The 107,525-nt window shown below is 47.9% G+C and carries 102 protein-coding genes (1 of these 102 only partly in view); 53 read left to right on the top strand and 49 right to left on the bottom strand.

Translation table 11 applies throughout. The features are described 5' to 3' along the window. The 10 genes from BLS44_RS26560 to BLS44_RS13445 form a co-directional block, all read left to right on the top strand. Window positions 1–651 (top strand): phage baseplate assembly protein V (locus BLS44_RS26560; RefSeq protein WP_245729210.1); only part of this gene is annotated, 651 nt, incomplete at its 5' end. A gap of 2 nt (window positions 652–653) precedes the next feature. Continuing rightward, complete coding sequence (locus BLS44_RS13485; RefSeq protein ID WP_090390601.1) at window positions 654–2,042, top strand: zinc metalloprotease; 1,389 nt, start codon at window positions 654–656, stop codon at window positions 2,040–2,042. Beyond that, window positions 2,006–2,728 (top strand): hypothetical protein, encoded by a 723-nt coding sequence (locus BLS44_RS13480; RefSeq protein ID WP_143019764.1) that lies wholly within the window; start codon window positions 2,006–2,008, stop codon window positions 2,726–2,728. Before BLS44_RS13485 ends, BLS44_RS13480 begins: the two co-directional genes overlap by 37 nt. 10 nt (window positions 2,729–2,738) lie before the next feature. Next, window positions 2,739–4,019 (top strand): hypothetical protein, encoded by a 1,281-nt coding sequence (locus tag BLS44_RS13475; RefSeq protein WP_090390599.1) that lies wholly within the window; start codon window positions 2,739–2,741, stop codon window positions 4,017–4,019. A gap of 3 nt (window positions 4,020–4,022) precedes the next feature. Continuing rightward, window positions 4,023–4,754 (top strand): hypothetical protein, encoded by a 732-nt coding sequence (locus tag BLS44_RS13470; RefSeq protein WP_143019763.1) that lies wholly within the window; start codon window positions 4,023–4,025, stop codon window positions 4,752–4,754. A gap of 19 nt (window positions 4,755–4,773) precedes the next feature. Then, window positions 4,774–5,616 (top strand): hypothetical protein, encoded by an 843-nt coding sequence (locus BLS44_RS13465; RefSeq protein WP_090390597.1) that lies wholly within the window; start codon window positions 4,774–4,776, stop codon window positions 5,614–5,616. A 50-nt stretch (window positions 5,617–5,666) separates the two neighbouring features. Continuing rightward, the gene (locus BLS44_RS13460) at window positions 5,667–6,143 is read left to right on the top strand and encodes a DUF4280 domain-containing protein (RefSeq protein ID WP_090390596.1); all 477 of its coding nucleotides are present in this window, start codon (window positions 5,667–5,669) and stop codon (window positions 6,141–6,143) included. 4 nt (window positions 6,144–6,147) lie between these two features. Beyond that, complete coding sequence (locus tag BLS44_RS13455) at window positions 6,148–9,093, top strand: hypothetical protein (RefSeq protein ID WP_090390595.1); 2,946 nt, start codon at window positions 6,148–6,150, stop codon at window positions 9,091–9,093. 13 nt (window positions 9,094–9,106) lie between these two features. After that, window positions 9,107–9,925, top strand: coding sequence for a hypothetical protein (locus BLS44_RS13450; RefSeq protein ID WP_090390594.1), 819 nt, complete (start codon window positions 9,107–9,109; stop codon window positions 9,923–9,925). Window positions 9,926–9,933: 8 nt separating this feature from the next. Continuing rightward, window positions 9,934–10,401, top strand: a complete 468-nt coding sequence (locus BLS44_RS13445) for a hypothetical protein (protein ID WP_143019762.1) — start codon at window positions 9,934–9,936, stop codon at window positions 10,399–10,401. Between the two features lie 62 nt (window positions 10,402–10,463). Here the strand turns inward: BLS44_RS13445 and BLS44_RS13440 are convergent, their stop codons facing one another. Further along, entirely contained in the window at window positions 10,464–11,534 is a 1,071-nt protein-coding gene (locus BLS44_RS13440; protein WP_090390592.1) for an Mrp/NBP35 family ATP-binding protein, read from the bottom strand. A 104-nt stretch (window positions 11,535–11,638) separates the two neighbouring features. Between BLS44_RS13440 and BLS44_RS13435 the strand changes: the two genes are divergently transcribed. Next, window positions 11,639–12,277, top strand: coding sequence for a carboxypeptidase-like regulatory domain-containing protein (locus BLS44_RS13435; RefSeq protein ID WP_090390591.1), 639 nt, complete (start codon window positions 11,639–11,641; stop codon window positions 12,275–12,277). 236 nt (window positions 12,278–12,513) lie between these two features. On the opposite strand, the gene BLS44_RS13430 is transcribed toward BLS44_RS13435, so the two are convergent. Both BLS44_RS13430 and BLS44_RS13425 read right to left on the bottom strand, forming a co-directional pair. Next, a complete protein-coding gene (locus BLS44_RS13430; RefSeq protein ID WP_090390590.1) occupies window positions 12,514–12,792 on the bottom strand; it encodes a barstar family protein in 279 nt (92 codons plus the stop codon). Window positions 12,793–12,797: 5 nt separating this feature from the next. Next, the gene (locus tag BLS44_RS13425; protein WP_090390589.1) at window positions 12,798–13,262 is read right to left on the bottom strand and encodes a ribonuclease domain-containing protein; all 465 of its coding nucleotides are present in this window, start codon (window positions 13,260–13,262) and stop codon (window positions 12,798–12,800) included. A 66-nt stretch (window positions 13,263–13,328) separates the two neighbouring features. On the opposite strand from BLS44_RS13425, the gene BLS44_RS13420 reads away from it, so the two are divergent. After that, entirely contained in the window at window positions 13,329–14,219 is an 891-nt protein-coding gene (locus BLS44_RS13420) for a 3-hydroxyacyl-CoA dehydrogenase family protein (RefSeq protein ID WP_090390588.1), read from the top strand. Here BLS44_RS13420 and BLS44_RS13415 read toward each other — a convergent pair. After that, window positions 14,193–14,639 carry a type I restriction enzyme HsdR N-terminal domain-containing protein gene (locus BLS44_RS13415; protein ID WP_090390587.1) on the bottom strand — a complete coding sequence of 149 codons (447 nt, stop codon included), beginning with the start codon at window positions 14,637–14,639 and terminating at the stop codon, window positions 14,193–14,195. The genes BLS44_RS13420 and BLS44_RS13415 overlap by 27 nt on opposite strands. 34 nt (window positions 14,640–14,673) lie before the next feature. On the opposite strand from BLS44_RS13415, the gene BLS44_RS13410 reads away from it, so the two are divergent. From BLS44_RS13410 to queA, 6 genes are all read left to right on the top strand, one after another. Beyond that, complete coding sequence (locus BLS44_RS13410) at window positions 14,674–14,901, top strand: hypothetical protein (protein ID WP_143019761.1); 228 nt, start codon at window positions 14,674–14,676, stop codon at window positions 14,899–14,901. A gap of 52 nt (window positions 14,902–14,953) precedes the next feature. Further along, window positions 14,954–15,724 (top strand): AMP nucleosidase, encoded by a 771-nt coding sequence (locus BLS44_RS13405; RefSeq protein ID WP_090390585.1) that lies wholly within the window; start codon window positions 14,954–14,956, stop codon window positions 15,722–15,724. A gap of 11 nt (window positions 15,725–15,735) precedes the next feature. Then, window positions 15,736–16,122, top strand: a complete 387-nt coding sequence (locus BLS44_RS13400; protein ID WP_090390584.1) for a hypothetical protein — start codon at window positions 15,736–15,738, stop codon at window positions 16,120–16,122. Window positions 16,123–16,494: 372 nt separating this feature from the next. After that, complete coding sequence (locus BLS44_RS13390) at window positions 16,495–18,225, top strand: ABC transporter ATP-binding protein (RefSeq protein WP_090390582.1); 1,731 nt, start codon at window positions 16,495–16,497, stop codon at window positions 18,223–18,225. Between the two features lie 71 nt (window positions 18,226–18,296). Continuing rightward, window positions 18,297–18,872 (top strand): transposase, encoded by a 576-nt coding sequence (locus BLS44_RS13385; protein ID WP_090390581.1) that lies wholly within the window; start codon window positions 18,297–18,299, stop codon window positions 18,870–18,872. Window positions 18,873–19,074: 202 nt separating this feature from the next. Then, window positions 19,075–20,124 carry a tRNA preQ1(34) S-adenosylmethionine ribosyltransferase-isomerase QueA gene (gene queA, locus BLS44_RS13380; protein WP_090390580.1) on the top strand — a complete coding sequence of 350 codons (1,050 nt, stop codon included), beginning with the start codon at window positions 19,075–19,077 and terminating at the stop codon, window positions 20,122–20,124. A 70-nt stretch (window positions 20,125–20,194) separates the two neighbouring features. Here the strand turns inward: queA and BLS44_RS13375 are convergent, their stop codons facing one another. The 5 genes from BLS44_RS13375 to BLS44_RS13355 all read right to left on the bottom strand — a co-directional run bounded on the left by BLS44_RS13375 (window position 20,195) and on the right by BLS44_RS13355 (window position 24,061). Beyond that, the gene (locus BLS44_RS13375; protein ID WP_090390579.1) at window positions 20,195–21,082 is read right to left on the bottom strand and encodes a murein hydrolase activator EnvC family protein; all 888 of its coding nucleotides are present in this window, start codon (window positions 21,080–21,082) and stop codon (window positions 20,195–20,197) included. 23 nt (window positions 21,083–21,105) lie between these two features. Then, complete coding sequence (locus BLS44_RS13370) at window positions 21,106–21,936, bottom strand: lipoprotein insertase outer membrane protein LolB1 (protein WP_090390578.1); 831 nt, start codon at window positions 21,934–21,936, stop codon at window positions 21,106–21,108. An 84-nt stretch (window positions 21,937–22,020) separates the two neighbouring features. Further along, entirely contained in the window at window positions 22,021–22,461 is a 441-nt protein-coding gene (gene dut / locus BLS44_RS13365) for a dUTP diphosphatase (RefSeq protein ID WP_090390577.1), read from the bottom strand. An 87-nt stretch (window positions 22,462–22,548) separates the two neighbouring features. Continuing rightward, window positions 22,549–23,055: a 2-C-methyl-D-erythritol 2,4-cyclodiphosphate synthase gene (ispF, locus tag BLS44_RS13360; RefSeq protein WP_090390576.1), complete on the bottom strand. Its 507-nt coding sequence runs from the start codon at window positions 23,053–23,055 to the stop codon at window positions 22,549–22,551. Beyond that, window positions 23,027–24,061 carry an alpha/beta hydrolase family protein gene (locus BLS44_RS13355; RefSeq protein WP_090390575.1) on the bottom strand — a complete coding sequence of 345 codons (1,035 nt, stop codon included), beginning with the start codon at window positions 24,059–24,061 and terminating at the stop codon, window positions 23,027–23,029. The genes ispF and BLS44_RS13355 overlap by 29 nt, the downstream gene beginning before the upstream one ends. A 77-nt stretch (window positions 24,062–24,138) precedes the next feature. Here BLS44_RS13355 and BLS44_RS13350 point away from each other — a divergent pair, with 77 nt between their 5' ends. From BLS44_RS13350 to BLS44_RS13340, 3 genes are all read left to right on the top strand, one after another. After that, complete coding sequence (locus tag BLS44_RS13350; RefSeq protein ID WP_090390574.1) at window positions 24,139–25,422, top strand: UDP-N-acetylmuramoyl-tripeptide--D-alanyl-D-alanine ligase; 1,284 nt, start codon at window positions 24,139–24,141, stop codon at window positions 25,420–25,422. 152 nt (window positions 25,423–25,574) lie between these two features. Then, window positions 25,575–26,033, top strand: a complete 459-nt coding sequence (locus BLS44_RS13345) for a DUF983 domain-containing protein (RefSeq protein ID WP_090390573.1) — start codon at window positions 25,575–25,577, stop codon at window positions 26,031–26,033. A gap of 66 nt (window positions 26,034–26,099) precedes the next feature. Then, window positions 26,100–26,711 carry a trimeric intracellular cation channel family protein gene (locus tag BLS44_RS13340; protein ID WP_090390572.1) on the top strand — a complete coding sequence of 204 codons (612 nt, stop codon included), beginning with the start codon at window positions 26,100–26,102 and terminating at the stop codon, window positions 26,709–26,711. Here BLS44_RS13340 and BLS44_RS13335 read toward each other — a convergent pair. From BLS44_RS13335 to BLS44_RS13300, 8 genes are all read right to left on the bottom strand, one after another. Next, window positions 26,708–27,547, bottom strand: coding sequence for a hypothetical protein (locus BLS44_RS13335; RefSeq protein WP_090390571.1), 840 nt, complete (start codon window positions 27,545–27,547; stop codon window positions 26,708–26,710). The genes BLS44_RS13340 and BLS44_RS13335 overlap by 4 nt on opposite strands. Before the next feature lie 90 nt (window positions 27,548–27,637). After that, window positions 27,638–28,411 (bottom strand): succinate dehydrogenase/fumarate reductase iron-sulfur subunit, encoded by a 774-nt coding sequence (locus tag BLS44_RS13330; RefSeq protein WP_090390570.1) that lies wholly within the window; start codon window positions 28,409–28,411, stop codon window positions 27,638–27,640. A 16-nt stretch (window positions 28,412–28,427) separates the two neighbouring features. Continuing rightward, entirely contained in the window at window positions 28,428–29,102 is a 675-nt protein-coding gene (locus tag BLS44_RS13325) for a hypothetical protein (RefSeq protein WP_090390569.1), read from the bottom strand. Window positions 29,103–29,109: 7 nt separating this feature from the next. Further along, window positions 29,110–31,086, bottom strand: a complete 1,977-nt coding sequence (locus BLS44_RS13320) for a fumarate reductase/succinate dehydrogenase flavoprotein subunit (RefSeq protein WP_090390568.1) — start codon at window positions 31,084–31,086, stop codon at window positions 29,110–29,112. Window positions 31,087–31,183: 97 nt separating this feature from the next. Next, window positions 31,184–31,909 carry a succinate dehydrogenase cytochrome b subunit gene (locus BLS44_RS13315; RefSeq protein ID WP_090390567.1) on the bottom strand — a complete coding sequence of 242 codons (726 nt, stop codon included), beginning with the start codon at window positions 31,907–31,909 and terminating at the stop codon, window positions 31,184–31,186. 274 nt (window positions 31,910–32,183) lie between these two features. Next, a complete protein-coding gene (locus BLS44_RS13310) occupies window positions 32,184–33,473 on the bottom strand; it encodes an aminopeptidase P family protein (RefSeq protein ID WP_090390566.1) in 1,290 nt (429 codons plus the stop codon). Between the two features lie 792 nt (window positions 33,474–34,265). After that, window positions 34,266–34,739 (bottom strand): helix-turn-helix transcriptional regulator, encoded by a 474-nt coding sequence (locus BLS44_RS13305; protein ID WP_090390625.1) that lies wholly within the window; start codon window positions 34,737–34,739, stop codon window positions 34,266–34,268. 183 nt (window positions 34,740–34,922) lie between these two features. Then, on the bottom strand, window positions 34,923–35,759 hold the full coding sequence (locus tag BLS44_RS13300; RefSeq protein ID WP_090390565.1) for an endonuclease/exonuclease/phosphatase family protein: 837 nt from the start codon (window positions 35,757–35,759) through the stop codon (window positions 34,923–34,925). A 425-nt stretch (window positions 35,760–36,184) separates the two neighbouring features. On the opposite strand from BLS44_RS13300, the gene BLS44_RS13295 reads away from it, so the two are divergent. The 4 genes from BLS44_RS13295 (at window position 36,185) to BLS44_RS13280 (ending at window position 42,593) form a co-directional block, all read left to right on the top strand. After that, window positions 36,185–36,703: an RNA polymerase sigma factor gene (locus BLS44_RS13295; RefSeq protein ID WP_090390624.1), complete on the top strand. Its 519-nt coding sequence runs from the start codon at window positions 36,185–36,187 to the stop codon at window positions 36,701–36,703. A gap of 52 nt (window positions 36,704–36,755) precedes the next feature. Then, window positions 36,756–37,772 carry a FecR family protein gene (locus tag BLS44_RS13290; RefSeq protein ID WP_090390564.1) on the top strand — a complete coding sequence of 339 codons (1,017 nt, stop codon included), beginning with the start codon at window positions 36,756–36,758 and terminating at the stop codon, window positions 37,770–37,772. Window positions 37,773–37,861: 89 nt separating this feature from the next. Then, entirely contained in the window at window positions 37,862–40,972 is a 3,111-nt protein-coding gene (locus tag BLS44_RS13285; RefSeq protein WP_090390563.1) for a SusC/RagA family TonB-linked outer membrane protein, read from the top strand. A gap of 31 nt (window positions 40,973–41,003) precedes the next feature. Then, on the top strand, window positions 41,004–42,593 hold the full coding sequence (locus tag BLS44_RS13280; protein WP_090390562.1) for a RagB/SusD family nutrient uptake outer membrane protein: 1,590 nt from the start codon (window positions 41,004–41,006) through the stop codon (window positions 42,591–42,593). Between the two features lie 131 nt (window positions 42,594–42,724). Here the strand turns inward: BLS44_RS13280 and BLS44_RS13275 are convergent, their stop codons facing one another. The 4 genes from BLS44_RS13275 to BLS44_RS13260 form a co-directional block, all read right to left on the bottom strand. Continuing rightward, window positions 42,725–43,363, bottom strand: a complete 639-nt coding sequence (locus BLS44_RS13275) for a deoxynucleoside kinase (protein ID WP_090390561.1) — start codon at window positions 43,361–43,363, stop codon at window positions 42,725–42,727. Window positions 43,364–43,435: 72 nt separating this feature from the next. Next, window positions 43,436–44,440, bottom strand: a complete 1,005-nt coding sequence (trpS, locus tag BLS44_RS13270) for a tryptophan--tRNA ligase (protein WP_090390560.1) — start codon at window positions 44,438–44,440, stop codon at window positions 43,436–43,438. 113 nt (window positions 44,441–44,553) lie between these two features. Next, window positions 44,554–45,198: a murein L,D-transpeptidase catalytic domain-containing protein gene (locus BLS44_RS13265; RefSeq protein ID WP_245729209.1), complete on the bottom strand. Its 645-nt coding sequence runs from the start codon at window positions 45,196–45,198 to the stop codon at window positions 44,554–44,556. Between the two features lie 137 nt (window positions 45,199–45,335). Further along, window positions 45,336–46,535, bottom strand: coding sequence for a bifunctional 3,4-dihydroxy-2-butanone-4-phosphate synthase/GTP cyclohydrolase II (locus BLS44_RS13260; protein ID WP_090390559.1), 1,200 nt, complete (start codon window positions 46,533–46,535; stop codon window positions 45,336–45,338). A 585-nt stretch (window positions 46,536–47,120) separates the two neighbouring features. Here BLS44_RS13260 and BLS44_RS13255 point away from each other — a divergent pair. After that, a complete protein-coding gene (locus tag BLS44_RS13255) occupies window positions 47,121–50,399 on the top strand; it encodes a TonB-dependent receptor (RefSeq protein ID WP_090390558.1) in 3,279 nt (1,092 codons plus the stop codon). Between the two features lie 116 nt (window positions 50,400–50,515). Here the strand turns inward: BLS44_RS13255 and BLS44_RS26810 are convergent, their stop codons facing one another. Then, a complete protein-coding gene (locus BLS44_RS26810; protein ID WP_245729208.1) occupies window positions 50,516–51,031 on the bottom strand; it encodes a PH domain-containing protein in 516 nt (171 codons plus the stop codon). A gap of 367 nt (window positions 51,032–51,398) precedes the next feature. Further along, the gene (locus BLS44_RS13245) at window positions 51,399–52,193 is read right to left on the bottom strand and encodes a hypothetical protein (RefSeq protein ID WP_143019760.1); all 795 of its coding nucleotides are present in this window, start codon (window positions 52,191–52,193) and stop codon (window positions 51,399–51,401) included. 284 nt (window positions 52,194–52,477) lie between these two features. On the opposite strand from BLS44_RS13245, the gene parS reads away from it, so the two are divergent. Together parS and BLS44_RS13235 are read left to right on the top strand one after the other, a co-directional pair. Continuing rightward, window positions 52,478–52,999, top strand: a complete 522-nt coding sequence (parS, locus tag BLS44_RS13240) for a type II RES/Xre toxin-antitoxin system antitoxin (protein WP_090390555.1) — start codon at window positions 52,478–52,480, stop codon at window positions 52,997–52,999. A gap of 69 nt (window positions 53,000–53,068) precedes the next feature. Beyond that, the gene (locus BLS44_RS13235; RefSeq protein ID WP_090390554.1) at window positions 53,069–53,530 is read left to right on the top strand and encodes an RES family NAD+ phosphorylase; all 462 of its coding nucleotides are present in this window, start codon (window positions 53,069–53,071) and stop codon (window positions 53,528–53,530) included. 12 nt (window positions 53,531–53,542) lie between these two features. Here BLS44_RS13235 and BLS44_RS13230 read toward each other — a convergent pair whose 3' ends face one another. Continuing rightward, window positions 53,543–54,379 carry a DUF4846 domain-containing protein gene (locus BLS44_RS13230; RefSeq protein ID WP_090390553.1) on the bottom strand — a complete coding sequence of 279 codons (837 nt, stop codon included), beginning with the start codon at window positions 54,377–54,379 and terminating at the stop codon, window positions 53,543–53,545. 106 nt (window positions 54,380–54,485) lie between these two features. Here BLS44_RS13230 and rnhA point away from each other — a divergent pair, with 106 nt between their 5' ends. After that, complete coding sequence (gene rnhA, locus BLS44_RS13225) at window positions 54,486–54,947, top strand: ribonuclease HI (RefSeq protein WP_090390552.1); 462 nt, start codon at window positions 54,486–54,488, stop codon at window positions 54,945–54,947. 67 nt (window positions 54,948–55,014) lie between these two features. Here rnhA and BLS44_RS13220 read toward each other — a convergent pair whose 3' ends face one another. The 6 genes from BLS44_RS13220 to BLS44_RS13195 all read right to left on the bottom strand — a co-directional run bounded on the left by BLS44_RS13220 (window position 55,015) and on the right by BLS44_RS13195 (window position 59,203). Further along, complete coding sequence (locus BLS44_RS13220) at window positions 55,015–56,457, bottom strand: L-serine ammonia-lyase (protein ID WP_090390551.1); 1,443 nt, start codon at window positions 56,455–56,457, stop codon at window positions 55,015–55,017. 67 nt (window positions 56,458–56,524) lie between these two features. Then, window positions 56,525–57,031 (bottom strand): FKBP-type peptidyl-prolyl cis-trans isomerase, encoded by a 507-nt coding sequence (locus tag BLS44_RS13215; RefSeq protein ID WP_090390550.1) that lies wholly within the window; start codon window positions 57,029–57,031, stop codon window positions 56,525–56,527. A gap of 206 nt (window positions 57,032–57,237) precedes the next feature. Then, window positions 57,238–57,717 carry an FKBP-type peptidyl-prolyl cis-trans isomerase gene (locus tag BLS44_RS13210; protein ID WP_090390549.1) on the bottom strand — a complete coding sequence of 160 codons (480 nt, stop codon included), beginning with the start codon at window positions 57,715–57,717 and terminating at the stop codon, window positions 57,238–57,240. A 38-nt stretch (window positions 57,718–57,755) separates the two neighbouring features. Next, window positions 57,756–58,268, bottom strand: coding sequence for an FKBP-type peptidyl-prolyl cis-trans isomerase (locus BLS44_RS13205; protein ID WP_143019759.1), 513 nt, complete (start codon window positions 58,266–58,268; stop codon window positions 57,756–57,758). Window positions 58,269–58,281: 13 nt separating this feature from the next. After that, window positions 58,282–58,842: an FKBP-type peptidyl-prolyl cis-trans isomerase gene (locus BLS44_RS13200; RefSeq protein ID WP_090390547.1), complete on the bottom strand. Its 561-nt coding sequence runs from the start codon at window positions 58,840–58,842 to the stop codon at window positions 58,282–58,284. 46 nt (window positions 58,843–58,888) lie between these two features. Next, window positions 58,889–59,203: a hypothetical protein gene (locus BLS44_RS13195; protein ID WP_090390546.1), complete on the bottom strand. Its 315-nt coding sequence runs from the start codon at window positions 59,201–59,203 to the stop codon at window positions 58,889–58,891. Window positions 59,204–59,284: 81 nt separating this feature from the next. On the opposite strand from BLS44_RS13195, the gene BLS44_RS13190 reads away from it, so the two are divergent. The 14 genes from BLS44_RS13190 to BLS44_RS13120 all read left to right on the top strand — a co-directional run bounded on the left by BLS44_RS13190 (window position 59,285) and on the right by BLS44_RS13120 (window position 77,044). Further along, the gene (locus BLS44_RS13190) at window positions 59,285–60,151 is read left to right on the top strand and encodes a hypothetical protein (protein WP_245729207.1); all 867 of its coding nucleotides are present in this window, start codon (window positions 59,285–59,287) and stop codon (window positions 60,149–60,151) included. Window positions 60,152–60,227: 76 nt separating this feature from the next. Next, on the top strand, window positions 60,228–62,561 hold the full coding sequence (locus tag BLS44_RS27245) for an NADP-dependent malic enzyme (RefSeq protein ID WP_090390621.1): 2,334 nt from the start codon (window positions 60,228–60,230) through the stop codon (window positions 62,559–62,561). A gap of 22 nt (window positions 62,562–62,583) precedes the next feature. Then, window positions 62,584–63,321 carry an MlaE family ABC transporter permease gene (locus BLS44_RS13180; protein WP_218127750.1) on the top strand — a complete coding sequence of 246 codons (738 nt, stop codon included), beginning with the start codon at window positions 62,584–62,586 and terminating at the stop codon, window positions 63,319–63,321. A gap of 19 nt (window positions 63,322–63,340) precedes the next feature. Further along, on the top strand, window positions 63,341–64,234 hold the full coding sequence (locus BLS44_RS13175; protein ID WP_090390545.1) for an ABC transporter ATP-binding protein: 894 nt from the start codon (window positions 63,341–63,343) through the stop codon (window positions 64,232–64,234). Window positions 64,235–64,298: 64 nt separating this feature from the next. Then, window positions 64,299–65,174 (top strand): succinate--CoA ligase subunit alpha, encoded by an 876-nt coding sequence (gene sucD / locus BLS44_RS13170; RefSeq protein ID WP_090390544.1) that lies wholly within the window; start codon window positions 64,299–64,301, stop codon window positions 65,172–65,174. 246 nt (window positions 65,175–65,420) lie between these two features. Further along, window positions 65,421–65,801 (top strand): response regulator, encoded by a 381-nt coding sequence (locus tag BLS44_RS13165; RefSeq protein ID WP_090390543.1) that lies wholly within the window; start codon window positions 65,421–65,423, stop codon window positions 65,799–65,801. Window positions 65,802–65,941: 140 nt separating this feature from the next. Beyond that, the gene (locus BLS44_RS13160; protein WP_090390542.1) at window positions 65,942–68,863 is read left to right on the top strand and encodes an FAD-binding and (Fe-S)-binding domain-containing protein; all 2,922 of its coding nucleotides are present in this window, start codon (window positions 65,942–65,944) and stop codon (window positions 68,861–68,863) included. A gap of 454 nt (window positions 68,864–69,317) precedes the next feature. Then, complete coding sequence (locus BLS44_RS13155) at window positions 69,318–70,100, top strand: prolipoprotein diacylglyceryl transferase family protein (protein WP_090390541.1); 783 nt, start codon at window positions 69,318–69,320, stop codon at window positions 70,098–70,100. Further along, entirely contained in the window at window positions 70,072–71,478 is a 1,407-nt protein-coding gene (locus tag BLS44_RS13150; RefSeq protein ID WP_090390540.1) for a radical SAM protein, read from the top strand. The genes BLS44_RS13155 and BLS44_RS13150 overlap by 29 nt, the downstream gene beginning before the upstream one ends. A 21-nt stretch (window positions 71,479–71,499) precedes the next feature. Next, the gene (locus BLS44_RS13145; RefSeq protein WP_090390539.1) at window positions 71,500–71,709 is read left to right on the top strand and encodes a hypothetical protein; all 210 of its coding nucleotides are present in this window, start codon (window positions 71,500–71,502) and stop codon (window positions 71,707–71,709) included. Between the two features lie 163 nt (window positions 71,710–71,872). Continuing rightward, on the top strand, window positions 71,873–72,058 hold the full coding sequence (locus BLS44_RS13140) for a hypothetical protein (RefSeq protein WP_090390538.1): 186 nt from the start codon (window positions 71,873–71,875) through the stop codon (window positions 72,056–72,058). Between the two features lie 259 nt (window positions 72,059–72,317). Further along, window positions 72,318–75,308 carry a ligand-binding sensor domain-containing protein gene (locus BLS44_RS13130; RefSeq protein ID WP_090390536.1) on the top strand — a complete coding sequence of 997 codons (2,991 nt, stop codon included), beginning with the start codon at window positions 72,318–72,320 and terminating at the stop codon, window positions 75,306–75,308. Further along, window positions 75,305–76,075 (top strand): LytR/AlgR family response regulator transcription factor, encoded by a 771-nt coding sequence (locus BLS44_RS13125; RefSeq protein WP_090390535.1) that lies wholly within the window; start codon window positions 75,305–75,307, stop codon window positions 76,073–76,075. Before BLS44_RS13130 ends, BLS44_RS13125 begins: the two co-directional genes overlap by 4 nt. A gap of 201 nt (window positions 76,076–76,276) precedes the next feature. Further along, a complete protein-coding gene (locus BLS44_RS13120) occupies window positions 76,277–77,044 on the top strand; it encodes a hypothetical protein (protein WP_143019758.1) in 768 nt (255 codons plus the stop codon). Window positions 77,045–77,290: 246 nt separating this feature from the next. Here BLS44_RS13120 and BLS44_RS13115 read toward each other — a convergent pair whose 3' ends face one another. From BLS44_RS13115 to BLS44_RS13070, 10 genes are all read right to left on the bottom strand, one after another. Next, the gene (locus BLS44_RS13115; RefSeq protein WP_090390533.1) at window positions 77,291–78,064 is read right to left on the bottom strand and encodes a LytR/AlgR family response regulator transcription factor; all 774 of its coding nucleotides are present in this window, start codon (window positions 78,062–78,064) and stop codon (window positions 77,291–77,293) included. Window positions 78,065–78,081: 17 nt separating this feature from the next. Beyond that, window positions 78,082–81,066, bottom strand: coding sequence for a ligand-binding sensor domain-containing protein (locus tag BLS44_RS13110; protein WP_176954409.1), 2,985 nt, complete (start codon window positions 81,064–81,066; stop codon window positions 78,082–78,084). A 60-nt stretch (window positions 81,067–81,126) separates the two neighbouring features. After that, window positions 81,127–81,873: a hypothetical protein gene (locus BLS44_RS13105; RefSeq protein ID WP_090390531.1), complete on the bottom strand. Its 747-nt coding sequence runs from the start codon at window positions 81,871–81,873 to the stop codon at window positions 81,127–81,129. A gap of 48 nt (window positions 81,874–81,921) precedes the next feature. Then, window positions 81,922–82,542, bottom strand: a complete 621-nt coding sequence (locus tag BLS44_RS13100) for a hypothetical protein (protein ID WP_090390530.1) — start codon at window positions 82,540–82,542, stop codon at window positions 81,922–81,924. 101 nt (window positions 82,543–82,643) lie between these two features. Beyond that, window positions 82,644–84,041 (bottom strand): tail fiber domain-containing protein, encoded by a 1,398-nt coding sequence (locus BLS44_RS13095; RefSeq protein ID WP_090390529.1) that lies wholly within the window; start codon window positions 84,039–84,041, stop codon window positions 82,644–82,646. A 239-nt stretch (window positions 84,042–84,280) separates the two neighbouring features. Beyond that, window positions 84,281–84,904 carry a hypothetical protein gene (locus BLS44_RS13090; RefSeq protein ID WP_143019757.1) on the bottom strand — a complete coding sequence of 208 codons (624 nt, stop codon included), beginning with the start codon at window positions 84,902–84,904 and terminating at the stop codon, window positions 84,281–84,283. A gap of 21 nt (window positions 84,905–84,925) precedes the next feature. Next, complete coding sequence (locus tag BLS44_RS13085; RefSeq protein WP_176954408.1) at window positions 84,926–86,221, bottom strand: tail fiber domain-containing protein; 1,296 nt, start codon at window positions 86,219–86,221, stop codon at window positions 84,926–84,928. A gap of 95 nt (window positions 86,222–86,316) precedes the next feature. Next, entirely contained in the window at window positions 86,317–87,888 is a 1,572-nt protein-coding gene (locus BLS44_RS13080) for a tail fiber domain-containing protein (RefSeq protein ID WP_090390526.1), read from the bottom strand. A gap of 415 nt (window positions 87,889–88,303) precedes the next feature. Further along, a complete protein-coding gene (locus BLS44_RS13075) occupies window positions 88,304–89,209 on the bottom strand; it encodes a ribonuclease Z (protein ID WP_090390525.1) in 906 nt (301 codons plus the stop codon). A gap of 29 nt (window positions 89,210–89,238) precedes the next feature. After that, complete coding sequence (locus BLS44_RS13070) at window positions 89,239–89,643, bottom strand: STAS domain-containing protein (RefSeq protein ID WP_090390524.1); 405 nt, start codon at window positions 89,641–89,643, stop codon at window positions 89,239–89,241. A 93-nt stretch (window positions 89,644–89,736) separates the two neighbouring features. Between BLS44_RS13070 and BLS44_RS13065 the strand changes: the two genes are divergently transcribed. Then, window positions 89,737–92,265, top strand: a complete 2,529-nt coding sequence (locus BLS44_RS13065; protein ID WP_090390523.1) for an ATP-dependent Clp protease ATP-binding subunit — start codon at window positions 89,737–89,739, stop codon at window positions 92,263–92,265. Between the two features lie 76 nt (window positions 92,266–92,341). On the opposite strand, the gene BLS44_RS13060 is transcribed toward BLS44_RS13065, so the two are convergent. Both BLS44_RS13060 and BLS44_RS13055 read right to left on the bottom strand, forming a co-directional pair. Continuing rightward, window positions 92,342–93,112: an oxygenase MpaB family protein gene (locus BLS44_RS13060; RefSeq protein WP_090390522.1), complete on the bottom strand. Its 771-nt coding sequence runs from the start codon at window positions 93,110–93,112 to the stop codon at window positions 92,342–92,344. A gap of 87 nt (window positions 93,113–93,199) precedes the next feature. Next, entirely contained in the window at window positions 93,200–93,517 is a 318-nt protein-coding gene (locus BLS44_RS13055) for a DUF3817 domain-containing protein (RefSeq protein ID WP_090390521.1), read from the bottom strand. Between the two features lie 103 nt (window positions 93,518–93,620). Here BLS44_RS13055 and BLS44_RS13050 point away from each other — a divergent pair, with 103 nt between their 5' ends. The 5 genes from BLS44_RS13050 (at window position 93,621) to BLS44_RS13030 (ending at window position 96,789) form a co-directional block, all read left to right on the top strand. Further along, complete coding sequence (locus BLS44_RS13050) at window positions 93,621–93,917, top strand: chorismate mutase (RefSeq protein ID WP_090390520.1); 297 nt, start codon at window positions 93,621–93,623, stop codon at window positions 93,915–93,917. Further along, the gene (locus BLS44_RS13045) at window positions 93,914–94,438 is read left to right on the top strand and encodes a GNAT family N-acetyltransferase (protein ID WP_245729206.1); all 525 of its coding nucleotides are present in this window, start codon (window positions 93,914–93,916) and stop codon (window positions 94,436–94,438) included. Before BLS44_RS13050 ends, BLS44_RS13045 begins: the two co-directional genes overlap by 4 nt. A gap of 203 nt (window positions 94,439–94,641) precedes the next feature. Next, window positions 94,642–95,016 (top strand): VOC family protein, encoded by a 375-nt coding sequence (locus BLS44_RS13040; protein WP_090390518.1) that lies wholly within the window; start codon window positions 94,642–94,644, stop codon window positions 95,014–95,016. 22 nt (window positions 95,017–95,038) lie between these two features. Then, window positions 95,039–95,533: an OsmC family protein gene (locus tag BLS44_RS13035; RefSeq protein ID WP_090390517.1), complete on the top strand. Its 495-nt coding sequence runs from the start codon at window positions 95,039–95,041 to the stop codon at window positions 95,531–95,533. A 26-nt stretch (window positions 95,534–95,559) separates the two neighbouring features. After that, on the top strand, window positions 95,560–96,789 hold the full coding sequence (locus BLS44_RS13030) for an exo-beta-N-acetylmuramidase NamZ family protein (protein ID WP_090390516.1): 1,230 nt from the start codon (window positions 95,560–95,562) through the stop codon (window positions 96,787–96,789). 12 nt (window positions 96,790–96,801) lie between these two features. On the opposite strand, the gene BLS44_RS13025 is transcribed toward BLS44_RS13030, so the two are convergent. From BLS44_RS13025 to BLS44_RS13005, 5 genes are all read right to left on the bottom strand, one after another. Next, window positions 96,802–98,214 (bottom strand): B12-binding domain-containing radical SAM protein, encoded by a 1,413-nt coding sequence (locus tag BLS44_RS13025; RefSeq protein WP_090390515.1) that lies wholly within the window; start codon window positions 98,212–98,214, stop codon window positions 96,802–96,804. 86 nt (window positions 98,215–98,300) lie between these two features. Beyond that, window positions 98,301–99,674 (bottom strand): DUF4153 domain-containing protein, encoded by a 1,374-nt coding sequence (locus tag BLS44_RS13020; protein WP_090390514.1) that lies wholly within the window; start codon window positions 99,672–99,674, stop codon window positions 98,301–98,303. Window positions 99,675–99,725: 51 nt separating this feature from the next. Next, window positions 99,726–100,013 carry a winged helix-turn-helix domain-containing protein gene (locus BLS44_RS13015; protein ID WP_090390513.1) on the bottom strand — a complete coding sequence of 96 codons (288 nt, stop codon included), beginning with the start codon at window positions 100,011–100,013 and terminating at the stop codon, window positions 99,726–99,728. A 13-nt stretch (window positions 100,014–100,026) separates the two neighbouring features. Continuing rightward, window positions 100,027–100,638 carry a hypothetical protein gene (locus BLS44_RS13010; RefSeq protein WP_090390512.1) on the bottom strand — a complete coding sequence of 204 codons (612 nt, stop codon included), beginning with the start codon at window positions 100,636–100,638 and terminating at the stop codon, window positions 100,027–100,029. 341 nt (window positions 100,639–100,979) lie between these two features. Further along, complete coding sequence (locus tag BLS44_RS13005) at window positions 100,980–102,209, bottom strand: ATP-binding protein (protein WP_090390511.1); 1,230 nt, start codon at window positions 102,207–102,209, stop codon at window positions 100,980–100,982. Between the two features lie 188 nt (window positions 102,210–102,397). Between BLS44_RS13005 and surE the strand changes: the two genes are divergently transcribed. Together surE and lpxB are read left to right on the top strand one after the other, a co-directional pair. Beyond that, window positions 102,398–103,198, top strand: a complete 801-nt coding sequence (gene surE / locus BLS44_RS13000) for a 5'/3'-nucleotidase SurE (RefSeq protein ID WP_090390510.1) — start codon at window positions 102,398–102,400, stop codon at window positions 103,196–103,198. Then, on the top strand, window positions 103,198–104,349 hold the full coding sequence (lpxB, locus tag BLS44_RS12995) for a lipid-A-disaccharide synthase (protein ID WP_090390509.1): 1,152 nt from the start codon (window positions 103,198–103,200) through the stop codon (window positions 104,347–104,349). Before surE ends, lpxB begins: the two co-directional genes overlap by 1 nt. On the opposite strand, the gene BLS44_RS26555 is transcribed toward lpxB, so the two are convergent. Beyond that, window positions 104,327–104,491 (bottom strand): DUF6728 family protein, encoded by a 165-nt coding sequence (locus BLS44_RS26555; RefSeq protein ID WP_176954407.1) that lies wholly within the window; start codon window positions 104,489–104,491, stop codon window positions 104,327–104,329. The two genes, lpxB and BLS44_RS26555, sit on opposite strands and share 23 nt — an antisense overlap. A gap of 327 nt (window positions 104,492–104,818) precedes the next feature. On the opposite strand from BLS44_RS26555, the gene BLS44_RS12990 reads away from it, so the two are divergent. Next, complete coding sequence (locus tag BLS44_RS12990) at window positions 104,819–106,288, top strand: glycine--tRNA ligase (protein WP_090390508.1); 1,470 nt, start codon at window positions 104,819–104,821, stop codon at window positions 106,286–106,288. A gap of 326 nt (window positions 106,289–106,614) precedes the next feature. Beyond that, window positions 106,615–107,376: a HEAT repeat domain-containing protein gene (locus tag BLS44_RS12985; protein WP_090390507.1), complete on the top strand. Its 762-nt coding sequence runs from the start codon at window positions 106,615–106,617 to the stop codon at window positions 107,374–107,376. Window positions 107,377–107,453: 77 nt separating this feature from the next. Here the strand turns inward: BLS44_RS12985 and BLS44_RS12980 are convergent, their stop codons facing one another. Then, window positions 107,454–107,525, bottom strand: the 3' portion of a protein-coding gene (locus BLS44_RS12980; protein ID WP_090390506.1) for a formate/nitrite transporter family protein. Its footprint extends 786 nt past the window's final position; only the last 72 of its 858 coding nucleotides appear in the window; its start codon lies beyond the right edge, outside the window; the stop codon is at window positions 107,454–107,456.

The raw sequence follows: 107,525 nt of genomic DNA, 5'->3' as shown, positions 1-107,525 counted from the left end.
CCTCATGGGGGTGGGGAGAAGGGTCATTTTTTTATACCGGAGATCGGGGAGGAGGTGCTTGTGGGTTTTGAGAGTGAGAGTGCGACGAAGCCGTATGTGATCGGGACGGTGTATCATGGGAGTGCGAACACGCATTTCAGCAATGCGGGCAATGATCTGAAAGTGATCCGCACGCGGAGTGGTCATACGGTGGAGTTCAGTGATGCGGGGGCAGGTACGCATATCATCATCAAAGATCCCGGGGGTAACGAGATCTACCTGGATACGACGGGAAAGAACATCACCATCACCGCCCCCGAAACCATGACCTTTAATGCAAAGAATATGCATTTTAACGTTGGAGAGAACATGACCAGCACTATTGGTAAGGATAAATCGACCAATGTGGGGCAGAACCAGACCGTGTCAATAGGCAGGGATCATGTGCATTCAACAGGACGGTTAAATACCGTAACGGTAGGAGGAGACAGTATGCTCAATATTACCGGCAAGTTAACGGAGATGATCGAAGGCGATGTCCATTCAGAGGCCAAACAGGAACGTATTGAAGCCAGTCAGGGTGATTTTAACCTCAGCTCAAAAAAGAGCCTGCTGAAGCATGCGCAAAAGGTAGTGCAGAACAACAGCGGTGAGAACGGAAAAGCCAACTAACCATGAGCAGAACAAGAATTGTAAAAGGTACCTATACAAAGATCACGCATGGGAATCACAACATGTATTCCCGGGAAAACATTAACTCTTTTGCCGGTGATGTGGTAAAAGAAAAAGGAGAGGATGAAGGTGTATACTATGGTGATCCTGAAGATCCGCCGGCGCAGGACCTCCGGGCCAAATGCATTGTGCAGTTTCGCCCGCATAACAGGTACGATGGGGAGTTTGGTTTTGATTGGGTAAGACAGGGCGATACCGGGGCAAAGGGTGACACCTGGTACCGGGATATTTTGGGAAATATTTCCTATAAGAAGAGGGCCGACGGGACTTTTGATTATTGCTCAGACCAGTTTAACCAGGATACAAAGGTGTATGACAATTTTGTAATGGAGTTTGACCGCTTTTCTGTTCCCTGGAAAATGAATGGTAAATATCCGTTTATTTATTCCATTCCCTTTTTATCCCTGCTGCCTAATTACACGGCCAGGCTGAATCTGAAGGTTGAAGTAGAGGAGGAACCTGAAAAATATGAGCTGGAATGGAACCAGGACTACTTTGATGTTTTATTGTCTGCAGCCATCCCGGTTCAGAAAGGCAAACATGAAGTACCCATGGCCATTGAAATAAAGTGTAAGGGGGAGTTTGAAACGGATCAGAAAATAAACGTATACGCAATAAAAGGTGAGAGCAGGGAGCTGGCAGGCAGGGTGGTAGTTAAAAGGAACCATAAGAAATTTCAAAAGCATATCAGGGTATTGTTTATCAAGGTTCAATGCCCCCAAAAGAAAGCTTCGGTAACCGGGGAGGAGGCATTGCTGAAAAAATTTATGCGGCAGGCCTATGTGAATGTAGAAGTGCAGCATACCTCGTTGATCCTCCGGGAGAACTATGATTTTGAAGAATGGTATAACAATTATGCAAAAGGCGGACCCGATAATCTGCTGGATTACCTGAACCAGATGTTGCAGGGGAACACCAATAAAGCAGGAAAGCCGTTTGGCAAAACTTTTGATTCCTTTTTCAGGGTTTTCTTTTTGCCGGATGCCTGCTCTGTGGAGGCCTGCGGCGGCAAGGGATGGGTGCTGGGACATTCAGAAGATATTCCCGAGGGAAAGTTGCAGAAGAGTGGCAAAAGACACAGTATTTTAATTTTTGACAAAAAGAAAACAGCAGTGGAAACAAGGTCGTCATCGCGGGTGGATGAAGGTACTATAACGCATGAAATCCTGCACTGTATCGGGTTCTGGCATACATTCCTGAATCCGAGCAAGTATACCTTTAAGAAATATACGACCGATAATGTGATGGATTATTATTCCGCTAAAACGAATATACAGGTAAAACAATTATATAAATGGCAATGGGATCTGCTTCATACAAAGTTACCATAGCATTTCAATTAGTTTTCTTATTGGTGATCTGTGGTTTCAATGCGACCTGCAACGGGCAGGATAAAAAGGTGAAGAACGATACGCTACCCCGGCACCAGGAAGACCGCCGGCAAAAAAAAAGCGATATGGAAAGTTTTGATGTTGATGCATATGCAAAAAAGCTGAAAGAGAACCCCGATTACGAAGGGTATCACACAAAAGAGGGTGTGGAGGTTTCCGAATATTATATGCCGGACCAGCAGGCGCCTTCCGACACCTTTAATAAACAATGGGTACAATCATACACCCGCATTGAAGAGCGGCCCGATGGCTACCGTACCGCCTGCCAGTTTGACCGGAACGGCCGGCAGATCAGCGTTGCGTACTATTTTTCAACGGCGCTGGAGATCGGGAAATGGCAGAAGTTTGATAGTACAGGAAAGATTACGGAGGAAGTTGACAAAGACGCCTCTTTCCCGTTTTCACTGGAAAAAGTGATCGCCTTTGGCAAGGCGCATAAAGTTGATTTTGCAAAGACAGGTCGTCTTCGTAGAGGGTATGACAGTACCTATAAAGCAGATGTCTGGAACCTGCGATGGGTGGCAGACGCGCAGGGGGGCGAGCCTTATCAGCAGATATATATCTTAGACGGCGGCACAGGCAGGATTTTAAAAGAGTACAGGGAGGGACCGCCGCAGCGGATTTAACAGGCCAGTTATGAGCAGGACGCGGATTGTAAAAGGAACGTACACAAAGGTTACCCACGGAAATCATGCTATGTTTTCCGGGGCAAATATCAATGCGTATGCAAACAGGGAGATCCGGGAAAAAGGCGCGGAAGAGGGTGTAACGCATGGTGATCCGGAACCGGCCCCTGCAAGCGACCTTACCTTTTTAATACAGGTATTTGATAATAATACCGAAATTAAGGAGGGCGCCTATGTGTTCATCACCGAAAAGCCGGAGATGCCCAAACTGAGAATCGCGCTCACTATCGGCAAAGAGTATAATTATAAGAAGATACTGTTCCGGCTGAAGACGGAATTTGTCTTTAAAGCGTCCGAACTGCCGTTTGACCGTAAGGATGTGGATTATTTTCCTGCAGGGTCCGGCTCCGGCCAAAGCATATTCAAAGAGGCCGCTGCAGGTCAAACGACGAGCTGGGATGTAGACTTCGGGGGCATTTTCCGTGGCGGAACAGCAACGGTTGAAGCGTACGGAGGGGATGGAAGAACGCTGATAAAAAAGTTTGTTTTTTATATAAGAGGCAGGAACCCGCTGAAAAAAACAGTAAAGGATTACCTTATAAGCCAGCAATACCTTTCAAAGTACTGGTTTGTATTTAAGATCATTGTAAGCGAATCCGGGAGTGAGGAGGTTACAGTGGCCCGCCAGTTCTGGGATCCCGAATATGTAAAAGCAAAAGTGAAAGGAAAAACAAAAAAAGTGGAAGCCGGTTACGGACCTTCCGGCCGGGGTATAGAAAGTAAGGGGATGCCCAACTATGGCTTCCCCGATGGATGGGGTGTGGGACAGATCGATTTTGCGGCCGAAAAAAGAGACAAGGCCTCCCTGTCAAAAGCTGATGCAGCCTGGCTGGAGGACCTGGATAAGCATCCCGATTATATATGGAACTGGAAGAAGAACATTGAAATAAAAATGACCCGGAAGATCCCCGAAAAGGTGAAGGCGGCTGTTGCACAGTTCAATAAGCTTTTTAAAGGAGTGAAGAAACTCTCTTCCTTTTCGCAGCAGGAAGGACTGATTACCTATAAGACCTGCCCCAGCACGATCAGTGAATTTTCATCCTTTGGCAGTTATATGCCGGATACGGCTTCGGGTGATTCCGAAAAATCGATCCTGGATGCAGAACTGATCAAACTCTATAACGGAGGTCATTATATTACCGGTATTGATGCAAAGGACCTGCTCCGGATCAACCGGCTAAACAGCCTTGGCTTTAATTATAATGAACGGATCGGCAATGTTAAAGATTAGCGCATGAAACGATTGATCCAACTATGCTCCCTGGTATTTTTGTGTTTCCTTTTTCAGAAAGCACCGGCGGGTAGTACTGCAGGGAATATAACACGCCGGAACGCACCCGGCGCCGGCCGGCAGGATACGCTTCCTTCCGCATTTATACAAAAATGGGTATTGAATCTTGCGGATAAAAAATGTGTGCTGAGATTCCGGTATCAGAAGAACCCGGATGATGGCTCCCTGGTTGTTACCGCATTAAATGAAAGCACGTTGTTCCCCGGATCGTTTTATAAAACGCTGGAGGCCTATTTTGAGTTGACACCGTTTCTTTCTTCCGGTGCGGATTACTCCGAGGTATATGAACGTTGTGATGCAACGGGATTCACCGATAATAGTCATGTATCCTATACAAAGGAACGATATGGCGGCATGACGGCAAAAGCCCTTTATATTTATGATATTGACGGGGATGGCGTGCCCGAAATATTACTGGCCGATAAAGAGGGGTCGTCTGCAGACAATAATATTTATGCTTTATACCGGATCAATAAGAAGACCAACCGGTTTGTAAAAGCAGATCGCTTTTTTAACGGGGCTTTTTTTGGCTGGGATAAGACAAGGAAATACATCATTACCGGTGTGAGTGATACGCGGGAGCGACGCTTGGTAAAGAATAAGATCGCGAACCGTATGCTGGTGCCGGTAAAAAAATGTACCGTAACCGCCAGTGCGGGGCGTGTGTGCTTTTAAACAAGAACTATTATTCGATTTGACCAGTACACGACATAAAAAGAATGAATTTATTTCCCTGCCAAAAGGGGTAGGGGAAAGGCATTATGGGGTAGCGGTAAAATACTACCAGGGAACAGCAACGCAGCCGGATAAGCGGGTCGATTATGAAGCAACGGTAAACCTGGCCGAGCATGAGCTGGGATGGGTATTGCGGCTGAACAAGCAGCAGGTTTATTTTAACCGGCATGAGCCGGATACCATCAGTGAGCGTTTTGGAGCAGCCGTTTCCCGCGCTCTGTACCCGGTAGAGACCGTAATTAACGGGTGGGGCCGGCAGGTAACAGGTATTATCAATCACCCGGCGATCTTAAAGCGATGGCAGACCAACCGGCAACAGCTTTTGGATAAATATGGCGGGCCGGTTGTGGATGATTTTATCAGGGCGGCAGACAAAAAAATAGGAACTCCTTCCCTGGTGCAACGGTCCATGAAATATGATCTGTTCTGGAATTTGTTTTTTCATCCCAAATACATGGCTTACACCGAAAAACTGGAGCAACCGGCAGACCTGTATTTATCCGTGATCCCCTATAAAGCCCCGGTGCGGTTTACGGGCGTGCAGAAGATCATCCCGGAGATAACAGCCTATGGATCTATCATGGTACAGTTTACTTCAGAAGAGCAGGAAGCACCGGAAGCGCTGCTTCCGGAAAACAAAAAGGGAATACCCTGTTTTGTAAAGGTAAACGTGGATTTTGACCTGGATGAAGAATATCATTTTGCTATGCATACCCGGGCATTACTGGAAGTTTACCAAAAGGAGGGAAAGAACACGACAATACCGGTGCGGAAGGTTGAGTTTACAATGTACCAGGTCTGAATACAATGGATACTATAAAAAAGATCGTTAACAAATGAAAAAAAAGGAATATGGCACAAAAAGAAAAAGTGGTTCACGGGGCACTTTGTAAATGCCAGTATGGTACCACACCGGATAAGCTGGCCGTGCTTACCCATAAGAAATGGTATGCCAATGATAAAGAGGGGCGTGAAAAATTACTGGCCACGCATAAGGATATCGGTATCCCGTTTCAGAACAAGACCTTTGGTTCCTGTAAAAAAATGAATAATAACCCTTGTGTACCCAGTATCACAAAATGGGAGGGCTACTATGAAAAGGAAAAATACGATCCCCCGGGCGGCTATGTACTGGTGGAAGATTGTAAAGCTACCTGTGCGGTGGCCGGTATGGCCTGTATAGAGATCATCAAAAGCGGGCAAATAGGACAGCCCACAAAGAAGAATATGGAAAATGCGGACGATGAGTTGCAGGCGCAGGTCAATCCCCTGGTGAATATGAAACAAATGAACCAGAAAGATCCCTATGAACATTTAAATATAAACTAACCTCATGGGCAAGGTAATAAAATGCAAATTTGACAGGACTACAGTTGCCAGTAGTCCGTTCCTGGATCACCTTTTAAAAGGAGAGGTAAAAAGGGGCGATACCATATCTGTAAAGGACGGCTCCAAGATGAAGTTTTATGTTGATGCAGGTTGTTTTGACGACGCTGTGGTATCAACGGAGACGAAATGGGCATTTATTTATGAGCAGTATTACAACAGCGGCGATTCAAAAACCTACAATGGCCTCTGGGCAGATATAGGGGGCGCCGGCGGCGGCAGCAGTACCCCTGGTCAAAAGGCTCCGGATGTAGGTGAGCTGCTCGCAAAAAAAGAAAGCAATGCCCCTGTAACGGCCCTGGGTATTGGCACGCAATACAAAAAAGGAACGGAGTTCTTCATTTCGCCGGCCGGCACCAACTATTATTACGGGTTTAAACAACGGGTTGTGGTATTTACCGGCAACCCGGAGGAGGAATTTTACTTTTTTATTATACCGTATACGGATCCGAATATCACATATGCCTACTTTCATAAGAACATCCGGCCTTTTCGTTTTGGTGATATTGTTAACCTGACCATCTGTTTGCACCAGTACCCTGACTACGTAACAGGGGCAGGGAATTATCGGGCGAATATTTATTTGCTGGATAAGGATAAAGCCGGCGGCATCCATTACACCAAGGATTCACTGGAGCCTCCGGACGAGCTGGAAGACCGGCTGAAGGAGCTGGACCTGTTTAAAAAGGAACATAAAAACAAGGCCTTAACCGTAAGCGGCAGCTCAGGTAATATCAACACTTACCTTAACTTAACATTCCCGTTAAGCCTGGACTGGCGCGACGCCGATCCGGGGAAAAAACAGCGCTATTTTGTGCCGGTAGTAGAGATCATTGAAGTGAAGGAGGGGTTGATACGTGATTCCAGGACGATTGTTGATTTCAGGAATTTTGCAGAGAATCCGAGTACCGGCCTGATGCAATACGACCAGAAATTAATTGGGGTGGAGGCGGTTGCAACCTACAAGGATCAGCCCAACAGCGAGATCCTGGTGGAGTACGAAACAACCGCGGAGATCCTGTCCCGGGTTGAGTCGGAAAAAAGCGAGATGATCCAGTACATAGGCGATATCCAGTACCGGAACAGGGAGCATAACCCATGCGCTTATTCGGTAATAAAGGTAAAGCATAAAGAAAGGTCGTTGGTGGTGTTTGACGAATATGGTATGGGTATGGACGGCACCGAAGATCGTGTGTTTGACATCCTGGCCGGCGACGCGTCTAAAGAAAGTGTTACTGTTACGGCAAAATTCAAAGAGAACGCAAAGGCAAAGGAAGGTCCCATACATGTGGGCGCTTCCTATAAGTGCGACCGGATATTGAATGATGGAATGGAACATAAGACGTCAAAAGATGTATTTAAAATGGGTTGGATCGTTGGTCAGTGGAAGCCGTCAGCATCCAGAAACATGCTGGACTTCTTTTCTGCAAACCGGTTTACGACCTCGTTTTTTGCACCGTTAAACGGATCAAAAGCCCCGCTGTTAAATGCCGGGGTTTATGATAAGACCTATAAAAATGACCAGGAGGCAAAGGGGGTTCCCAAGCCCTCCGGTGAGCTGGAAAAATACCGGCCGGTTTCGGTAGCAGAGGTTCAGGGCTTAACGGACCAGGACTATGAAGTGGCGGGTGATACCCTCACGCTGAAGCTGGCGTATACCTATGACCGGTCTATTGCGGAAGGTACTTCAATGCAGAACCCCGTACTCGATATTTTTTGGTATTTCAAATATTTTTGGCCAACGGAGAAAATGGCACAACAGTATTTCGTACCGGTAACAACCTGCCGGTATCCTAACCAGGTAGCACGTATACGGGTGTTCCCCGATATACAATGGGAAATAGCGCTGACCTATAACTATAACGCCCCCCTCGGATTTAATTCGGGGAATTTATCAACCTATGATGTAGAGGCCGCAAGAAAGAAATATACGGAAATATCCCAGCAGGAGTACGATCTGGCAACAGAGCAGTCTGCATTGGGGAAGTTTAAGCTGGGCTTGTTCAATCCCAAAATAAATGATAAGGATGTAGTAAAGATCGAAGCCGAATTAGCGGAGCGGCTGCGGAAAATCTGTTCCATTTTTTATAAGTTAAAAAAAATGGCCAACGTTGTTGCCTATGGAACAGAAAGCGGGTGTGACGCATTGCGCCGGAAAAAAGTTCCCTTTACCTTTGAAATAGATGCCCCCTCCACGGGACTGAAAATTGCCTGGGGAATGCAACCTTCCCTGGTTGCCGGCAAAACCCATAAAGTAGGGATGCAGGGCTCCCTGGACTGGTTTGCTTCCCCCCTGATAGGAGCGGCACTTACGATCAAACTGCACCAGCTGATCGGGTATATACCCCATCCGCTGGCAAAAGTAATTGACGGGGTTATTTCCGGTATTAATAGCATTAAGGGCGAGCACCTGAACCTGAAATTTGAAGTAAACCTGGTTTTTGAAGGAAAACTGAATATCAATATCCGGGCCTTCCAGATCAATTCCGTTAATACTACGCGGGAAAATTTAAGCACCCCATCCGAAAAGTCTTATATTGAAGGCGTATTTACAGTAAAGCTGGGTATCACGCTGGAAGGCAAAGGTAAAGTGCGCGTTCCCTGGACCCGTTATAACTTTAATTTTGGAGCAAAGGCGGAAGCTTCTTTAAAAGCCTATTGGGATGCTAAGTTAAAATTACAGACCAGGGAAAAAGGACTGATGGGCGCGCTCAGTGGCGGATTCTCGGGTATAAAGGGCCAGATAATTGTAGAAGTGATTGTTGGCCCGGCTACCTTTACCGTTTATGATAAAGAAGATACCTGGTTTAAGCCCGATGATGTTAACCCGGAAAGTGATGTGTCCCGGGACGATGGCCAAAAAGATATTCTTGTACCCTTAATTTCAGAATAAATATAGTCAGACAATGAAAGAACCGTTTTACCATCTTACCTATGCAGGCAGTGATTGTACGTTTAAAATATACTTGAACGGGATATTGCTGGTTGACAATATTGACGGAGTTCCGGACAATGCCGGAACCCAGCTGCTTAACCTGTTCATTGCAAAAAAGGGGAAGCAGCTGCTGAATGTAGAGCTCCTGCCAAACAAAGGGACTGCTGTTGTTCCGGCTACTGCCTATGTCGAAATAGGCTTATATGCAGCAGACCAGGCAAACGATTTTAAAGAGAAGACCTACCTGATCAAAGAGGGAACTAAAACGCCACCGCAACTGCTCCTGGTAAATAATGTGCCTGTTCCCAAAGCGAACTGGGTGGTTGAATTTGATGCAGCAGTACCTTATGTGGCAGAGGCTTTCTGGAAAAATGACACGGATATCAGCAAACTGGATCAGTACCAGGAGCGGATCATTGCGGCGTATGTACAGTTATATGAAACGGTTAAGGAAGGGAATGCCTTCAGGCTTTTTGAATCGCTCCACAGATCTTTTACAAGGATCAATACATCGTTGTATGAAACGGAAAAAGGAAACCAGGACAATCAAAGAATTATTGAAGATCTTATTAAACGGCGGCCGGTAGGAAACCGGGTCTTTGCATTACAGGAAGTTGATTTCAAAAGCTGTAAAGTAAGGCTATATGATGACCGTCGTGTTGCGGATGTTTTAAGAAGCGATGGTAACCCCGTATTGTTTTTTAAGGCCAAGGAAACGGACACCTCAGGTGCTGCCATTGACGTTCGGCTAACCTATGTAGCAAGCGAAAATAAATTTGTTGTAATTTGAGGAAGCCCATGTTAAGAAAACAATTTTTATTAACCCTAACCAGGAGTGTACCTGTTTTGATCCTGGTACCAAATGTATACGGCTGTAGTCGCGCACGAATATTGGAGCCTGCTGCTTTACTGGGTCAGCCGTTTAAAGCACCGGATGGCCGGCATGTTGTTACGGGTAATGCATTCTTCCGGTTCTTTGAAATAAAAGATAACCTCATTAAATTTTATAATGCTGAAATAAGAACGGAGCAGCTGTTTGTAAAAACCTATGGGGAACACATTGATGAGGTTGTTGTGCTTGTAAACAAAGCCTCCTTTCTTCAGGCCCGGAAAGAAGCGGCAGCTGCAGGGGGCACCCCCGAGGTCCGGGAAAATGAATGGGCCCGTCAGTATAAATGGGTAAAAGACGGAATCGCTATTTCCCTGATCGATACAGAGACGCCCGGATTAAACCAGATTATCCTGGAGCGGGCAAAGAAAAGCTAGGACCCGGAAGGAAGGCTGTTTCAGCAGGCACCGCGCAATTTTTCGGATATCCCCGTCGTAACTTATTTTCTTGACGTTTTCTCTGCAAACCGGGCAACTGCTCCTGCAAAGGCTTTAAAAGCGGCCTTCGTAACTTCATCATCGCTCATCATTGCCGGTACACCTATATCTCCCCCTTCCCGGATACTTTGTACCAGGGGAATTTCTCCCAGGAAAGGCAGGTCATATTCGCTGGCCAGGCGCTTTCCTCCTTCCTGCCCGAAAATATAATATTTGTTATCCGGTAATTCCGCCGGGGTGAAGTAGCTCATGTTTTCTACCAGCCCTATAATGGGTGCATTCAGCTGGGCCTGTCCAAACATGGCGATCCCTTTTTTAGCATCGGCCAATGCCACATCCTGCGGGGTGCTTACAATAACCACGCCGCTTACATGAGCAATCTGCATCAGGGTCAGGTGAATATCGCCGGTGCCGGGAGGCATGTCTACGATCAGGTAATCCAGGTCGCCCCAATCCACATCTGTAATAAATTGTTTGATTGCGCTGCTGGCCATGGGGCCGCGCCATACCACGGCCTTGCTTTCATCCACCAGCAACCCGATACTGAGCAGTTTGATGCCAAAGCGTTCCAGCGGCACGATCATGCCTTTGCCGTTTACGTCTTTCATCATCGGCCGCTCGCCCCGTACACCAAACATAATAGGAACACTGGGGCCATAGATATCAGCATCCATCAGCCCCACAGCCGCACCGGATTGCGACAGGGCCAGGGCCAGGTTGGCGGCAACGGTGCTTTTACCAACACCTCCTTTACCGCTTACCACTGCAATAATATTTTTTACGCCCGGCAATACCTTTACTGATGCGCCGGCGGAGGCCTGTGCCTTGGGTGTATGACTGCCAAAGCCGGCCTTTACCACGGCTTTTTCATTTACCTGTGTTTTAATAGCCTGTATACATGCGGTCTTTACCTGCTCCCGGAGCTGCGCATCCGGGCTGGGGAGATCGATGTTAAATGCAACATAGTATTTTTCGATCACGAGGTCCTTTATCATCTCCAGTTCCACTATGTTTTTATGAGATCCGGGAATATGAACAGTGCTCAATGCCTGTAAAACAAGTTCTTTTGTCATTTATTTACTAAAGCTTATGTTAAATTCGCTACAATCTGCAAAGTTAAACATCCTATTGGGCATTTTGTTGTCTTATTTACAAATGGTTACTTAAATTTGAGGCTGTGAAGAAAATAATCATACCGGTTATTGTTTTATTGTTTATAATTCCATCAACTGCGAATGCCCAGTTTGAAAAGGCGCGTGATTCCGTGATCCAGCTTTTCGGTATTGTGATGTCTTCGGACAGCCTGTACGGTATTCCTTCGGTAAGCGTTACTGTAAAGGGGTCCTCGCGCGGAACGATTACCAATGAGCAGGGGGTTTTTTCCATTGCCGTACTGAAAGGAGATGAGATCGAATTTTCGCATGTGAGCTATAAGCCGATCCTGAAAGCCATTCCCCGGAACCTGGAGGGAAATCAATATAATATAGTTGTCTTAATGACGGAAGACACGGTATACCTGCCGGCAGCTATTATAAGGCCCCGCCCCACGCCGGAACAGCTTGCCCGGGACTTTGTAAACGTGAAGGTTGCTGATGATGAATTGGAGATCATCCGGAAAAACAATACCAAGGAAATGCAGCGTGCCATGCTGCGCAAAACGGCTTATGACGGGCGGGAAGTTACCAATATGCAGCTCAATATGATCTCCCAGAAGGCCCGCTACCAGGGGCAGATCCCTCCCATGAACATCTTTAACCCTGCTGCATGGTCCGAATTTATCAAATCCTGGAAACGGGGCGATTATAAACGGAAATAAGAGCAATTAAAGTTTAATGTCAGCCCCGGTTTTCCCAAAGAGGAGCTTCTGCGCATTTCCCTTTTACAAAACAGAAAAGAATCCCGGCCGGATTGCCGGATGTTGAGTTATAACGGGGACTTCATTTTCCCTGGCGGGGCATCCCCGGGGAGCCATCTTTTAGCCCCCGGACAAATTTCCTGATTTTCACGCCCGATAGGAGCTACCGGGCCCACTGGTTGCTTTAGCTGCGGGGGTTAGGGTTTCTTGAGGTAGTATTCAAAGATCAGCTGTTCTTCAAGTTCAGCCGCAGCATCCTCAAATACGGCGATAATATCGCTGAATTTTTCGAGCTGGCCGAGCGAGAGATCGGTAAAGCGGATCAGCACGGGGAGCGCAATAGCACCGGTGAGTACATCGTAGAGCGCATCCAGGTTATTACCGAAGTATTCCGGCAGCTCCAGTTTGGTTATAGCTGTTTTATAAAAATCGGCCTCGGTCCCGATCCGGTCAAAATCAAAAATGATTTCCTGCATATATTTTATTTTTCCTCAAAGGTTTTGTAGTGATCTTTTGTAACGAATACCAGTCCGTCATTTGAAAAAAGAAGCCGGTCCGCGCTGCGGTGTCCGCAATGATAATTAATGTCCGCTTCATACCATTTTCTCCCGCTTTTAACAGGCAATGCTTTTTCACGGTTGCTGAAATAGTCTCCCCCAATAGCCCTGCCCGGCAAGACCTCGCACAGGTTGCCTCCCGCAGCGTTCCAGCCCTTCTGGCGGGCTTCCTGCTTGGTTATATAATAAGCAGGAAGACGGCCGTTCTTTTTCACATACGGCACAACGACCGTTTCTTTTGTGAGCGCCTCTACCGGAGCCGTTGCCCTACTTTGGTCTGTTGATGGCAGTTCCCCCTGTGCAGATGTACCGGTGCTCCGGTATTCCCGCCAAAAATATCCCGCTATAAGGATCGCTGCCAGCAGCAGCACTATGCTTTGTTTTCGCATTTTTATTCCCTTGATCCGGCAAACCTACTGCAAAATTTATTATTCCATTTTTAATTATCTTGCCTTATGATTAAAAATGTTTCCGTTATCGGTGCCGGCACCATGGGCAACGGCATTGCACATGTATTTGCACAAACAGGGCACCCTGTAGTGCTGATCGATATTTCGGCTGCACAATTGGATAAAGCACTTCAAACCATCGCAAAGAACCTGGACCGGCAGCTGGCGAAGGGGGTGATCACTGTGCATCAAAAGGAAGCGACCCTGCAAAATATTACGACGGAAACGGATATAGGGAAGGGGGTGGCTGCCGCCCAGCTGGTGGTAGAAGCGGCTACCGAACAGGAAGCATTGAAGCTGGAGCTGTTCGGGAAGATCGATGCTGCTGCACCGCCGGGCTGTATCCTGGCTACCAATACTTCTTCGATCTCTGTTACAAAAATTGCATCGGTAACAAAGCGGCCCGGCCAGGTGATCGGGATGCATTTTATGAACCCGGTTCCGGTGATGAAGCTGGTGGAAGTTATTAACGGGTATGCTACCCATACCACGGTTTCTGATACCATTATCGCATTAAGCAAAAAGCTGGGGAAAATACCCGCCCTGGCCAATGATTACCCCGGTTTTATTGCCAACCGTATCTTAATGCCGATGATCAACGAAGCGATCTGCAGCCTGTACGAGGGAGTTGCCGGGGTTGAGGCTATAGATACCATTATGAAACTGGGTATGGCGCACCCGATGGGGCCATTGCAGCTGGCGGATTTTATCGGGCTGGATGTATGCCTCTCCATTTTAAATGTGCTGCACAGCGGGTTTGGGAACCCTAAATATGCACCCTGCCCGCTCCTGGTCAATATGGTTCATTCAGGAAAACTGGGCGTTAAATCCGGTGAAGGATTTTATACGTATACGCCCGGAACAAAGGAGCTAATAGTGAGTGAAAAATTCAGGTAATGTTTCGATGGGAGTAAGGCTCCGGGTTTCCTTTTTCCATCCGTAGGTATGGTTCCCATTGGTAATAACCAGGTAAGGGGCCGGCAGGGCAATATTATAACGCAGTACCTGGTTAAGGACCGCATCGTTCAATAATACCTGGTCGGCCTTACACTCGATCAGCATCCAGGGATGATGATCCGGATCGTATACGAGAATGTCGAACCGTTTTTTCAGTTCCCCCAGCCGGATCTCTTTTTCGAGTGCGATGAGGGCCGCAGGATACCGCATCGTCTGCAGCAGGTATTGGATAAAGTTCTGGCGGATCCATTCTTCATCCTGCAGTACCAGCCATTTTTTGCGCAGTGCATCAAAAATATGCGGCTGCCCGTTTCGGGTTTCAATTTTGAACCCGGGTTCCGGATATTGAATGCGTATCATTGGTCCAAAAATAATGGTTTCGCGGTGGAAACCTGTGTATAAAAATGAGTATCTTGCTGGTAAATCGGGTATGCAGGCCGGCTGTTTCTCAAATAAAAAACAGGATAAAAATCGAAGTGCTGATGAAATTGAAAAGATTTCAGGAACGGTTCCTGATGAAAAGGTAGCAACCGGTCCGGATGAAAGCATAGTTGAATGTTGTTTTTCTGGTTACACCAAAGATACAGCAACATTTGAAAGAAAAATGGGGCGGGCAGACTGATGGATTGTTGCAGAATAAAGGTGCCCGCAGATGAATCGTTAAAACAACAGGGATGAAAACAAAGAATGAGATCGTAAAGAACTGGCTGCCCCGGTACACAGGCGAAAGCCTCAAAAATTTTGGGGAATACATCCTGCTGACCAATTTTGGCAATTATGTAAAGCTGTTCGCAGACTGGAATAATGTGGAGGTGGTAGGACTGGATAAACCAATGCAATGTGCTACAGCAGGGGATATTACCATTATCAATTTTGGAATGGGAAGCCCCACAGCGGCTACGATCATGGACCTGCTTACCGCTATTGCTCCCAAGGCGGTATTGTTTTTGGGCAAATGCGGGGGGCTTAAGAAGCGCAATAATGTAGGCGATCTTATTTTACCCATTGCCGCAATTCGGGGGGAAGGTACCTCAGATGATTATTTTCCACATGAAGTGCCCGCCCTGCCGGCTTTTGCATTGCAGAAAGCAGTGAGTACCACCATAAGGGAAGCCAAGACCGACTACTGGACCGGAACTGTGTACACCACCAACCGGAGGGTATGGGAACATGATGAGGAGTTTAAGACCTACCTGCAGCGGATACGGGCCTATGCGGTGGACATGGAGACGGCTACTATTTTTACGGTCGGCTTTTTTAATAAGATACCAACCGGCGCCCTGCTGCTGGTGAGTGATCAGCCCATGATACCCGATGGGGTGAAAACAGCGGAAAGCGATCGGAAAGTGACGGCTAAGTATGTGGAAAATCATTTGAAGATTGGTATTGATTCGCTGAAACAACTGATCAATAACGGTCAAACGGTACGGCACCTGAGATTTTAAAATCATCATACATGAAAATAGGTTTATTTACGCTGGTTATTGCGGCGGCGGTGTTTTCCGCAATAACAGCCTGCTCCTCTAAAGCAACAAAGGGCGGAGGCACCCGTTATAAAGCCCGGTTTGAAGTGGCCGGTATGTGCTCTAACTATACCTTCTCCGTTATTGAAGGAAGAATAGATCCCCTGCTGGTGGCGGCTACATGGACCAATCCCCAAACCAATAAGACCTACTGGAAGGCTTTTGGTATCAGCAATCCCTGCGACTTTCCTTCCGGTATTAAGGAAGGAGATGTTTTTTATTTTGAAATAGTACCGGCTAAAAAAGACCCGCAGTGTGCGGTTTGTATGGCCTACTATCCCACGCCGGAAAGGAAGCTGAATATTAAGGTGGTCCAGTAAGGCGGGATTGGCTGTCTTTTAGAGTGATGATGACGCTGTCAGAATCGTCACCGGCTTCCGGCAAAATGACCGGGGATGGGGGCGCTTTTATAGATATAGTATTTTGCTTCTTTGGCCCGGGCAGCTCTTATTTATTGCAGGGCAGCATTTATTGTAACAGGACTTCATGGATTTCGCAACAGGACGGGAGGGCTGGGGTGTCCGCAGATAGCGCGGAGGGCTGAAGGATGGGACCATCAGCGGGTATCCGGCACCGATCTGGAGGGGATTCAAAAAAATACATTTTTATGCCGGACCAGTCTCGGCAATGATGGTTGCCGGACCGGTGCTAAATTAGCGGGTGTATAAATGATTCATTAAAGTAGCAAAAGAATGCAGCAACCATTGTTGGAGATCCGGGATTTGTGCGCAGATTTTATTTCTGATGGTGTAGTGAACCATGCGCTGAAAGATATTTCGGTAACAGTACATGCGAATGAGATCGTGGCGCTGGTAGGAGAGTCCGGATCGGGCAAGTCGGTAACTTCATTGTCCGTATTACAACTGATCCCCTCCCCCCCGGTAAAATATGTGGGGGGCGCTATCTGTTATTATACAGAAGACGGCGCCAGTATCAGCCTGCTGGAACAAAGCCGGGAGGCAATGCAGACCATACGGGGCAACGCGATCTCAATGATCTTCCAGGAGCCGATGAGTTCACTGAACCCGGTATATACCTGCGGCAACCAGGTGGCTGAAGCCATCCGGGTGCATACCCGTGTAACAAAGGAAGCGGCAAAAGCGCTGGCGATCCGTTGGTTTGAGCGCGTGCAGTTACCGGACCCCCCGGCCCTGTATAACCGTTATCCGCACCAGCTTAGCGGAGGACAAAAGCAGCGGGTGATGATTGCCATGGCAATGTGCTGCAAGCCCCGGCTCCTGATTTGCGATGAGCCTACTACTGCATTAGATGTAACGGTGCAAAAAACCGTATTGCAGCTGATCAGGGAACTACAGCAGGAAACGGGTATGGGGGTGATCTTTATTACGCACGACCTGGGAGTAGTGGCAGAAATTGCCGACCGGGCAGTAGTACTATACAGGGGGGGCATAGTGGAGGAAGGAACGGTGAGACAGTTGTTCAGTTATCCCCAGCATCCCTACACAAAGGCCTTGTTGGCCTGCCGGCCCGTGAATCATAAAAAAGGAACCCGGTTACCGGTGGTCAGCGATTTTACTGATGCGGCAGCAATGCAGCCGCCGGCGCCTGCTGCGGTGACCGTAACCGCACCGGAACCTTTTAATGCCGGCGCCTGCTGCCTGGTAAGTGTGGAGCAACTCTCTGTTTGGTATCCCAAAGAAAGGAACTGGCTGGGGAAGCCGCTTGGCTATACAAAGGCAGTCGATGCTGTGAGTTTTGAGATCTTCGAAAATGAAACACTGGGGCTGGTGGGAGAGAGCGGCTGTGGTAAAACGACGCTGGGACGTGCCCTGCTACAGCTGATTCCTTCAACGTCCGGTAAGATCATTTACCGGGGGCAGGATATGGGTTTATTTAAAAAGGAGGAATTACGCGGCCTGCGCAAGAAGTTGCAGATCATTTTCCAGGATCCCTATTCTTCATTAAACCCCCGGAAAAAGATAGGCCCAGCCATTGAAGAGCCACTGAAAGTGCACCGGATAGAGCCGGATGCGGCAGCCCGCAAAAAAAGAGTAGAGACCCTGCTGGAAAAAGTAGGCCTGCTGCCGGAACACTATCACCGCTACCCGCACGAATTCAGCGGAGGGCAGCGGCAGCGCATCGTTATTGCAAGGGCCCTGGCATTGAATCCTTCTTTTATTATCTGCGATGAATCGGTATCCGCTTTGGATGTAAGCGTACAGGCCCAGGTGCTCAACCTGCTGAATGATCTCAAAAAAGAATTTGGCTTTACCATTGTATTTATCAGTCATGACCTTTCGGTAGTACGCTATTTCAGCGACCGGATCATTGTGATGAACAAGGGGAAAATAGAGGAGAGCGGGCCGGCAGATGAAATTTATGAGCACCCTCAAAGTGCTTATACCCAAAAGCTGATTGCTTCTATTCCGAAGGGAATTACACCCGACCTGTCAGGTCTTTAAGACCTGACAGGTCGGGTATGCAAAAGAACGATTTTTTTTGTACCTTTATATTCACCTAATGTTTAACACCAATGGATAACAGGGATATATACCAGCCTTTATCCCCCGGAGTGTATTATCACATTTATAACCGGGGAAATAACAAAGAAAATATTTTCAGGGAGCCGGATAATTTTGCGTATTTCCTATTGCTTTGGGAAAGATATTTAGCCAGGGATATTGATTTGTTTTGTTACTGCCTGCTGCCGAATCATTTTCATTTCCTGGTAAGGATCAAAGAGTTTTCTCCGGCTGGAAATAAATTGGCGAAAAAATTTTCCAATATGTTTAATGCCTACGCTAAGGCATTCAATAAAAAATATGGCAGAACGGGAAGTTTGTTTCAGAAGCGTTTTAGACGAAAGAAAATAACAGATCATTCCTACTATACAACCATCATCGGATATATTCTTACCAACCCGGTCCGGCATCATCTTTCTGTAACCTCAGGCAGTTACCCCTATTCTGCATATAATAGTTTATTGTCCGAAGAGCCAACGTTGTTATTACGAAACGAACTACTGGATTGGTTTGGCAGCCGGGAGGCACTTATACGTTATATCCGGAACTATGAAAAAGCGCATTTCCCCGGTGATAATACCTGTTAGGTCTTTAAGACCTATCGGGTTGGAAAAAATAAACCGGAAATTACTGCAAGAGTGTTACCTTTGCACGCACAAATCGAAAACCGGTGCCGTAAGACCGGGGATCGAAAGCATAAAACATACTGGTTTCCAGTTTGTTCAAAACTTCCTCCCCCGGGCTTCGCTTGTTTTCGGGTATTGACATTTAAAACCGTTAAACAAAAGAATGAAGCTTTCACAATTTCAATTTGACCTGCCTCTTAACCTTATTGCACAACATCCTACGAAGAAAAGAGAAGATGCCCGCATGATGGTGGTACACCGTCAGACAGGGCAGATGGAGAACAAAAACTTCCGCGATATCCTGGATTACTTTGATGATAAGGATGTTTTCGTGGTAAACAATACCAAGGTTTTTCCTGCCCGCATGTATGGCCGTAAGGAAAAAACCGGTGCCAAAATTGAAGTGTTCCTCTTAAGAGAATTAAATAAACAGAACCGCCTCTGGGATGTGATTGTAGATCCTGCCCGCAAGATCCGGGTAGGTAATAAGTTATATTTCGGGGAAAATGAAGAGTTGGTAGCCGAGGTGATCGACAATACCACCAGCCGCGGGCGTACCATCCGTTTCCTGTGGGAAGGATCAGAGGACGCGTTTAAGGCCCAGCTGGAAGCTCTGGGCGAAACCCCGTTGCCCAAATACATTAAGCGGAAGCCGGATGATGAGGATAAAGAGCGTTATCAGACCGTTTATGCCAAACATGAAGGTGCGGTTGCAGCCCCTACTGCAGGCCTGCATTTCAGCCGTGAGCTGATCAAGCGCCTGGAAATCAAAGGGATCCGCTTTGCCGAGGTGACATTACACACCGGGTTGGGTACGTTTCGCCCGATTGAAGTGGAAGATCTGAGTAAACATAAGATGGATGCGGAGTATTATCATATCGATGATACGGCCTGCCGTGTAGTAAATAAGGCCAAGGAAACGAACCATCGTATCTGTTCCATTGGTACTACTACCATGCGGGCGATGGAGTCTTCCTTTACCGCTCAGAAGCTGCTGAAGCCTTCCGAAGGGTGGACGAACATGTTCATCCATCCGCCTTATGACTTCAATATTGCCAATGCGCTGGTGACCAATTTTCACCTACCTAAAACCAGCCTGATGATCATGACCAGCGCCTTTGCCGGTTACGAACTGACCATTGAAGCCTATAAAAAGGCGATTAAAGATAAGTACCGTTTCTTCAGCTACGGCGATGCATTGCTGATCATCTAGGAGAGGGGTTCCGGTAAGCGCATAAAAAAGCAGGTCCTGTGACCTGCTTTTTCTTTATCGGGCAATGCTGCTATTGCTGGGGAATGGGAAGGAACCAGGCTTTGGGATCCAGGTTCTTATCATCCAGCATCAGGATAAAATCCAGTTTCCCGTAGCCGGTTTCGTCATCACGCCCTACGGTACCGATCACCTGCCCGGTTTTTACTTTTGATCCTTTTACAACCGAGGCCCCGGCCAGGTTGCTATAGGCGGTCACATACCTTCCATGACGGATCACTACGTAAAAGTTTCCGCTGAGTTTGGAAACACTGATCACATCTCCTTCAAAAACGGCTTTTACGGGTGTATTTACCGGAGCGGAGAAGGTATAGCCCGGGTTGTCGCCTACAATATCGGGCCCGGCTCCTTCAATCTTAAACCGGCCAAAACCCTGTATAATGCTGCCTTTATCCAAGGGATAGGGGATCTGGCCCCGGTAGAGCCCAAAATCACCGGTTAAGGCAGCGCTGCTTACAGGGAATGCATTATGGTGCTGGGGAGGAAGTACGGGGTATTGCCGCTGAGGTGCGGGTTCTGCCGGCTGCTCTACCGGGGCCTTGGTCTCCGGGGGCGGGGCGGGGTGATAATAAAGATCTCTTAATGTTCCGATAGTTTTTTTAATACGGCTGATCTCCCGGTCGTTGTCCTGCACCTCTTCGAGGTTGAAAAAGCCTGGTTGCCGCGACATACTGATGATATAACGTTCCTGCCCTTCTATTTTCCGGTTAAGCGTGGTCAGCTGCACCATTGCTTCTTTCGAAACCGTATGTGTACTGTTATAGGCCCGCTGGATCTCGTTAACTTCATTAAGGATCTGTGCCCGCTCTTTTCTTAAAGTGGTTTTTGCATCATCCTGGGCAAATCCGGTCCCGCTCAAAAGTATAAAGCCCAACCATAGCCAATTTCTTATCATAAACATAAGCACTCCAATTTTTAACAGGGTTACTTCTTTGTTTTGTAGCCCTTCGGCACCGAGAATGGCGTATTTAACGCTTCATTAAAGGTGAATGATTTATAGTCTAAATGGATTTCTATCTCCGTTTTATATTTTACATTTATTGTTCTTGATCTTGGGAACTGCGCATTGTTTGTCTTCTCATATGTTCCGTAAGTCAATTCCGCTGTGCGGTTTCTGCCGGCATCTGCGTCTTCCAGCCTGCTCGTTGCTGGTAAATAGCCGGGCAACATAACATTGAGCAGGTTCCTGAAAAATCTTGTGCGGCTGGTCACCTGGAGGGTATCCGCCAGTTTGGTATAGCTGCTGTTGGTTTTGTCGATAAAAACCGGGTTTCCCACCAGGAGGTCCTGCAGGGTACCCAAATCAAGCGGCAGTCCCAGTTGTTCCTGTAAATAAACGTAGCTGGAAGCAATATATTGTTTATTGAGCTTATTAATTATCCGGACGGAATCTTCTGTAATGATTCCCCGGGCCACTTCGATGCCAAGCGGGCCGATTACTGATGCCCAGATGAGACTGTCCTTATGGATCTGCAGCTTTATATCAAAGTTCTTGGTATCCCCTTTGGCCTTATACATCACTGCTGCTTTCCCGGAAAACGTGGTATAGTCAATATGGTTAAGCTTTTCCAGGACAGTGGAGATCGTTTCCGGTGTGGTAACATCCTTTTTGTCCCCGGAATCATCTGTAGATGCTGTTTCTGTTTTTACGGAACTGTCGGCTGCCGGGGTGGTCGGCGTACGCTGTGCTTTTTTTGCTGAGTTGCAGGAAGCAAGAATCAGGGCTGCTGACAAAAACAAAGTAATGTGTTTCATGCTGTGTTTTTTTTAAGAAAAAACTGCCCGGCAGCTGATCTTAAAAAGCGCAGCTGCCCTGTGTATCGGATATTGTTAAAGCTGTTATTGTTTGCCGGTATGGCCAAATCCTCCCGCTGCACGGAGGGTTTCTCCCAGTACCGCTGTTTCCACCCATTCCGCTTTTTCTACTTTTTGTACAACAAGCTGTGCGATACGGTCACCCTGCTGAATGACCTGCTCCTCATTGGAAAGATTGATCAGGATAACTTTTACCTCGCCCCGGTAATCGGCATCAATGGTGCCCGGGGTGTTCAGGCAGGTAAGACCCTGCTTAACTGCCAGCCCGCTGCGGGGCCGGACCTGCACTTCATACCCCCCGGGAATTTCCATAAAAATTCCGGTGGGGATCAATACTCTTTCCAGGGGCTGTAGGGTAACAGGGGCTTCTAAATGAGCTCTTACATCCATACCGGAGGCGCCGGTTGTAGCATAACCGGGTAACGGATTGGATGACTGATTGATGATCTTTATTTCAACTGCCATTGTGACAAAGATAAACGCTTCGTACGAAAATTATATTACTTTAACATTTATGCAAAGGCCCTCTCCAGGAATTGCTAAAGGCAATATTTATGGGATCGGGGCATCTGCTTTGAATGGTATTTTTTGCAGCAAAACGGTGGCCATGGCCATCAGCCCTTCTTCGCGGCCGATGGCGCCCATTTCCTCCGTGGTAGTCGCTTTTATAGAAATATCGGAGGTGGTTACTTTAAGTATTTCAGCGATTGTTTGCTGCATGGCGGGTACGAATTTTTTTATTTTGGGTTCCTGCAGGCAAAGTGTACTATCTACATTCACCACCCCATATCCTTTTTCTGAAATGAGCTGTGCCGTTTCTTTTAACAGGATCTTGCTGTCGATATCCTTATACCGGGGATCATTATTGGGAAAATGCACCCCGATATCTCCCAGGCTCAGGGCGCCTAACAAAGCATCGCAGATGGCATGCAGCAATACATCGGCATCGCTGTGCCCCAGTGCCCCCTTATGATGAGGTATTTTAATGCCGCCGATCCAAAGATCGCGCCCCTCTGCAAACTGGTGAAAATCAATTCCGGATCCGATTCTGAATGACATGTTCTTGTTTTTTTAACCATTTGAGCCAATCATCCGCTACTTTATCCCAGTTAAATACCTCATAGTTGATGTTTCCTGTGGCATTAACCGGAAAATAATTGTGCCCGGTGCCAATATAAGTATTAAATACAATATTCCTCTTTTTTAAACGGATGCATTCGGTGTGAAAGTAATCATTAAAGGGGGCACACCAGTCTTTACTCCCATAAGATACTAAAACCGGAATGTTGAGGGCCAGCAAACGGGGAAGCATTGACACTGAAAACTCAGCCAGCGACTTGTTGGTGTCGCCTTTACCATAGTTTATTTTTTCCGGTTCAGCGTTGACCTGCTCCCAGCGTTGAAAGAGATCGTCTGTCAGGGAAGCCGTATCTTTTTCAAAAAAGCGGGCAGGGCCAATCATGCTCATCATTCTTCCCATCGGATTTCCTCCGGAATAGATCAGGCAGGTGACTTTTTTGTTGGTAAAGGCTACCCCCGCTGCGATGGTGCTGCCTTCGGAATGGCCTGCCACAATCAGGGTTTTTGTGTCAATAAAGCTTTGGGATTGCAGGTAGCGGATAACGGCATTGGCTCTTTTTGTATAGTAGCTGAGTAAATTCCTTTCAGCATATTTTAGGGGAATATTACCCGCACTATCCAGGTACATCATATTTTCTCCGAGGTCTTTTTTATCGGCAATAACCGGTATGTAAGGTTTTCCAATAATGGCCAGGTGACAATATTCGGCAAGACTATCCGGGTTGAAGGGGAATACTCCATAGGTATTATTGCCATCTGTTTTGATCAGTGGCTGGGGCTGGCTTCCCTGGAAGAACAGGAATAACGGTTTCTTTATTGTTTCTTCCCCTTTTTTTGATTGAATCAACAGATCGACCGGATCCCCATTGAAACGGGTTTTTATATAACGGTAGCCAAAGTCTTCAGGGGTTTTTACCTGGGTATACGAGGGCATATATTTACTCAGAATAATGAGTAGCAGGAATGTTTTTCGTAAAAAATACATTGAGGATGGTATTTATGAAATAAAAATAATTGTTTTTCCGGCTTACTAACCCGTTGGCGTTTTCTTATTTTTGTTTGATGAATATGGAAGCTTTATACCAGGTATACCTGGAGCACCCGGAGGTACAAACCGATACACGTAAAATAAAGGAAGGAGAACTTTTTTTTGCGCTGAAGGGCCCCAACTTTAACGGTAACCGGTTTGCACAGCAGGCCATTGACGCGGGTGCTGCAAAAGTGATCATCGATGAAGCCGCATACGAAATTGCCGGTAAAACCATATTGGTACCGGATGTATTACAGGCGTTGCAGCAGCTGGCGGCCTGGCATCGCGCCCGGTTCTCGTTTCCGGTTTTGGCAATAACCGGCAGCAACGGGAAGACCACCACTAAAGAGCTGGTGCATGCGGTACTGAGTACTACCTATAAAACCTATACCACAGAGGGCAACCTGAATAACCATATAGGGGTACCGCTCACGCTGCTGAAGATAAAAAATGATGCACAGCTGGCTGTGATCGAAATGGGCGCCAACCACCTGGAGGAGATCAAAAGTTACTGCACGATTGCCCGGCCTACCCATGGCCTTATTACCAATGCCGGCAAGGCCCACCTGGAGGGGTTTGGCAGTATTGAAGGGGTTAAAAAAGGAAAGGGGGAGCTGTATGATTTTTTAAGGGAGCGCGGTGATGGAACCGCATTGGTGATGTGGGATTACGATTATCTCCGGGATATGAGCCGGGGCATTGCCCATATTATCCGTTATGGGACAGCGGAAGCCGATGTTGTGGGAGATGCTGTTGAGCGGAATGGCTTTCTTGCTGCGGAACTGGTGCGGCCGTTTGTAATGCAGATCAGCACGCGGCTGGTTGGTGATTATAACCTGCCCAACGTACTGGCGGCCATTACTGCCGGGATACATTTCAATGTTCCCGCAGAAAAGATCAAGGGGGCTATTGAAGGGTATATTCCTTCTAATAGTCGCAGCCAGCTTTTGGAAAAAGGAACCAACAGGATCATCCTGGATGCCTACAATGCCAACCCCAGCAGTATGAAACTGGCGATCGGGAACCTGGCTAAAATGGAGGGTGATAAAAAGATCCTGGTGCTGGGTGCGATGGCTGAAATGGGAGCCGCAACAGCGGCCGAACATCAACATATTGTAGAGTTGATCGGTCAGCATTCCTGGAGTGGCGTATTACTTGTAGGAAAGCCATTTGAACCTTATAAAGACCTGTTTCATTATTTTGAATCATCGGTACAGGCTGCGGAATGGCTGAGCGCGTATAAGCCCGAACATGCCCTGCTGCTGGTAAAAGGAAGCCGGAGTACACAGATGGAAAAAGTGCTGGAAGCGCTTTAGGAAGTTTCAGGGAGGCGTTTAATGTGCTACGTTGGCCCCATTTTATGCGTCGCATATACGGATCTGTTTTGCATTCCGTTTCCCGTATCCTGATGCACATCTCCCGATTCTCAAAACTGATAGTTGTACCTTTGTACTTAAAAAGGTTAGTTATGAAACCGGAAGAGAGCAGCAGGGGTTACCTGGCTACTATTGTGGGCTGCTATTGTCCGCGGTGCAGAGAGGGGAAGTTATTTGAAAAACCCTTTGGCCTGCGGTTTAAAGGAGTGCTGAAGATGAACAAATATTGCCCGGTATGCGGTCAGCCAACGGAAATTGAAGTGGGGTTTTATTACGGCACGGGATATGTCAGCTATTTTATTGCAGTAATGCTGACCGTCTTCAGTGCTGTTTTGTGGTGGCTCATCATTGGCTTTTCAGCGTCTGATAACCGGTTTATTTACTGGCTTATTTTTAATTCGGTCGCACTGATTTGCCTGCAGCCCTGGCTGATGCGTTTTTCCCGTAGTTTATGGCTTTCCTGGTTTGTTAAATATGATCCTTACTGGCGGCAAACGAAGCCGGAGGATGTATCCGAACGGATGAACGAAGAACAGGGGAATAACTGGTGAGGCTTCTTGCCAGTTGTCAGCTTTTAACAACCAGGTCGCAGACGTTAGAAATGTGATTCAGAAGATATGTTCTCCAACACCTCCGAAATAATTGAAATACTGGGAACCATTGCTTTTGCTATATCCGGAACCTTTTCTGCGATGCAGCGAAAGCTGGATGTATTTGGCGTGCTTATTATTGCTTTTGTAACATCGGTTGGCGGGGGAACCATCCGCGACCTGCTGATCGGCGATACCCCGGTAGCCTGGATGCGGGATGTTCAGGTATGCCTGGTGATCCTGGTCACATCCGTCGCTGCCATTATCTTTAAGACCTATATACGGAAATTAAAGGTGACCCTCTTTTTATTTGACAGCCTGGGGCTGGGTTTGTTTACTGTGGTAGGATTGCAAAAGGGCATCAACTTTGGGCTGAACCCGGGTATCTGTATAGCCCTGGGTACTATTACCGGCTGCTTTGGCGGCATCACCCGGGATATCCTTTTGAATACTATTCCGCTGATCTTCCGGAGGGAGATCTACGCCACGGTCTGCATCTTTGGCGGCGTGGTGTACCTGTTACTGCTGTATTTTGAGATAAATACGGACATCAGCAAATTTATTGTGATTGCCCTTATCGTTATTACAAGGATCATCGTGGTACAGAAAAGATTATCCTTTCCAAGGATGCGGTATTAGTATTTGTTCCGTGTATATTTTCTTAGTTTCCTGACCACCTTCCGCTCAAATGCCTTTATCGCCTTTTTTGAAGAAGGGTACCAGGGCAATGGCGGCGGGGAGGAATAAAGCGTAACATTGATCAGCCGTAGTTTTGATTGCTGCTGATTTCCGGTAAAAATCATTTTGAAAAATTTCGTCTGGTAGGTCAGTGTGTCGCCATCCTTTACTTTTGTATGATCCAGTAAATAGGCCACTGTATCTTTTGTATCCCTGAAATAGAAAATATTTTTTTCGGCATCAAAGCTCAAACTGCTTTTAAAGCGTTTTGCGTAATGTAACTGCAACGTGTTGAAGGCGGCAATTAGCTGCTTGCCGGAGCAGTCAAAAGTGTATTCCTTATTGAGCGCGTATTGCTCTGTTGCCATCTGATCGGCCGCAAAGGCGAAAGAACTGATGATCAGGATACTGTTGAAGGCTATTTTATTGAGCCGGTATGCCCTCCTGTTTTGTAAAACAAACGCAGAACCGGCAATACTGATAAGCGCAATATAATCTGTATAGTCTACCACGCGTCCCACGGGAATATAACAATTGTTGAGTGCATCAATAAAGGGCTGCGACCAATCCGATTTCCACCATACAAACAGCAAAGCGGTAAGAATATGGACCGTTTTTTTCTGTGCCGGCAAGAGGACGCTGAGAAAAAAGGGAAATGCAAACAGCCCGGCAAAATCAGAAAGCTTACCCGTAAGCTCATTGTGGAAAACGGGTTTTAGGAACCAATCGTTCAACAGCAGCAGCAGAACCGATAGCAGGAAGACCGGATGCCCGAGTTGTTGTTTTGCAGTATGCATGATGGTTTGTTTTGATGTGTGCGGCTAAAATAAACCATAAAAAAAGCCCCTGCTGTTAACAGGGGCTTAAATATCGGAGCGTTTAGACACTTAATGTTTTTTGGTATCGGAAGCCAGTCCAGCGGTCAGGTATTCCCGGTTGAGGCGGGCGATATTCGTGATCTCGATCTCTTTCGGGCAAACGGCTTCGCAGGCACCGGTATTGGTACAGGACCCGAATCCTTCTTTGTCCATCTGCGCGATCATATTCAATGCACGATCCTTTTTTTCTGCTTCTCCCTGTGGTAACAGGGCCAGGTGCGATACTTTGGCAGAAAGGAACAATAATGCAGATGAATTCTTACAGGCTGCTACACAGGCCCCGCAACCGATACAGGCTGCGGCAGCAAAGGCTTTATCCGCATTTTCTTTCGGAATAGGAATGGCATTACCATCCTGGGCGTTCCCTGTATTTACAGAGATATAGCCACCGGCCTGGATGATGCGGTCGAACGCACTGCGGTCAACGATCAGGTCTTTTACCACCGGGAAGGCCTTCGCCCTCCAGGGTTCTACCACAATGGTATCCCCATCTTTAAAGGCGCGCATGTGCAGCTGACAGGTAGTGGTCCCGTGCCAGGGGCCATGCGGCCGGCCATTGATGTACATGGAGCACATACCGCAGATCCCTTCGCGACAGTCATGATCAAAAGCGATGGGCTCTTTTCCTTCGCGGATCAGTTGCTCGTTCAATACATCAAACATTTCCAGGAACGACATTTCCGATGAAATATTGGATACTTTGTAGGTCTCGAACTTTCCGCCGGTTTCAGCGTTTTTTTGTTTCCATACCTTCAACGTCAGGTTCATATTGTAATGTTCCATACTTCTTTTGTTTATATCAGCGTTTATAAGCCTCAAGCTTTACCAGCGGCCCTTTATTTATTTTTTGTCTCTTGTCTTTCACCAGGCTGCAGTCATCCTTTCGCTCAATGACGTGCTGTTCGCCCGTGATCCAGTTGGTATCTTTAAATTTCCTGCCGGCATCCCCAACCCCTTCGCCGGCACAGTCACTGCCCGAGAAATAGCTGTCGGTTGTGGTGCCGATCAGTACAAAGGCCCTGGACTGGTACCTGAATTTTTCTTCGATGCTCCAGCGCCAGTTGCTGCCCCCGTAATGGGCAACCGATAATACGCCTTTTTGAATGTCGATAGACGCGTACGGATCGCCATAGATACCGCCGCAATGCCGGCACATGAGCGCTGTTGCAGATTTTCCGGCCACCCGGTATCCTGTGTTGTCTTTAAACAATACAAGCAGCAGGCGGGTGGGTTCTGCATCCATTTCATATGCATCTTCCTTAACATGATGCAATGCTAAAGCAGCGTCGTCTTTGCCATCTTTGTTCAGATCTCCGTAAACCACCGCCAGCGTATCATACTGCGCAGGGATAAAATCTGCCAGACTTTTACCGTATTCCGGTATTTGAGAAAGAACTTTTGACTGGGCAGGGGCCGTTAAGCAAACCAGCAGGGGTAGTAATCCCGGGAGGTATTTCAAAAACCGGTTGCCCATCCAGTGATTATTTATAGTTTCGTTGTGTAGGTTTGATCACCTCATAGTTCAACGGTTCTTTTTCCAGTTCCCAGGAATTTTCGCCGTTCAGCTTCCAGGCAGAAACATACATGTACTGGTCGTCATGACGCAGGGCCTCTCCGTCCGGGGTCTGGCTTTCTTCCCTGAAATGACCGCCACAGCTTTCATTACGCTCCAGTGCATCCATACACATCAGTTCGCCCAGTTCCAGGAAGTCGGCTACACGGTTGGCTTTGTCCAGTTCCGGGTTCATTTCATAAATGCCGCCGGGGATCCGTACATTTTTCCAAAAATCCTCTCTCAGGGCCCTTATTTCCTGAATGGCCTCTTTAAGCCCCTGCTCATTACGTGCCATACCACATTTTTCCCACATGATCTTACCCAGGCGTTTATGGAAGCTTTCCACGGTTTGCGTACCCTGGATGCTCATCAGCCGGTTGATCCGCTCATTTACCTTCGCCTCGGCTTCTACAAACGCACGGTCTGTGGTGGGAATGGGTTTTACAGAGATCTCATCTGCCAGGTAATTGCCCAGCGTGTAAGGGATCACAAAATAACCATCGGCCAGGCCCTGCATCAGTGCAGAGGCGCCTAAACGGTTGGCGCCATGATCGCTGAAGTTGGCTTCGCCCAGGCAGAACATTCCCTTTACAGAGGTCATCAGGTCATAGTCTACCCAAAGACCGCCCATCGTGTAGTGCACAGCAGGATAGATGCGCATGGGAACCTCATAAGGATTTTCGCCTGTGATCTTCTCATACATGTCGAACAGGTTACCATATTCCTCTTTCACCACTTCCTTACCCAGGCGTACCAGTGTTTCTGTATCCGGGTTCTGGATGCCATGCTTGTTGGCTTCTGCCTTTCCGTATTTATTAATGAGGTTGTATTTAAAATCCAGGTACACGGCCTGTTTGGTGGTCCCTACGCCGTAGCCGGCATCACAGCGCTCCTTTGCTGCACGGGAGGCCACGTCCCTTGGTACCAGGTTCCCGAAAGCGGGATACCTTCTTTCCAGGTAATAGTCCCTTTCTTCTTCGGGTATATCGTTGGCTTTACGTGTATCATTTTGTTTTTTAGGAACCCATATCCTTCCGTCGTTGCGGAGGGATTCCGACATCAGTGTAAGCTTGCTCTGATGATCGCCGGAAACCGGGATACAGGTGGGGTGGATCTGTGTAAAGCAGGGGTTGGCAAAGTGCGCCCCCTTTTTATGCGCCCGCCATGCCGCGGTAACATTGCTGCCCATGGCGTTGGTGGAAAGATAAAATACGTTTCCATAGCCGCCGGAAGCCAGTACCACGGCGTGCCCGAAAAAGCGCTCCAGCTGTCCGCTGATCAGGTTTCGGGCAATAATTCCGCGGGCCTTGCCGTCGATCATCACGATGTCCTGCATTTCATGGCGGTTGTACATTTTTACATTGCCCAGGGCTACCTGGCGCTCTAACGCCTGGTATGCGCCGATCAGTAATTGCTGACCGGTTTGTCCGGCAGCATAAAACGTACGTTTTACCTGCACCCCTCCAAAGGAACGGTTGTTGAGTAAGCCGCCATATTCACGCGCAAAGGGAACCCCCTGTGCCACGCACTGGTCGATAATGTTTACACTTACCTCTGCCAGCCGGTGCACATTGGCCTCGCGCGCACGGTAGTCGCCTCCTTTGATGGTATCATAAAAAAGACGGAAAACCGAGTCTCCGTCGTTCTGGTAGTTCTTTGCAGCGTTGATCCCTCCCTGGGCAGCAATGGAGTGTGCCCGGCGGGGCGAATCCTGGAAGCAAAAGGCCTTTACCTGGTATCCTTGCTCTCCAAGAGCAGCAGCAGCAGATGCTCCCGCAAGCCCTGTTCCTATTACGATCACTTCCAGTTTCCGTTTATTGGCGGGGTTTACCAGTTTACAGTGGCCCTTATAATCCGTCCATTTATCTTCTAATTTTCCGGCTGGTATTTTTGAATCAAGCATATGTAAAACGTTTCTCGTTTATAGTTTCTTGTTTGAAGTTTTGTCTTTGATGATCCGCTGCGATATGCACCTGATCATTGACCATTCACTAAAGGGGTTACTGGATCCACCCGAAATAAAAGCTTAAAGGCATTAGCATAAATGCCAGGCAGATGATCACAGAATATGCCACGCCGGTACCTTTAACGAGACCGATGTATTTATGATTGGTAAGACCCATTGTGCGGAAGGAGCTCTGGAACCCATGAATAAGGTGCCAGAAAAGGGCAATTACGCCCAGCTCATATATAATGATGATCCAGGGGTATGCGGTAAACTGGTGTCTCATTTCTCCATACAGGTCGTGGTATTCCTTTGCACCGGGAGTGCCTTCGGGTACGATCTGGCCGGTAGCATTGTCAATGAACATGGGCTCCAGGCCGCCAAAACGGCTGGGTATCCAGAAATCACTGATATGGATCACCAAAAAGATCAGGATCAGCGCGCCCAGGATGCCCATGGCCCGGCTGTTCCAGGCACTGCCCCGGTTGCCCATTTTTACGGCATAACCGATACCCCGTTTGCTGCGGTTCTGTACCTCCAGCACAAGGCCCTGGATGATATGCAGCAGGATAAATAAGAAGAGGCCGATCTCCAGTACGCGGGGTACTACATTGGCTCCCATGAAATGGGCTGCCTTGTTGAACATTACGCCACCATCGTTTGCCCAGATACAGGCATTGAGCCCTGCATGTATAATCAGGAACAGGATTAAAAAGATTCCCGACAGCGCCATGGTAATTTTCTTGCCAACAGAAGAAGTGAAAAATTGCGACCAGTTCATATTTTCTTATAGAAGGTGAATAAATTGCTGGCAAAGTTAACGCATCACGGTTAATTTGGTGACAAAAAAATGACAAGCTGTGTATGTGAAACCGTACCTGCATCTTTCAAGGATGCCCTGTGAGGGTGTATTTAATAAAGCATTATTTCCCGGGCCTCGCCTGGTAAAAGTTGGATTACGTTACTGCAAAGTAGCCCTTTTAAAAGGGGCACCCATAAAAACAGCGGCCGGTACATCCCGGCCGCTGTTTTTGTATACAAGGTTATTACAATATCTAACTGTTCATCAGGCGTTCTATTTCGTCCGCTTCGATCGGCATGGTCTTCATCAGGTCGACGTTGCCGTTGCGCGTAAGCTGGAAATTGTTTTCGATCCGGATGCCCAGTTGTTCATCCTCTATATAGATGCCGGGCTCAATGGTGAGGACCATTCCTGCCTTTAATGGAGAACGAAACGGACCGAGGTCGTGCACATCAATACCCAGGTGATGGCTGATGCCGTGGTAAAGATATTTCCGGTAGGCCCGGTTTTCGGGGTCTTCGTTTTTGATATCTGCCCTGGTGAGCAGCCCCAGCTTTATAAATTCCTTGGTGGCCTCATTACCCACCTTTTCATGATAGTCAATAATGGTGATACCCGGTTTTAAGATAGATGCCGCATAGCGATGCAGGTGTAAGCAGGCATTGTAAACCTCTTTCTGACGCTTGGTAAAACGCCCGTTCACGGGAATGGTGCGGGTAAGATCGGCATTATAGCCACCGTATTCTGCACCAAAGTCCATCAGGATCAGCTCGCCGTCCAGGCATTGCTGGTTGTTGCTTACATAGTGCAGGGTACGGGCGCGGTCGCCACTGGCAATGATACTGCCATAGCCTTCCCTTGTAGCACGGTTACTGAGGAAGGAATGCAGGATCTCCGCTTCGATCTCAAATTCCCATATGCCGGGTTTGATGAACTGTAGTAAACGTCGGAAGGTTTTTTCAGTAATGGCGATGGCCTTTTTAATAACCGCTACTTCTTCCGGCGTTTTTATAGCACGCAGTTCTTTCAGCACCGGAGCTGCCCGTTTGTACTGGTGCAGCGGAAATTTTTCCTTTAGCTCTTTTATATAACGGTATTGCCGTGTTTCGATCCAGGAACTTTTGCGGTCATTTTCATTGGTGTCCAGGTAGATCGTTTCGGCGGCATGGATCCAGGAGGTAAGCAGGGCCGGCAATGTGTCCAGCCATACAATGGTTTTGATACCGCTGATCCCGGTGGCTTCCCCGGCACGCAGGCGTTTTCCGTCCCATTTTTCTTTTAACTCATTGGGACGCACCAATACCAATACCTCGCGGTATTTTGGATCCGGGTTGTCCGGGTACAAAATTACCATCGAGTCTTCCTGTTGTACACCGGAAAGCCAAAACAAACTGCTGTTGGGTTTATACCGGTAAAGGGCGTCGCCGTTTTCGGGTACTTCATCATTTGCTAAAAATACTGCAATGGATCTATGCTCCATTTTGTCGGTGAACCGCTTCCTGTTTTTAATAAAGATCCGGGGATCCAGTGGTAAATATTTCATGTGTCCGTGTTTATATGAATAACCTTTTTGCCATGCAAAACCTGTTGTTTATGGGTATCAAATATACATAAATCGGCAAATCCATGGCGGAGGTGGCCCCGGATGAATGGATCACTTTTTTATTATGGGTTGCTTTGTGGCTGGTTTTGGCTGCAGGGAGTGCCGGGGCTGCTGTGCGCCGCCAGTTAGTTAGATGTATCGTTTCAGTGCAGGGGCGCAGGATACATATATAAAAGAAAGAGCTGCCCTAAGAATAGGACAGCCTTCAAAATAAACACCACTTATACAAAAGTTAAGATGGGCGTTTTTTTGCTTTCAATGTAAACCTCGATCCTTTATTAAGGAGTGTCTAAAACATCTCCGTAAAATATCTTAATGTATTGTTTTAATAATAACGGCCTCACGCCGGTTTTCAAAAATGCCTGCCGGCATTGACCAGCCCGGCTTCCTTTATGTAAGAACTTGCGCCTGCTTTTACAAATGTTCAATAGTTTCGATTGCCGCAGTACCCGGGGCGCCGGTTCCTATAGCAAGTACCCGATGAGCGCCTTTTACCGGCCCGGACGCTCAACAACCTGTTGAGCTATATAACTAAACTGATATGACTGTCTTTATTACTGGAACTGTCATAAGCAGGTTTAGGTTGCATTGTACCTGTCAATTTCTTTCTGGTTGTAAATTCAGAACACAAATATCTACTACTTTCCCTACCTCCACAATACCCCAACCGGGGTATTTTTAAAGATGGAACCGTATTGGGGTGGCAGCGTGGCGCAACCGGTTTCCCGGGGCTTACAGGAGCATGGAGTAAAAGATGAGTTCTTTTACACTATTGCATTCCAGCTTTCTAAAAATATTTTTCCTGTGTGTTCTGACGGTATCGGTCGAAATAAACAGGCGCTCACCGATTTCCGCACTGGAATGCCCTTTGGAAAGCAGCAGGCAGATCTCTTTTTCACGGGGGCTCAGCTGTTCAATGCTCGTTTTGTATCTGGAGAGCATTTTCTTGTTTTTCAGATAGAAATCGATCGTTTTTACATATTCAAAAACATCCTCCCGGTCTAATTTTATAGACAGGGAGATCTTCTTTCTTTTGGAAGGAGTGTTTTGACGGATGATCTCTAACTTGATCCCGAGAATGTTCTCATTACCTGTGAGTTCTGCCTTAATGACTTCCGATAAGCTCCCGGCCCCGTTTTTTTTGTCTGAAACGGTATAGAATACCCGGGAGATATCCCGGTTATGATCATCAGCAGCGTCACTCATGTTCAAGCGGTTAAAATTTTGCAGTTCAAAGATATTTTTTATTAATATGTCAGAAATACCCCATTTGGGGTATTTTTTAGATCGACTCTCTGAATGCCTGGATCCTGTTTTGGTATGGAGGGGTATTTTCCGGGCTTTTGTGAACGGCTGCAACCGGTTGCCGTTTGTGCAATTATGGAGATCTTAAAATTGAATGAGCGCTTCAACGGGGAAATGGTCCGATGGGAATTTTCCTTTGTAAGTATCCGTCAGGATACCCCATTTTATGGCCTTTCCTTTTGGGGTAATAAAAATATGATCAATGACCTCACTGCGTTCCAGCGCTTTTCCGAATGCATTAAAGGAGCCGTTATTTTCATAAGGCACCTTTACATCCCGGTAGGTATCTCTCAGGATGCCTGAATTTGCCAGCAACTGGTACCATTCAGAGTTCCGGTCGCCATTGAAGTCGCCAACAAGGACGGTATTTTCATTTTTTGCAATATCACGGATCATTTTCAGCATCAGCCTGGCGCTTTCTACCCGGGCTACTTTTCCCTCGTGATCAAAATGGACACTGAAGAAGTAGCATTTTTTTCCTGTTTTTTTATCTTTTAAGTATACCCAGGAACAGATCCGGTTGCAGCATTTTGCATCCCATCCTTTTCCGGGTTTGCCGGGCGTTTCGGACAACCAGAAATCACCGGATCTTAAAAGTGTGAACCGGTCTTTTTTATAGAAGACCGCAGAATGTTCGCCTTTATCGCCTCCATCATCGCGGCCCTTGCCATAGCGTGCATAACCGGGCAGGCGTTCACTGATATCGTCCAGCTGATTTTTAAAACCTTCCTGGGTTCCGAATATATCAAAGTCGTGGTAGCGGATAAGATTCGCTACCGGTGTGGCCCTGTCTTTCCAGAGATTGCCCTGGTCCGCACTGGTTTCCATCCGGATATTGAATGTGGCTACTTTAAGCTGCTGTGCGGCTGCATAATAAAAACTGCTGCAGATAAGCATAATGGCCAGTAAGTATTGCTTCATATTATATGGTATTTAATTGCAATCAAGCGGGTGCCAAGTTAGGACTTTGTTGGTTATTTCCCCCGGGGAACAGGAAAAATAATATACGCGTGCGCTGCAGGAGGGCGAGGAGCCGGGGCCGGTTTGGGAGGGGGATGCTGCTGCAAGGAGTGCGGTGTTGCATTCACACCGGTGGCAGGTAAAAAGCGAAAAATAGAGGCGGGATTACGAGATTGTTATATTTTAAGTGCAGGTATGGCAGGCAGAGCAGGATGTTTCCAAAAGTGCTATCTTCATAAAGTTTTCGGTACGATATTGGCTTACCGAAGCGGTGTGCGCTTTTTGATACAATGGCTTTTGTTCCGGAAATGCCGAACTATCACGGGCTTTGTTATAAATATATTGCTGTAATTTTAATGTCTACTACCAGGGGGTATATGCTTGCGATGCTTCAGAGAATCAGGGAAGGGGACCAGGACTCTTTTCATGAGTTTTACGACTTGTACCACGCACGTCTGTACCAGTATATCCATATGTATACCCGCTCAGCGTGGCTGGCCGAAGAAACAGTGCAGCTGAGCTTTATTAAAATATGGGAACAGCGGAAAAAATTATCCACAGAATACAGCCTGTCTACCCAATTGTTCCGGGTGGCCAAATGTACCCTGATAGACCTGTTGCGTAAGGACCGGGTGCGCGAAGTGGTACGGCTTCCGCATCCTGAATCGGTTACTGAACAAACTTCGGTCATCACCGCTATTGAAATGAAGGATGATCTGAACCGGGTAATGAAAAACATCCATGATCTGCCGGTGATGCAGCAGCAGGTGCTGACACAGACCCGTATCAACGACCTTTCTCATAAGGAGACGGCAGCCCTGCTTTCCATTTCTGCCAAAACTGTTGAAACACATATTACAAGGGCCGTTCGCCGGCTGAAGAAAAACCTGTCGGTATTTTTTTAAAAAAATGCTTGTTGTTGTAGGGGATTTTTTTTGTTTGCGCGAATAAGGATGTATGGAAATGTCTCCGGAATTATTACAACGTTTTTTTGCAGGCGACTGTTCGCAGGAGCAGGAGGCCGCTATAAGAGCGTGGCTGGTGAAGCACCCGGAAGTGCTTGCGCCTTACATGACGGAGCAGAGCTGGGAACAGTTTCAGGCCGGGGACACCATACCTGCGGGTGCTTCAGAGCGGATGCGGCGGTACCTGCTGCGGAAAATGCGCCGGCGTACCCGTTACCTGCAATGGAGCGCAGCAGCTGCCGTGCTGGTGTTGCTGGCGGGCCTGGCATATTTTCAGATGTTGCAAAAGGAGCAGCCTTTGGTGCAGGAACCCGTGGCAATGACCTGTCTGCAGGTTGCTAATACCTCTTTTGTTGTCAAGAATATAAAGCTTCCGGATGGCTCGCAGGTGGCGCTGGCTGGGGGTAGTGTCCTGGAGTATGACTCAGTGTTTAGTGAGCGGAGAGATGTGGCCTTATCCGGGAATGCTTCTTTTTCCGTGGCAAAAGACCAATCAAAACCCTTTTGTGTACACACCCGTAATATCAATGTTACAGCACTGGGAACGGTTTTCAGTATTGAAAATAAAGATTCCCTTTTTACGAGTGTCCGGCTTTTGGAAGGAAAAGTGGTTATAAAAAAAGAGCCGCATATTGCCCAAAAGATTGAAGCGGTATTTTTGGTTCCCGGCCAGGAATTGTTGTTTAACAATAGTGATTTTTCCAACAGGGTACAACGGTTTGGTGACAAACCCCGGAATGAGCGGGTGGACACCGACCTTTTTACAGGGCCGAACACCGCTGTACTGGAGCTGGATAACGAACCCATGGCGGAGGTCTTTAAAAAAATTGAGCAACTGTATCATTTAAAGATCGACTTTAAGGGATCAGAGGTAAAGGATATGCGTTTTACCGGTATGTACCGGCCATCGTCAGAAACAATAGAACAGTTTCTGAATACACTTGTATTATTAAACCATCTTAAAATAGAGAAAACAAAAACAGGTTTCCGGATCCGGGCCGATGAATAACCGGCGCGCCTGTTTCAAATAAATCAACGCTGTTTACCTCCGCAAGGAGGTTGGAATTTTAAAGAAGAAAAATTAAATCAACATCTCTTATGAAGCAATTACGCATCGTACTGCTATGGCTTGTCTGTGCCCCATACATTTCATTTGGGCAAGGCGACGGAACCAACTCGGCAACGGGGGTGGTAAAAAATGAGAAAGGAGAGCCGCTTGCGGGGGCTTCCGTAGTTCTTGAGAAAAGCAAGGGAGCAGAAAAGCTCGTGCCGGGATTAATGACGGTAACCAACCAGAACGGTATCTTTCAGTTCAGTAATATTCCCCTGGGCCCGGGGTATCGTTTTATTGTGAGTTATGTGGGGTATGAGGCCGATACCCTGGAGGGGTATGAAGTAACTGCAGCCAGCCGCATTTCTATCAGTGTGGAGCTGCGACCCAGCGGCAGTGCGCTGGATAAGGTAGTGGTCATTGGTTACGGTTCTATGCGAAAGAAGGATCTTTCGGCGGCCGTGGCAACGGTTCCCGACCTGGAGCAGGCCAAAAGCAGGCCGGTGCTGAATGTAGAAAACATGATGCAGGGAAAGGTGCCGGGTATTACGGTAACCAATGACGGAGGGCACCCCGATCGTGGTGCAAAAGTGGTGATCCGGGGGATCGGTAACCGGAGCGGTGAAAGTCCGCTATACGTGGTAGACGGGGTGCCCGGCGCGCCTTATAACCCGGCGGATGTAGAGTCGGTCACGATCCTGAAGGATGCGGCTTCGGCTGCGATCTATGGGGCTTTTTCCGGTGCTGCCGGAGTGATCCTTGTTACTACAAGGCAGGCAAAAAAAGGGGACCCTACGGTAGAATATACAGGCTTTGCCGGTGCGAAAAAAGCCTGGCGCCTGCCACAATCCTTAACCGGGCAAAAGGAAGCGGAAGTGGCCAACCTGGCGGCAGCCAATGCCGGCTCCCAGCCGCTGGATGGATGGAACGCTGCTAAAAACCCCTATGCACAGGAAACCCGTACCGATTGGATCGGGTCCATTTTCCGTACCGGGTTGATCCAGCGCCATATTGTAACCGTCAATGCCGGTACGGAGAAATTCAGTACCCTGTTCCAGGGGCGCTACGAGGAAAACCAGGGCACACTGCTGAACACTTTTGGGAAAAATATGTCGCTGCGGTTTAATGCGGGCTACCAGATCGCCCCGAATGTGAAATTCCGGCAGGAGTTGTTTTATAATAACAGCAGTAGCCGCGGTACTTTAACGGAAAGCGGTTATGATGGTACCATCCTGTCGGCGATCTATATGCCGCGCTCGGCCACTGCGTATTATGCGGATGGCAGCTTTGGCGGTGTAGGCCCGCGTGAATCGGCGTACCTGGGTATTCATGGTGATGTGGTAAACCCGGTGGCTACCCTGCTGCGGAATAAGCCCGATAATAAAACACTGGATATACAGTCGGTTTCTGAGTTAGCGGTCAATAACCTGCTCACACGCGGGCTTTCCTTTATTTCCCGTTTTTCTTACCGCCAGGGACAATCGCTGTACAAAAACTTTATACCCCGCCGTACAGAGCCGGGCAAACCCAATAACGCCAACCAGCTGGATTATCTTACAGATAAACGGAACAACTGGATATGGGAAAATACGCTGAACTATGCGCGGGTATTTAACCAGCACAGCCTGGGGCTGATGCTTTCCACCACAGCCCAGCAGAACGGGGCTAAAGGCTTCAGCGCTTCGGCAAAAACATTTGATAACGAAGTAAGCTGGGCGCAGTTCTTTGCCTTTGCGGGTAATTTTACCGATGTGCTCCCCAGCGACTGGGATTGGCAGGATCGCAACCTCTCTTATGTGGGACGCCTGTCGTACAGCTGGGCCGACCGCTATTTTATGACGGCCAGCCTGCGGAACGATATAGCACAACGGCTACCGGTAAACAACCGCTCCAAATATTTTCCGGGGGTAACAGCCGCCTGGAAGATCAGTTCGGAACCTTTTTTCAAAGCCGATGCGGTGGACCTGCTGAAGATCCGCGCCAGTTGGGGGCGTATTGGAAATATTAATTCTATTGGCAACTATTATTATGGCTATCCCGGCCTTTCGAGGGATAATATGTACCAGGTAGGAAATGGCGGTCAGCAAACTTTTGTGTATTTCCAGAACGAGCAATACAATCCGAAGCTGAACTGGGAGAGCTCGGAGCAAAAAGATATCGGTATCGATATCGGCCTGTTACAGGACCGGCTGACGATTACTGCCGATTATTTTGACAAGCTTACCATTGACCTGATCACCAAACAAAGCAACAACTGGCCGGTAGCCATGGGGTTTGGCGCCCCCTTTATTAACCAGGGAAGGATCAAGAATACCGGTTTTGAGTTCAGTGCCACCTGGCGGGGCCAGATCAATGATCTTACCTATGACCTGAACGGGAACTTTGCAACCCTGAAGAACCGGGTAGTATATATTGATGAAAACCCGAGCTCATCCTGGAACGACGGTCCAACATGGCGGGGTACCATGCAGGCTTATCGCTCTGTGGTAGGTCAGCCCTACAATTCGTTCTGGCTGTATAAAACGGGGGGGATCTTTCAAACCGACGCGGAGGCTGCCGCCTATGTAGGTCCGGATGGCAAACGGATCCAGGGAGAAGCCAAAGCAGGCGATCTTAAATTTATTGACCAGAATGGCGACGGCAAGCTAAATGATGACGACCGGGTGTTTATGGGCAATGCCTTCCCGAAGATCACTTATGGTTTTACCGCCAATGCCGGATGGAAAAATTTTGATTTCAGCATGTTCTGGCAGGGCGTGGGCGGTGTAAAGCTGTTCCATGTATTTAAGGAGTCTACCCTCAATGCATCGGAGCAGGGATATAACCGCTGGGATAAGATACTGGATGCCTGGTCGCCCACCAATACGGGGTCGGATATCCCACGTATTTCGGCCAATGATCCGAACAAGAATTTCCAGACCCCTTCTGACTGGTACCTGGAAAACGGGAATTACCTGCGGCTGAAAAGCCTGGTGCTGGGGTATAATTTTAATAAACTGTACCGCAATATGAAACTGCGCGTATATGTGAGCGGAGATAACCTGCTCACCATTACCAAATATTCCGGCATGGACCCGGAAGTAGGCGGCTTTGGATTTGACGGCGGTCAGTTCCCTGTGTCAAGGATCTATGCAGCGGGGGTGCGCCTGACATTTTAAAAATTGTTAAACAGAAAATTAAAATCAGTATATGAGCTATAAATTTACTTCCATATTGTTCGTGGTCGTATCGTTACTGGCTTCCTGCAGCAAGAACTGGGTAGACTCAAAGCCGCAGGGGCAGGCTTCCACAGCGTATCAATGGGATGGCGAAAAGAATGTGAACGAAGCCATTGGCGCTTTATATGTACGGATGAAGAGCGAAGGCACCTGGGGGCGGAACCTATTCTGGATGCAGGATGCCAGCGATGACCTGATCGTAGGCCGCTCCAAGGCTGATGGTGAAAATATTAAGAACTTTATATGTACCGGTAACGAAGGTTATATGAAGGATGGCTGGAATGATCTTTACTGGACGATGAATAAGGCCAACCAGGCGATCGCCGGTGCAGCAAACGCCACCAATATTTCAGATGACCTGAAAAAACGGGTGCAGGGCGAAGCTTATTTTATGCGGGCTTTTGCGCACTTCTGGCTGGCTTATCTCTGGGGGCATAAGGACCAGGGGGTACCCTACGACGCCGTGGAAAATCCCGAGTTTGGTAAACGGATGCTTCCCCAGTTAAAATCGGTTACGGATAACTATGCAGCCATTGCTGCAGACCTGCAAAAAGCCGCCGACCTGTTACCGCTGTTCAGCACCTATGACGATGCCAACAAAGGAAGGGCGCATAAGGCTGCCGCCCTGGGATATCTTGTAAAGACCTATGCTTACTGGGCGCAGTTTGATGCCAGCAAATGGGCATTGATCCCCCCGATCTGCGACCGGATCAAAAATGAATGCGGGAGGGCATTGATCACCGGGAAACCTACCTTCAGGGATAATTATAAAGCCGTATTTGCGGTTGCCAATAACTGGAGCAGTGAGTACATCTGGTCCGTGACCTCCGGAACCCTTGGCGGGTCGGAGTTTCCCGGGGTAGTACTGGAAAATAAAGGTTGGGGCGTCTATAACGGCTGGGGCTATTTTCAGCCCACCGAGGAACTCTATGATGAATATGAAGCGACTGATCCCCGCAGGGAAGTGACCATTTTGAAGTTTGGTGATAAGTTCACTTTTTTTGGAGTGCAGCGAAGCTATTCTTCTACCAACAGCCTGTCCGGCTTCCAGATCAATAAATACATGGAACCCTATAGCTATGGGTCCAACAGTGATCCTAAAACAAATGACAAGATCAACCAGAACGGGGATTATCCCACAACTTCATTGAACCTGCCCCTGATGCGCTATGCAGAGATCCTTTTGTTTAAAGCGGAAGCCCTGATCCAGCAGGGTAAGAACGGTGATGCTGCAGCCCCGCTGAATGAAGTAAGGGCAAGGGTTGGCCTGTTGCCGATAGCGAACCCAACACTCAACGATCTGAAACACGAGCGCCGCTGCGAGCTGGCCTGTGAGTGGACAGACCGGCTGATGGATCTGAAACGCTGGAATGATGTGGCCAAGATCAATGCGCCGTTGCATGGGCGTATCCATGCGGATAAATCAAATCCTGCATCGCCCTATACGATTCAGCAGGTTTGGCCGGCCCGTAATTATACCCAGTCAAAAATGGCCTGGCCTATAGCACCGGATGAGATCAACCTCAGCGGTGGTGCGTATAAGCAAACACCGGGATGGTGACCGCTGTTCATCCTGACGTCATACAGCGCCTTTTGAACTACCCTGCCAAATAAAAAGAGGCTGTCTTCATCAGTAAGACAGCCTCAATTATTTTGGCGTAAAATGGCAATTAGAAGCGTATTGATCCCCGCTTAAAATAAACCGTATAACTGCGCATCGATCTTGGAGATGATCTTTCCAAAATCCTCATTATTGTCGGCAAAATTATTTTTGTCTACATCAATGATCAGCAGTTTGCCCTCTTTGTAGGAGCCGATCCATTTGTTATAGTATTCATTCAACCGCTTTAAGTAGTCGAGACGTATATTCTCTTCATATTCCCGGCCGCGTTTCTGAATTTGCCCTACAAGCGTAGGTACCGAAGCGTTCAGGTAGATCATGAGGTCCGGTGGGCGTACCATCGATTTCAAAGTCTGAAAAAACTGGTAGTAGTTGTCAAAATCCCGCTTGCTCATCAGGCCCATTTCATGAAGGTTGGGCGCAAAAATATTGGCATCCTCATAGATCGTGCGGTCCTGTATCACGGTTTCCGTACCGTTCTGGATATCGAGTAACTGCTTTAGCCGGCTGTTCAGGAAATAAATCTGGAGGTTAAAGCTCCAGCGGGGCATATCATCATAAAAGTCCATCAGGTACGGGTTGTGATCCACATCTTCAAAGTTGGGGATCCATTTATAATGCTTGCTCAGCATCTCCGTTAACGTGGTTTTACCGGCACCAATGTTGCCCGCTATGGCGATATGCTTGGGTTTGGATTTCGATTTAGCCATATAAAGAAGGTGATAGGAAGAACGGTTTTGTTGTGAAAAGTAACCATTCTTTTTTAAATGGGTTTATTTTTCTTAAAAGTATTTCAAGCCCATGGCCTGGCGAACCATCTGCATTGTTTTTTCTGCATTTTCGGCGGCCTTTTGTGCACCTACTTTTAAAATAATGCTCAGCGCCCGTTCATCTTCCCGGATGGCTTTTGCTTTTTCCCGGATGGGGCTGATAAAACGTACCATATCTTCCGCCAGCTGCTTTTTAAGATCGCCGTAACGAATGGTACAGGCGTTAAAATCTGCTTCGTACTTTTCAATAGCGGAGGGGTCGCTTACCAGCTTCATCATGTCAAAAATATTGACAATATAATCCGGTTTTTCGGAATTGGGTTCCGTGGGACCGGAATCCGTTTTTGCTTTCATTACTTTCTTGCGGATCAGGTCATCATCATCTGACAAATAGATCGTGGCATACTGGTTCTCGCTTTTGCTCATTTTCCCCGCGCCGTCCAGGCTGGGTACCTTCAGGAGCTGTGCTCCGTAGTTGAATGCCTTTGGCTCCGGAAATACTTCGCCATAGCGATGATTGAAGCGGTTGCCAAAGGTGCGTGTCATTTCCAGGTGCTGTTCCTGGTCCTTACCTACAGGCACGTAATGTGCGCGGTGAATGAGGATGTCAGAAGCCATCAGCACGGGGTAGGTCAGCAGCCCGGCATTTACATTTTCCGGGTGCTGTTTTATCTTGTCTTTAAACGTGGTGGTTTTTTCCAGCTCTCCTTTATAGGCCAGCATGTTTAAATAAAGGTACAGTTCTGTGGTTTGCGGCAGGTCGCTTTGACAATACAATACGCATTTATCCGGATCCAGCCCGCTGGCCAGGTAGTATGAAGTAACCGAAAGTATATGTTCTCTTAATTCCCTTGTATCGGGATGTGTGGTAAGCGAATGCAGATCGGCTATAAAAAAATAGCAATTGTATTCCTCCTGCATTTTTACATAATTCCGCAATGCTCCAAAATAATTTCCTAAATGGAGTTGCCCGGTTGGCCGTACTCCACTTAAAACGATTTCTCCTTTTTTACTCATAGGCCGCAAAGATAGATAAAGTTCAAGGTTTAATGTTCGTTTCCACGTTTGACTTCTCGCCGGCCACCGGCAGGTTCCGGGTTTAAAGTTCAACATTTCATTCTGTATGCCTGTTACTGTCCGGAATCGTAAATAGAAAGCAGTATGGGCTTTGCAGATGTATCAATAATGGATTGCAGCTGTTTAAGGAAGGCCGGACTTACAGTGGGACAGCCATCGCTCTGGCAAATTTCGTAGTCAACTTCGTTTTCGGGTACACAGGCATGGGAATGCAATACGACAAACCGTTCAAATGCTTTGTTATTGCTGCTGTCCAGCCCGTATAATTTATAAGCCAGTCCAAAGGTTCCCTGGTAAGAGCTGCCGATACGGTAATGGCCCAGGGAGGTACAGCGGCTTCCCATTTCATTGCTGTACCGTCTTCCCTCCAGCCACCGTTCACTACAGCGCCCATGTGTTACGAGCCCCGAAGTGATAACCGCATCCTGGTTGAGATCATATACAAAAAAGCGTTTCCGGGAAGAAGGTAGCCGCATGTTGACCAGGAATACCCGGTCCGGATTGAAATGCCGGTTCCGGATCATGGTTTTAATGACCGCCAGCTGTGCTGCGGGGGGGCTGTAAACAACGCCGGCTTCCGGATGGGCGGCAGGGGAGATGAGGGCCGGTGTGGTGCTGTGGCCTGCATGGCTGGTATAATAATAAACGAAACCTCCGGTAAGGAGGAGCAGGCTAACCAGCAGCAGGAGCTTGTTCATCAATAGCTTTTATGAGAAGATGCGGCTGCCGGGGAATTCCACAAAACGGGCCGGCGGTTTTTAAAGCCGATCAAAAAAAACATCCCGGCGGTTGATGCCGGGATATTGGTGGAAGAATATTTATTTTTGGGCCGATCTTAAAATTCGTGACCCAATTTTTCTTTTTTTGTGCGCAGGTATTTTTCGTTGTGCTCATTGGGGGTGATCACGATCGGCACGCTCTCAACGATCTCCAGCCCATAGCCGATCAGGCCTACACGCTTCCGCGGATTATTACTCATCAGGCGCAGCTTGGTCACATTCAGGTGCCGCAGGATCTGTGCCCCAACTCCGTAATCCCGCTCATCCATTTTAAAGCCCAGGTGCAGGTTGGCTTCAACCGTATCCATGCCATTTTCCTGCAATTTATAGGCTTTTAGCTTGTTCATAAGGCCAATACCCCGTCCTTCCTGGTTCATATATAATATAAGTCCCTTGCCTTCCTGTTCTACCATCTGCATGGCTTTATGCAGCTGATCGCCGCAATCGCAACGCAGGGATCCCAGGATGTCGCCGGTAAAACAGGAAGAGTGTACCCGTGTAAGTACCGGTTCGTCTTTTTCCCATTCGCCTTTTATCAATGCAAGATGTTCATTATTACTGTTCTTATCTCTAAAGGCCACCAGGGTAAAATTGCCATATTGGGTGGGCATATTCACCCGCACAATCTCTTCAATAAGCGAGTCGCGTTTCAGGCGGTATTCAATAAGGTCTTTGATGCAGATCAGTTTCAGATCAAACTTTTTGGCCACTTCAACCAGGTCCGGAAGCCGGGCCATTGTACCATCGTCGTTCATGATCTCTACCAGTACAGCCCCATGCGGATAAGGGAATCCTGCCAGCCGGGCCAGGTCCGTTGCTGCTTCGGTATGACCCACACGGCGCAGCACGCCACCTTTTTTCGAACGCAGGGGAAAGATATGTCCCGGACGGCCTAAATCCGATGGGTTGGTAAAAGGGTTGTTGAGTGCCTCAATGGTTTTGGCCCGATCGGATGCCGAGATACCGGTACCGCAGCCGTTACCCAGCAGATCCACCGAAATGGTAAAGGCGGTTTCATGCAGTGCCGTATTGTTCGTCACCATTGGCGGGAGGTTCAGCTCGTCGCACCGTTCTTCCGGGAGCGGTGTGCAAATAAGGCCCCGCCCATTCTTGGCCATAAAGTTTACTATTTCGGGTGTAATGGTGGCTGCTGCTGTGATAAAATCACCCTCATTCTCACGGTCTTCATCATCTACAACGATCACCAGTTTGCCATTTTTTATAGCATCAATGGCATTTTCTATTGTATCAAACATATTTTTTGAAGAAATTTATACAAAGATAACGATTGTAAGCGGGGTTTGGTTTTGTGGTTTTTTAGGTTTTCTGATGTTGTGCGAGCCCGGGAACACTGCGTTAAATTAACAATAGTTTTTCAATCATAGGTAACTGGCCGGTTTTATTGAAGCCGGTTTTAATTGTTCCGGCTGCAAGATCCGGCCGGAGAGGCAGGGCCGGAAGTTGGGCAGGCCGTTCGCTATGGGCAGCGGTAAGTGGTTGAAACATAATGAACTGAATGTGATTCTCTTTTGGCGGGCCAATAAGCTACTTGTTGCCGTGCAGATCGTTTTCCTGTGCTGATCTTTTTAAGGGCGGGGTCAGCGAGGCAAATCTGTGAACCAGGATCTGGAAACTTTTTTTTTGTCCGAAAAAAAAAGTTTCCAAATTTTCAAAAGCGTACAGGGCCTGACCCTGCACCAGGAAGCCGGCAGCCGGTGAAATTGATCCGGATCAAAAATTAACAGATGTTAGGGTTTTGGTTACAATTTGTTAATATTAGAGCCCAAAATGTTAAAGTTTATTGTGTTTCTTTGCCCCCTGAAATCACTTAATCCAATTTTATGCTAAAGAAGATTTATCTATTCATAGCTGTGGTCCTGTTATCCACGGTTTTTCTGCATGCCCAGGTAACAACCAGTAGTATTACGGGTATCGTAAAAGGAGATAAAAATACAACCCTGGCAGGAGCAACGGTAGTATTGACACATACCCCTACAGGAACGGTGTACAACACTACCACAAAGAACGGGGGGGTATTCAATATCCAGAATATTAACCCGGGTGGCCCCTACACCCTGGAAGTGTCAAATGTGGGCTACGAAACCTATAGTTCGTCAAACATTAATATACCACTGGGTGAAATTTACCAGGCAGCGGTAGACCTGACGATCAGCTCCCGGCAACTTACCGAAGTTGTTGTAACCGGAACTGCGAAAAACCAGCGGATTGGTGCTGCTACCAATATCTCCAGAACACAAATAACAAACCTCCCGAACCTCAGCAGGAGTCTGCTGAATATTGTGAAGCTGACACCCCAGTCAAATGGCGGAAGCTTTTTGGGCATGAGCGATCGTTTTAACAATATTACGGTGGACGGATCGATCTTCAATAACAACTTTGGGTTGGGTTCCAATGCACTGCCCGGCGGTGCTTCCCAGCCGATATCCATTGATGCGATTGACCAGGTGCAGGTAAACCTGGCCCCCTACGACGTACGCCAGGCCGGTTTTACGGGTGCAGGTGTTAACGCGGTAACCCGCAGGGGAACCAATAACTGGTACGGAACCGTATATGATTATTATAAGAACCAGAACTTCAACGGGAAGAAAGTAGATGGCAAGGAACTGCCGGAACAGTTGAAATCATCTTCCAATATCCTGGGAGCCAGCATTGGCGGTCCGATTATCAAAAACAAACTGTTCTTCTTTATCAACGGGGAATATGAGAGCCGGACTGCTCCCGGACAAACAGGGATCGCCCAGAATGCCAGTCACAAAAAGGGAGACCCGAATGTACTGGATTATGTAACCGAGGAGGATATGAACAAGGTGAGCGATTTCCTGAAGACAAAAGGCTATGACCCCGGAACATACCAGGGCTATGACTTTGGCACAACGAACAAGAAATTCCTGGCACGTATAGACTGGAACATCAATGACCGGCATCGCCTTACTGCCCGTTATAACCAGTCCCAGACATCGGATGATGTACTTACCAATACCAGCAGCGGGCCTAACCCGCGGCTTTCCAATGGCAGATCCGGGGGAAGTGTTATCAGTAACGGTTTGAACTTTTCCAATAGTAACTATCAGCAAAACAACGATGTTTACTCCGGGGTGCTGGAGCTTAACAGTAAATTATCAGGCGGCGCTGCCAACCAGTTGCTGGCCTCTTTTACAAAAATCAGGGACTACAGGGGCACACCGGGTCCGCAATTCCCTTTTGTTGATATTATGAGGGATAAGGATAATGTATTGATGTCTTTTGGTTCGGAGATCTACTCCTACAAAAATTCCCTGGACAATAGCACCTGGAATATATCGGATAATTTCAGCTGGAGCATTGGCCGGCATAATTTACTGGCAGGCGCCAGCTTTGACTATCTGACGTTTGTTAACTCTTTTGCTAATTACGGCGGGCAAAGCTATTACCGGTTTGCTTCTATCAATGATTTCATCACCGGTGCGGCCCCGGTTGTATATGCCGTTACCTACAGCAATACAGACCGTACAGGGATTACACCGGCTGAAGCCAAATTTGGCCAGTTAGGGTTTTACCTGCAGGATAATTTTACGGTTAACAGCCAGCTGAAACTAACCTATGGAGCCCGTTTTGATATACCGTTCTACCCGGGCACTTCCTTTAAAAATGATGCCCTTGCTGCCGCAGCGCTGCGGGACCGGGATGGAAATCCTTTCAAAGCAGATGTTGGTGTATGGCCTAAGGCAAGGTTGCTGGTATCTCCAAGAGTTGGATTTAATTACGATATAACGGAAGATAAATCCTGGGTGCTGAGAGGCGGTACCGGTATCTTTACGGGTAGGATCCCGTTTGTATGGCTGGTAAACCAGTCGAGCGATAATGGCGTACTGAACACACTGTTTAGTGCAAATGCATATGATAAAAACAAGGATGGATCGTTTAAATATGACATGAGCCAGTATCCGTTCAGCACGGACCGGACTGCACATGTACCTAATCCTTTACCTGCGAATGCCGGAGGTAATACAAGCGCTTCTTATTATAGTGTTACCGCTCCTGAATTTAAAGTTCCGCAGGTTTGGAGAAGCAACCTGGCTTTAGATAAACGTTTCGGCAATGGCTACACCGCCACTATTGAAGGGATCTATTCCAAAACGCTGAATTCCGTGTACCACTATAATGCAAACCTTGGTAATACAACCGGTACGCTCAATGCGACGGGGGATACAAGACCTGTTTATAGTAAGAGCCTGCTGTCAGATGTTGGCCAGGTTTTCGTTATGGATAATAACAGCAAAGGATATTCTTTTGCGCTTACCGGGCAGCTGCAAAAAACGTTCTCGCAAAACTGGCAGGCATCTGTTGCATATACCTATAGTATTGCAAAGGATGTATCACCCAATAACGGAGACCGGTCTCAAAGCTCGTGGACGCAGAATGCGATCATAAATGATCCCAATCACCCGGAACTGGGCTACTCGGCCTACAGTGTTCCGCACCGGGTAACCGCTTTTGCTTCTTACCGGTTTGAGTACGCCAATAAAAGCCTGGCCAGCACAATATCATTGTTCTATTCCGGCTCTTCGCAGGAGCGTTATCTGTACCGGTATAGCGGCGATTTAAATAGTGACGGAGCCACCAATGATCTGTTATATGTTCCAGGCAGCCGGGATGGTCTTGAGTCCATGTTTACACAGCTGGATATAAAGGATAAAACCGGTAAGGTTGTAGAATCCTATACGCCGGCGCAGCAGGCAGATGCGTTCTGGGCCTTTGTTGAAAAAGATAAATACTTAAAGAAACACAAGGGCGATTATGTGGATCGCTATGGAGCGCTGTTACCCTGGGTGAACCGGCTTGACCTGAGATTCCTGCAGGACCTGGCTCCTGTTATCGGCGGCAAAAAGCACACTTTCCAGATCAGCCTCGATATGCAGAACTTTCTTTCCCTGCTGAACAGCTCATGGGGGAACCAGTATACCTATAATTATGGTACTTACTCCGATCAGGCTATTGCCGGAGCAGATAAAGGGAAATATACCTTCCTGCCGTCCAATGCGAGCAAGCCTGTATACGATAAGTATTACGGTTTAAGAAGTACCTGGAGCATGCAATTGGGAATCCGGTATATTTTTTAAAAAGGGATCTATACAGAATATTTAAAACCGCCTCCGGGCGGTTTTTTTGTGGGCAGGCAAATACCCTTGGGATAGGAATATGCCCGGGCCTTGTCGTGAGCCCTGCATCGTACAAATTATAAACGGCTAAGGATCTCAGCTTTTTTAGCATCAAATTCAGATTGTTCAATTAAGTTATTATCGAGGAGCGTTTTTAATTTTTGTAAGGCAGAAAGCGGGTCGTCGGTTTGTGGTGTTGCAGCCTGTTGCGGTTGTGCGCCAGTTGTTACACTGATATTTCCGGCTGCGGCCCGTTTGTCCTCAAGTTCAAGTTGCCTTCTGTAGGCTCTTTGTTTTTCCTCCTGCTCCTGGGCAATAGTATATAATTTTCTTGCCTGCGCCTTGGGCAGGTAGTCAATTTTATTGGTTTGACGATTTACCGTTCTTAATGAAAACTCCGCGCCTAAAATGCCTTCTTTCATATGACAGTCATAAATGTCCTTCCAAACGTAATCCTGAAATTCCATTGACAGGCCGAATGTTTTGGGCCGGCAAAAGATCACCCGTTTGTTCGTTAACGCAATGCAGTCGGGAGATAAATTTACGGCAGGTTTCCTTTGTACTGCTATGTATTCAAGTTCTTCATCTTTCATGAGTAACTCGTTTAGCTTTTCCGCAACCTTTTCAATTGCCCTGGAATCCTGGTCTTCATTCAGGAATTTTTTTAGATTTGCTATCATACCGGATCGTATTTTCTTTTAAGAGCCTCAAAAGCGGCATAGGACCTGCTGGTTTCCGGCCAGCCGTAATCATTGCGCGCTCTGAACCCTTGCACGAAGGTATTTTCCACCTACGGAACTTTATTACGGAAAACCGTAAGGGACTCCCTGCCGATCATCATGGTATCCACAGGGAACAGCTACCCGATAACTAAGATGCCGGAGGTGGAAACAACGTAAAAGGGGACTCTTGGTGTCTGAGGTTATTGCATTACGCTCATTTTTACACGGCAGTGCTTTTTCAGAAATTGAATACGCCCCTCAGGCCCATCTCCATTTGTGTTTTTACGGATTCATTCATACGTGTTGGGATTTGTGTGCCGTCCGCCATAAATAACAGATCCTTCCCATTGCCTGTTGCCCATTGTTGCAGGGAACCCCGGAGCTGCAAACAGGCCCGTGATCCGATTTGATACTGTAATGCGAGCCAGCCATTGCCACCCAACCCTTTTGCCTGATGAATAAAGCTGAGCGGGTGACTGAAATCGGTACGGTGGATCCAATTGCCCCGGGCTTTATAGGTGTGCTTTTGTCCGCTTATGCCTGCGAGGGCCATCCAGTTTTGTGGCAGCTGTATCCGCAGCTCCATGGCCAGGAGGGGACCCTGCCACTGTGCATCATAGATGCCTTTGGTACGGGCACCCGATCTTTCCTGCGTCCGGTAGCGGGTCTTTGAAATAAAATAGCCCCCACCGGCTGTAATGGTGACGGTACTCTGACGGATTACCTGGTAGAGACCTTGTAAGCGGTAACCGGCTGTATGATCCCCGCGGCTCCCGAACTGGTGAAATGCCACCGGTATACTCCGGCCATTGCCGGCATAGTCGACATCTGTTACCCGGCCGGAAAAGCCATATTGTCCTGCAAAAGCAGCAGTGAGGGAGAAACGGGAACCCAGCAGGCAACCTCCCTCTAAAAGAATACCTGCCCGTTTCAGCGCCGTCAAACGCAATTCTGATAAAATATCCGGGTTGCGGCCCTGTTCATTTCCGGCAATGGACCACCGGAAGTTTTCTGCCGACAGCACTGGACCCACTGAGAGCTGCCATCTTTTTTTTTGTGTTGGCACTATTTGACAAAGAACAGACTTGCAGGGGAGCAGCAACCCATAAAGCAAAACGGTGATCCTGATCAGTTGGCCCATTGTTGTATTTTGTTAAACAGGTTTTGTGGTGTCAAATTAAGGGTTTTAAATCAATTGTACCAGTAGTATCTGAATTTCCGTATGCGTAAAAGAGAATCATTGTTTGCGCCGGAAGAAAAATTTCGAAAACCGGACAAATGACCGTAAATTTGGGTCAGAGATAAAAGAAGCAAGAAATGAAATCTTCGAAAAGAAAACACCCCAGAGAAAGCAAGCCCGATAACCTGCTGGAAGAGCCTGCTGCTGCATATTACACCAGCCCCGGTAATGTAGGTGTTTCGATTACCCTGATGGGACTTAAGGAAGATCCTGTCTTTAAAACGGTCCGGAATACCGCCGATTTTATCGATCGTATCCGCGACGGGCTGCCCAAGAAGGCCCTGGATCATCTTGCCCGTATAATGGGTGTGTCGGATGCGCAAATAGCCGGTATTATTCATACATCAGACCGGACATTACGGCGGTACACTCCTGCACAAAAGTTAAATGCCGGTCAATCAGAGCGTATTATTGAGCTGGCGCGGCTCTATGCAAGAGGCGCTGATGTTTTTGATGGTCTTGCCAATTTTAAAACCTGGATGGCCACTCCCGTAGATGCGTTGGGGGCAAAAAAACCCATCGAATTTTTAGACACGTCTATGGGGATTGAACTCCTGACAGACGAGCTGGGGCGTATTGAACAGGGAATATTTGCATAACAAAACCGGCTGCCGGCCTTCCTGTTTTATGGCATACCGGAAAGGAGACCTCCATCTCAATAACGAAAAATGAAAATCTACCGCATTAGCAAATGTGCCTATATTGATGACCTGAGCGGAACCGGTGCTGCAAGTTTCCCGGGGCGGTGGCATAACAAGGGCACATATATTTTGTATACAGCCGCATCACCGTCTTTGGCCCTTCTGGAAAGCGTTGTACATATTACCACTATTGTAAAGCTGGAGCTTTGCATCATTGGCCTGGAAATACCGGGAACAAGCATCCAGGAGGTTTTCCGGGAACAGCTTCCTGAAGGGTGGTTTCGCAATCCACCGCCTGATCAATTAAAAAATATCGGGGACCAGTTTGTGGAGGAGGGGCAGTTCCTTGCCTTAAAGGTCCCATCTGCCGTAATGCAGGAGGAGTATAATTACCTGTTAAATCCTGCACATCCGGATTTTGAAAGTGTAAAAGTTGTTTATAGCAGGCATCTTCATCTGGATCAGCGATTGCTTGCCCAACAGAAGTGAGCGGGTGCGCTCCTATTTCCAACCGTATAACTGGTTGCTGTAAAACGTCCATTCAGGCGTGGGGATCCGGTGGCTGTCATTCAGCGTATACCAGGGGCTGCTGTGAGGCCTGGAAGGGTTTTTAAGGATATGAATATCCTGGGCGGGCATATAACTTTGTGCCAGGAGATATATTTTTTCTTTTTTTTCATTTTGAGCCATATCCATAACGATCACTGCATGCCCGGGTGCGCCGGGTTTTAACAATACATCACCCGGCTGCATATCCGCTATCTGTTTTTTATAGAGGGAGGCCGGTAACGTAGCCGTGCCGCAGTAAGCAAATACGATCCCGAGGTATTGTAGCAATGAGCTATGTGCAGGTGCCACGGGCTTACCCCGGACGGCAACAAGCTTTCTGCCGGAAAGCCGATACCGGGTTCCTTTCATCCAGTCGCTGTAGGATATCCAGCAGCCATCGCCCGATTGGAACCTGATCTGCTCAAAGCGTTTTGCAGCGAAGAGATACTCTGCACGTAACCGCATCACCGCGTCGGCACATTGCTGAAGATCTTTATCGCCAACGCTGATATCCAGCACTGCATACTGTGCCTGCTGATTGGATTTGGGTGCTCCGTTGAACAGGAAAACGGTGTTGCTGTTTTTGAGTTCCAGATGGGTTAAATAGAAGCCAAAGCCGGCAACCGGTGGGGCATTGCGTATATAGCCGGGTGGTGGTGCAATAGCGGAAACGGAGCGGGGATTACTGCTGACGGAGGCGGGCACCGTTGTGGCGGAAACCGGTGATGGCACTTGCTTACAACCCAAGAGGCAGCACACAGTGATGGTGCAGTAAATAATGAGTTTCATATTGTTGATGAAGATCAGGGGCGCTGATCTGTTTACCGGATGAGAGCGCCGTTTTGAAAATTTCCATAAACGGATTATCAGTGATCAGTCATTATCTTTGCCCGTTATGCAATCCCAGGGAATTACGATTTATACAGATGGCGCGGCCCGCGGCAACCCGGGGCCGGGTGGCTATGGTGTTTTGCTGATGTATGGAAAACATCTGAAAGAATTGTCGGGAGGGTTCCGGCATACTACCAACAACCGTATGGAGCTAATGGCTGTAATTGAAGGACTGCGGGTATTGAAAACAGCAACATTGCCTGTTACTATTTATTCCGATAGCCAGTATGTAGTGAATGCTGTTACGAAGGGATGGCTGCATAACTGGGTGCGTACCGGTTTTAAAGGCGGAAAGAAAAATAAGGACCTGTGGATGCAGTACTACCAGCTTGCCCAAAAATTCCAGATCCGTTTTGTATGGGTAAAGGGGCATGCGGATAACCCCTATAACAATCGTTGCGATGAGCTGGCTACGGCTGCTGCGGATGGGAAAAACCTGGCGGAGGATGTTGGGTATGAAGGGTAGGCTGATGTTCAACGTTCAATGTTCCTGGTCAGAACCCAGCGTGAAACTTTAAACTGAGAACCCCCACTCAGCACTCCGGTAAGCTCAGCGGCACGTTTACTGCCAGCCCGCCATCCGCGGTTTCCTTGTATTTGAAATTCATATCCTGGGCCGTATCCCACATGGTCCTGATCACATCATCGAGGGATACCCTTGCGAAATCGGGTGTGCTTTGCAGGGCCAGCTGGGAGGCGGTAATAGCCTTAATGGCTCCCATAGTATTCCGTTCTATACAGGGTACCTGCACCAACCCGCCAATGGGATCACAGGTCATACCCAGGTGGTGTTCCATGGCAATTTCTGCTGCCATCATCGCTTGTTTCTGCGACCCGCCCAGCCCTTCTGTTAAAGCTGCTGCGGCCATTGACGAGGATACCCCGATCTCGGCCTGGCATCCGCCCATTGCTGCGGAAATCGTAGATTCTTTTTTAAAGATGCTGCCAATTTCTGCGGCGGTCATCAGGAATTTCCGGATCGGATCCAGGTTGTTTTCGCCGGGCTCAACATCCGTGCAGAAAAGAATAAAGTAATGCAATACGGCTGGTATTACGCCGGCAGATCCATTGGTCGGAGCTGTTACGACACGGCCAAAAGAGGCATTTTCCTCGTTAACGGCGAGGGCGAAACAACTTACCCAATCCAGTGTATAGCGAAAATCACTGCCTCCTTCCCGGATCAGGCGGATCCACTCGCTGTACGATGTATAATGGGCTTCACCCAGCAGTTTTTTGCTTAATGCAGCTGCTCGTCTTCTTACATTTAGCCCCCCGGGGAGTACGCCGGTTTTGTGACAGCCGCGGTAAATACAGTCGCGCATAGCCTGCCATATCTTTACAAGCCCTTCGTTGGTTGCCGCCTCACTTCTCCAGGCCAGCTCATTTTCGGCCACGATTTCGCTGATAGAAAGCCCTGTTTTAATACTCCACCGGAGGAGATCATCGGCGTCGTCGATCGGAAAAGGAAGCAATATGTTATTATTTAAAACAGCGTTTTCTCCTTCTTCTTTTACAAAACCGCCGCCGATGGAATAGTAGGTTTTGGCGATATTTTCTCCATTATTCAATGTAGCCAGGAAGGTAAGGCCGTTGGAATGGTAAGGCAAGGTTTCCGTAAAAAGGAATTCAATGGCCTCACGGGGATCAAAGCTGATACGCCGGTCCCCGTTCAGCAACAGGCTTTTTGTTTCCCTGATCGTTGCTATGGTGGAATCAATTTTTTCTACATCGAAGGTTACGGGATCATGACCACAGAGGCCCAGTTGTACCGCAATATCGGTACCATGCCCGACCCCGGTTTTGGCCAGTGAGCCATAGAGGAGAATCTTTATTGCAGTTACAGCGCTGAGCTGTTGCTGCAATTCCAGGTGCTGCAGGAAACGCTCTGCCGCCCGCCAGGGCCCGAGGGTATGGGAGCTGGAAGGTCCTATCCCGATCTTCAACATATCGAAAACCGAAATCGGTTCGTATTGCATAGTTCAATTTTTTCTATCCGAAATTACAACAAAGCGTGCGATCCGTCATTTTCGAAAATAAGGAAGCTTAGTTTTCGACTTTTATTAATTCAATATCAAAAAACAGCGGCTGATTGGTGAGGGAACCATAACGGGGATCGCAGCCATATGCCAGGGCAGAGGGCAGGAGCAGCTTGATACGGCCCCCTTCTTTTATTTTGGCAAGCCCGAGGTACCACCCCGGTATGATCTTATTGAGCCGGAAAACAGCGCCTTCCGGGCTTTTGGTATAACTGGAGTCAAATCCTGCCCCCGTAAGCAGCCTGCCCATATATTTTACGGTTACCTGGCTATTTGGCCCGGGGGTTGTGCCCGTACCGGCATCCATGACCTGCCACATCAGCCAGTTGGCTTTATTGCTGTCTGCTGTAATGGCACTGTCGCGGATGAACTTTTTCATCTGTGCGGTATCACTGACAGCGGCTTTGGGTTCGCAGGCGGCAGCGTTTTCATCCTTAATACAGCCGATTATTGCCAGGCCAAGCAACACCGCCAGTCCTGCGTATATTTTTTTATTCGTTGATAACGGGTTCATTATTCAGATGTTTTTTTCCTTCTGTGGCGAATTTACACAAATGGCGGGATTAAGGAAAGGCATCCGCCTGGCTTCCCGGGGAGCAGTACTTCAGAATAGCCCGGACCTGCTGCCGCCTGCTGATCAGGGAAGATGGGTCTTTATATGTAAAACCCCGGCCGGACCGGGGTATATTTTATGCTATGGGTGGTTATGGCAACCCGTTATCATTGCACTTTTACCAGTTCAACATAAAAGTACAATGGCTGATTGGCCATTTGCCCGTACCGGATATCGCACCCGTAGGCCAGTGAAGAGGGAACGATCAGCTTGATTTTTCCTCCTTCTTTAATTTTAGGAATGCCGATCTGCCACCCGGTAATAACACCATTCAGAGGGAATGCAGTTCCGCCCGGGTCTCTGACATAGGAAGAGTCGAACCCCTTTCCATTTAAGAACCTGCCTACATATTTAGCGGTCACGTTGCTGTTGGCCAACGGTGTGGCACCGGTGCCCGGGCTTATTATCTCATACATAAGGCCGCTGGGGTCCGTCATAGTAGTGATGGAACTATCCGTGGCAAACTTTGTCATTGCGGCTTTCTCACTTTCCACCGTTTTGGGTGTACACGGTTTTACCTCATCATTTTTAAGGCAGCCGATCATTGCGGTACTTACGATCAGTGCCAGGCCGAACCATTTTTTCATGTGTTTATTTTCGTATTGAATTTTAAGACTGCATTTTTTTAGTAACTGGGGATCATATCGGTGAGCTCGTATTCATAGACCAGCTGGGAATTGGGCGGTACAATGTTTACCCCTGCAACCTGCAAACAGCCAAACTGGGAAGACGAGGGGATCACCAACCGGATTTTGCCGCCTTTTGACAACTGACTGATCGCATAAACAACGCGGACGCCGGAGCCAAAAGTCCGCAACGGTGCTGTAGGAGGCTGTTTTACCGTAAGGGAGTCTACGATCGTTCCGTTCATTAACCTTCCTATATACCGGAAGGAAACCAGGGAATCTATCGTCGGTTTTGTAGTGCCGGTGCCCGGTTTTTCGATATAATAATAGACCAGCTCCTGGCTATCAAAATGAAACAGCTCTTTTTGCCCGTTTTTCTGCAAAAAAGAATCGATGATCTGGCGGTCCCGGCTCAGGCTCAGCTTGTTGGTACAAGCAGGCTTGTCATCGGATTTAGAACAACTCACCGCCAGACCTGCGATAAAAAAGAGGACAAGAATAGGTACTTTCATATCCCGCTTCAAATCAATTAGGCGCTTTTACGTCTGTAAGCGTATAGTCGTAGATCAGCTGAGAAGAGCCCGGCACTGTTTTGCCATTTTGCAAGGATCTTGTCTGACACCCGCCGGCTAAGGATGAAGGAATGATTGTCCTGTATTTGCCACCTTCCTTTAAGGAAGATAATATGTTGTAGTAATAAATAAATCTGGGATCTCCCTGCTGAGGGTCCTCGTACCCGCCGCTACTGTTTTTTCGTAATTCTTTTAATGCCTGCGGAGTACTATAGGTATCTGTGCCCAATTCAGTGCCATCCAGTAAAGAATAGGTCACTTTAAATGTAATTAATGAGTCATCCTTCGGTTGACTGCCTGCTCCTGGTTCCACGATTCCCATATATTGATTATAGGTAGAATTGAACATCAGATTTGCAGAAGAAGGGTTTTTATCAATAAACGAGTCAATAACCGACCGGTCCTGCTGCAGCGTATTGGGTATGCAGGTGGGGCCATTGTTTTTCATACAGGAAGCAAATGTCGTTACAGCGGCTACAACGGCAATTACGGGTATTAATAACGTTCTTTTCATTCTTTCAAATTAAATAATAAATTAATAAATATTGATAATCAAGTAATTACTTCTTGTTTTTACGGGCTCGCAACGTCTTGTAGTAGTTCTCATTGATATCCCACTTGTGGTAAGACGAAAAGATACCAATGAACGCAACAATGATCACACCAGCAATAAGCAAAATTAAAAAAAGAGAGGGGTCTGCGTTTGCCTCCATGGCGGCTTTTTTATACCAGCCGCTGAAAAAGTTGATGAAAATGCCGATCATCAGCAGGATCCCGAGGGGGGTGCTGATCAGGAAATTTTTTAATGACCGCTTTTTTTTGAGCCGGTTGGCTTCCCAGTACTTCATAAAAGCTTCTTCTTCCTTGGTATACATGATGCCTCAAAGGTACATGAAAAACAAGCAGTTTTGTAAGTGTAACAAATCTTGCATATATTGCAGTTCAAACAATTGTTTGTGAAACTAGCATCACTATTAGCCCAGTATCTATTAGCCCATAAGCAGTTAAGCTTACCTGGGCTGGGAGTTTTTTATGCGGATAATAATGGAGACCCGGAGTACCCGGCAATACGTTTTGAGCAACAGCCGGTGGATGGGTTTGATGAATCCATAGTAGACTTCGTTTCTTCGGAAACCGGCAAAATGCGCGTATTAGCGATATCCGACCTGAATTCACAGCTCGAGGATGCGGTCCGGTTCCTGAATACGGGGAAACCCTATCTTTTTACCGGTATCGGTACGCTTCTGAAAAAAGCGGACGGATCATATGATTTTGTACCCAACACGGCCCCTCTTCCGCCCCGGAAGAAAGATGTTCCGATCACCGAAAGGAATACCGTTCCTCAATCCTATATCGAGGAAAAACCCGGTAACGGAAGGTCAAAAAAACCGGCGATCATTATTATTGTGCTGGCGGTGATTGCGATTGCCGCAACGATCTGGTTCTATTCAAAAACAGGGGAACCGTCGAATGTGTCGGAAGTTAGTGAAACAACGGAGCCGTCCCCGGTGAAAAATACCCCTTCACCGGATACAACAGGCAACCAGGCGCCCCAACAGGGAAATACCGGGAATTCCGGCGTTGCACCTGCTGCCACTGCCACCCCCGGTATCACCACCTATGTCCTGGAGATCACAAAGGAACCCAGGGCTTCCAGGCGTTATAACCAGCTGAAGAAAATAAGCTGGCCGGTGGAACTGGAAAAAGTGGATTCCCTGCAGTATGCCATCATCATGAGGCTGAATACGGCGTTGCCCGATACTGCAAAGGTCCGGGATTCCTTAACCGCGATCTCCGGCCGGAAAGTGACCATTCGCTACTGACGTTTGCCCTATAATCTTTTTGCCCGTTAAAGCAATTTATTTTACTTTTCCGGCGCTAAAACCGGCATTAAATCATATGGCAAAAAATGATCTACGAAAGGAACAGGCATTGGCCTACCATGCAAAAGGAAGACCGGGGAAAATAGAAGTAATTCCAACAAAAAAGGCAAAAACACAAAGGGACCTGGCGCTTGCCTATTCGCCCGGGGTAGCTGAACCCTGCCTGGAAATTGCAAAGAATACCGAAGACGTTTATAAATACACCGCCAAGGGCAACCTGGTGGCTGTGATCAGTAATGGTACGGCAGTACTGGGGCTGGGGGATATCGGGCCGGAAGCGGGAAAGCCGGTAATGGAAGGGAAGGGCGTGCTGTTTAAGATCTTTGCGGATATTGATGTATTTGATATCGAGGTGAATGAAAAAGACCCTCAGAAATTTGTTGAGATCGTTAAGGCGCTTGAACCCACGTTTGGCGGTATTAACCTGGAAGACATCAAGGCTCCCGAATGTTTTTATATCGAAAAGGAGCTGCGGAAGCAGATGAATATCCCGGTGATGCATGATGATCAGCATGGCACCGCTATTATCAGTGCCGCGGCACTGATCAATGCCCTGGAAATCCAGAAGAAAAGAATAGACAGGGTAAAGTTTGTGGTTAATGGTGCGGGTGCGGCAGCGATGGCCTGTGTATTGCTTTACGAAGAGTTAGGCGCCAAACCGTCCAACTTCCTGATGTTTGATAAGAACGGTGTGCTGAGCAGGAAACGCGATGATCTTGAGGAAATGAAGCTTCCTTTTGCCAATGCCGCGGGGGAAATGTCGCTGGCCGATGCCATGAAGGGGGCCGACGTTTTTCTCGGGCTGAGTGCGGGCAACACAGTTTCGGCAGACATGGTCAAAAGTATGGCGAAGAACCCGATCGTATTTGCCATGGCCAACCCGGACCCGGAGATCTCCTGGGAGGCAGCTACCGGCGCCCGGAAGGATATTATTATGGCAACCGGGCGCAGCGATTATCCCAACCAGGTAAACAATGTGCTGGGCTTTCCGTATATCTTCCGGGGGGCATTGGATGTAAGAGCCCGGATCATTAATACAGAAATGAAGCTGGCCGCAGTGAGAGCGCTGGCGGGGTTGGCCAAAATGCCGGTTCCGGATATGGTGAACCTGGCGTATAACCAGGAAAAAATGGCCTTCGGGGCTGATTATATCATTCCCAAGCCCCTGGATCCGCGTTTGCTGACGGCTGTAGCGCCGGCCGTGGCGCGGGCGGCCATGGAATCGGGTGTGGCCCATCACCGGATAGAGGACTGGGACCAATACAGCAGGGAACTGGACAGGCGGCTGGGGGTAGATAACCAGGTGCTGCGGGCGATGGGTGCCAAAGCACGGTCGGCCCCCCGGCGGATCGTTTTTGCGGAGGGAGAAAATGTAAAGATCCTGAAGGCCGCTCAGATCGTTTTGGATGAAGGCATCGGGTTTCCCCAGCTGATCGGCGATAAAAAAGAGATCGAAGCCATTGCTGCAGAAAATAGTATCGATATTTCCGGAATGGTCATCTTCGATCCGCGCAGCGAGGAGATGATCGAAAAACGGAAAGAGTATGGCGCCATCTTTTTTGAAAAAAGGGCCCGGAAGGGCTACACAAAGGAGGAAGCGTATAAACTCATGAAGGAGCGGAATCATTTTGGATGCATGATGGTGGAGCAGGGTGATGCGGACTGTATGCTGGCGGGTCTTACCAAGAAATACGATGAGGCCATCCGCCCTGCCCTGCAGATCATTGGTACCGAGCCGGGTGTGAACCGGGTTGCCGGAATGTACCTGGTAATGACCAAGAAAGGCCCGCTGTTCCTTGCAGACACAACGGTGAATTTCAATCCTACTGCAGAAGAGCTGGCCGAGATCGTATTGCTGACCGCAAAAGAAGTAAAAGCGTTTAACCTTACGCCCCGCATCGCCATGCTCAGCTATTCGAATTTCGGCAGCAGTAAATCGCCAGAAGCCAGGCTGGTGTCGCGGGCAAGGGAAATAGTGAAAGAGAAAATGCCGGAGCTGATCATCGATGGTGAAATGCAGGCCAATATAGCGCTGAACAACGGGCTTTTGCAGGAGATATACCCGTTTAGCGATTTGGTAGGGCAACAGGTAAACACGCTGATCTTCCCTAATTTAGCATCCGGAAATATTGCCTATAACCTCCTGCTGGAGATCGGGTCTACGGATGCTGTGGGACCCATTGTTATGGGGCTGAAAAAGCCGGTGCACCTGCTGCAGCTGGGCAGCACCGTCAGCAATATAGTAAATATGGCAATGATCGCCATCATTGATGCACAGTTGAAGACAAAGCCGGCCGGTGAAAATGACCGGAATGTAAAGAAGCGGCTGTTAAAAAGAAAAACTGATTGATCCATTATATAAAAGCAATCCATTGAAAATATTAAAAGAGTTTGGGGCATTTATCAAAATGGCTGGCGGGATGTTCCGCAAGCCTGAAAATCCCAAAATGTACTGGAAGCAGTTTATGCTCCAGTGTAACGATATCGGCATCGGTTCATTGGGGATCATCTGCATTATTTCCGTATTTATCGGTGCGGTGTCAACCCTGCAGACCGCCTACCAGCTGGTATCCCCCATTATTCCTAAAACCACCATTGCCCAGATCGTAAGGGACACGGTGATCCTTGAGTTTGCCCCTACGCTGAGTTGTATTGTGCTTTGCGGCGTTGTGGGTAGTAAAATTGCCAGTGAGCTGGGAAATATGCGGGTGAGTGAGCAGATCGATGCATTGGAAATTATGGGGATCAATACCAAGGGCTACCTGGTGCTGCCCAAGATCCTGGCCGGCCTGGTAACCATCCCGCTCCTGATCATGCTGGCCATGGTACTGGGCATTTGGGGCGGGCGTTTGGCCGGTACGGCGGCAGGGATCATCGACCCTTCTATTTTTGATACCGGTCTTGTGATGGCGTTTAAAGCCTATAACGTTTATTTTGCCCTTATTAAATCCTTTGTATTTGCCTTTATCATTACTGCCGTGCCTGCTTTTTACGGATACAATGTAAAAGGCGGCGCATTGGAGATCGGGCATAGCAGTACCAGGGCGGTGGTCGTGTCCTGCGTATTATTGTTATTGGCCGACTATATCTTATCCGCTTTACTTTTGTAAAAACAGTAACCTCAACAGCATGATTGAAATAAAAAACCTGAAGAAGAGCTTTGATGATAAAGCGGTATTGAAAGGGGTTGATGTAACGTTTGATGATGGAAAATGCAACCTGATCATCGGAAGCAGCGGCAGTGGAAAAACGGTGCTGATGAAGTGTATGGTGGGCCTGATAAAGCCCACTTCCGGCGGCGTGCTATATGATGGGGATGATTTTGTGAGTATGAACGATGTGGAGAAAAAAACCATTCGCGAAAAAATAGGGATGCTGTTCCAGGGCGGGGCGCTGTTCGATAGTCAGACGGTGGAGCAGAATGTAATGTTCCCCCTGGATATGTTTACCAATGATAAATACGCAAAAAAGAAGAACCGGGTAAAACAGGTGCTGGAGCGGGTGCAGTTAAAGGAAGAGTCTTACCACAAATTTCCGTCGGAGATCAGCGGTGGTATGCAAAAGCGGGTAGCGCTGGCCCGGGCCATCGTGTTAAACCCCAAATACCTGTTTTGTGATGAGCCCAACTCGGGCCTGGACCCTCAAACTTCGCTGGTTATCGACAAACTGATACAGGAAATTACCCAGGAGTATAATATTACCACTATTATTAATACGCATGATATGAACAGCGTGATGGAGATCGGGGATCATATCACCTATATGCACCAGGGGGAAAAAGAGTGGGAAGGGAACAATAAGGAGATCATTCTTAGTGAAAATCAAAAGTTGAATGACTTTATTTTTGCTTCGGAGTTCCTGAAAGATGCCAAACGCATGCGTACCATACAGGAAACAGGCGAAATTCCAAAAGATATGCCGGCAGGTGTAAAGGATGCCATCGAGGAAAAACTGAATGTAGACCTGGACGGTGACGGGCACATCGGGAGTCCCGGCAAAAATGGCCCGCCTTCAAAAGAATAACAGGGGGTAAAGGGCAAACCCTTAATTTTGCACTTGCTTTTTTAAACATCTATAATTATAAGATATGGCAGTATTGGTCAATAAGGATTCAAAGATATTAGTTCAGGGATTTACAGGTACAGAAGGTACTTTTCACGCTACACAGATGATCGAATATGGTACTAATGTGGTAGGAGGTGTAACTCCGGGAAAAGGGGGCACCACGCACCTGGACCGCCCTGTGTTTAATACTGTTGCCGATTGTGTAAAACAGACAGGCGCCAACGTGAGCATCATTTTTGTTCCGCCTGCTTTTGCGGCAGATGCCATCATGGAAGCGGCAGATGCCGGCATTGAGCTGGTAGTATGTATTACAGAAGGAATTCCCGTGCAGGACATGGTTGCGGTAAAGAACTTTTTGCAGGGCTCCGGAACCCGCTTGATTGGTCCCAATTGCCCGGGCGTTATTACAGCTGATGCGTGCAAAGTAGGCATTATGCCCGGCTTCGTGTTTAAAAAAGGACGTATCGGTATTGTTTCAAAATCAGGAACGCTTACCTACGAAGCGGCTGACCAGGTGGCTAAGGCCGGCCTGGGGATCAGCACCGCGATCGGTATAGGCGGCGATCCGATCATCGGAACCACCACCAAAGAAGCGATTGAACTGTTTATGCAGGATGATGAGACGGATGCGATCGTTATGATCGGTGAGATCGGGGGAGGTATGGAAGCAGAAGCGGCGCGGTGGATCCGGGACAACGGAAATAAAAAACCGGTGGTAGGTTTTATAGCCGGCCAAACGGCGCCTCCGGGACGCCGGATGGGGCACGCAGGGGCCATTGTTGGCGGAGCCGATGATACTGCGGCGGCAAAAATGAAAATTATGAGCGAATGCGGTATCGCCGTGGTAAGCAGCCCGGCGGATATCGGCAAAACAATGGCCGCAATTGTTGGGAAATAACCCAGGAAAGAACTTGTTTAAAAAAGTCCCGGACATCCGGGACTTTTTTTATTTGTGCAGATCGGAAGCGGATTAAAAAAAATGTCATAAATTTGAGTGCCCTCTGATATTGGACCACAGGCCCAGAATGCAGTTAGAATGGTAACCCGATTCCTGCATTACGGGCAACAACCATTATGATTGCTATTTTATTTGAACGCCAACAAAATAAAATCATGTCAACTGTTCAGATAATCCCACTTATTTATGACTGAAGGCAATGTTATATTTATTGTAGATGATGACCCGATCCATCGGCTTCTGATGGATAAGCTATTTGCCAGACAGCCAAAGCCCTGTAAACTGTATTTTTTTGAAAACGGACAAAAAGCGCTGGAGGCACTCAAAGAACCATCGGCATTGCCGGATCTGATCTTGCTCGATATTGAAATGCCGGTGATGAACGGCTGGCAGTTCATGGATGCGTTTAGCCAGCTGGACCCCGCATTAATTGACCCGATCCCGGTTTACATGGTTTCCTCTTCTTTCTCGGATGTGGACCAGGACCGGGTGAAACGCTATCCGCGGATCAGGGGGTATATCGTTAAACCCATCCGCATCGAGAAGATTATAGAATTGCTTGAGTAAGCCGGCGGCCTGCAGGTAACTGTTGCCGCAGGAACCGGTGCCGAGGTACTGAAAGATCCTGACGGAAAATTGCTATTATCATACGATGGGGTTGTTGTTTTATGGGGATCATTTATCTTTAACGGATAGAACACAGCATCATGGATTTTCAACAATTGGAAGCAGTATTTTCAGGCGAATTGTTTTATAACAGCAGCAGCCTGCACCAGGCACAAAAAATGGTATATGCCACGGATGCCTCCGTTTACCAGGAACAGCCACTGGCCGTAGCCATCCCCCGGAACAAGGAGGATATAAAAGAACTCATCCGGTTTGCAAACCAGAACAGTGTTTCACTGATCCCGCGCGCTGCGGGTACTTCACTGGCCGGCCAGGTTGTAGGAAATGGTATTGTCGTGGATATTTCGAAATATTTTAAAAAGATCATCGAAATAAATGCTGAAGAACGATGGGTGCGGCTTGAGCCGGGGATCATCCGGGATGATCTGAATGCGGTATTAAGGCCCTATGGATTGTTGTTTGCCCCGGAAACCTCTACTGCGAGCAGGGCTATGATCGGCGGAATGATCGGGAACAATTCCTGCGGCCTGCATTCAATTGTATGGGGGGATACCCGGCAGCACCTGCTGGAAGTGACGGTCCTGTTAAGCAACGGGGAGGAGGTGGTACTAAAACAAAGCAGCCTTGCCGATATTCAGGCAAAGGCAGCGGCAAACACCCTGGAAGGGCGTATTTACCGCACGCTTTTCTCCTTGCTGAATAACGAGAGGAACCGGGAACTGATCCGGGCGCACTATCCCAAGAAATCGCTTAAACGGCGCAATACCGGTTATGCGCTGGATATACTGGCAGATGCAATGGAAGCCGGCAACGGAAGTGCTAATCTTTGTCACCTGATTGCAGGATCAGAGGGTACCCTTGCCTTTGTAACAGAAGCCCGGCTGAATCTGCTGCCCCTGCCGCCGGCCCGGGATGCGCTGGTTTGCATCCACTGCTCGTCATTGGCAGAAGCGCTTCATGCGAACAATATTGTATTGCGACACCAGCCTATGGCCTCAGAGCTGGTGGATCGGTACATCATGGATTTTACAAAGGGGCATCCCGTTTACCAGCAGAACCGTTTTTTTATTGAAGGAGCGCCGGAAGCATTGCTGATGGTAGAATTTATGGAGCAGGAGGAGGATGCGCTGGATGCAAAAGCCACCGCGTTGATCGAAGATCTGAAGCGGAACGGGTTGGGGTACGCTTATCCGGTCATTAAGGGACCCCGGACCAAGCTGGTATGGGATATCCGCAAAGCGGGGCTGGGGCTGATCCGTAATATGCCGGGTGATGAGCAACCAGTTAATTTAATTGAAGACTGCGCTGTTTCCCCCGAAGATCTGCCTGCGTATATTGAGGACCTGCAACGGTTGCTGAAGGGATATGGACTTTCGGCTTCTTATTACGCGCATGCCGGCGCGGGAGAGCTGCATGTAGAGCCCATGATCAACCTGAAAACAGCGGCAGGTAAGCAAACCTTTCGGGATGTGCTGAAAGACACGGTTGTATTGGTAAAAAAGTACAACGGTTCGCTGAGCGGTGAGCATGGGGATGGGAGGCTGCGGGGAGAGTTTATTGCCAGCGCCATGGGCGGGGAGGTCTATCATTTACTGCAACAGGTAAAAGATATTTTTGACCCCGGTAATATCTTTAATGCGGGCAAAATTGTCAATACCCCTAAAATGAATGAACAATTGCGCTATGATCCGCAACATGAACAACAGCAGATAGCAACGGTATTTGACTACTCGCGGCAGGAAAGCGTGCTGCGGCTGGCGGAAAAATGTTCCGGTTCCGGTGACTGCAGGAAATCGCAGGTAACCGGGGGAACGATGTGTCCCTCTTATATGGCTACTTTGCAGGAGAAAGATACCACGCGCGCCCGGGCAAACATCCTGCGCCAGTTCCTGACCAGCTCTACAAAGGAAAATCCATTCGATCATCCGGAGATCAAGGAAGTGATGGATCTTTGTTTGAGTTGTAAGGCCTGCAAATCGGAATGCCCGTCCAGTGTTGATATCGCCAAGCTGAAAGCAGAGTTCTTGCAACACTATTATGATGCGAACGGGGTGCCCTTCCGTGCAAAGCTCATAGCAGGTTTTACAAGATCACAACGCCTTGGAATAAAAATCCCGGCTATTTACAATGCCATTGCGGGCAATAAGATCACATCAGGGATCATTAAACGGATTGCCGGCTTTGCTCCGGGCCGGTCGCTGCCCGCGGTGGGTAAAATAACGCTGCGTCGCTGGTTTGAAGATTACCAGCGAGCGATACCGCAGCGGTTTATAAAAAATGTGTTCTTGTTCTGCGATGAATTTACCAATTACAACGATGTTGAAATTGGTAAAACCACCATTAAGCTGCTCAATGCGTTGGGCTACGGCGTGGAGATCCTTGTGCACAGGGAGAGTGGCCGAACGTATCTTTCAAAAGGGCTGGTGCGGCAGGCGCAAAAGCTCATAACGGAAAATGTAACGGTGTTCTCAAAATTCGTAACGGCTGAGCAGCCGCTGGTAGGTATAGAGCCCAGCGCCCTGCTTACATACCGGGATGAGGCCCTGGATCTGGTGCCGCCCGGCTTAAGGGGCGCCGCACAACAATTAGCCGGCAACAGTTTCCTGATTGAGGAGTTCCTGGCAAACGAATATGAAAAAGGGTATATAGCGGCCAGCCGGTTCACCGGCGAAAAACGAACCGTGAAGCTGCATGGGCATTGTTACCAGAAGTCATTTGGTATTGTAGCTTCGGTACAGAAAGTACTCAATATCCCCGTTAATTATTATGTGGAAACGATCCCCTCCGGCTGTTGTGGAATGGCGGGGTCTTTCGGTTATGAAAAGGAACATTATGAGGTTTCTATGAAAGTGGGTGAGCTGGTACTGCTGCCGGCGGTCCGTGCTGCCGCTGCAGATACTATTATTGCAGCCTCCGGTACCAGCTGCCGCCACCAGATAAAGGATGGGGCAAAACGCCATAGCCTGCATCCTGTGGAAGTATTGTGGGAGGCGCTGAAGTGAGGGTGTGTTTTAAGTAAAGTTGTGGCGGTTATAGGCTTTGCCGTTAATGAAGCAGGGCTGCCAACCTTGTCTCCAGTTGCGGCATGTTCATCATAAAGCTGCGCCATTTCTCTGCCAACGGGTTCTGTGAGGGCTGTCAATCTCCGATAATCATTGTTGGCCAATAGCCCCGGTGTAGCGATGTTGACAAAGGAATCTGAAGAGATGAACCGGTTAACACCTCCCTGTATAAAAAGAGCGGTTTCAATGTGCTTCCCGGGTAATGAACGGTCCTGGAACGGCCGCGAACGGATGGTGATGAACAACGGCATTGCTTCCGTAACGGCGAACGTAGTATATATTCTGAATCTCAGATCTGGAGTCTCGGATCTCAACGCATTCAAATTGGAGCGACGTCGGTTTCTTAAACAATGGTGCGTCCTCAGGAGAAAAACCCTATCTTTCCAAAACGATTATGAGTCTGGAATTTCCGGTATACCTGCATTTTGGAGCGCACAGGATCCTGTTACATATGGTAACAGAAATTGCCAGTTTTTTTATCGCTTTCCGGTTTTACCTGTACCTGAAACGGAAACAGGGGGATCGCATTCCCGGGATGAACAGGCTTTATATCCTCCTGGGTGCTACTTTTGGCGCCTTGCTGGGTTCAAGGATCCTGGGCGGCCTGGAGGACCCGGCAGCGCTTGCTGCAAGCGCTGCACCGCTGCGGTATTTTTATATGAATAAAACCGTTGTGGGCGGATTTTTAGGTGGGCTGGCCGGCGTGGAAGGAATGAAAAAACTTATTGGCGAAAAACAGCGCAGTGGTGATCTTTACACGTATCCCATTATCCTGGGGCTGATCATTGGCAGGATCGGATGTTTCAGCATGGGTGTGTACGAGGAAACTTACGGGCTGCCAACGGACTGCTTTACCGGCATGAACCTGGGAGATGGTTTATTGCGGCATCCCGTGGCGCTGTACGAAATCATCTTCCTGCTTTTGCTGGCCCTGGTGATCCGGCGGACCTCGCTGCGGTTTCCTGTAGCCAGTGGCGCACTTTTTAAGATCTTTATGATCGGATACCTGCTGTTCCGCTTTCTGCTGGATTTTATAAAACCACATTATACCTGGCCTGTAGGATTGTCGTCTATACAAATAGCTTGCTTACTCGGATTATTATACTACATTCGATATATCGTTCAACCCAAAAAATTACTGATCCATCATGCCGGTTCGTCCCTACACCTATTATGATTTCACCATCAGTCTTTGCAGCACCTGTCTGAAAAGGGTGGATGCCAAGATCGTATTTGAGAATGGCAGGGTATACATGCTCAAGAACTGTGCGGAACACGGGTTTGAAAAAGTACTGATCGCCACCGATGTGGAATATTATAAAAACATCCGCAACTATAATAAACCATCCGAAACGCCGCTGCAATTCAATACCAAAACGCATTATGGCTGCCCCTACGACTGCGGGCTTTGCACCGATCATGAGCAACATAGTTGTTTAACGGTGGTTGAAATTACAGATCGCTGTAATCTGACCTGTCCTACCTGTTATGCTATGAGCAGTCCGCATTATGGACGTCACCGTACGGTTGAAGAGGTAGAGCGGATGCTGGATGTTGTCGTTGCCAATGAGGGTACGCCGGATGTGGTGCAGATCAGCGGGGGAGAGCCCACATTACACCCGGATTTTTTTGAGATACTGGACATCGCCAAAACAAAGCCCATTAAGCACTTAATGGTGAATACCAACGGCATCCGGATCGCAAAAGATAAGGAGTTTGCAAAACGGCTGGCCACCTATATGCCGGATTTTGAGATCTACCTGCAGTTTGATTCGTTTAAACCGGAGGCCCTGATCCACCTGCGGGGAAAAGACCTGCTGGATGTACGGATAAAGGCCCTGGAACATTTGAATGAACTGAATCTTTCCACAACCCTGGTGGTAACCCTGCAACAAGGGGTCAATGATGATGAGATTGGCGCCATCATTGATTATGCGCTCAAACAACCCTGTGTGCGGGGCGTTACTTTTCAACCGGTGCAGATCGCCGGCCGTACGGAAAACTTTGATCCGGCCATTAACCGCATTACGATGACCGACGTGCGGCAAAAGATCCTGGACCAGACCAGGGTATTTAATGCCAATGACCTCATACCGGTGCCCTGTAACCCGGATGCGCTGGTGATGGGGTATGCTTTGAAGCTCAATAACCAGGTATTCCCGCTGACCCGTTATATTGATCCGGCGCAGCTGCTGGATAACTCAAAGAACACGATCATTTATGAGCAGGATGATGCCCTGAAGGAAAAGATGATCGATATCTTCAGTACCGGCATCTCTGTTGACCGGGTGGAGGAGAATATGAACCAGCTTTTGTGCTGCCTGCCGCAAATACAGGCCCCGGGTCTTACGTATAACAACCTGTTCCGGATCATCATTATGCGGTTTATTGATGCTTATGATTTTGATGTGCGGGCGATCAAAAAAAGCTGTGTGCACATTGTACATAAGGACGGCCGCCTGATCCCTTTTGAGACCATGAATTTATTTTACCGGGATGAGAAGGAAACATATGTAAAGCAATTACAGGAAAAGATGGAGGCAATAATTCTTTAACCCATTAAATAGCTGGAAATAATGATGGCAGAACTGGGTTTGTTTTTAATCATTGCAGGGCCCATTGTCGGAGGTATTATTTTGCTGGTGGGCATTATCCAGCTTTTTGGAAATGCTGAGTCGGCAACGCAGGGGCGAAAGAAAGCGCTTATTGGCCTTATCACTATCGTGGCTTCGGTGCTGGTTGGTTTTTCTATTTGCTCCATAGCGCCGTCCGGAGGATTTCATTAACCGGATTTCGGGGCTGTTCCGGTGGGTTTTGGGCAATGGTTTCTTATAATGAACCAATATTGAAATTATTTTTATAAACGTACAGCCGCTGCGGATACTGGCCGTTGAGCCGCTGTTTTGATAGAAGGTATACCGGCTTATTATGAAACGTTAAAAAAACAGGATGGAAGAACTGGGCTTATTTTTACTCATAGGAGGACCTATCGTGGGGCTGCTGCTGATACTTATCGGGGTCATTCAGCTTTTTGGTAATAAAGCGGCGGTGCCGGGGCGAAAAACCGTGCTCATCGGACTTATTATATTGGCTTTATCAGGGTTGATCGGTTTTTCGATGTGCAGCGGCATGTGATCCCCCGCGCTGCCGGATGATCATCAGCGTCGTGTTGGAACTGCCGGGTGGTTGCAGCCTGGCGGGTGGCGGAACGGTTCTTTGGTTGCATAGCCGGTCTGAACATAACTGCTTTATGGGAACGAAACTGCAATTTGCGATCCGGCAAAAGACCGGAGATGCACTTCACCCCGTATTTTATCCTTTTTGGGCTAAAAAGTATCAGTTTGGCTTTATGGCTTTTGGGTATTGACGTTAACAGGTATTATTTTGATTGCTGATGAAAAAAAGCGTCGTCATTTTTCTGTTGTTCCTTTATGTGCGGCTGTTTGCACAGCCGCCGGTCATGTTTCACCAGGTTACTACCGCAGAAGGATTAAACGACGGCTGGATCCATGCTATCTGCCAGGATAAATATGGCTATATGTGGTTTGCATCTGCAGGTGCATTGAACCGTTATAACGGTAAAACTATAAAACGGTTTACCTACGACCGTACCGATAGCACTTCGCCGCCTGCTTCGCTTTGCGAGGCCATTGCCTGTGGTCCGGATGGCCGGCTCTGGTTCAGCTTTTGGAATGAGACGGCGGAATTTGATTACGGCTCTTTTGCATTCCGGAGAATAAAAAAAGCAGAAGGGCTGAAGGTAAATACCATTGTGCCGGTTGCCGCCAACAGGCTCTACCTGGTGGCAAGATCGGGGTTGCGTTGCTATAACCCGGCTGCCGACCGGTTTGAGGAGCTGAGCACTGATGCGGCTTCGCGGCAATTATTAAAAACCACAAAGGCCAACAGCGCATTTTTAAAGGAAGACGAGCTGTACATCGGCGGCGATGGTTGCTATGTTGTGTATAATATTAGATCCGGAAAGGCTGTTTATCACGAGGTAAAAGAGTTGAGGGGGAAAGCCGTTAATAAAATAATGGTAGCTGCTGCCGGGGACCTGTGGCTGGCCAATCACGCGGATTTCCGGCTGTTACGGGTTGACGGGCACACCCATAAAACGGAGGTGCTGGATCATTTGCTGGTGAAAGATCAACATGATACCCCGAGCCTTGTAAACGGATTTGCGGAAGACGAAAATAATACCATCTGGATGGTCACCAATTTGAATGCCTTGCTGTGTTATGATCCGCCGAAAAAAAAGCTGGTGCATTACCGATATAGCCCGGATGCCAAAAATGCGCTGCTGAGCAATATGCTGTTCTCCATCTGGAAAGGGAAGGACAAGAGGGTCTGGCTGGGATCTGACGTCGGGGTAAATTATGTTGATCAGCAAAAAAATATCTTCAGGATTGGTTACCCCTTTGGCAGTGCCGGCGCGCATGCGGTTACCCGTGGTATAGAGGAGGATCACGAAGGCAATCTCTGGTTTACGACCGGCAACGGCATTTCGAGGTATAATGTACAAACGGGTAAATATACGGTGTGGAGGAACCGGCGGGGAATGCCGGACGCGATTTATTTTAATTCTGTTCGTGCTGTTGTGGAAGATGTCAATCATGATATATGGGTGGCTACAGGCGCCGGTGTCAATCGTCTTAACCGGGCAAACGACAGGATGGATTTTCTTACCATAAAGGACTCCATCCCGCAGTCGTTTTATTTTAGCGCCGGGAAAACAAGCGATGGTACGGTATGGTTTGGTGAAAGGGACTATGACGGGCTTTATTATTACCTGCCTGCGGAGAAAAAGTTTCATAGCATTGCCCATCACCCGGTATTAAAAAGGTATAAGGGATATACCGTGCGGTTTGTATTTGAGGATAGTAAAAAAAGGATCTGGTTTGGTTATAATGGCGATGGCTTATCGGTGTATAATCCTTTGACCGGCGCCACAAGGCGATGGCAGAGTACTGATAAAACGGCAAACACGGTTATTGGTGATGTAGTGATCAGCATCAATGAAGATAAGGATGGCAAAATATGGGTAGCCACATTTAGCGGGGTTAGTTGTATTGATGCGGATAAAAATGAATTTACGTCTTATACCGTAAAGGACGGCCTGCCTGGTAATATTGTGGGCAGCATTGCTGTTGACGATAGTAACCGGGTATGGCTGGGTACCGCAGGGGGCCTGGTGATGCTGGGAAAATCGAGACGCTATTTTACCCCGATAGGCGCCGGTGCGGGATTGCAGATCACCGACTTTGTAGAACACCCGGCATTTAAGTTAAGGAGCGGGGAATTTATTATGCCTTCCCGGAGGGGATATGTGCAGTTTGATCCCCTGCGCTACAAAGAGGATAGCAGCGTTACCAATTGTTTTATTGCGGATATTGGCATCAGTGGCAACCGCCATATACCCATGGGTGCCATCAATGGTGGTGGCATCATTTCCCTGAAGCAGGAGGAGAACTTTTTTACTGTTGAACTGGAAGCGGTAAGTTTTGGTGCACAGCTGTGGTATGCGTATAAACTGGATGGCCTTGAAAAGGACTGGCATTATACCCAGGATCCCAAGGCGGTTTATAGCAGCGTGCCCGGGGGAAGCTATACGTTCCGGTATAAGGCCTCTTCCAATATCAATAACTGGCGTGGCGGGGAAAAGCAGCTCCGGTTACAGGTAGCGACCATTTTTTATAAAAAGGCCTGGTTCAGGATCCTTGCTGTATTGCTGATGGTAGCCGCTGTTTTTTTGGTCTATCGTTTCCGGATGAATAAACAGCGGCAGATCCTGAATCTTGAAACAAAGACAGCGTCCCTGGAAAAGGAAAAAACACTGGTACAGTATGAAAGTTTAAAACAGCACCTGAACCCCCATTTCCTGTTCAACTCCTTAACGGCCCTGCGCAGTCTGATCAAGAGCGATGCGAAAACCGCTACCTCATTTTTGGATGGAATGAGCCGGGTATACCGCTATGTTTTAAAAAGCGATGAGCAGGAACTGGTGTATCTCCGGGATGAGCTTGGGTTTGTTAAGACCTTTGTGGAACTGCAAAAGACCCGCTTCAGGGAGGGACTGGATGTTGTGATGGATGTGCCAGAGCGGTTCTTCAATAATTATATTGTACCGGTTACCCTGCAAAACCTTGTGGAAAATGCCATTAAGCACAATACGGCTGATAAGGAGAGCCCATTGCAGATCCGGATCTTTGCCGCCGATGATTGCGTAATTGTGAGCAATAACCTGCAACGTTACCGTATTGTTGAAACAAGTAATAAAAAAGGACTGGCAAATATGCAAACGCTGTACCGCTATTATTCCGACAGGCCGCTTGTGATTATTGAAGAGGGTCATTATTTTATCGTAAAAATCCCATTGTTATGAACGCTGTAATTGTAGAAGATGAGAGCCTGATTGCGGAAGAGATGAAAGCAAACATTGCCGCGCTTGCCCCCGATGTGCAGGTGATAGAAATGTTGCCCAGCCTCAAGGCGGCACGTAAGTGGTTTATGAATCATGCAGAGCCCGATCTGTTGTTCATGGATATCCGCTTAAGCGATGGGCTGAGTTTTGAACTCTTTGACCAGTTTGTCCTGCATTGCCCGGTGATCTTTTGTACCGCGTATGAAGAATATGCAATTCGGGCGTTTAAGGTGAATGGGATAGACTACCTGTTAAAACCCGTACAGGAGGAGGATCTTAAAAAAGCCATTGATAAAGTACGGAACCTGAAAGACGGCCAACGCTTTGTTCCCGGCGACCTGCAGCAGCTGGTACAGTATTTTTCCAACCCGTCTTTGGCAAAGAATCAATACAAAGAACGTTTTGTGATCAACTCCGGCAATAAATGGGCACCGGTTGAAACAAAGGATATTGCTGTTTTTTATAAGGATACCCTCAATTATGTATATACCTTTAACGGCAACCGGTTTATTTACGATTTTTCTGCATTGGAAGATATTGAGGACGTACTGGATCCCGCCATTTTTTTTCGGGCGAACCGGCAGGCTATTATTAATATCTATTCTATACAGTCGGTAAAGCCACATGGTAATCAAAAGCTGGTGGTTCAGCTGAAACACCCCCTGAAGCTTGAAATAGACATCAGCAGGGAAAAAGCGCCCTTTTTTAAGAAATGGATGGACCGGTAACGCCCGGACCGTGGCGGCCAGCGGCTGCCGCTCATCTGTTCATTGCTGGCTTTCTTTGATAAAATGCCCCATCCGTTTGGGCATTTTCTTTTAATCGCTTCGGCGTTTTGTTTATCCGTTTAGCGCAACTATATTTTGAGGACGGGGTATTGAGATAGCATTTTTGTGCTATATATCAAAATGATTATTAAAAACAAAACAATGAAAGAATTAAAAATGCTCGGAATGATTATCGCTATTACACTAACAGCAGTGGCTTGTAAAAAGCGATCGGAGACCCCGGCTCCGGAGACTTCTTCCCCCGGGAAAAATTTTTCTGAAGTATCCTACTTTTATGAAGGGGTATTGGATGATAAATATACTTTACAATATGATCCGTCCGGAAGGCTGACCTCAATGAAGACCATGAACTATACCGATGCCCTCGAATACATTTCGGCATCTAAATTGAAGGTGACCCGGAGAAGCCTGGCGGATAACAGCATCCTGCGTACCTATGAAGGGGATCTTAATGCCAGTGGTGCCATTGTGCTGCTGACGGCAAAAGATAAAAATGGTACCCTGATCGAAACCACTACCCTCAGTTACAATAGTGAGGGCTACCTGGCCGGCTACCTGACGCAAACGGCCTCTTCCTCATTTGGAAGAGCGTATATAATCGAAAACGGCAAACTGAAAACCGGTAAAGTATTTTATAACGGGGTTCAGAATGGGAATTTTGTTTACACGAGCGACGAAACAAAGGAAAACAGGCAGTATATAACGGTATGGGGGCTATGGTATTCCCCGGATTTATTTGGCAAACGTTTAAAATTCCTGCCATCCGAGTATATAGGATATTACAACAATGGAAATGTTCAATCGCGTACGAAGAGCAGCTACGAACGGGATGCGCAGGGGCATCTTATGAAGGAGAACATCGATTATATTACAGAAGGCAAAAAAGGATATACGGTTTATAAATACTGATTGCATATTTCCTGAGACTCAGTTTTGAGTACAGTTTTTACGGAATAAGGCAGGCGGATTTTTGAACATAGAGCTGTGAACGTATTGAAACATATCCGGGGTAACTATAACGGTTGCATTGGCGGCTGTCAGCTGTAAAAAGAACGCAAGGCCCGTTCTGCCACCGGTACTGATGACAATGTATAGATGTTGCAGTGATCCCGGTATATCAGGTCCGTAGCCTATTGTTCTGCAGTAAGGAAAAAGCTATCGGCCCATCCATTTTTTAAACACAGGGGCCCGTTCCCTGCTCATATCGATCTCGAGTTTATGATAGGGGGCTTTGAGCCGGATCAGGAGCTTTGAGTTTTCAACCGGTTTAACCGTCCGTACTGCGTCTATATTAATGATGTACTGCCGGTTGGCACGATAGAAACGGTCGGGGTCCAGTACATCTTCTATATCATCAAGCGAACCGCTGTCAAGCAAATACCGCTCACCATTGAACAGGTAAATATACTGGAGCTCCTCCTTAACAAAAAAGGCAATTTCGGCTACAGGTATGGGCATCCATTGGTTGCGGATACTGGCCACAAACCGTTCCTTGTATTTTTTTAGGGTGAGTTGCGGATGAGAAAGCGCATGCATCAATTCCGTGATATCGGCAACGACCGGCTTTTGTTGTTGAACAATGGCCCTGCATTTGTCAATGGCTTTTTGAAGTTCTTCATCATTGACTGGTTTTAACAGGTAGTCTACTCCATTCACCTTAAAAGCACGGATGGCAAACTCATCATAAGCCGTGGTAAACACAATGGGGCATTTCAGCTGAAAATGCTCCAGGAGTTCAAAACTGACGCCATCACTGAGCTGGATATCCATAAACAGAATATCCGGCTCTTCATTTTGTATAAACCATTTTTTAGCTGTTTTCAGACTGGGAAGGATCTTAATGATCTCGATAGATGGATCTGCGTTGCGGATTTTGTTTTGTAGTACCTGTGCGATGATTTCTTCGTCCTCTATGATGATTGCTTTCATAACTGATTTGTTAAGGATTATATCAGGGGTATATAGATGCAGAACGTTTTCGCAGATTCGTCAATAATTAGGGGCTTGTTACTGAGGTAGGCATAGAGCGCCTGAAGACTTGCAAGCCCCTGTTTATTGGAAGTTTCTACCACGTGTTTTTTCTGCAGGTTATTTTTTACCACCAGGTATCCGTTTTCTGTTGAGAATGTAATGCATAATGGTGCGTCCTGATCAATGATATTGTGTTTGATGGCATTTTCTGTCAGGTTTTGCAGGGTCACCGGGGCTATTCTCCGGGAGTAGTCTTCTTCTGCCACTGCCACCGTTACCTGCAATCCTTCTTTGAATCTTGTTTTTTGCAACTGCACGTAAGTTTGCACAAATGCAAGTTCTTCTCTAAGGGTGACCAGCTCACTGTCCCTGTTTTTTAAAATATACCGGTAAATTCTTGACATTTGTTCCAGGAAGCTATTGGCGGTCTTCCGGTCGGTGTCAATAAGCCCTGATAAGGAGGTAAGGGAGTTGAATAAAAAATGCGGGTTCAGTTGCTGCTTTAAACTTTCATACATCACCATTGCTTTTTCTTTTTTCAGTAACTGTGCTTTTCCCTGAAGGGCTAACAGCTTTTCCCGTTGGCGTATCCGGTAGCGGTAAAAAGCCACAATGGCTGCAATCAGCAGCAATAACAGCAGCGGGCGAAACCAGCCGGCTTTATAAAATGGTGTGTCAATATGAATGCGGAGCAACTGTTCCGGCTGCTCCCATTGGTCCCTGTCTGTAGAAGCTTTCAGGCGGAAAGTATAGTTTCCGCCGGGTATTTTTGTATAATCGGCAAAGCGGTTGCGGGTATACTTCCAGTCTTCATCTATACCGTCCAGCCGGTAGGCGTACCAGGTACCCTCCGGGTTGTCATAATTAACGGCAGCAAAGCCGATGGTGAAAAAATTTTCGTCTTGTTTTAGAAGGATGGGATTGTTTAGTTGTTGCTCCTGCCGGTTGCCGGATATATCGAATGTAGTAAAGAACGGGGTTAGCGGCCGGTTTTCCTTTTTGAATCCTGCGGCTGCAAAGCGGATAAAGCCGTTTTGCGTAGGCATCAGTATTTCGCCGTTGTTTAAAATAGAAGCGGCATGCTCCGGAAAATCAACAGAGGGCAGGCCCTGCTGTAATCCAAACGCAGTAAAGTACGTATGACTGCTGTCCAGCAGCATGAGTCCACCGGATGTGCCTATCCAAACCCGATTCTTTTCATCAATGGCCAGGGGGCCGACGCTGTTGTTAATAAGCCCGTTGGTATGATTGTAGTTGGTTACCCGAAAAGTTATGGGATCGATGACAGACAGGCCGGTAAACGTACTTACCCATATAGTGCCCATTTGGTCTTCCTTTATATCCACAACGGCATTGCCGGCAATACTGCCCGGTTCGGCGGAAGCCTTCCAGCGGCGGTGTTTTTCCGTGGCGGGATCATACATGCCCAGGCCGCTGCCGTTAAATCCCAGCCAATACCTTCCCTTACTGTCCTGGAATAATTTTCGCCCGCCTTCTCCTGCAAACAGGTTTAGGCCCGGAACCGACCGAATGCTGTGAAATTTTTTATTTTGAGGGTTATAATAATAAAACCCGTCTTCATCCCTGGACGAAAACCACAGGTTCCCGTTGCGATCTTTATCTGCTGAAAAATAAAATATTTCAGGAATTGAATCCTTTGCGGTGTAGAAGATCATTTTTCCTTTATCCTGGCGGTATTGGTTTATGCCATGGCCGGTGGCGATCCAGATGTTGTTGTCAGCATCACAGAGTATGCCCCGTATCGAATTGAAGTGTATGGCAGGTGGTCTTCCATCCCGGTTGTTCCATTCTTTGTACTGTTCTGTCTTCGGGTCGTAACGAACCAGCCCGTCAATAGTGCCCATCCATATCCGCCCGTTTTTATCTTCAACTGCAACTCTTGCCACACGGCGGTTCCGTGTATCGGGGTCTTTATTAAAAACCGGCAGGATATGGAAAAACGTTTTATCGGGGTTGAAATAATTGATGCCATTATTGCCCCCAACCCACATACGGCCGTCGCTATCGCAATAAAGTGTGCTGTGCAGGTTGGTGGAGGGTGTCCATGCCTGTAGCGGATTGTGCAGCAGCGGGTCGAATAGATCTGTCTGCGGGTTATACAGCAGCAGGCCATTCAGTTGTGTGGCTACCCATATCCGCCCGTTCCGGTCGGCAATCATCGCAGAAAAATTTGTGATGGTGTTGTTCCCGGATTCGATGTATTGGCTGTAATCGGTGCGGGTAGTACAATCTGCAGAAAATTTCAGCAACCTGTTCGGATTCCGGGTAGCCAGCCAGTAATTGCGGCTGCCATCAATGGCAACGGCCGTTATTCTTGCAGTCCCGGGCAGGGGGAAATGTATTTTTTCCAGCTGCCCCGTAGTACTGTTCAGACGTATGACCCCTGTATTACCGACTATATAAGCATAAATGCCACTGCGCCCTATCTGGTAAATGCTTTTAGGAGAAAGACTGTCTTTTTGCCTGTTGAAAAAAGAAACGGTTTTGGTAACGGGATTGTAGGTTCCCAGGCCCTTGCCGGTACCCAGGTATACGGTATTTTTATTAAAGGGTACAATAGCGGTAACCCAGGTGTCCGCCAATGCTTTAACGGGAATAAAGCAATCCCCGGCTGTATCGTATTCCAGCATCCCGTCCCCAAGCCCTATAAGGAATCCGCCGCTGCTGTCTGCAGACATACACCTGGAAAGTGATGTAGGAAGCGAAGCGGGGTCGCCGGGGGTAAAACTGTAGGTCTTTACTGATTTGCCGTCAAACCGGTTCAGCCCCGCTTTTGTGGAGAACCACATAAAGCCCCTGCTGTCTTGCGCAATGGCAAGAATGCTTCCGTCGTTCAGTCCGTTTGCTACCGTAAGTTTCCGGAAAAAGAAGCGGTTGGGCTGTGCAGCGGTCTGGTTGAACAGGTACAATAGCAGTAATACGATACCCCATGATCTCATATGATCCAAATGTACCATTCCTGTCTTTCTGCAAAAAATTTAAATAATCCGGCTTCTGCTTTATTCGAATTTAAAGCTGTACAGCGTGGTATGATCCTTTGTCTTTTCTTCAGCGCTCAATGGGTACCCATCTGCATCCCGTGTAAAATGAAACTGTATTTCGCTGCCCGTCTGCCCGTTTTTATCCTCCCGGATCTGGCGTTTGGGCAAATTTTTATTCAGTGTACCAAATTGGTCATCGGTTATAAAGCCGTTTTCCATTACTTCATACCAGTCCAGTTTAAAGGGGTTGGGCGCCTGCAGGTCATATTCGTAGCGGTATGTGTTGTCCTGTACGCCGTTCTTTATTTGTACCAGTTTCACCATATTTCCGTTTTCATAGTAGTAATTGTTTTCCGCGTCATAGTTGATATCGGTCCGTTTAAATATGATCCTGGTAAGAAAGCCCTCGCTGTTATACGTGTATTGTATTTTGGTGGTCAGCTGCCCGTTATAGTAGCGCTCCGAACTGGCTATTTTCCCCTGAGCATTACGCGTGGTGTTTTTCATTTCGTAAACGTCGCTGGTGCCGTTTTGAACATACTTTATGAAAAAGGCATTGCCCTGTCCGTAGGTGGTATTGCTAAGGCTATTACAGGCTGTAATGCGTCCGTCGGCATTATACACAAAATGCTTCTTATAGTCATTGTTGATATCGATTTCAGATAATCGCTTTTTAAAAACCATGATTTCCCCGGTTTTTGGTGGGGTTTCTTTTTTGCAACTGAAGACTGCCGTCAGCAACAGCAGAATAAATGCTTTTTTCATGTACCTGTTTTTATGATTCAGTAAAAGTGACTCAAAGTGGTTTATTAGCTAATCCGGTGTGACTTTTATGATCCTGCTGTACAATGTTGCACCGTCCTTATCCACCTGTGCAATGCGCAGGTACAGGTTGGAGCCGGGCGGTGTTACTTCCATGTCTTTTTTGGAGCAACCGGTAGCCAAAGCAACGGCCAGTAAGAAGATAGCGGCAGCATTGCGGTAGTTCCTTTTGCGTTTTACAAATAACCCGGTAGCGAGGAGAATCCCTAAACCCAATGTTAGCGCCGTTTCAAGCAGATTGGTCTCGTATGTATATTCCAGGAGAAGTGTTGAATTGCCTTCCGCTGCTTTTGAGGCAACAGCAGCGATCTTTTTAAAATGTGTTCCATCTGCGGAAACCTCAATGTCAAAATGATCGTTATTGGTTTCTGTTTCGGTGGTCCATTTTACCAGGAGCCTGTTTTTGGTAATGGCAGCGCTCAGGGTACCGAACTGTACCGGGAGCGCGATGGCGCCCGGGCTTCCGTCGGTTGATAAAGAACCCAGCACCCAGTCGATGGATATTGCCCCGGCGGTGCCGCTTCCGGAGGCCGAATAAAGCGCCCCCTGGGCGCCCGCAGCCAGGGACAGACCGGTTATTGCAAAGAGTAATAAAAGTGGTTTCAGCTTCATTGTATTTGATATTGTATGGGGTATGTTACGTCATGGCTTATCTGGCGCTCATGGCATCAAAATTCCGTGCCGCCGTGCTTCATCATGCGTTTGTCGGAAGCTCAGTTTTCTTTTCTTGCCGCTTCCAGGAGCTGTACCCTTTTCAGCAATTCTTTATTTGTTTTGGTAAGTTGCTCTACCTGCTTTGCCAGTGCCTGCAGGGCAATCATCATTACGCCATCGATATCTGCGCTGGCAATGGTGGTATCGTTGCCGATGGTACCGGTGCCATCATTGCCAAACAGGCTGTAAAATTCCTGGGCCATGGGGCCATAGTGTCGGTATATTGTTTTATCCTGGCCTATGTAGTTCCAGCTGCCTAATTTCATAGATTTTATTTTGGAAAGAAAGGAGGCTCCATCCGGCTGCCGGTAATTTTCTTTTTTGGTACTGTCGGAAATGCTGGCCCAGCTGTTGCCGTTGGGCGCCAGTGTAACACCGGAGCCCGTTCCTGCGCCTGTTGATCCTGTAAAAAAACGGTAGCCGCCACCGAAACGCATGGTCATCTGGTTTTCTGCGTTGCTATTGAGCATAAGGCCTCTGAAATCCCCAATAATGAAAGCTCCGTTAAAACCACCGGTTCTTACATTAACCCCCATTGCCGTTGAATAAATGCCGGAAGCAGTAGTTTGGGTGCCAAAAGCCATCGCTCCCCGTTCCGATGCCGTTACATCCGTACCGATTGCGTAACCATAATGTGCCGAAGCTTGGGATCCCCAGCCCAGTGCAAAGGAGTGCTCCCCCGAAGCTGCCGCGGACTGGCCGATGGCAACGGCACTTGTATTTGATGCTCTTGAATTTACCATTGCTGCAATCGCGTTTTCACCCGTAGCTTCAGCATTGGTGCCAAGCGCCAGTGATTGATTTCCGGAAGCGATGGTGAGTTTGCCCATCGATACAGCGTTTTCGCCGGATGCTGCGGTGAGTTTACCCATCGATACAGCATTTACACCAGAAGCGGTGGTGGTATAACCAATGGCCAGCGCATCCTGAGCCTGGGCCTTGGTGCTGGAACCCATCGTATTTGCTCCAATGCCCGAATTGGTAGATCCCGACCCGGAAATATGACGTGTGGCCAATGCATAAGGAACACTCAGTAATTGTGTGGTACTTATCAAACTGTATGCTCCTCCTCCGGACGGATCCAGTTCTGCCTGTAAAAAATAAGCGGCGCCACCCCATTTGATTGATTGCATATTGCCCTGGATTACAGTACCACCACCTACGGCAACATTAAATACACCGTTGGCGTTAGTGAGTGATTGATGTGTTTCCTGAAATACGGTATTACCGGCTTCTGATCCCTCGTGTAGGGTAAAGCGTATTGATACCGTTTTGTTGGCAACGGCCTGTCCGCCGGCATTGCGGGCTACGCCCTGGAAGGCAAATTTTAATGGAGCCTGTGCCGAGGCGAAGCACATCAGTAAGGTGATTGAGAGAAATAAAAAAAATACTTTCATTGCTTTTTATTTTACCCGGCGACTGCTATGAAATTATTTTCCACCGCAGTCATAATGGTTATTTTGACTTTACCGTTCAAAGCTACCGGCAGACAAATGCCGGGGAAAATTTATTGAAAGCAAGTGCCGGATTTGCTATTAAGGTGTAGGTTTTTGAGGTTGAAGTGCTGGCAGTGTCGAACAAAAAAAACGGAGCAATCATGCTCCGGCCAACAGGGTGTTATATAAAAGGGTACGGATTATTCCTCTGTAACTTTGATAATCCTGCTGTACGTTTTTGCACCATCTTTATCTACCTGGGCAATGCGCAGGTACAGGTGATGGCGGGTAGTTTGCAGCTCCCTGTCTTTTTTGGTGCAGGAGGACTGGGCAGCAACGGCCAGCAGCAATACAAGGGCAGGCAGGTAACGGTATTTTTTACGCTTTGAAAATAGCCCGGCATAGCACAGGAGGGCCAGCCCCAGTGCCAGCGCTATTTCGGTTTGTGTTGACTGGTACTCGTATTGCAGGGGAGTGGTTGAATTGCCTCCCGGAGCCGTTGACGCAATGGTCGCAATTTTTTTAAAATAGACGCCATCCTCAGATACCTCAATGTCGAAATGATCATTATTGGTTTCCGTTTCGGTAGCCCATTTTACCAGGAGCCCGTTGCTGTTAAAGCTGGCGGTAATGGCGCCAAAATGCACCGGGAGTACTGCGGATACGGGTATCCCGTCTGCTGAAATAGATCCCAGTACCCAGTCGACAGAGGTTGTCCCGGCAGCGCCGCTCCCGGAGGCTCCATAGATATTAGCCGCTCCGGCTTGTGCCTGAACACCGATATGGATGATACAGGATAGCATTAGTATAAATATTTTTTTCATGTAGAATGATTGAATGGCTTCTTAATTTTCTTTTTTAGCAACTTCTAACAGTGTGAGTCTTTGCCGCAATTTTTTGTTTGCTTCTTTGAGTTGCGTTACTTCGCTTTTCATTGTTTCGGTCTGCTTTACCAGCGCCTGCAGGGCGATCATTATAACACCGTCAATATCTGCACTGGCAATAGTGGTATCGTTGCCGATGATGCCGGTGCCGTCATTGCCAAACAGGCTGTAAAATTCCTGTGCCATGGGGCCGTAGTGACGGTATTGCTGCTTATCCTGGCCCTTATAATTCCAGCTGCCTAATTTCATGTCTTTTATCTTTAAGAGAAAGGCAGCTCCATCTGCGGCTTTGTAATTTTCTTTCTTCGTACTGTCGGAAATACTGGCCCAGCTATTGCCGTTAGGAGCAAGAGCAACACCAATTGTGCTGCCGTTGCCTGAAGTTCCGGTATAGAACCGGTAACCACCGCCAAAACGCATGATCATTTGATTTTCGGCGGTGTTGCTTGTTAGATATTGTGGCCTCCAATCTCCAATGATAAAAGATCCCTGGAAGGAGCCGGTGCTTACACTATTGCCCATGGCGGTTGAAATATCACCTCCTGCTATTACATTATAGCCCAGGGCCATTGCACCCTTACCGGTAGCTTTGCTATTGGGGCCGACGGCAACTGAATTATCCCCTGCGGCTTCGGAGTACGACCCAACGGCAAAAGCCTGAATCCCGGTAGCTTTGGCATATTCGCCCATGGAAACCGAGTTGTATTGTATGGCTTTTGATGCATACCCAACGGCAAAGGCGTTTGTCCCGGACGCTTCACTGCCCCATCCCATAGCGGTGGCGTTTAGTCCCGAAGCGATGGTGTTTGTACCCATTGTGCTGCCGGTTGAAGACGAAACAGTGGAACCTGTTGCTACCAGCCGGCTTGCGGCAATGGCATAGGGCACACTGAGCAGCTGACTGATGCTGATGGTGGTGTAGGTGTTGCCACCTGTAGGGTCGATTTCTACCTGTAAATAGTAAGCTGCATTGTTACTCCAGTTAAGTGTATTGGGAAAGGCTGTTTTGCTGCCAATGGCTACATTGAATATGCCGGTGGCACTTGTTGTGGGAGTGTGGGTCTCCTGGAATACATTACCTCCGGTTTCTGTTCCCTGGTGTATCGTAAAACGCACCGACACTTTTTGATTCGTTACAGCTTGCCCGTTGCTGTTGCGGGCTACCCCCTGGAATGCAAATTGTTGAGGAACCTGCGCCAGTGCGGTCATTGACAGGGCTGTGGCCATCAGAAGGAGTACGAAAAAAATCTGTTTCATTGACAGGGAAATTGATATAGTTAAATGGTGGTTGGTACTACGGATGAAGGCGATCATGATTTTCATTATTTAAAAAAATATTGACCGCAGCATTGCTAATGATCTTTTTTTGTTGCTTCCAGCTGTTGTACCCGTTGCTGCAATTTTTTATTGGCTTCGGAAAGCTGGTCTACCTGTTTTACCAGTGCCTGTAAAGCGATCATCATGACGCCATCAATATCTGCACTGGCAATGGTGGTGTCGTTGCCGATATTGCCTATGCCGTCATTACCAAAGAGGCTGTAAAATTCCTGCGCCATAGGACCGTAGTGACGAAGGGTTTTCTTATTCTGGCCTTTATAGTTCCAGCTGCCTATTTTCATGTCCTTTATTTTGGAAAGAAAGGCAGCGCCATCGGGCTGGCGGTAATTTTCTTTCCGGGTACTGTCGGAAATGCTAACCCAGCTACTGCCATCGGGGGGCAGTGCAGCACCATAGTCGGCCCCGTTCGTTGTGGTTCCGGTATAGAACCGGTAGCCACCGCCAAAGCGCATGATTATTTGATTATCCTTGCTGCTGCTCATGCTATAAAGCGTCCTGTAATCCCCGATAATAAAGGACCCCGTATGGTTGGCGGTATTTACGTTGGTACCCATAGCTGTGGAGTAGGGGCCTGTAGCCAAAACGTTGTAACCAAAAACCTTGGCGCCTTCAGCCATGGCCTGGCTGTTGGCGCCTATTGCAACGGCCTGTTTGGCTGAGGCTTTAACATAAAGGCCCGCCGCAAAGGCATTTTCCCCGCCGGCTTCACTGTCGTTGCCGATTACAATGGCCTGTTTGGCCGTGGCTCTGGCATGAGACCCCGCTGCAAAAGCATCATCCCCGCTGGCTTCTGCAGTATTACCCATAGCGATGGTATTGGGTCTTGTAGCTTTTGAAACATTCCCTGTGGTAAAGGCATTTTCCCCGCTGGCTTCTGTGACGTTCCCTGTTGCAAATGAGTTAACGCCGGTGGCTTTCGTACTGCGTCCTGCAGCAAAGGATGCTTCGCCGGAGGCTTCTGCATTAATGCCCATAGCGACGGCGTACTTCCCCGGGGTGTTTGTATTGGCTCCCGCGGCAAGAGATCCTTCTCCGGAAGCCTTTGAACCGGCGCCCATAGCGGTGGCATTTTGCGCGGAGGCAGTGGTGGCATCCCCCATTGCGGTTGCGTTGTTGCCAAGCGCCTTATTGCCGGAGGATCCTATGGTAGTTCCGGTAGTCGTAAGGACGGTAGATCCTGCAGCAACTAACCGGCTTGCGGCAACGGCATAGGGCACGCTGAGCAGCTGGCTCGTGCTGATATGGGTATAGGCGCTGCCACCCGCAGGGTCTATTTCCACCTGCAAATAATAAGCTACATTGTTACTCCAGTTAAGTGTGGTAGGGAAAGCTGTTTTACTGCCAATGGCTACGTTAAATAGACCGGCTGCATTGGTGGTGGGGGTCTGGACCTCTGAGAATACAGCTCCGCCGGTTTCGGCTCCCTGGTGTATCGTAAAACGCACCGACACTTTTTGATTCGTTACCGCTTGCCCGTTGCTATTGCGGGCCACGCCCTGGAACGCAAATTGTTGTGGCACCTGTGCCATAGCGGTTATTGACAAGCCTATTGCTGAAAAAGCGCATAAAAATAGTTTCAGTTTCATCCGTTTGTTTTTTCTGGAAACGAAACTATAGTGCCGGCAAAGCGTTTGAAAATTAAAACGCGGCAAACGGATTGAATATTTGCTAAACAGGATATTTGGGGCCGTGAAGTGATGTGGCGTTTACTTGCAGGCACCGGGTTAAGAACGGCAGGCGGACTTTATAAAATACAGGTAGTGCCAGGGATTTTAATCGTAGCCGCCTCGGATAAAGGAGCGGGTTTATAGGGGCGTTGTTCCGCCGGGTGTTTGCATGGCTGCGTCATCTGCAACGCCCGGATCGTCTTACACGGAGTCTTCCATTTTGATCTGGAAACAAAAAGGATGGGGATATTGATGATTGCACAAAAGCTGAAGTGTGCGACGCAAGCAAAGCTGATAGCCCTCCTGAAGCCGGGCTCATAAAAGAGCACAAAAACTAAGGCATCCGGTAGCAAACGCCTTCCAGTGCCAGGTCCGTATTAGGAAAGATTTCCCGGGTTTCTGTTTCAAATGCATCCAGCTCATCGTAGCGGCTGCTGAAATGCCCCACCAGCAGTTTTTTAACATTTGCTTTTTTTGCCAGGGTGGCCGCCTGTGTGGTGGTAGCGTGAAACCGTTTTACTGCCTGGTCCTTAAAGTTTTCCAGGTAGGTGGTCTCATGATAGATCATATCGGCTCCCTGTATGGCCGGGATAAAGGACTCGTCGTACTTGGTATCGGCGCAGAAAGCATAGGTTTTTCCTTTTGGCGCTTCCAGGGTTAGTATGTCATTCCGGATGATCCGGCCATCCGGAGCTTCATAATCCCTGCCTTCCTGAAGGTTTTCAAACCAGCTGTAATGTACCTGGTAGTTCTTTACTGCCTCGGGGTTGATACGCCGCGGTTTCTTTTTTTCTTTGAACACGAAGCCAAAGCATTCGATACGGTGATCGGTTTTAAAACAGCTGATCTCCACCTCATCAACGGTCATTAAATAGCCCGGGGCCTGTATAGCATGAAAATGCAGGGGATAGGGCATGCGTGTGTCCGCCAGCCTGAACTGAAGCTCCAGCACATCCTGCAGCGCTGGTGGGGCTACCACATGTAATGCCTGCTGACGCCCGAGCAGGGCAAAGGAATTCAGCAGGCCCACCAGGCCAAAGTAATGATCTCCGTGGAGATGGGAAATAAAGATGTGTGAAATACGGCTGCGGCGGATCTTGTACCGGATCAGCTGGATCTGTGTGCCTTCGCCGCAATCGATCAGGAATTTACGGTTGGGCATCGTAAGCACCTGGCTGGTCGGATGCCGGTCAAAGGCCGGAACCGCCGAATTATTGCCCAGTATGGTCACCCCTAACATTCCGTTCAACTTTTTTTGAATTCGATTGTTTATTCATCATCCGTGTCCGGGAATTCGATATCCTCCGTATCCAGCAGCTCGCGTTCGATCTCCTCCATCTGTACAATATCCCAGGCTTCGCTTTCGGTAGGTGTAATATTCAGCAGTTCATCCAGTTCGTTCTCTGACAAAAATGCGTTTACCGTTTTTTGTATATTGCAGGTAACAAAAGATGCATTGTTTTCATAGAAATTCTGCTGTATTTGCAGGAGTTTCGCGGCTGCGGCAGCATCTATCTCCTCCACATCCTGCAGGCTCAGGATCACGTTCTTTACATCCTTTTGCAAAAAAGGAAGCAACGCCGACTCCATTTTATCTGTCATTGTAGCAGACAAAACAGGCTCATTTGGCGTGATGACGTGAAATTTCTCTTTGGTATCTATTTTGAACTGCATGTGGTGTGAATTTGGAATAAATATGCTTAAATTACAAGTAAATTTAGTACCAAATATATTTGTTAATATTGTAAATAAACATTTTATCTAAATATGGATAATAATTTTTCATCTCAGGTAAAAGAGATCATTTCCTATAGCCGGGAAGAAGCCCTGCGCCTGGGAAATGATTTCATTGGTACAGAGCACCTGCTGCTGGGCCTCATCCGGGAAGGAGATAATACTGCTATCCGGATCCTCAAAAGCTTTAACGTGGATATTTTTGAGCTGCGGAAGGAAATAGAGCTGGCAATAAAAGATAAAACGGGGAAAAATATTGCAAACATTAACAGCCTCCCGTTAACCAAGCAGGCAGAGAAAGTGATCCGTGTAACCGTCCTGGAAGCCAAGGCGCTGAAGAGCAACCTGGTGGAAACGGAGCACCTGATGCTTTCCATTTTAAAGAACAAGGAAAATATTGCAACACAAATTTTAAATCAGTTTGATGTGGACTATGATCTGTTTCGCCAGGAATTGGGCATCGTAAAATCAGGAGAACCCCGGGCCGAATTTGGTGAGGAAGGGGAAGAGGAGTTTGAAGAAGAAAAAAAATACTCCCAGTCAAGGGCGGGTGGTTCCAAAGCGGCTACCAAAAGCAAAACCCCGGTACTGGATAATTTTGGACGGGATGTGACCAAGCTGGCGGAAAGCGGCAACCTGGATCCCATTGTTGGCCGGGAAAAGGAGATCGAGCGGGTATCGCAGATCCTCAGCCGCCGGAAGAAGAATAACCCGATCCTGATCGGGGAACCGGGCGTGGGTAAAACCGCCATTGTGGAGGGATTGGCTTTGCGCATTGTACAACGTAAGGTAAGCCGGGTATTGTTCGACAAGCGGGTGATCTCCCTGGATCTGGCTTCACTGGTAGCCGGAACAAAATACCGGGGTCAGTTTGAAGAGCGCATGAAGGCCATTATGAATGAACTGGAAAAGAACCGGGATGTGATCCTGTTCATCGATGAAATGCATACCATCGTAGGTGCCGGCGGCGCCAGTGGCTCGCTGGATGCCAGCAATATCTTTAAACCGGCACTGGCCCGCGGTGAGCTTCAATGCATCGGCGCTTCAACGCTGGATGAATACCGCATGTATATTGAAAAAGATGGTGCACTTGACCGCCGTTTCCAGAAAGTAATGGTAGATCCGCCAAGTGTGGACGAGACCATCCAGATCCTTAATAATATCAAATCGAAGTATGAAGATTTTCATAGTGTCACCTATAGCGATGAAGCCATCGACGCTTGTGTAAAATTAAGCGACCGCTATATTACCGATCGCCTGTTACCCGATAAGGCTATTGATGTGATGGATGAAGTGGGTGCAAGAGTACACCTGAAGAACATTAATGTACCGCCGAATATCGTGGAGCTGGAGAAGAAGATCGAAGATGTGAAGGAAGAAAAGAATAAAGTGGTAAAGAGCCAGAAATTTGAAGAAGCCGCTTCCCTGCGGGATACGGAAAAGAAACTGGCAGAAGACCTCGAACGCGCCAAAGCTGCCTGGGAAGAAGAAAGCAAGCACAAGCGCTATCCCATCGACGAAGAGGCGATCGCCGAGGTGATCAATATTATGACCGGTATCCCTGTGCGCAAAATGGTGGAAGCCGAAACCGAGAAGCTGCGCAAGATGTCGGAAGATATGAAAGGTATGGTGATCGGCCAGGATGAAGCCATTTCAAAAGTGGTGAAAGCCATCCAGCGGAACCGCGTGGGACTGAAAGATCCGAAGAAACCCATTGGTACCTTTATTTTCCTGGGGCCCACAGGGGTTGGTAAAACAGAGCTGGCCCGTTCGCTGGCGCGGTACCTGTTCGACTCAGAAGATTCGCTGATCCGTATCGATATGAGCGAATACATGGAGAAATTTACGGTAAGCCGTTTGATCGGTGCACCTCCCGGATATGTGGGGTATGAAGAGGGCGGACAGTTAACCGAAAAAGTGCGCCGCAAGCCATACAGCGTGATCCTGCTGGATGAAATTGAGAAGGCACACCCGGATATTTACAACATCCTGTTACAGGTACTGGATGATGGGGTGCTGACCGATGGACTGGGGCGTAAGGTGGACTTTAAGAATACCATCATCATCATGACCTCGAATATCGGTGTGCGCCAGCTGAAGGACTTTGGTGCCGGTGTTGGTTTTGCTACCTCAGCGAGGGTTGAAAATGAAGATGAGGAGAACAAGGCGGTGATCGAAAAGGCGCTGAAGCGTACCTTCTCCCCGGAATTCCTGAACCGGATCGATGACGTGATGATCTTTAACAGCCTCACAAAAGAAAATATCTTCAGCATCATTGACATTTCGATGAAGGGCGTGTTAAAGCGGGTGCAGAACCTGGGCTATGGCCTGGAGCTGAGCGAGGAAGCGAAGACCTTCCTGGCTGATAAAGGATACGACCAGCAGTTTGGGGCACGTCCGCTGCACCGGGCTATTCAGAAATACCTGGAAGACCCGCTGGCGGAAGAGATCCTGAATATGCATGTGAAACCGGGTGATGTGTTGCTGGTGGACTTCGATAAAGAAAAAGAAAAATTATTCTTTACCGTAAAAGATCCCAAGGAGAACCCCCAGGAGGCATAAAACGACTTTACTACTTAATGGTTAATAACAACACCCTGCACATGCGGGGTGTTTTTTTACCGGCTGCCATCTGTATTTAGTAAGACCCCTGTGGCTCATCCAGCCTGCGGACCTGATCGCGGTAACGGGGCGGCAATAGCAGGTTTTTCAGGACCCCGTCCATCTTGATCAACCGGCTTGCTTTATATAAAGGGATAATGGGTGTTAAAAATGAAAAACCGGTAAAGTGTAATAATTCTTTTACCCTGCCAGGAACCAATAGCTTCTGGCTTTCCACCAGTATCTTGAACCGCAGCGCCCCCAGTTGTTTTTTGTATTGCATAAAAAGGTCGGTGGTATAGGCGCTTTTCTGCAGGTTATGGATTAGGTGCTGGTTTCTCAACGGCAGCCACCCGGCATAGGTTGGGGGCAATGCCTGCAATCCCATCGTTGTTCCTACTCTGAAAAAGACATTATAGACGGCTTCCTTTTCTTCCGGGGTAAGTTTTTTTTCCAGCAGTTCATAGGAGGCAATGGAATAATAGATCAGCATGAATAAAACATCACGGTAAGCCCAGTCCGGTATAGGATAGCCCCTGCTTTGTTCTACTGCCTGGTGTATGTTCCGCATCCGGCCGATGGCTTCCTCTGCCTGGTTAAGAGAAGAAAAAACAATCGTTTTTGCATATTGTACGGTGGAAAACAACCGGCCTACCGGGTCAGCAGGCAATTTGCCTGTAAAGTAAAGCCAGTCTACCGCCTTATTGAGCGCAAACTCGGCTGCGGCGCCTGCAAAAATAAAAAGCACGGTGTCGCTTTTCCCCCAGATTCTCCGTACAATGGATTGTGGTTCTACAAAGAATTGCATAGCATTTATTAGTGTATGCTAAGTTACACCTCCTCCTGCACGCTGCGCTATTTTTGACGCTTATAATTAAACCCGCAGGGGGCGTTTTTAAGAAACGGTATGAACGGCGGGATATGCCCGTTTTAATTTCGCATCCAGTACAAAAGTGCCAAACGGCAGGAGAGCGGCAATAAAAGCAAGTAGTGCTTTGCCAAAGCTCCATTTGAGTTCTGCCCAAACTTTAAGAAGATAAATACAGAAAAGGACAAAGAGCACTCCATGCGCCCAGCCCACATATTTTACACCTTCCGGTATATGGGCAAAATATTTCAAAGGCATGGCCACCAGCAGTAAAACAAGATAGGAAATCCCTTCCAGGAAGGCAATCCGCATGAATATCCGTAGGTTCTTAAGCGAACGATCCATCTGTAATCAAATTGTTTGAAGGAGAACAATGTTCCTGTTAAAAAGTTTAACAGGCTCCGGGAAAATTATGGAGTATCTTTAGTTTTTGTCCAAAAAACAGGGAATGAGTCCGGAATACTGCAATAACATAGATGACATAAGAAAGGAGATTGATGTCATTGATGAAGCAATTGTGCGCCTCATCGGCCGGCGGGCACAATTTGTAAAAGCCGCTGCAAAATTTAAAAGAACGGAAACAGCGGTCCGGGATGAAGAACGGGTAGCAGCAGTGATCGGCTCGAAAAAGCAACTGGCCATTGCTCATGGTGTTTCGCCGGAGCTGATTGAAGCGGTGTACCATACGATGATCGGGCATTTTGTAAATGAGGAACTGGAGCACTGGAAAACACCTGACCGGTGAATACGGTTGTGAAAGCATATCCTGAGATGCATTACCGGAAGGGCTCTATAGCGGATCTGCAGCAGTTGTTGCGGCTGGGAATTGAGGCCTGGAGCGGGTTTGAGAAAGATATGGCCGCGGCAGACTGGCAGCGCCTTTCCGGATCGATCCATAGCGAGCAAACTTACCGGGAGCTGCTTTCCGTAAGTGAATGCCTGGTTTGCGTAACCGGTGAAGGGCGGATCGTGGGAATGGTCTTCCTGGTACCTCAGGGGAATCCCACGGATCTTTATCCTTCTGATTGGTCTTATATCCGTTTTTTAACCGTCAGTCCCGATTTTGGCGGCAGGGGTATCGGCAGGAAGCTTACGGAAGATTGTATAGCATGGGCGCGGCGCAATGGAGAAACGGTTGTAGCGTTGCATACGTCAGAGATGATGAGCAATGCGCGCCGCTTATATGAACACCTGGGATTCAGTATTGTCCGGGAAATAGAACAACGGCTCGGAAAGCGCTATTGGCTGTACAAACTGGAGTTGTAGTGTAACAATATGATGAATTTTCCGTTAATTTATTTAGAGGGTTTAGAGGAGATCAGGGGCCGGCTGTAGATCCTGCAGAAAAATGCAGGCATTTCCATGCAACGATCGGCAGCCGGACTTCGTTTTAAAGAAGTATCTTTGGCTGAAGCAACAATGTTATAACAGGTTGTTGCTCCCGGTCCCGGACCATCAAATGAAACAGCATGAAAGAGGATAATTTTATAAACCGGATTGTTCCCAATATTTATTCGGATGATCTGGAGCAGAGCAGGGCTTTTTATCACGGTTTCCTGAATATGGATATCGTTATGGACCGCGGATGGGTATTGACATTTGCCTCCCGCACCAATCCTACAGCACAGATCAATGTGCTGGAGAATCAGAAGAAGGAGAAGCTGGACAATGAGCGTATTTTTCTTTCCATTGAAGTGTCAGATGTAAACAGCATGTATAAAAAGGCAACAGAACAGGGGCTGGACGTAACGTATCCGATCGCCAACGAGCCCTGGGGCGTGCGCCGTTTTTTTGTAAGGGACCCGAACGGGGCGATCATTAACCTGCTATCGCATAACAGCTGAATCTTTTTTTAACGGTTTGCAAATGGCGCATCAGGAACACAGTTATCAGGTAAGCGTTACGTGGAGTGGTAACCTGGGAAAAGGAACCGCCACGTATGGCGCTTACAGCAGGGATCATATGATCAATGTGGAAGGCAAGCCGGTTATACCGGGTTCATCAGATCCCGCCTTCCGGGGTGATGCCAAAAGGTATAATCCTGAAGAATTGTTCCTTTCCTCCCTGTCTGCCTGCCACATGCTCTGGTACCTGCATCTTTGTGCGGAGGCGGGTATTGCGGTAACGGCTTATTCCGATGCGGCAAGCGGAAGTATGAAGACGGAGCCGGATGGAAACGGTCGCTTTACACGGGTAGTGCTTCATCCTGTTGTTACCATTACCGATGCATCAAAAGCCACACCGGCAATGGAATTGCATAAACAGGCCCAGCGGTTTTGTTTTATTGCCAATTCAGTGAGCTTCCCTGTGGAGCATCAGCCGGAAATAATCGTGAACCAGGAAGATGGTAATTTTTATTGATCAATAGTATAAAACGTATTTGTTGTATGAAATGGATCATTACAGGTCTGCTGTTTTCTATAGGATTTTGCCTGGCTGGTTATAAGCCGGTATCGCAGACCCCGGTTCCGGATGTTGTAAAGCCTGCGATCCGTACCGGCGCCGATCAAACGGAAAAGTATCTTCCCTACTTAAAGGGTAAGCGGGTAGCGGTGCTGGCCAACCCCACTACTATTATCGGGAGTAAGCACCTGGTAGATAGCCTGCTGAAGCGGGGGGTAAATATTGTAAAGGTATTTGGTCCCGAGCATGGGTTTAGAGGAAACGCCAGCAATGGCGCAAAAGTAAGTGATGAAACGGATCCCGAAACCGGTATCCCGATCATTTCACTGTATGGAAAAAAACGCAAACCCAGCAATGCAGATCTGGCGGATGTGGACCTGATGATCTATGATGTGCAGGATGTAGGCTGCCGTTTTTACACCAATATCAATACCCTGCGCGATATTATGGAAGCCTGTGCCGATAATGATAAAGAGCTGATGATCCTCGACCGGCCCAACCCGAATGGTTATCTTATTGACGGGCCGGTGCTGGATATGCGGCTGAAATCGGGGATCGGTCAGTTCCCCATCCCGATTGCACATGGCCTGACCGTAGCAGAATTTGCCCGGATGGTCAACGGTGAGGGATGGACCTATAATAAAAAGAAATGCAGGCTGAAGATCATCCCGGTGGCCAATTATAACCATGGTATGGAATATGTGCTGCCGGTAAAACCATCCCCCAACCTGAATACGCAGCAAAGTATCCTCTTATATCCTTCTGTCTGTTTGTTTGAAGGAACCATTATGAATCATGGAAGGGGAACACAATACCCGTTCACTGTTTTCGGAAGCCCCTTATTAAAAGGGAAATATTCATTTTCGTTTACACCGGTAAGCATTCCGGGGATGAGCGAAACGCCTTTGCATATGAACCAGGTTTGCTACGGGCTCGACCTGAGAAATTATGATGTTAGTAAACTCCGCAACGAGCGCCGTATCAATCTGGACTGGATGATCGAGCTTTACAATGCCTACCCGGATAAGGAACGGTTCTTTGACCGCAGCCAAAGCAACCAGATGGGTAGTATCGACGGCCTTGCTGGGGTCTATGATTTTAAAAAACAGATCATGGCCGGCAGGTCTGTAAAAGAGATCCGGGATTCCTGGGAGCCGGGGCTGAGTCAGTATAAGAAAATGCGGAAGCAATATTTGCTGTACGCAGACCGTTGATCCTACAGGTATTCAGGCTTTGTTTGTTGCCGGAATATGAACGTGCGTATGCAGATCTGTTTTCTTCTCTTTCACCTTTGACAGGATCGACTCCAGTAGGGGAAGCATATGGTTCAGGTTTCGGGTTTTGATAAGAAAGTTCCACAATGGTTCAAATTTTTTCCAGCCTCCGGCATAGAGTAAATGTTTTAGCTGATGCTTTAATGCATTATGGGAAAAGCTGCTTTTGAAAATATTTGACCAGCTGTAAAACGATTGGTAGGCCCAGTCATATCCGTCTTTTAGTTCTGCGGCAGTAAGCCCCGTTGTTTGATATACAACCTGCCTTGTGTCGTATTGATCCCAGTTCTTTGTAAGGATCCGGCCCTGCTGTTCCATGCTCTTATACAGGCGTGTGCCGGGGTAGGGTGTCAGTATGTGAAAGGTGGCCGTGGTAATGGCGTTATTGACGCCCCAGTCGACGGTCCGTTTAAACACGTCTCGGTCATCGTCGTCCAAACCAAATACAAAGCTCCCGTTGATCATAATGCCTAAAGAATGCAGCCGGTTTACAGCTTGTACATAATCCTTTTCCAGGTTTTGCTTTTTATTACCCTGTTTTAAATTCTCAGGGGAAAATGTTTCAAACCCTACAAACAGGCTTCTCAATCCTGCCCTGGCCGCTTTTTCAATAAGGTCACCTCTCAAAACGGAGTCAACCGTTGCAGCTGCCTGAAAAACGCGGTTCATTCCTTTCATTCCCTCGAAAAGGCTGGTTGCAAATTTTGCGTTGCCCAGCAGATGATCGTCCAGGAAGTATAAATGCCGGCCCGGTAGTCGCTCTATCTCCGCCAGGGCGTCATCAACAAGCTGGGTGTAAAAGCCTTTACCTCCTTCAAAAAATGCGTCCTTATAACAAAAGGCACAATGATGAGGACACCCCCGCGTTACGACAATCGAATTTGGAACGAGGTACCTGTTCCGTTTGATCAGGTCCCGTCGTATGGGAGGGATTTTTTGTAAGGTGCGTATGGATGAGTGATAGATCATTTTGGGTACTCCCTTTTTAAAATCTTCGAGGAACCGGGGAAAGGTCTCTTCCCCGGGGCCGGTAAAGATCGTGTCGGCATGGGGCAGGGCCTCATCGGGGAGCGACGTTACATGCAAACCGCCCAGGATCACATAAGCTCCCTTCTGCCGGTACTGATCTGCGATCCTGTAGGCCCGGTAGGCATTGGTGATATAAACCTGTATCAGCACCAGGTCCGGTGCATCGTCCAGGTTCAATACTTCTACATGCTGGTCCTGCAGGTCTATTTCATCGTCAGGCGACAGGTAAGCAGCAAGGGTAGCAAGCCCGAGTGGCGGGAATAATGAATATTTTATCGGCCGCCAGAACGGGCTTTCAGCTTCTGCGAGCGCGGGAAGGATCAGCTTTACTTTCATAGGTTATTTTTTTAGTACCAGTACCGTAAGGATCACAATGGTGGCCAGGAGTGTAAAAAGCACGAGGAGATTATAGGCTTTCATGATTAAAATTTTATAAACTGATAATAGAGTGTTTTGGATAGCAACGGCCTTTTTTGTTCTGCTTCGATCTGTTGTATAAATGGTGTTTTTTTATCAGGCGTTTCCTGCCGGATCCTGGTGTTGTACAATAGTTGACGGTTATAAGGCAGGCTGCGTGCATAATCCATATCAAACGATTGTTGATGCTCCAGGTTATATTTGGTAACGATCCAGCTCCAGTTGACGGCGCAGCCGATGACCAGGGTGGCATAGAAGGCCCACAGCATACGGCCGGCCAGGTAAGTATTGGTTCTCCTGTTTTTGATCTTTAGGATCGTAAGAAGCAGCCCGGTAATACAAAGCAATAAGAAGATATGAACCCCGATCCGTTTAAATGTAAGCCCGTATGCTTCGATGTACTGGTTGTTCTTTAATGCTACAATGCCGGCAAGAAAGAGGTTTAACAGGATCCAGATATACGCGCTATTCCGGAGCAGGCGTGCTTTTGTGTCAAAATTAAGACTGCCTTTAAAGAACAGCATAATTACCAGGATCGCCATTGCAATCGAAAAGATAAGCAGGTATACCCGCTCATGTAATGCCGTGCTCAGGCTTCCGGCGGTGGTTGTATTGCCAAATTGTTCAAAGCAGTAAGTGACAATAAAAAACAGCACGAGCATGTTCAGCAGTATTAAAGAGATCTCAGCGCTTTTGCGGTGAAAGCCGGCATCGGGGTGCTGCCCGCCCTGTAACGACAGGCGGTATGCTTCCTGGAAGTGGTCGCCGAGCCTGTTATTAATCAGGAACAGCTGGGGCGGGGTCCAGTAGTGTATAAAACAAAACATGAGAAAGAATCCCAGCGCGGTCAGGAAGCCGATCTGCAGGAAATCAGCATTCCAGTTGATATGAAAAAAGGATTGGAACAGGTCGCTGCTGGAACTGTAGATGATCAGGAATATCGCCGCCAGCAGTGCGGGGAGCAGGAAATAGTAAATGGCTTTTTTATAAAAGGCACGGGTAAGAATACCATTTACCGGCAGCCACCTGGTAAGGACGGGTGCACGGAAAATAAAGCTGATAAAATTGGCTGCACCTGCAAACGGCACCAGCAATACATTCAGGACGGGGTGATGTGCCTTGCATGTGAGTACGACCAGAGAAGCAAAAACGGCCAGAAATGAAATCGGGTCACCATACCAGGCAAAAGCGCCTGTTGCGATGCTCAATGCCCCGGTTAACCACCAGAATGTAGCTGTGTGATTTGCTTTTTGAGTGGTCAGGAAAACGGCCCCCCAGGCCATGATCGTAAAAAGGCTGAAGTTTAGCCCCGGCTCCCGGTTGTAGAACAGGGCTACGAACGCGGCAACGCTGATGAGCAGGACAGGATTCTTTTTCATTTTTATTTATTTAAAAGTGCTTTGTATTTCAAAGTATTTGCACAAAAAAAATTATTTCAACAGCCGTTCCAGTGCATTGATGTGCTGTACAAATGCTTCTTTCCCGTTCTTTGTTACTTTATAGGAGGTCCGTGTTTTCTTACCTACGAATTCTTTTTTTACCTCAATGTATTTTTTTGCTTCCAGCGCGGTGATATGGCTGGCCAGGTTACCATCTGTTACGCCCAGGTGCTCTTTCATTTCCAGGAAATCGACCCAGCCGTTTACTGCCAGTACCGACATGATCCCGAGCCGCACCCGGCTTTCAAAATCCTTATTTAATTTTTCAATAATGCTCATGATATGCTGCGGTCTATTTGTACTTTTTGTACATCAGCAATCCGTAGATGATGTGCAGTATGCCAAACCCCAGGGCCCAGAAGATCAGTCCGTACCCGGGAACAAAAGATGCCATGATCCCCAGGAATATTTCGCAATACCCGAGGTATTGGATGTCTGAAAAGGTATACTTGGCGGCATTAACCAGGGCCAACCCGTAAAAGAGCAGCGTAGCCGGGGCAATCAATCCAAAGAGCCCGTGATAAAACAGTGCCAGGCAAAACAGCCCTCCTGCGATCAGTGGCACCAGCAGGTGGCCCAGCAATAGGCGGGTAGTACTGGTCCAGATCTTTAACCCGTTCCGTTTGCTTTTCTGGATGGTAAAAAGGATACCGGATCCAAGTGCTAAGATCAGGATACCAGCGGCCAGCAGGAAGAGTTTCCATTCCAGCTCATAGCTGTAGGCATACCGGTCGCCGGAAAAATAATCGATACCGTATTGCTGAAACAGGCAGTAAGCGATAGCGGCGCCGATCAGCGCGATGGTTCCGGCAGCTACACCGGACAGCCCGTTGAGCGAAATAAAACGCGAGGAGCGTTCCATCATCTGGCGGATATGCTGCAGATCCTCTTTTGGGTCGTTCATTTTAAAAAGTGCTTTGAATTACAAAGTTGTTGTTTCCGTTTTGAATGGCCAAATTTATTTTTTATGTGATTTCCTGTGGTTTGTCCGGAAGGAAAGCCCCCTGCTTTTATTCCAGGTTTGAGGTTTGATGTTTCAGTTGGATCCGCTTTATACTCAAAAGCCGGTGGGGCTGGTTAAGAGTTGTACATTGTACGTTCACTTTCCTCATGGGCCCGGGTGACGGCGCGACCCGGCTATCGATTTGAAATCGCTTCCGGGGCCCCGGAACTCAAACCTTAATGCTCCCCCTAAGGATCCGGGGCTCAATGCTGATTGCTGACTGCTTAAAGCCGACAGCGCCGTTACCACAGGTTCCCTGCCGGAACGGCTTTAAATGCATCTCCGAAGCTGATTACCTGGTCGCCCGTATACAAAACAATCCCTTTTTGAAATTTTTTTCCGGCGAGTGCAGCAAGGCGTTTTAATCCCTTAAAATCGTCAATTGTTACTGATGCTTTGGATTTTATTTCGATCCCGTATAATTGTTTCTTCCGGTCTTCCAGCACAAGATCCACCTCGGCTCCACTGTGCATGCTGAAATGGTAGGCCTTTAACGAAAGATCATTCCAGCTTAATTGTTTCAGTATCTCCAGCGTAACAAAATTTTCAAAAAACAGCCCGGCTGTGGTCCTGTTCCGGAGCAGGCTTTCTGCACTTTCTCCCATCAGGTGGCAAAGCAGTCCTGTATCGTTCAGGAATACTTTCGGAGATTTTACAAATTGACCCTCAGCATTGGGAGTCCAGGCCGGGAGCTTTGCCAGGAGGAACACATGTTCCAATAATGCCATGTATCGTTGAAAAGTGGTGTTCTTTACGCCAGCCAGGCGGGCAATATCAGAAAAATTGATCGTGCTGCCGGCTCTTGTAGCAAGGAGGTGCAGGATGTTCGGTAATTGTACAAGTCCCTCAATATTGGAAAGTTCACGTATGTCTTTTTGTAAGACCGCAGTCAGGTAAGATTCAAACCACCGGTCCCGCCTGGTTTCAGTGCTGCGCAAAACAGCTTCGGGGTAGCCCCCGGTTTTTATGGACTGTACGATATGCTCCCACTTTGTTTTGCGGCTTTCGTAACGGCCATCGGGCTGCACCAGGGTTTGCAGGAAGGTAGACGTACTTCCCGATAATTCGGTTTGCGATAACGGCCATAGTTTATGAATTTCGATCCGGCCGGCCAGGGAATCGGCGACTTTCGGCAGGATCATTACGTCCGAGGAACCTGTCAGGATATACCGGCGTTCTTTCCGGTTTTCATCAACAAGCTTTTTTATCGATAAAAAAAGCTCCGGGACGCGCTGTATCTCATCAATAATAATATGGTTCCCCAGGTCAAGCAAAAAGCCGGTGGGGTCTGTTTGTGCGGCATTCAGTACCGTGGGATCATCCAGCGTAACCATTTGCCCGCTGAAAGCTCCGCTTACGGTCAGTTGATGGCAAAACGTACTTTTACCTGTCTGGCGTGCGCCGTTGACCAGGATAACAGGCGTGTCTGTTAACGCTTCCGCTACGGCTGCTGCAATATACCGCTGATACATTTTTCGTAGTATTTATAGCACAAGGTACTTATTAATGGGTAAATTTTGTCCATTGCATGGGTAAATTTTGTCTATTTCATGGGTAAATTTTGTCTATATTAAAGCCTGCTGATCAGCGTGCGGTGCAAACGCAGTAATTCACAGGAGGTAAGCTGGGGTCTGCTCCATTTCGGTTATTTTTGTATCCTATGACGAGCAAAAAACAGAAAGTAGCAAAAGAAGAGCCCATCATCCTGGTAACCAATGATGACGGGATCGCTGCTGCCGGTATCCGCAACCTGGTGGAGGCGATGAAGGGGCTTGGAAAAATTGTGGTGGTAGCGCCGGATAAGCCGCAATCGGGCATGGGGCATGCGATCACTATTGGCCATCCGCTGCGTTTGTATGAAGTGGAGTTGTTTGAAGGAGTGCGGGCTTTTTCCTGCTCCGGCACACCGGTGGATTGTGTAAAACTGGCGGTAGACAAGATCCTGCACCGCAAGCCCGATATCTGTGTGAGCGGCATCAACCATGGGGCTAATCACAGCATCAATGTTATTTATTCCGGAACCATGTCTGCAGCTATGGAAGCGGCCATCGAAAGTATTCCTGCTGTAGGCTTCTCCCTGCTGGACTATGGGGCTGAGCCGGATTTTGCAGCTTCGCGGCATTATGCAAGGCTCATTGTAGAAAAGATGCTGCGGAAAAAACAGCCCCGGCATTTTCTCCTCAATGTAAATATTCCCAAAGCACCGGCAGAACAGCTGAAAGGATATAAAATTTGCAAACAGGCGTATGCCAAGTACCAGGAAAAGTTTATTGAACGGAAAGATCCGCATGGACGGAAATATTACTGGCTTACCGGGGAGTTTGTCAACTTTGACAAATCAAAAGATACGGATGTGTGGGCATTGGCCAATAACTATGTAAGCGTGGTGCCTGTTGAGTTTGATCTTACGGATTATGGATTGAAACAGCGGCTGGAAAAAGACTGGGGAGAGTCAAAGTAATGCAAAGGGAGCCTAAATACTATATTATTGCGGGTGAAGCTTCCGGCGATCTGCATGGGGGGAACCTGGTGGCGGCAATCAAGCAGTTACAGCCCGAAAGCCGGATCCGTGGCTGGGGCGGAGATAAGATGCAGGCGGCCGGCATGGAACTGGTGAAACATTACCGCGACCTTGCCTTCATGGGGTTTGTGGAAGTGGTGATGAACCTGAAGACCATTATGAACAACCTGCGCTTTTGCAGGGAAGATATCCTGGCGTTTAAGCCGGATGTGCTGGTGTTGGTGGACTACCCGGGTTTTAACCTGCGCATTGCCAAATGGGCAAAAGAGCAGGGGATTAAAGTGGTCTACTATATTTCGCCGCAGGTTTGGGCCTGGAAGGAGGGAAGGGTAAAAATGATGAAACGCTGCATCGATAAAATGCTGGTGATCCTGCCCTTTGAAAAAGCGTATTACCAGGACAAATGGAACTGGGCCGTGGATTATGTGGGTCACCCGCTCATTGAAGAGATCGACCGGAAAAAGAGAACCGGAACCGACCTGGTCGTCCATGATGCTGCCGGTGTTCCGGTAACCAAACCCATCATTGCCCTGTTGCCGGGCAGCCGTAAACAGGAGATCGAAAAAAAACTGCCGGTGATGCTGGCAGTAAGCAGGGAGTTCCCCGGTTACCAGTTCGTGGTAGCACAGGCCCCGGCGGTAGAGGACGCATTCTATCAACAGTTTACCAGGCAATATCCCAATGTAAGTATTGTAAATAACCGTACTTATGACGTACTGCTGCAGGCTACTGCAGCCCTGGTAACTTCCGGAACGGCAACGCTGGAAACGGCCTTGTTCGGGGTACCGGAAGTGGTTTGCTATAAGGGCTCCGAGATCAGCTACCAGATCGCCAAACGGGTGATCAGCATCAAATATATTTCGCTGGTGAACCTGATCATGGACAAGCCTGTGGTGAAGGAATTGATCCAGGGTGAGATGAATACGGCAAATATCATTACAGAACTAAGAGCCCTGTTATTGGATGAACAGCGGAAAGCTACATTGAAAAAAGATTACGATACACTGCACCAGATCCTGGCGGCGGAAGGCGATGCATCCCGGAAGGCAGCTGCGATTATTACGGAATTCAACGCGTCAGCAGCCGGATAATGATAAAAATGACGGCGAGCAGGAACAATAAGATGCTCAGCCGGTTAATACCATGCATATAGCCTACCCACTTGCTTTTGGGTGTATTCGGATCTTTCTTTTTTAAGAATAAATACTGTGCTATTTGATCCCAGATACCCATTTTTGGAAGGTTTTTAAAACACAAAGGTACGGTTATTAGCGGTCAGCTGTAAGCGGTCAGTTGTCAGCTATTGGTGTCAGTAGTCAGGGCGGTCATCAGTGGCCGGCGGTTGGGTTGAATGTGGAAATGTGGGAATGTGAAAATATGGATCCTGAATTCCGAACATTCGAGGCGGGGGAACAGCAGGCATAAAAACGGATCTCAACCCTGAACTTTGAACTTTCAACCTGGAATCATAGAAGGAACTAACGACCGATAGCCGGAAACTGGTAGCAATTCCCTGTTAACTGATCAACCTGTCAACTTTTCAACCTAAATTTGCGGCCTATGGCAACGGATAGCAATAAATTTCAGGCGATTATATCGCATTGTAAAGAGTATGGATTTATTTTCCCCAGCAGTGAGATCTACGACGGATTACAGGCTGTGTATGACTATGGTCAGTGGGGGGCAGAATTGAAAAAGAATATCAAGGATTACTGGTGGAAGTCGATGACGCAGATGCAGGACAATATTGTGGGCATCGATGCGGCGATCTTCATGCATCCTACTACCTGGAAGGCAAGCGGACATGTGGATGGATTTAACGATCCGATGATCGACAATAAGGATAGTAAAAAACGTTACCGGGTAGATCACCTGATCGAATCGCATACGGATCTGTTAACGGCGGATGGTAAAGCGGATGAAGCGGCGGCCATCATCTCAGAAATGGAGAAAGCAGATGCAGCAGGCGACCTGCTGGCGCTGAAGAAGATCATTGACGACAATAAGATCAAGTGCCCTGTCAGCGGTACGGCTAACTGGACGGATATCCGCCAGTTTAACCTGATGTTCTCTACCGAATTTGGATCTACCGTTTCATCCGAGGATGAAAATAATAAAGTGTACCTGCGTCCGGAAACGGCCCAGGGGATCTTTGTGAATTTTCTCAATGTACAAAAGACCGGCCGGATGAAAATACCTTTTGGTATTGCGCAGATCGGTAAGGCGTTCCGGAACGAGATCGTGGCCCGTCAGTTTATTTTCCGCATGCGGGAGTTTGAGCAGATGGAGATGCAGTTCTTTATAAAACCGGGAACCCAGAAAGAATGGTATGAGTACTGGAAACAGGAGCGTTTGAAATGGCACCTGGAGCTGGGCATTCCCCAAACGGAATACCGCTTTCATGATCACGTAAAACTGGCGCATTATGCGGATGCCGCCTGCGATATTGAGTACAATTTCCCAATGGGCTTCAAGGAGCTGGAGGGTATTCACAGCCGCACGGATTTTGACCTGCGCAACCACCAGGAGTACAGCAAAAAGAAGATGCAGTATTTCGATAATGATATCGATCCCGAAACCGGGAAGCCGATCGGGAACTATATTCCGTATGTGATCGAAACATCGATTGGTCTGGACCGGATGTTCCTTTCCATGATCTGTGCTGCCTATACAGAAGAAGACCTGAGCACAGAAGAAAAGCAGGACAGTCGTGTGGTGCTGAAACTACCGGCTAAATTAGCACCGATCAAATTAGCGGTGTTCCCGTTGCTGAAAAAAGACGGGCTGCCTGAAATAGCCAAAGAGATCATGGCTAAACACCGCGGCGCTTTTAAATGTTTCTATGAAGAAAAAGATGCCATCGGTAAGCGCTATCGCCGTATGGATGCGCTGGGTGTTCCTTTTTGTGTAACAGTAGATCACCAGACAAAAGAAGATCATACGGTTACCATCCGTCACCGCGATAGCATGGAGCAGGAGCGGATCCATATTGACCAGATCGCGGAGATCGTGGCTAAAGCGATACTGTAAGCGATCATAAACAGATCAGGAAATGCGAAGTGTGGACTTCGCATTTTTTTTGAACAGAAGTGGCTTCTGTAACGATGGTGGGGTATTCCGGAGCAGGATGTAAATACAAGCCGCCGGGATGCGTTCGTTACGTAACTTAGCACCCGGTAATGCTGATCGGCGCAATCAAAGGGACTTCTGTGCTACCGGATCTCCTGTGTTTGCCGCCGAAACGCAGATGACTTTAGGTTGCTGTTCCGGATCCTGGGTGGCTATGGATGCGGGGAAAGGGAGAATAAAAAAACCAGTGCTTCAGTGGTTCTGTGGCATCAATCAAAAGAAGGCCTATGGCATTTTACGATCTTTCAAAAGCAGAGCGGGAACAGCTCGTTGTAAAAATCGGCGCTCAGCTGGAGAAAGCGGTTATTACCGGGAATAGTAAAACCTGCTTACGCCACTTTAATGATCCGGATACCTATATCCGTAAAACGGCCTACCTGGCTGTTGGCCGTCTTTACATCGCAAAGCCGGAACTGCAGGCTGCGGTTTTGAAAACACTGGAACAGTTGTTACCGCACAACAGCTTCTATGTACGGCAAACGGTGGTGAACGCTGCAGGCGAGATCGGGAAAAATGATTTTAAAGCGGTGCAATCTTTTTTTGATAACGGATTATTTGATGCGCACCATGCGGTAAGAAACGCAGTGATCGGTTCCGTAAAAAAAATGGGTGAGGTAAACCCGGCACCGGTGCTTCAATGGGCAAAAAGCTACCTGCATCATGAGGACAAGGAGATCCGCCGCGAGATATGCCATGGTATCGAACTGCGCGGCCGCAAATATCCACAGGATATTTTGCCGTTGTTAAAAGAACTGGAATTTGACCAAACGGCCCGGGTGCGTAATACCCTGGTGCATGTGCTGGGGCAGATCGCCTATAAAAAAGGATGCCTGGCCATTGTACTGGCCCATCTGAAGACCTGGAAGAATACGGCATTGGTGGCGGATGCCCTGGAAGAGATCATTGACGTACACGACCGGTATAAGGATTTTGCTGTACTTACCCAGGATGAAGCCAGGGCAATGGTGGCAGCGTATTTTAAACTGTAAGAAGCTGTTGCCTCAAAAGTATGGCCGGCCTGAATGCGCCTGCCTTGCCATGCTGCCGTTTTTATCATCTGAAACAACTAAGCCATATGGGGCTCGGGGATGACGGTTTCCGGGGCGTTGGTATCAGCAACGACCAGGGCTGCCGGTTG

Source organism: Niabella drilacis (assembly GCF_900101395.1).
Lineage (GTDB): Bacteria > Bacteroidota > Bacteroidia > Chitinophagales > Chitinophagaceae > Niabella > Niabella drilacis.
Note: the sequence above shows the minus strand (reverse complement) of the source record. Positions and strands in the feature narration are given on the sequence as shown.

Bases quoted from the DNA above. Each gene is read 5' to 3' on its own strand.
- BLS44_RS13485 (WP_090390601.1), top strand. From the start codon at position 654: ATGAGCAGAACAAGAATTGTAAAAGGTACCTATACAAAGATCACGCAT.
- BLS44_RS13480 (WP_143019764.1), top strand. From the start codon at position 2,006: ATGGCAATGGGATCTGCTTCATACAAAGTTACCATAGCATTTCAATTA.
- BLS44_RS13475 (WP_090390599.1), top strand. From the start codon at position 2,739: ATGAGCAGGACGCGGATTGTAAAAGGAACGTACACAAAGGTTACCCAC.
- BLS44_RS13470 (WP_143019763.1), top strand. From the start codon at position 4,023: ATGAAACGATTGATCCAACTATGCTCCCTGGTATTTTTGTGTTTCCTT.
- BLS44_RS13460 (WP_090390596.1), top strand. From the start codon at position 5,667: ATGGCACAAAAAGAAAAAGTGGTTCACGGGGCACTTTGTAAATGCCAG.
- BLS44_RS13455 (WP_090390595.1), top strand. From the start codon at position 6,148: ATGGGCAAGGTAATAAAATGCAAATTTGACAGGACTACAGTTGCCAGT.
- BLS44_RS13450 (WP_090390594.1), top strand. From the start codon at position 9,107: ATGAAAGAACCGTTTTACCATCTTACCTATGCAGGCAGTGATTGTACG.
- BLS44_RS13445 (WP_143019762.1), top strand. From the start codon at position 9,934: ATGTTAAGAAAACAATTTTTATTAACCCTAACCAGGAGTGTACCTGTT.
- BLS44_RS13440 (WP_090390592.1), bottom strand. From the start codon at position 11,534: ATGACAAAAGAACTTGTTTTACAGGCATTGAGCACTGTTCATATTCCC.
- BLS44_RS13430 (WP_090390590.1), bottom strand. From the start codon at position 12,792: ATGCAGGAAATCATTTTTGATTTTGACCGGATCGGGACCGAGGCCGAT.
- BLS44_RS13425 (WP_090390589.1), bottom strand. From the start codon at position 13,262: ATGCGAAAACAAAGCATAGTGCTGCTGCTGGCAGCGATCCTTATAGCG.
- BLS44_RS13420 (WP_090390588.1), top strand. From the start codon at position 13,329: ATGATTAAAAATGTTTCCGTTATCGGTGCCGGCACCATGGGCAACGGC.
- BLS44_RS13415 (WP_090390587.1), bottom strand. From the start codon at position 14,639: ATGATACGCATTCAATATCCGGAACCCGGGTTCAAAATTGAAACCCGA.
- BLS44_RS13405 (WP_090390585.1), top strand. From the start codon at position 14,954: ATGAAAACAAAGAATGAGATCGTAAAGAACTGGCTGCCCCGGTACACA.
- BLS44_RS13400 (WP_090390584.1), top strand. From the start codon at position 15,736: ATGAAAATAGGTTTATTTACGCTGGTTATTGCGGCGGCGGTGTTTTCC.
- BLS44_RS13390 (WP_090390582.1), top strand. From the start codon at position 16,495: ATGCAGCAACCATTGTTGGAGATCCGGGATTTGTGCGCAGATTTTATT.
- BLS44_RS13385 (WP_090390581.1), top strand. From the start codon at position 18,297: ATGGATAACAGGGATATATACCAGCCTTTATCCCCCGGAGTGTATTAT.
- queA (WP_090390580.1), top strand. From the start codon at position 19,075: ATGAAGCTTTCACAATTTCAATTTGACCTGCCTCTTAACCTTATTGCA.
- BLS44_RS13375 (WP_090390579.1), bottom strand. From the start codon at position 21,082: ATGTTTATGATAAGAAATTGGCTATGGTTGGGCTTTATACTTTTGAGC.
- BLS44_RS13370 (WP_090390578.1), bottom strand. From the start codon at position 21,936: ATGAAACACATTACTTTGTTTTTGTCAGCAGCCCTGATTCTTGCTTCC.
- dut (WP_090390577.1), bottom strand. From the start codon at position 22,461: ATGGCAGTTGAAATAAAGATCATCAATCAGTCATCCAATCCGTTACCC.
- ispF (WP_090390576.1), bottom strand. From the start codon at position 23,055: ATGTCATTCAGAATCGGATCCGGAATTGATTTTCACCAGTTTGCAGAG.
- BLS44_RS13355 (WP_090390575.1), bottom strand. From the start codon at position 24,061: ATGTATTTTTTACGAAAAACATTCCTGCTACTCATTATTCTGAGTAAA.
- BLS44_RS13350 (WP_090390574.1), top strand. From the start codon at position 24,139: ATGAATATGGAAGCTTTATACCAGGTATACCTGGAGCACCCGGAGGTA.
- BLS44_RS13345 (WP_090390573.1), top strand. From the start codon at position 25,575: ATGAAACCGGAAGAGAGCAGCAGGGGTTACCTGGCTACTATTGTGGGC.
- BLS44_RS13340 (WP_090390572.1), top strand. From the start codon at position 26,100: ATGTTCTCCAACACCTCCGAAATAATTGAAATACTGGGAACCATTGCT.
- BLS44_RS13335 (WP_090390571.1), bottom strand. From the start codon at position 27,547: ATGCATACTGCAAAACAACAACTCGGGCATCCGGTCTTCCTGCTATCG.
- BLS44_RS13330 (WP_090390570.1), bottom strand. From the start codon at position 28,411: ATGGAACATTACAATATGAACCTGACGTTGAAGGTATGGAAACAAAAA.
- BLS44_RS13325 (WP_090390569.1), bottom strand. From the start codon at position 29,102: ATGGGCAACCGGTTTTTGAAATACCTCCCGGGATTACTACCCCTGCTG.
- BLS44_RS13320 (WP_090390568.1), bottom strand. From the start codon at position 31,086: ATGCTTGATTCAAAAATACCAGCCGGAAAATTAGAAGATAAATGGACG.
- BLS44_RS13315 (WP_090390567.1), bottom strand. From the start codon at position 31,909: ATGAACTGGTCGCAATTTTTCACTTCTTCTGTTGGCAAGAAAATTACC.
- BLS44_RS13310 (WP_090390566.1), bottom strand. From the start codon at position 33,473: ATGAAATATTTACCACTGGATCCCCGGATCTTTATTAAAAACAGGAAG.
- BLS44_RS13305 (WP_090390625.1), bottom strand. From the start codon at position 34,739: ATGAGTGACGCTGCTGATGATCATAACCGGGATATCTCCCGGGTATTC.
- BLS44_RS13300 (WP_090390565.1), bottom strand. From the start codon at position 35,759: ATGAAGCAATACTTACTGGCCATTATGCTTATCTGCAGCAGTTTTTAT.
- BLS44_RS13295 (WP_090390624.1), top strand. From the start codon at position 36,185: ATGCTTCAGAGAATCAGGGAAGGGGACCAGGACTCTTTTCATGAGTTT.
- BLS44_RS13290 (WP_090390564.1), top strand. From the start codon at position 36,756: ATGGAAATGTCTCCGGAATTATTACAACGTTTTTTTGCAGGCGACTGT.
- BLS44_RS13285 (WP_090390563.1), top strand. From the start codon at position 37,862: ATGAAGCAATTACGCATCGTACTGCTATGGCTTGTCTGTGCCCCATAC.
- BLS44_RS13280 (WP_090390562.1), top strand. From the start codon at position 41,004: ATGAGCTATAAATTTACTTCCATATTGTTCGTGGTCGTATCGTTACTG.
- BLS44_RS13275 (WP_090390561.1), bottom strand. From the start codon at position 43,363: ATGGCTAAATCGAAATCCAAACCCAAGCATATCGCCATAGCGGGCAAC.
- trpS (WP_090390560.1), bottom strand. From the start codon at position 44,440: ATGAGTAAAAAAGGAGAAATCGTTTTAAGTGGAGTACGGCCAACCGGG.
- BLS44_RS13265 (WP_245729209.1), bottom strand. From the start codon at position 45,198: ATGAACAAGCTCCTGCTGCTGGTTAGCCTGCTCCTCCTTACCGGAGGT.
- BLS44_RS13260 (WP_090390559.1), bottom strand. From the start codon at position 46,535: ATGTTTGATACAATAGAAAATGCCATTGATGCTATAAAAAATGGCAAA.
- BLS44_RS13255 (WP_090390558.1), top strand. From the start codon at position 47,121: ATGCTAAAGAAGATTTATCTATTCATAGCTGTGGTCCTGTTATCCACG.
- BLS44_RS26810 (WP_245729208.1), bottom strand. From the start codon at position 51,031: ATGAAAGATGAAGAACTTGAATACATAGCAGTACAAAGGAAACCTGCC.
- parS (WP_090390555.1), top strand. From the start codon at position 52,478: ATGAAATCTTCGAAAAGAAAACACCCCAGAGAAAGCAAGCCCGATAAC.
- BLS44_RS13235 (WP_090390554.1), top strand. From the start codon at position 53,069: ATGAAAATCTACCGCATTAGCAAATGTGCCTATATTGATGACCTGAGC.
- BLS44_RS13230 (WP_090390553.1), bottom strand. From the start codon at position 54,379: ATGAAACTCATTATTTACTGCACCATCACTGTGTGCTGCCTCTTGGGT.
- rnhA (WP_090390552.1), top strand. From the start codon at position 54,486: ATGCAATCCCAGGGAATTACGATTTATACAGATGGCGCGGCCCGCGGC.
- BLS44_RS13220 (WP_090390551.1), bottom strand. From the start codon at position 56,457: ATGCAATACGAACCGATTTCGGTTTTCGATATGTTGAAGATCGGGATA.
- BLS44_RS13215 (WP_090390550.1), bottom strand. From the start codon at position 57,031: ATGAACCCGTTATCAACGAATAAAAAAATATACGCAGGACTGGCGGTG.
- BLS44_RS13210 (WP_090390549.1), bottom strand. From the start codon at position 57,717: ATGAAAAAATGGTTCGGCCTGGCACTGATCGTAAGTACCGCAATGATC.
- BLS44_RS13205 (WP_143019759.1), bottom strand. From the start codon at position 58,268: ATGAAAGTACCTATTCTTGTCCTCTTTTTTATCGCAGGTCTGGCGGTG.
- BLS44_RS13200 (WP_090390547.1), bottom strand. From the start codon at position 58,842: ATGAAAAGAACGTTATTAATACCCGTAATTGCCGTTGTAGCCGCTGTA.
- BLS44_RS13195 (WP_090390546.1), bottom strand. From the start codon at position 59,203: ATGTATACCAAGGAAGAAGAAGCTTTTATGAAGTACTGGGAAGCCAAC.
- BLS44_RS27245 (WP_090390621.1), top strand. From the start codon at position 60,228: ATGGCAAAAAATGATCTACGAAAGGAACAGGCATTGGCCTACCATGCA.
- BLS44_RS13175 (WP_090390545.1), top strand. From the start codon at position 63,341: ATGATTGAAATAAAAAACCTGAAGAAGAGCTTTGATGATAAAGCGGTA.
- sucD (WP_090390544.1), top strand. From the start codon at position 64,299: ATGGCAGTATTGGTCAATAAGGATTCAAAGATATTAGTTCAGGGATTT.
- BLS44_RS13165 (WP_090390543.1), top strand. From the start codon at position 65,421: ATGACTGAAGGCAATGTTATATTTATTGTAGATGATGACCCGATCCAT.
- BLS44_RS13160 (WP_090390542.1), top strand. From the start codon at position 65,942: ATGGATTTTCAACAATTGGAAGCAGTATTTTCAGGCGAATTGTTTTAT.
- BLS44_RS13155 (WP_090390541.1), top strand. From the start codon at position 69,318: ATGAGTCTGGAATTTCCGGTATACCTGCATTTTGGAGCGCACAGGATC.
- BLS44_RS13150 (WP_090390540.1), top strand. From the start codon at position 70,072: ATGCCGGTTCGTCCCTACACCTATTATGATTTCACCATCAGTCTTTGC.
- BLS44_RS13145 (WP_090390539.1), top strand. From the start codon at position 71,500: ATGATGGCAGAACTGGGTTTGTTTTTAATCATTGCAGGGCCCATTGTC.
- BLS44_RS13140 (WP_090390538.1), top strand. From the start codon at position 71,873: ATGGAAGAACTGGGCTTATTTTTACTCATAGGAGGACCTATCGTGGGG.
- BLS44_RS13130 (WP_090390536.1), top strand. From the start codon at position 72,318: ATGAAAAAAAGCGTCGTCATTTTTCTGTTGTTCCTTTATGTGCGGCTG.
- BLS44_RS13125 (WP_090390535.1), top strand. From the start codon at position 75,305: ATGAACGCTGTAATTGTAGAAGATGAGAGCCTGATTGCGGAAGAGATG.
- BLS44_RS13120 (WP_143019758.1), top strand. From the start codon at position 76,277: ATGAAAGAATTAAAAATGCTCGGAATGATTATCGCTATTACACTAACA.
- BLS44_RS13115 (WP_090390533.1), bottom strand. From the start codon at position 78,064: ATGAAAGCAATCATCATAGAGGACGAAGAAATCATCGCACAGGTACTA.
- BLS44_RS13110 (WP_176954409.1), bottom strand. From the start codon at position 81,066: ATGAGATCATGGGGTATCGTATTACTGCTATTGTACCTGTTCAACCAG.
- BLS44_RS13105 (WP_090390531.1), bottom strand. From the start codon at position 81,873: ATGAAAAAAGCATTTATTCTGCTGTTGCTGACGGCAGTCTTCAGTTGC.
- BLS44_RS13100 (WP_090390530.1), bottom strand. From the start codon at position 82,542: ATGAAGCTGAAACCACTTTTATTACTCTTTGCAATAACCGGTCTGTCC.
- BLS44_RS13095 (WP_090390529.1), bottom strand. From the start codon at position 84,041: ATGAAAGTATTTTTTTTATTTCTCTCAATCACCTTACTGATGTGCTTC.
- BLS44_RS13090 (WP_143019757.1), bottom strand. From the start codon at position 84,904: ATGAAAAAAATATTTATACTAATGCTATCCTGTATCATCCATATCGGT.
- BLS44_RS13085 (WP_176954408.1), bottom strand. From the start codon at position 86,221: ATGAAACAGATTTTTTTCGTACTCCTTCTGATGGCCACAGCCCTGTCA.
- BLS44_RS13080 (WP_090390526.1), bottom strand. From the start codon at position 87,888: ATGAAACTGAAACTATTTTTATGCGCTTTTTCAGCAATAGGCTTGTCA.
- BLS44_RS13075 (WP_090390525.1), bottom strand. From the start codon at position 89,209: ATGTTAGGGGTGACCATACTGGGCAATAATTCGGCGGTTCCGGCCTTT.
- BLS44_RS13070 (WP_090390524.1), bottom strand. From the start codon at position 89,643: ATGCAGTTCAAAATAGATACCAAAGAGAAATTTCACGTCATCACGCCA.
- BLS44_RS13065 (WP_090390523.1), top strand. From the start codon at position 89,737: ATGGATAATAATTTTTCATCTCAGGTAAAAGAGATCATTTCCTATAGC.
- BLS44_RS13060 (WP_090390522.1), bottom strand. From the start codon at position 93,112: ATGCAATTCTTTGTAGAACCACAATCCATTGTACGGAGAATCTGGGGG.
- BLS44_RS13055 (WP_090390521.1), bottom strand. From the start codon at position 93,517: ATGGATCGTTCGCTTAAGAACCTACGGATATTCATGCGGATTGCCTTC.
- BLS44_RS13050 (WP_090390520.1), top strand. From the start codon at position 93,621: ATGAGTCCGGAATACTGCAATAACATAGATGACATAAGAAAGGAGATT.
- BLS44_RS13040 (WP_090390518.1), top strand. From the start codon at position 94,642: ATGAAAGAGGATAATTTTATAAACCGGATTGTTCCCAATATTTATTCG.
- BLS44_RS13035 (WP_090390517.1), top strand. From the start codon at position 95,039: ATGGCGCATCAGGAACACAGTTATCAGGTAAGCGTTACGTGGAGTGGT.
- BLS44_RS13030 (WP_090390516.1), top strand. From the start codon at position 95,560: ATGAAATGGATCATTACAGGTCTGCTGTTTTCTATAGGATTTTGCCTG.
- BLS44_RS13025 (WP_090390515.1), bottom strand. From the start codon at position 98,214: ATGAAAGTAAAGCTGATCCTTCCCGCGCTCGCAGAAGCTGAAAGCCCG.
- BLS44_RS13020 (WP_090390514.1), bottom strand. From the start codon at position 99,674: ATGAAAAAGAATCCTGTCCTGCTCATCAGCGTTGCCGCGTTCGTAGCC.
- BLS44_RS13015 (WP_090390513.1), bottom strand. From the start codon at position 100,013: ATGAGCATTATTGAAAAATTAAATAAGGATTTTGAAAGCCGGGTGCGG.
- BLS44_RS13010 (WP_090390512.1), bottom strand. From the start codon at position 100,638: ATGAACGACCCAAAAGAGGATCTGCAGCATATCCGCCAGATGATGGAA.
- BLS44_RS13005 (WP_090390511.1), bottom strand. From the start codon at position 102,209: ATGTATCAGCGGTATATTGCAGCAGCCGTAGCGGAAGCGTTAACAGAC.
- surE (WP_090390510.1), top strand. From the start codon at position 102,398: ATGACGAGCAAAAAACAGAAAGTAGCAAAAGAAGAGCCCATCATCCTG.
- lpxB (WP_090390509.1), top strand. From the start codon at position 103,198: ATGCAAAGGGAGCCTAAATACTATATTATTGCGGGTGAAGCTTCCGGC.
- BLS44_RS26555 (WP_176954407.1), bottom strand. From the start codon at position 104,491: ATGGGTATCTGGGATCAAATAGCACAGTATTTATTCTTAAAAAAGAAA.
- BLS44_RS12990 (WP_090390508.1), top strand. From the start codon at position 104,819: ATGGCAACGGATAGCAATAAATTTCAGGCGATTATATCGCATTGTAAA.
- BLS44_RS12985 (WP_090390507.1), top strand. From the start codon at position 106,615: ATGGCATTTTACGATCTTTCAAAAGCAGAGCGGGAACAGCTCGTTGTA.